The sequence below is a fragment of the Acetobacter fabarum genome, assembly GCF_040702925.2.
Taxonomy (GTDB): Bacteria; Pseudomonadota; Alphaproteobacteria; order Acetobacterales; family Acetobacteraceae; genus Acetobacter; species Acetobacter fabarum_B.
Map to the genome: position 1 here is coordinate 57,672 of NZ_JBFCXX020000006.1, position 112,845 is coordinate 170,516.

Genomic DNA, 112,845 nt, shown 5'->3' on the forward strand with positions numbered 1-112,845 from the left:
ATTGAGTTTAGCTAAAGATCGTCGCAATAAGCGTATTTATAAAGAAATCAGTTCTTATCTTTTACATAACATCCAACCACGCCAGCGTACTCCGGTGGAGTGGGCTGTATATATTATTGAATCCGGGTTTATTAAGAAGTTTTTGATATGGGCTTCGAAGTATAATCCGCAGCATTATGCGCATAGTGATGTTGGATTGCTGAAGATATACTTGTTGTCATCTATATTGCCAACCATAACGCTTTACTATCTTTTTGGCGTTATAGGGTTGTGGAGTATTTTCATTAATTTTTTCATATGGGTTGCTACTATCAGGTTTATTTGTAATTTTTTGCGGAATAGATACAAAAAAAAATTATATACTCAATTTCCCGATGCGATCGGTATGATGGTTCGTTCGTTGCGGGTTGGTGTACCTCTTTCACGCTGCATGATTGTGGTCAGCGAGGAAAGTGACGAGCCGACGTGCAGGGAATTTAAGGTGATTGCGAACGAGGTTGCTGTAGGGCGCAGCCTAGGTGATGTTTTGCAGGCTGTGGCGGATCGGGTTGATGTTCAGGAATATCGTTTTCTGGCGACGGTAATCAGTATTCAGTCTTCTACCGGGGGGGCTCTGGCTGATGTACTGTCCTCCCTGGCGGATACCATCAGGCAGCAGATCGCCATTTATAAACGGGGTCTTGCACTGTCTAGCGAAGCCAAAATGAGTTCCTATGTATTGGCTGCAATTCCCTTTTTTGTTGCTTTTCTGTTGGAGTTTGTTAACCCGGATTATATTAACCAGCTCTTTTTAACGCAGTCTGGCCATTATCTGTTGGCAGTAGCTTTACTTCTACTGACTATGGGTATGGTGACCATGAGGGTAATTATTATTAAAGTTCTTGACCTATAATGACGCATTATTTGAACATTATTATTTTTTTCTGTCTACTTGTGGTGTTTTGTGCCTCGGTTTTTGTTCTGGTGGTCAAAACACGGAATGATGACAGGCGTGCTAAGCGTTTGAGAGGTATGCTTGCCAGTGTGGGCGAACTTGACCCTAATTTTGTTGAAGAGCAGAAAGGGGGAAGATTTTCAATAGTATTTCAAAAAATAGGCCAAATTGTTTTAAAAAGTGGAATAATAGATCAAAAAAGTATTCAGGCGTTTACCGAAAGCCTGCGCGCCAGTTCTTATATTGGGGAGCACTATCTGGAAGTTTTTGTGGGATGTAAACTGATTCTGTTGCCGGTAGGTGGTTTTATCGCCTGGTTTTTTTCCTACGATTTTTTTTCCAGACCAGTACTGCACATTGCTGCTCCTGTTGCTGGAGCCATTTTTGGATTATTGTTGCCAGATATCCTGATTCGGCAGTGGAGAAAGAGTTATCTTAAAGCGGTAGAAAAAGGACTTCCTGATGCTCTGGACATGCTGGTAATCTGTGCAGATGCGGGTTTGGCTATCGAAGCGGCCATTAATCGCGTTGCGCTGGAAATGAAGAATGTCAATCCCAGCACGGCTTTTGAGTTTCAACTGACGGCTCAGGAGATGAATATGATTACTGATCGTCGGGAAGTTTTTCATTTGATGGCAACTCGTACAGGGTTACTGGATATGCGCCGTATTGCCAATTCCTTAAGCCAAACGATTCAGGTTGGATCGTCCGTGACTCTTGCATTGCGTAGTCTTTCTGTCGAAATTCGTAAAAATCGTATGATTGAGTATGAGGCCCGCGCCGCTCAGTTGCCGGTATTGCTGACGCTGCCTATGATCCTATTTTTTCTGCCCATCGTGTTTATTATTGCTGGTGGACCAGCTTTCCTGCAGATTGTGCAGACGTTTTATAAATAATTGCGGGACGAAAAGAGTACAATAAGTATGTACCGTATCAGACACATGAATGCTCTGCTGCTCTTGCTGTTTCCGTTGCTTGCAGGCTGCGGAACCCAGTCGGCGATGACTGATGAAGTTGTCAAGGCGGATGCAGAATTGCGAGACGGAGCCCCTCAGGCGGCTCTGGAAGTGCTGACGCATTATTTGAACGAGCATCCGGACGACCCTAGAGCCTTGACCGAATTGGGTAAGGTTAATGCCAGTATGGGCCGTAATCAGGCGGCGGCTATTTTTTTTGAGAAAGCTCTCCGACACCAGCCACATTCTTTGGAGGCGACCAAAGGTCTAGCAAAAATTAAATTGAGGGACGATCCACCACAGGCCACGGTTTTGTTGTCGGATATGGTCAAGCGTTACCCGCGTGATGTGCAGGCATGGGTTGATCTGGGCGTTTCGTACGACCTGCAGGGCCAATATGTGCCTGCGCAGGCGGCCTACCGGACAGCCATGGGGCTTGATCCCATGAAAATTTCTGCCCAGAGCAATCTGGGTTTGTCGTATGTGTTAAGTGGGCAGTACGCTCAGGCGCTGGAAATTCTGGAACCTATTGCTGCCGCGCCGGATACGACGTCAAGCAGAGTGCGTGCCAACTTTGCCTTGGCACAATATCTGGCTGGGTACAGAAATGACGCCCGGAACACGTTGATGCAGGATATGCCAAAAGCGCAAGCAAACATTGTTATGGCATCTTTTTCCAAATTTAGGACACGTCCTTATGCTGCGCAATGATCGTCGTGGTGCAACCGCAATCGAGTTTGCATTGGTGCTTCTGTTTCTGATGATGGTTGTGGTGGGAACGATAGAAATTGGCTGGCAGCTGGAAACGGAGGCTGCGCTGCGGAACGGTGTGGACGAAGCGATACGTTTTGCATCAACTGGGCAATCGATTGTACCAAATGTGAAGGCTTCTCCAACATGTCGTGCTCAGGCTATTGTTTTTCTTGTTATGTTACGTGCCCCCATGTTTTTAAAAGCTGAAAACCTGCAAATAACATCGGCCGTCAATAATGCGACGCCTGTGTCTTCCAGTGGAAGTGGATTCGGTGGTGCTGGAGGAGATACAATGATTTATACTTTTGTTTACACCCAGCCCTACCTTACTTTTTTTGGAAGGTGGCTTATGAACTCCCCGAGTATGAAGCATACAGTCTCATCGTTGGTTAAAAATGAACCGTTTTCAGGCACGATTAGCTGCTGATCGCAAGGGCTCTGTCGCGCTGGAACTCGCGCTTATTGCCCCGGTTGTTCTTTTGCTGCTGTTGGGCGCAACAGATCTCATTCTTGAATTCAGGAACTGGATGCGCCTGCACTCGGTTACAACGCAGGTCGGGCAGATTATTGCCCAGTGCCAGCATATTTCAGACCCGTATGACCTGAATGTTTTTTTTGCCGATGCGCAGCAGATCGCCGCTCCTCTGGACATTACCGGCCCGACAAACGGGGCCGTTATCATTACCGCAATAGGTCCGGACCAGAATAACAATCTCTCTATTTATTGGCAGAAGCGGGTTGGTTCCAGTGTTTTTAATAGTGGGATTACGTCAGCAAGCCTTTCACAATATGCGATATCTGGTGTCTCCATGACTGCCATTCAGACATTTGTTGTGGTGGAAGCGTTTGCCAAGCCTGGATTATGGCAATTTGCTTCGGGGTTTATAAACAATCGGGACACTCCAGTGCTCAGCAGCCAGTCTGTTTTACCGGCGCGTTTTTTCGGCACCAATATCGGTATTGGCAGACTTGATACAACGGCAACAGCGAAAGAATGCACATGATGGATCGTAAAGGAGCTGTGGGGCTGGTTGTTGGTCTAGCCATGTTCGCCATGATTGCATCTGTTGCCATGGGTATTGATTTTTCCCGTACCTATGTGACACGCGTAAGATTGCAGACCGCCATTGATGCGGCTGCACTTACGGCTGGGAGGGAAGTCAAATCTTCCACCCGAAACGCCGATGCTACTCTGGTTTTCTGGCAGAATTTTGCAGTCAACCATGTTACCAATGGGCTTGGTCCTGTGGGGTCGCAGACCCCTGGTCCACAACTTACGCTTGTCAATGCGTCTACGTTGAACATCTCGGCCACGGCAAATGTCCCTATGGTGTTTGTCAGAATTTTTGGCTGGAATCAGATTCCAGTCACAGCACAGGCTCAGGTCGTTGCCGCAGGGGGTGGGCTTGAGGTTGCTCTTGTGCTGGATAATACAAACTCACTGGGGTCGGACGGTATTGCAGCTCTTAAAACTGGTGCAACCAATCTGGTTGAAACGGTTTATGGGGATAGTACAACAACGACAACAACATGGGTTTCTGTTGTACCGTTTGGTGGTGAAGTCAATATTGGGGCGTCACATGCAAACTGGCTGGATAGCTCAGCTAATATTTCCACTCTGAAATATGGTCCAAATGGTTGGAGTGGGTGTGTTTTTGCACGTTACGCGAGTAATGGCGCGGCAGATATGAGTGAAAATCCGCCTGTATCCAATTATCTGTTCCAGCCTTTTTTCTGGCCAAGCACTTATCAGCAACAGATCGATTATTGCTGGCCGTGGTACGGTTGCGTTTACCTTCAGGGTGATAATGACTGGACTCTTCCTAACCAGTCAGGGCCGGGTATTACGGAGACGCAGCCGATTACATTATCTGCTTCTGGTACTCCGAATGTTTCGGCGAGTGAGGTTGGTCCAAATTTAGGATGTCCTCCGCTTGCATTGTTGCCTGAGACGGCGTCAAAGGCGACTGTTGAAAAAGAAATCAGCCTTATGCCAATGCTGCAGCGTGGTGGAACATTGATCCAGAATGCATTGCAGACAGGCTGGTTTACCATCAGTCCCAAGTGGAAAGGGCTGTGGTCCAGTTCCTTACCAGACATGCCATATGATTATGGACAGTCCAGCACAAAGAAGATTCTTGTGCTGATGACTGATGGCACCAATCAGATGTGCCCCTGTTTTTATGGATGGCCTGATTATTATAGCAATATGGGAGGATGGTGGAATAGTGACGAAACGGCATTTGGACGTTTGCTGGATAATAAGCTGGCGGTTGTAAGTGGATATTATTATGGGTTCCAGAACACTGTTCGGCCCATACTGGATAATCTTGTTTTACAGGTCTGCTCTAATATGAAGGCTGTGGGTATAGATATTTATGTTATTCTTTATACCCATCAGGGGTCATCGGTGGATAATGCCGCAATTAACACAATGAAAGCGTGTGTGACGGATAGTAAGCATTATTTCGAATCACCAAGTGCTGCGAACATGCAGGCGGCTTTTTCCAGTGTTGCAGGGCAGATTTCGGCTCTGCGTCTTGCCCAGTAACCGGGCGGGCGTAATTTTCCCCGGGTATGGGGGAAGATAGGAGCGGATTTGAAGATAAGCGGTCTTTGGACCGCTTATCTGGTTTGGTGTTTTGCTGATCTGTGTATGCTCTGTCTGGCAGAGAGTAGTTCTGAGTGATCTATTTGTCTGTTGCGTCAAAGCGGAAAGGCTTGCCTATTGCCTTGTCCGCCAGAGTTCCTTCCCACATCACCTGCTGCCCGCGAATAACGGTGCCAACAGGTTTGCCGGTCAGGGTCTCGCCCGTAAACGGGGACCAGCCACAGCGTGAGGCCAGCCAGTCCTGTTCTATGGTCCAGCGGGCCTTCAGGTCCACAATGGTAAAGTCCGCATCATACCCCACGGCAATCCGGCCTTTGCGCACCAGACCAAACAGGCGCTGGGGACCGGCGGATGTCAGGTCCACCAGCCGACGCAGGGTCAGGCGATGGTGGGCTACATGGTTGAGCATAAGGGGGAGCAATGTCTGCACTCCCGGCATGCCAGAGGGGGAGGCCGGGTAGGGTTTGCTCTTGTTCGCCAGACTATGGGGCGCATGGTCGGAGCCAATAACATCGGGCATGCCCTGTGTGACCCAGTGCCACAGCCCATCGCGGTGTGCAGCGGAACGGATGGGGGGGTTCATCTGGGCAAATGTGCCCAGACGCGGGTAGGCTTCTTCTGCAGCCAGTGTCAGGTGCTGGGGGGTCAGCTCACAGGTGGCGATGTCGCGGTGCTGGGCGATCAGTTCCAGTTCCGCAGGAGTCGTGATGTGCAGGATATGTACACGTCGCCCGGTTTTACGGGCCAGATGCAGCACGCGGGCGGTCGCACGCAAGGCGGTCTCATCATCCCGCCAGACGGGGTGGGATGAGGGGTCACCTTCCACACGTTCTCCCATGCGTTCGATCAGCCGGGCTTCATCTTCGGCATGAATGGCCACCCGGCGCTGGCCGGAGCGCAGGACGCGTTCAAGCATGGCGTCATCAGAGACCAGCAGGCTGCCTGTGGAAGACCCCATGAACACCTTGATCCCCGCAGTGCCGGGCAGTTTTTCCAGCTCCCCGCACTGGTCGGCATTGTCGGATGTTGCGCCAACATAAAATGCGTGTTCGCACCACATCCGGTCTTTGGCGCGGGCCAGCTTGTCGGCCACAGCTTCGGGCGTGGAGGTGGTGGGTTTGGTGTTCGGCATTTCAAAAACGCCGGTGACCCCGCCAAGCACGGCGGACCGGCTGCCGGTTTCAAGGTCTTCGTTTTCCACGGCTCCGGGTTCACGGAAATGAACCTGTGTGTCGATCACGCCGGGGAGAATGGTCAGACCGTTACAGTCAATAACCCGCGCTGCATCCGCCGTGTCACCAATGGCGCTAATCTGGCCGTTGCGCACATACACCGTTGTTTCCACCGTGCCATCAGGCAGGACAACGGAACCGTTTTTGAGCGCCAGATCATGCGCCTTGTGCGGTGTGTTCTGTGCGGATGCGGCCATGGGGGTGTCCTTACTTGTCAGCTTTTGGGGTGGTGCGTGTGCGGGTGCGCATGGTCACCAGTTCCTCGGCTGAGGTGGGGTGAATACCAATGGTGCAGTCAAAGTCAGCCTTGGTCAGCCCGGCGGTTACGGCAATGGCTACGGCCTGTAGCATTTCCGGTGCTTCGTCGCCCAGAATATGTACGCCAACCACCTTCTGGCTCTGCTGGTCCACAACCAGTTTCATGACCGTTTTGCGCACGCGACCTGCCAGTGTGTAGCGCATGGGGTTAAAGCGGGTCAGGTAAATATCCACCGCCCCGTTTTGCGTGGCTTCCTCCTCCGTCAGGCCAACCGTGGCGAGGGGGGGGGAGAAAAAGACCGCCTTGGGAGTGGTCGCGTAGCACCACTGGCGCGGGGGGGCCTGTCCAAACAGGCGATCAGCCAGATTATGCCCTTCCGCAATGGCAACGGGGGTAAGGTTGATCCGGTCGGTCACGTCCCCAATGGCGTAAATGCCGGGGTGTGCCGTCTCGCTGTTACCATCAACCTGAATGCGGCCGTTATCGGCGGTGGTGATGGACGTCCTGCCCAGTCCCAGCGCATCAATTTTGGGGCGGCGGCCTGTGGCCATGAAGATGCAGTCCGCGTGCAGGGTCTGCCCGTTATCCAGTGTCAGGACCAGTTCGGCGCCGTTCCGGGTAATGCTGGCGGGGTTGGCATGGTGGTGCTGGGTAATGCCACGGGCATCTATGGCGTCTGCCAGTGCGGTGCGCATGTCCTCGTCAAAGCCACGCAGGGGCAGGTCGCGGCGGTAAACAAGGTCCACCTTAGAGCCAAGTCCTGCAAAGATACCGGCAAATTCAATGCCGATATATCCGCTCCCGATCATGATCACCCGTTCCGGGCGCTGCGGCAGGGCAAAGGCCTCGTCCGAGGTAATGGCCAGTTCGGCTCCGGGAATATCCAGCTTGGTGGGGGTGGAGCCGGTGGCAATCACAATCCGCTCGGCGGTAATGGTCCGGGGCTGTTCCGTGGGGGCCAGAGGAGAGGGGGTCATACGCAGGGTATGCCCATCCACAAACTCGGCATGGCCGGCAAAGAGCGTAATGCCCGCTTCTTCCAGCATGGAGACGTAAATACCGTTCAGGCGCGCAATTTCGCGGTCCTTGGCGGCAATCAGGGTTGGCCAGCTATGGGTGCCCGGTGCGGTGGACCAGCCAAAACCGTGGCTGTCTTCCACCATGTCGGCATAATCGCTGGCCATGACCATCAGCTTTTTGGGCACACAGCCCAGATTGACGCATGTGCCCCCCCAGTGGCGGCTTTCCACCACACCGACACGCGCGCCGTGGCCGGCGGCAATGCGGGCGCACCGAACACCGCCGGAGCCTGCTCCTATGACCAGAAGATCAAAGTCATACGTCATGGGGCAGGGCTCCTTTGGTGCCGGGCTGAGGATCTTTTACGGTAAGGTGGGACTACCTTTACCGTTCGGCAAATGCTTTTTCCACCACGTAAGCACCGGGGGTGGACATGTTGCCTTCATCAAACCCGCGGGCCTGAAGCAGGGCTTCCGTATCGGCCAGCATTTCGGGCGAGCCGCAGATCATCACGCGGTCATGCTCGGGGTCCAGCGCGGGGATGTTCAGATCCGTAAAGATCTTGCCGGTTTCGATCAGCTTGGTAATGCGGTCGGTTACGGCAAAGTCCTCACGCGTGACGGCGGGGTAGTAAAGCAGCTTGCCGCTGATGTCCTCGCCAAGGAACTCATGCTGGGGCAGTTCGTGGCGGATGTGGTTGGCATAGGCCAGCTCGCCCGAAATACGGACCGTGTGGCTCAGGATCACGTGGTCGTAACGCTCGTAGCATTCCGGGTCCTTGATCAGGCTCATGAAGGGAGCCAGACCCGTACCGGTGGACAGGAAGTACAGGTTCCGCCCGGGGCGCAGGTTGTCCAGCAGCAGGGTGCCGGTGGGCTTGCGCCCGATCAGAACCGTGTCGCCGACCTTGACGTGGCGCAGGCGTGAGGTCAGCGGGCCATCAGGCACGGCAATGGAGAGGAACTCCATTTCGTCCGCATAATTGGGGGAGGCAATGGAGTAGGCACGCAGCAGGGGCTTGCCGTCCACTTCAATCCCGATCATGGCGAACTGGCCGTTCTCAAACCGCAGGCCGGGGTCACGCGTGGTGGTGAAGGTGAACAGGCGGTCGGTCCAGTGGTGCACGGTCAGCACCTTGGCCGGGTAAAGGTGGCCGTACTCCTTGGTAGGGGGAGCAAGGTGCCACATACCGTCCTGCCCTTCTACCGGCAGCAGGCTGCTCGGCACTTCAGAGGCAGACATCCGGGGGAGAACGTCGTTATCAAGAATGGTTTCAGACATGGACCGCTTTGTACTCCGCTTATAGCAGATCAGATAGATGGCGCGCTTTTGCCCGAAGGGGGCAGTGCTTCAACAGGCAAAAGGCAACCCTGGTGCTTTGGCGGCGTTTTTAAGGGGCAGGCGCGTGGGACGCCAGTGCAAATTCGTCACAAGACGTGTTCCTGCTTCACACAGCAGGGCAGGAACAGCCTCGCTTGGAAGCCACAAACCGCCAGTGGCGGGCACAATGGGCACAAGGTGGCTGTCATATCAAGCGTAGAGTGCGTTGCTCCCTGCATTGGCGGGGGCAATGTTTGATTTTTCCATGAAGTATTGGGCAAGGCCCATTGTTCCGCCGCCCGGGATGACGCAAGAGTAGGGCATGACGTCAGATAGCCCCGCCTCCCCCGCGCGTGAAGCGCTTGCCCATGCCGTGGCCCATACGGGCCTCCAGCCCGAACCCAAGGAAGAAACAGAAGTTCTGCGCCGCATTGCCCGGGCACTTGAACCCGGAGCGCGCGAAGTTCCGGTTGAGGTCTATCGGGCTGCGCTGTGTCAGGTGCGGCGCAAAAAATGGATTTCCCGCCTGCTGGACCGTACGCGCCGCAGTGGCCGAATCTGGATTACGCGGGAGGAAATAGAAGAAGCAGTCGGTGGGATTACCGACCCGGCGGCGGATGATCAGGCGCTTGAGCACGCTCTGGCACCAGTCAGTCTGGCGCGTCTGCGCGGGTATGGGGCATCGCCCCATGCGGCGTTTGCCGCCATTCAGGCGGATCTGGTGGATATCGGGCGTGTGCCATCCCCCGCCCAGACCGACCTTTTGCTTATGGCCGTGGCCATTGCCTTTGACCTGCCTGAAGGCGACCCCTTTCTGGAGACCGCCCGCAAGGAAGAGGCACAGCGCCAGCGGCTAGCCAGCCGGATAGAAAAAACCGCCCAGAGCAAACGCGCGCAGGAGGAAGAGCACCTTAAGGCATGGGAAAGCAGCCTTGTGCCGTTCAATGAGGTGCCGCGACTCCTCCACTGCTCCCACCGTGAGGCGCTGCGCTGGATTGCCGAGAATCGGCTCCCCGTTGCGCGTAAGGTGCAGGAACCCGGTGGGCGGGAGCGGTGGGAGTTCGACCCCGCAGCCCTTGTGGCCCTGCGGGGCAACCTGTCCGAGTGGCGCAAGGAGGAGCGTGGCCCCGCAACAGGTCCGGGTAAGAGCAAACATGCGCCGGATATGGGGCGCAAGGTCGCCAATGCGGTGATCGCCCGTGTGGCGGCGCTGGACAAATACGCGGCCCATTTCCGCACCGCGCGTGCCCTCAACCGCCAGATTACGCTGGTCACGGGGCCAACCAACAGCGGCAAGTCCTACACAGCCCTTAATGCGCTGGCACAGGCGGAGAGCGGGCTGGCGCTCGCCCCCCTGCGCCTGCTGGCGCATGAGTTCCGTGAAGCGCTGGCCGCGCGTGGGGTTGAGGCCTCCCTGTCCACCGGGGAAGAGCGGATTGAAGTCCCCGGAAGCCGGCATCTGGCCGCAACGGTGGAAATGTGCCCCTTTTACAGCCCGGTTGATGTTGCCGTCATTGATGAAGCCCAGATGCTGTTTGATACGGACCGCGGAGCCGCATGGACCGCCGCCATTATGGGGGCACCTGCGCGGCACCTGTATGTGCTGGGTGCGCCGGACTGTATTCCCATGGTGCGCCGGATTGCCGAACTATGTGGCGACCCGCTGGACGAAATCTCGCTCGAGCGTAAAAGTCCGCTCAAGGCTGCCAGCCAGCCTGTGCGTCTGGCCGACCTTGGTGCCGGGGATGCGCTGATTGCGTTTTCCCGCAGGGAGGTGCTGGACCTGCGGGCCGCCCTTATGCAGCACGGCAAGCGTGTGGCTGTGGTGTATGGGGCACTCAGCCCGGAAGTGCGCCGGGCGGAGGCGCAGCGCTTTAACAACGGTCAGGCCGATATTCTGGTGGCAACGGATGCCATTGGCATGGGGCTTAACCTGTCCATCAAGCGGGTGGTGTTTGCTGCGCTCAAAAAATATGATGGCCGCCAGACACGTGACCTGACCGTGCAGGAAGTCAAGCAGATTGGCGGGCGTGCGGGCCGTTTTGGCAAGCATGAGACAGGCGTTGTGGCCGTGTTGGCCGGTGCAGGCAGCCCGAGCTTTGTGCGCCGCCAGTTGGATGCCGATGCCGAATTGCCCGATGACCTGCGCCCCTACGTGCAGCCTGATGCGGACATTGTAAAAGCCGTTGCGTCCGAAATAGGCTCGCAAAGCCTGTATGGTGTGCTCTCACGCATTCACAGGGCGGTTCTGCGCAAGGATGATCCCAATTACCGCCTGTCGGATATGGAGCAGGCCTTTGCCATTGCCTCGGCGCTGGAAGGGGTGGAAGGACTGGACCTGACCACCCGCTGGTCCTACGCCATGTGCCCGGTGGATGACCGCGATAACGGGATCAGGCGTCTGGTTGGCTGGGCGGCGGACCATGCTGCTGGCCGCCGTGTGCTGCCACCGGGCACAGGCCCGTTGCCTGCTGCCGAACGGGCCGGGCGTGAGGAACTGGAGCGGGCCGAAAAACGGCATAAGCGGCTGGTGGCGTGGCGCTGGCTGGCGCTGCGCTTCCCCACCATCTACCCGGACCGGGAAGAGGCGGAAGACACAACCCGTAAACTGAATGACTGGATCGAACGCGTTCTGCGCCAGCAGAGCCGTGCGCGCCGCTCCACGCACGGGTAAGCGGCCCGGTTTTTACCAGGCCGTGTTGGTCAGCCGTTCCGAAACATCCCACAGGCGGGCGGCCAGACTGGTCTTGCGGGCTGTGGGGGGCACAATGGCCGGGCCGGGTGGGCCTCGGCGTTCGCCTGCGCCCTGCGGGCCATAGTAATCTCCATCCCGCGCCTGAGGGGCGAGGGCAGCATAAAGCAGGGGTTCGGCTCCTCTGGCGGCGGACTGGCCCATAACGCGCAGGATAGCCGTGCCAAGGGTCTGTTCGATCAGTCCCAGTGGTCTGGGCAGGGTGGATGCCTGCCCGTTAGCCACAATGGAGGTAGCCGCCCATCCCGGGTGAGCCGCGCGGGAGTGGACGTTCCAGCCCCGTTCCCCCGCTCTGCGTGCCAGTTCCTGCGCGAAAAGCAGGTTGGCCAGCTTGCTCTGCTGGTACGCCCCGAACGGGCTATATCTGTGGCGGCATTGCAGGTCGTTGAAGTGGATGGTGTTTTTACCCGCAGCAAGGCTGGCTACGGTTACAAGCACGCCTCCCCCCTTTGCCGCTTCAAGCAGGGGACGCAGATGTGCGCTCAGGGCAAAATGGCCCAGATGGTTCACGCCGAACTGGAGTTCGAATCCATCCTCGGTTTCCATACGCCGCGTAGGAGCCATGATTCCGGCATTGTTGATCTGGATATCAATCCGGTCAGTCAGCTCACCAACCACTCGCGCACATTCCGCCACGGAGCGGAGGGAGGCCAGATTGAGCGGGAGCAGGGTCATATCCGCCCGGGGACAGTCCGCGCGCAGGCGGTCCAGAGCATTCTGCCCTTTTTCGGGGTTGCGGACCGGTAGAAGAAGTTTTGCGCCACGGTGGGCAAGGCCGAGTGCAGCTTCAAACCCCAGACCGCTGTTTGCGCCGGTTACAAGGGCTACGCGCCCGTGGAGGTCCGGCTGTGTGCTGTTAACCCGCCAGGGACTGCGGCCTATCATGGTTTAGGGGCTTTGAGCTGCTCATCCTGTTCTGCTGCTTTCATGGCTTCCTCCGTCAGACGTTTTTCATTGTGCTTGATGAACACGAACAGCACGCCAATGACCACCAGAGTCGCGGCCCCAAAGCCTACGGCCAGCCAGCCGGAGAGTTTGGCAATCTCGCTTCCCAGCAGGTAGGCGCATGTTGTGTACCCCCCAGCCCAGAACACGCCACCAAGTGCGTTATAGAACAGGAACGTATGCCAGGGCATACGGTTCGCTCCGGCCAGTATGGCAACAAACATCCGCAGGATGGCCACAAAGCGGCCAAAAAAGATAACCGGCCCGCCATGCTTGAGAAAAACATAACGCCCCAGCAGCAGGCGCTCAGGAGTTAAGCCAAAGCGTGGGCCATGCTTGCGCAAAATTCCAAGGCCCAGATAGTGGCCAAGCAGGTAGCCCAGATTGTCCCCCATGATCGCCCCTGTAACCCCGGCAACAATAATGCCTTCGATCTGGAGCTTGTGGGTAGTCGCGCAAAAAATGGCCCCGGTAATCAGCAGGCTTTCCGCAGGAAGGGGCAGGCCCATGCTTTCCAGCATAACAACCACTCCAACCACCCCATAACCGTACCGGGTGAACAGGGTTGTCAGGTAATCAAGCGAAAAGATGGATTCCAGAGCGTGTAACAGGACAGACAATCCAATTCAGAGAGAACATCGTCAGGGGTGGGGAGGAGCAGAGTCACTCCCGTCATGTCAAGCCCACAGGAAAAAACAGCAGGTCCATATGCCCTGCCTAGCATGGAATGCAAAGCGGCACATGCCTTTCCGTTCAGGGGATTTTGCATGATAAACTGGGGAAATGATGGAACAGAACAGCGCTCATGCTCAAGTGCCCCAGCCCATGCGCTGCGGGAGTTGGCCCTCCCCCGTAACGGCTACTCTGGTGGCTGGTAAAAGCCTGACCTTTTCAGAGGTACGCAGCACAGGGCAGGCCGTGTTCTGGCTGGAGCGCCGCCCGGCAGAGGGGGGGCGGACAGTTCTGATGCGCTGGACAGAACCCGATGGCGTGGCCGAGGTACTGCCCGCGCAGGCCGATGTCGGGACCCGCGTGCATGAATATGGCGGAGGCGCTTATGCCGTCTCCCCCTACGGTATCGTCTATGCGGACAGGCGCACGGCGCAGGTCTGGCTGCTGGGGCAGGGAAGTGGATCCCCCACCCTTCTGGCCGGGGCGGAGGGCGTGCGCTTTGCCGACCTGCGGTTTGACCCCGCCAGTTCTTCGGTTGTGGCCGTGCGTGAGGACCACCGCGCAGCCGGTGAGCCCCAGAGCGCACTGGTCACCCTTGGTTGGGGGGCTGGCCCGGATGGGCTGGTCCTGCAACAGGGCGCGGATTTTTACATGTCTCCTACCCTCTCGCCTGATGGTGCGTTGCTGGCATGGATTGAGTGGGACCATCCGAACATGCCGTGGGATTCCACGCGCCTGTGCATGGGGCGTGTGGTGCGCGGGGCAGATGGCATTATTACGGCACTTGAGGATGTGCAGGTTCTGGCCGGAGGGGCTGGTGACGAGTCGCTGGTGGAGCCGCGCTGGACGGCAGATGGCCGCCTTCTTGTGATTTCTGACCGTTCCGAACTCTGGCGGGTTTGGGAAGTCGTGCATCAGCCCGCTCCGCATCTGGTAGCGTATGCCATGCCGGAAGGGGAGATTGGCCAGCCCGCATGGGTGTTTGGCCAAAGCAGCTACCAGCCTTTGGCCGATGGTGGGTGTGTGGTCCTGAGCGTGTGTGATGGAGAGGGCCAGTGTTTTGTACGCACGGCTGAGGGCCACATACACAGCTTTGTAGGGCAGCCCGATCAATGCCCTGTTGCGTTGGCAGACGGGCGGTTTGCATGGGTGCAGGCACCAGTAGATGCCCTGCCCGCCGTGGTGGTGGGTTCTGCCGGACAGGGTGGGCTGTGGGTACTCCGTCGTTCTGCCATACTGGATTTGCAGGCGGCGGATATGTCCCGCCCCGAATCGGTGCGTTTTGCGGTGGATGGGGGCGATAGTCAGCAGGGGCATGCCTTTTTCTACCCTCCCGCCAATAGCCGTGCCTGTGTGCCACAGGATGAAAAACCCCCGATGATCGTGCTGGTGCATGGTGGTCCAACCGCTCGGGCGCAGGATGGATTTTCCTTTAAGGTGCAGTGGTGGACATCCCGCGGTTTTGCCGTGCTGGATGTCAATTACGGTGGTTCCACAGGCTTTGGGCGGTCCTGGCGGGAACGGCTGCAAGGCCAGTGGGGTGTTGTGGATGTGGCGGACTGCATTGCCGCCTGCCGCCATATGGTGGCCACTGGTCGCGTTGACCCCGAGCGAATCGCTATTCGTGGTTCCAGTGCGGGGGGAATGACCGTGCTGCTGGCGCTGGCGGCTTCCAACCTGTTCGCTGCGGGTGTCAGCCTGTATGGCGTTACCGACCTGCGCGCATTGGCACAGGAGACGCACAAGTTTGAAGCGCGCTACCTTGATGGTCTGGTTGGCCCGTGGCCGGAAGCGGAGTCTGTTTATGTGGCGCGTTCCCCCCTTTCTGTCGCCAGCCGGATAAAAGCGCCAGTGCTGCTGTTGCAGGGGGCGGAGGACAAGGTTGTTCCCCCCTCTCAGGCTCATGCCATGGCAGCGGCGCTGCGCGCGGCTGGTGCTCCCTGTACGTTGCACGAATTTCCCGGCGAGGGGCATGGCTTCCGCCAGGAGGCAACCATTCGTCAGGCATGGACCATGGAACTGGCGTTTTATGGACGGGTTTTCGGGTTTGATCCGGCTCCCCCGATGGACGCCTGACTGCATACACCCAGTCGAATCGAAAAAAAACCGGGGTAGAAACACGGCCCCGGTTTTTTGTGGTCTGTAAAAAATCAGTCCGCGTAGCGTGGGCTGTACGTCAGGCTTTCAATCCAGGCCCGAATATCTTTGGGGCGTTCTACCGTTGCGGCACCCTGATCAAAAATAAATTCGGCAATCCGCGCAGCAGACGTAACCGATACGTCCAGAATGTCACTCTGGGGTGGGAACAGGCGGCCCCGCTCGCGTGATGCAGGGTCCACCTGATCTGCCAGTGCGCGGGCGGTTTCAATGACCATGTCATCCGTAATATGTTTGGGGCATGTGGCGTACACAGCCAGCCCCAGAGCCGGGAAGATGTAAAAATTGTTGGCCTGACCGGGGTAGAAGGTCCGTCCGTTCATTTCCACTTCGGGGAATTGCAGACCGGCGGCAAAAAGTGCCTGTCCCTGCGACCATTCATAAGCCTGCTCGGCCGTGCATTCCGCGTTTTTCTGGGGCAGGGAGAGCGGGAAAATAATGGGGCGTTCGTTCAGCGCGCTCATGGTTTCCACAACCTCCTGCGTAAAGGCTCCCCCGCAGGTTGAAACACCAATGAGCACGGTGGGTTTGATGGACCTGATCGTGGCCAGCAGATCACGCGAGGGAGGCAGGACTTTGGCGTAACGTTTTTGTTGTGGGCTCAGGTCCGTGCGGGATGTTTCGAGCAGGCCGTTCACATCCATGAGCGTTATGTGCTCAATGGCCTCCTGCTCACTTATGCCCTCCTGCTTCAGGGCGGAAATCAGCATATCCGCAGTACCCAGCCCGGAGGAGCCAGCGCCGAGGAATAAAAAGCGCTGCTGCGCCAGTGTTTCGTTCTTGATCTTGAGCGCGGTAATCAGGCCGGCCAGCGTAACGGCCGCAGTGCCCTGAATGTCATCATTATAGCACAGGGTCGTGTTGCGGTATTTGTCCAGATAATGCAGGGCGTCCGTGCCCTTCCAGTCCTCAAAATGCAGGCAGCAGTTAGGGAAAACGTCGTTAACCGCGTTTACAAATTCTTCCACAAACCCGTCCAGCTCTTCCAGCGGAGGGGGTTCCCTGCGCAGGCCAAGGTAGAGCGGGTCTGCCCGCAGGGCACTGTTGGTTGTGCCAATATCAAGCTGCACAGGCAGGAGTACTTCCGGCGGGACCGCACCGCAGGCCGTGTAAAGGTCGAGTTTGCCAATGGGAATGCCCATGCCGTTCACGCCAATATCGCCCAGCCCCAGAATACGCCCCCCTGTGGTGACGCACAGGAAGCGTACGTTATCCGTAGGCCAGTTGCGCAGGACGTCACGGATTCGGCCACGCATGTCCAGACTGATGTACATGCCGCGCGGGCGGCGGTAGATGTGGCTGAACTGCTGGCAGACAGCCGCCAGAGTAGGGGCATACACAATGGGCACAAACTGCGCGGGGTTGGACATGAGCACCCGGTAGAACAGGGTCTGGTTCTGGTCGCGCAGGCCGCTCAGATAGATGTAGCGTTCCAGATTGCTGGGTTTGGCTTCGAGGTGCCTGTGGATTCGCTCCACCTGCCGGTCCAGTGTTTCCACCTGTGTGGGCAGAAGTCCTTCCAGCCCGTATTCCCGCCGCTCTGCTTCTGTAAAGGCTGTGCCCTTGTTCAGCAGGGCATTGTTGAGAAGGGCTGTTCCTCTAAGAGCCGGGGTTAAAGGCATGGTAACTCCTTGGCAAAACGAAAACCACGTCAGGCTGACAGACAAGGATACAACCCGTAACACGCCCGAGTGTTCCAAATACCTGAACGGGTTTGTTGAGTTTGCAAGGCAGATGGACGGTGCACATCAGCAATAAAAAAGGCGGCCCGGAGGCCGCCCTGAGTAAAATCGTATCTGTGGCTGAAAAATTACAGCTTTTCGACCTGATTGAACTCCAGATCCACCGGAGTGGAGCGGCCAAAGATCGAAACGCTGACTTTCAGGCGGCCTTTTTCTTCGTCCACTTCCTCAATAACACCATTGAAGGACGTGAAGGGGCCATCGGCCACACGAATCTGTTCGCCCACTTCAAAGGTAACGGCGGAGCGGGGATGCTGCACGCCTTCCTCTGTCTGGCGGATAATCCGTTCGGCTTCTGCCGCGGAAATGGGCGTAGGACGGTTTTTGGTGCCCAGAAAACCCGTAACCTTGGGGGTGTCCTTGACCAGATGCCATGACTCGTCGGTCATTTCCATCTTGACCAGTACGTAACCGGGGAAGAACTTGCGTTCCGCGTTCACCTTCTGGCCACGGCGGACTTCAATCACTTCCTCGGACGGGACGAGAATCTCGTCAATATGGTCGCTCAGCCCCTTCTGTGCCGCATCTTCGCGGATGTGCTGCGCGATTTTCTTTTCGAAGCCCGAATAGACGTGGACCACATACCAACGCTTGGCCATGCCGTTTCCTCAGCCTCCCAGCCCGAAAAGTTGACGCACGCCGAGACCGATCAACTGGTCAACGACGAAGAAGAAGATGGATGCCATACCTGCCATGGCCAATACGGCGCCGGTGGTGACAAAAGTTGCGCGGCGGGTGGGCCATGTGACCCGTTCCGCCTCGGTACGCACATCATGCAGGAACTTACCGGGACTGAACGACACGAAGCACACTCTCCTTGTTCCGCCCCGCTCTGTTGCCAAGGGGGCAGCCTTAAATCAACACCACTCAGATTGTACGATAAAGCCGCATTTTACAGGTGAAAAGCGGAACCTTCCGTACACCACGAGAAAATCTGGCAGGGGTGGAGGGTCTCGAACCCACAACCTCCGGTTTTGGAGACCGGCACTCTAGCCAATTGAGCTACACCCCTGCAGCGTGTCCGCCACGGCTGGAAAAGACCTATAACGGAAACCCGTTCGTCTGACCAGCCACAATCTTGCGGGCATCACAGGAGGCGGAACAAAATATGTTGTGGCCCTAAAGTCAAGTGCCTGTTGCAGATTATTGTCGTGCGGGAGGGGGCGCAGGCGTAAAAAAACCACTGGGGGCTTGCGGGGCAGAGGGGGGATGGATTATAAAAAAGCCACCTTCGGAGTGCGGGCATAGCATAGTGGTAATGCTGTAGCCTTCCAAGCTACCGAGGAGGGTTCGATTCCCTCTGTCCGCTCCAAAGCTTTTCCCCTGAAAATCGAAGTCATTCAGTCTCACCGTTGCGTGAGCGTAGTGGTTTTTGTGCGGCATGCACAGGTCGTTCCGGGTGCGGCTTTTTGCTGCCCTTTGGTGTCTTGCGCACGTGTCTGAGAGCTTTTTGCGGGGCATTCTGGTTAGCCAGAATATGCCGCCAGAAGCGGGTTGAATAAAATAGGGTTGTTCAGCTAGTTGCGTGCCTGTTGTGGTCATGCTAGAGGCCGCGCCAACAGGTGCAGCAAAACTTGGATTCATCGCCTGATGGTCCGGGTTGCATCGTTGTCAGTGTGGAATGCCGGCGCGCACAGAAGGAAAGAACCAAAGAGTGGTGGCCTCGGGCGTAACGACAGCACAAGCAGTAGCTTTTGCGGCCAACGGTCTTGAAGGCCGTTACGCGATTGCGCTTTATGATCTGGCTGCCGAACAGCAGCAGCTGGACACCGTGCTTGATGAAGGTGGCGCACTTGCGCGCCTGATTGATGAGAGTGCGCCCCTGCGCACTGTTCTGGAAGACAGGCGCCTGGATATTCTGGTGTCTCGCAAGGCCGTTCTGGCTGTGCTTGAGGCTCAGGGATTCGGTCAGATTCTTCGTAATTTTGTGGGCGTCGTGGCTGATAACCGCCGTCTGCCGGTCCTGCGGCGCATTCTTGCATCGCTGGATGCGCTGGCCGTGGCCCGCCGTGGCGAGGTCGTGGCCGAGGTCAGCAGTGCTGTGCCGCTTACGGCTGAACAGCGGGCCCAGCTTCAGGTCCGTCTGGCCGAAGCCGGTTATTCCCGCATCAATATTCGCGAGCGTGTTGACAGCGCCCTGCTCGGCGGTCTTGTCGTCCGCGTGGGGGCAAAGCTGTATGATGCCAGCCTCAAAACCCGCCTGTTTCGTTTGCATTACGCCATGAAGGGAGCCGCGTGATGGAAATCCGTCCCGCAGAGATTTCGGATATCCTCAAGCAGCAGATTGCCTCGTTCGATAAGGAATCTGATGTGGTCGAAACCGGCACAGTCCTGTCCGTTGGGGATGGTATTGCCCGCGTATTTGGCCTGCAGAATGTCATGTCGGGTGAACTGGTGGACTTTCCGTCCGCTGGCCAGAAGGGCATGGCCCTGAACCTGGAAAGCGACAACGTCGGTATCGTTATTTTCGGTGACGACACCAACATCCGTGAAGGGGACAGTGTCACCCGTTCGGGTATGGTTGTCAGTGTGCCGGTTGGTAAAGGCCTGCTGGGCCGCGTTGTGGACGGTCTGGGTAACCCGATCGACGACAAGGGCCCGCTGGTTGACGTTGAACTGCGTCGTGCGGAAGTCAAGGCGCCCGGCATTATGCCACGCCAGTCCGTGAGCGAACCCATGCAGACCGGGATCAAGGCGATTGACGCTCTGGTGCCGATTGGCCGTGGCCAGCGTGAACTGGTGATTGGTGACCGTCAGACTGGTAAAACCACCATCCTGACCGACACCATTCTGGCCCAGAAGGGCGTGAATGAGCAGGGCGACGACAAGAAGTCCCTCTACTGCATCTACGTTGCTATTGGTCAGAAGCGCTCCACAGTTGCACAGCTTGTGCGTCTGCTGGAAGAAAAAGGCGCGATGAAGTACTCCATCGTCGTGGCCGCGACCGCATCCGACCCGGCTCCGCTGCAGTATCTCGCCCCCTACGCCGCGTGCGCCATGGGTGAATACTTCCGCGACAACGGCATGCACGCCCTGATCTGCTATGACGATCTGACCAAACAGGCTGTGGCTTATCGCCAGATGTCCCTGCTGCTGCGTCGTCCGCCGGGCCGTGAAGCTTATCCGGGTGACGTGTTCTACCTGCATTCCCGTCTGCTGGAACGGGCTGCCAAGATGTCCGACGCCAATGGCGCGGGCTCTCTGACAGCTCTGCCCGTTATTGAAACGCAGGCCGGGGACGTTGCGGCTTACATCCCGACCAACGTGATCTCCATTACGGATGGCCAGATCTTCCTTGAGACCGATCTGTTCTACAGGGGTATCCGCCCCGCCGTTAACGTGGGCGGTTCTGTCTCCCGCGTTGGGTCCGCAGCGCAGATCAAGGCCATGAAGCAGGTCGCAGGCAAGATCAAGCTTGAGCTCGCCCAGTACCGCGAAATGGCAGCTTTCTCCCAGTTCGCATCCGATCTGGACCCCGCAACGCAGAAGATGCTTGCCCGTGGTGCCCGTCTGGTGGAACTGTTGAAGCAGCCGCAGGCTTCGCCGCTTTCGGTTGAAGAACAGGTTGTTCTGCTGTTTGCCGGGACCCGTGGCTTCCTTGACGGCATTGCAGCCAGCAAGGTTGTGGCCTGGGAACGCGCTGTGCTGAGCGATGTGCGGAGCGCGGGCAAGGACATTCTGGATACGCTGAGCAAGGAACAGGCCATTTCCAAGGACCTGGAAGCGCGGCTGACTGAATATCTGACCGCCTTCAACCGCAACTTCGCCGGCTGAGGGAGCAGAAGCACTCATGGCTTCCCTTAAGGAACTACGCGCCCGGATCGGAAGTATCAAATCGACACGGAAGATCACGAGCGCCATGAAGATGGTGGCAGCGGCCAAGCTGCGGCGGGCGCAAGCCAGCGCAGAAGCTGCTCGTCCTTATGCGGCAGCCATGCGCCGTATGCTGGGTGAGTTGGCCGGTGCAACCAAGGGGGAGGACGGAGCGCCTCTTCTTCTGGCCGGTACCGGGCAGGACAAGGTTCATCTCCTTGTGCCCATGACCAGTGACCGTGGCCTGTGCGGTGGCTTTAACGCCAACGTGCATCGCCTTACGGTGCAGAGCATCCGTCGCCTTCAGTCCGAAGGCAAGACGGTGCGCCTGCTTCCGGTTGGTCGTCGCGCGCTGAACTTTTTCATGCGCGACTACGCAGATCTGATCGTTGATCATGTGATCGGGACAAGTGCGAAGGAAATTCCCTTTTCCGTCGCCAGTGACCTGGGTGACAAGATCAATGCCCTGCTTGAAGCAGGCGAGATTGATGTCTGCACACTTGTGTTCAACAAGTTTCGCAATGCGATGACACAGGTGCCGACATGCCAGCAACTGGTTCCCATGGTCGTGGAAGAGGCAGGCGGTACGCTGGAAGCCTCCAACGATGTGGCCCAGTATGAGTTTGAACCTGATGAGGCAACGCTGCTGGCCATGCTGCTGCCGCGCAATCTGCAGGTCCAGATTTATGCGTCGCTGCTGGAAACGGTTGCGGGCGAAAACGGTGCCCGTATGACGGCCATGGATAACGCCACGCGCAATGCAGGCCGCACTATCGATAGTCTGACACAGGTCTATAACCGGACCCGCCAGACCAATATTACTAACGAGCTGATCGAAATCATTTCGGGCGCACAGGCTGTCTGAGCCCGATCGTATGCCCCGCAGGAGCTGACCCATGTCGGATACCACAACCCAGACCCAGGCCCCTGCGGCCACGAAGACCAATGCTGTTGGCCGCATTACCACCATTAAAGGGCCGGTTGTTGACGTGCAGTTCGAAGGTGAACTGCCCAAAATTCTGAACGCGCTGCATGTCAAGCTGGGCGATCAGGTTCTGGTGCTCGAAGTGGCCCAGGAAATCGGCGAACACGAAGTGCGCTGCATCGCCATGGACACGACCGATGGTCTGGTCCGTGGTACGGAAGTGGTTGACACCGGTGCACAGATTTCCGTGCCTGTCGGTCCTGAAACCCTTGGCCGTATCCTGAACGTGATCGGTGAACCGATTGACGAACAGGGTCCCGTCCAGACCGCACGCCGCGCCCCCATCCACCGCGATGCCCCTGCTTTTGACGAGCAGGCTGCTGCATCCGAAATCCTGATGACCGGCATCAAGGTTGTTGACCTGCTCTGCCCCTACCTCAAGGGTGGCAAGATCGGCCTGTTCGGCGGTGCCGGTGTTGGCAAGACCGTTATTATTCAGGAACTGATCAACAACATCGCAAAGGCGCACGGTGGTGTGTCCGTATTTGCCGGTGTTGGTGAACGTACCCGTGAAGGGAACGACCTGTATTACGAAATGCAGGACGCAGGCGTGATCAAGCTGGGTGAAAACGGTTCTACCGAAGGCTCCAAAGTGGCGCTGGTGTTTGGTCAGATGAACGAACCGCCAGGTGCCCGTGCCCGCGTGGCGCTGACTGGTCTGACCATGGCGGAATATTTCCGTGATGAAGAAAATCAGGACGTGCTGTTCTTCGTGGATAACATCTTCCGCTTTACGCAGGCTGGTTCGGAAGTGTCCGCACTGCTGGGCCGTATTCCGTCTGCCGTGGGCTACCAGCCGACATTGGCAACGGAAATGGGTGCCCTGCAGGAACGTATTACGTCCACCAAAAAAGGCTCCATCACGTCCGTTCAGGCCGTGTATGTCCCTGCCGATGACTTGACCGACCCTGCTCCGGCTGCAACTTTTGCCCACCTGGATGCCACCACCGTTCTGAACCGTTCCATCGCGGAAATGGGGATTTACCCGGCTGTGGATCCGCTGGACTCCACGTCCCGTGCTCTGGACCCGCAGATTGTGGGTGAAGAACATTACGCAGTGGCAGGCGAAGTGCAGCGTATTCTCCAGACCTATAAATCCTTGCAGGATATCATTGCTATTCTGGGTATGGATGAACTGTCTGAAGACGATAAGCTGATCGTGGCGCGTGCACGCCGTATCCAGCGCTTCCTGTCCCAGCCGTTCCATGTGGCGGAAGTGTTTACCGGTGCTCCTGGCAAGCTGGTATCCGTGACCGATACGGTTCGTTCCTTCAAGGCGATCTGTGCTGGTGAATATGACGATCTGCCAGAAGCGGCCTTCTACATGGTCGGGACGATCGAAGAAGCTGTTGCCAAGGCAGAAAAACTGAGGGAGTCGGCCTAACAGCCGGCTTCTGGAGGGAGCACCAGTCATGCCAATCCAGATTGAGATAATCAGCCCTGAAAAGGTTCTGGTGTCGCGTGAGGTAGATATGGCCGTTCTTCCGGGCATGGAGGGTGATATTGCCGCCATGCCGGAACATTCGCCCATGATGCTTCTTCTGCGCGGGGGCGTTGTTGCCCTTTACGAAGGGGACAAGGTGACCGATCGCTATTTTGTGGCGGGCGGTTTTGCCGACATCACTCCCGCACGTTGCACGGTTCTGGCCGACAAGGCTGTGCCGGTTAGCGACATTTCCATTGATATGGCCACAGCACAGCTGGAAGCCCTGTCTGAAGCATGGGACAAGGCCGATAAGACCGATATGTCCCGTCTTGTTGTGCTGCAGGATCAGATTCAGGCAGTACGGGCTGAAATTGAAGCAGGCAGCGCCAGCTAGAATTTCTGTTCAGTCAGATTTAAAAAAAAGCCACCGTCTGGGTGGCTTTTTTTGTGTCCGGATTCAGCCGCGACCTCTGTAGGACGGAACATCCTGCGCGGGAATCCACACACCTGCGGGAGCCTCCCCTGTCTGCCAGAAAACATCAATGGGAATCCCACCGCGCGGGTACCAGTAGGCACCAATGCGCAACCAGATCGGGTTGAGCAGGTCAACCAGAGTGCTTGCGATCTGCACGGAGCAGGCTTCGTGAAAAGCGCCGTGATTGCGAAAACTGGTCAGGAACAGCTTGAGGGACTTGCTTTCCACAATCCACTGGTCTGGTACATAATCAAGCACGATATGGGCAAAATCCGGCTGGCCGGTAATGGGGCAAAGGGACGTAAATTCGGGCGCGGTAAAACGCACCATATAGCGTTTGTCCGGGTTGGGGGCTGGCACACGCTCCAGCACGGCCTCTTCCGGGCTGTTGGGGGGAGCAATCTGGCGGCCAAGCTGGGTCAGTGCGTGGCGTCCATCATCTGCTGTGTTCATCGTTTTCTCCATGCAGCTATGGTTTTCTTGGGTGTCCGGCTTGTCAGCGCGTTCGTCAAGTTTCGTATGGGGCATATGGGTTCTGGCTGTCTCTTTCTAGTTGGCTAGTGTATGGAAGAAACATGGCCAAATTACCCACTCCCGTCTTTCCTCAGCCCCAGCTTGTGTCCTCTACCCAGGATCTGGCGGACGCTCTTAAACCGTTTCATGCCGAACGTTTTGTAACGGTTGATACGGAGTTCATGCGTGAGCGCACGTACTGGCCGGAACTGTGTCTGGTGCAGGTGGGCAGCGCGCAGGATGTTGTGCTGATTGATGCGCAGGCGGAAGGGATTGACCTGACCCCTCTGGCAGAACTGATGGCTAATGCCTCGGTGCTGAAAGTGTTTCATGCCGCGAGGCAGGATCTGGAAATTTTCCTGCATGAGTTCGATGCTCTGCCAACACCTGTGTTTGATACGCAGGTTGCTGCCATGGTGGCGGGCTTTGGGGATCAGGTCGGGTATGACAGTCTGGTTGGCTCCCTGACTGGCCATATGATTGATAAAAGCCACCGCTTTACGGACTGGTCAGCCCGGCCGCTTTCCGAAGCCCAGCTGAATTACGCTGCAGGTGATGTGACATGGCTGCGACTGGTTTATGAAAAACTGGTGCGTAAGCTTGAGCAGGACAAGCGGGTAAGCTGGGTTGCCGCCGAAATGGCAGAGCTGGAAGACCCGGCAACATTCCGCCCTGATCCGGAAAAGCAGTGGGAACGGCTTAAGGCGCGCACAGGCAACCGCCGGATGCTGGGTGTGCTGCGTGCGGTTGCCGCCCTGCGCGAGCGTGAGGCCCAGCGCGTGAATGTGCCCCGTCAGCGTTTGCTGAAGGATGAAAGCCTGCTGGAAATCGCGGCAACAACACCGGGTACGATAGATGCGCTTGCCCGCGTGCGCGGAGTATCTCGTGGGCTGGCCGAAGGCCGTACGGGCATGGCGCTGCTGGAGGCGGTTAGGCAGGCGCAGGCCTTGCCGGAGTCGGAACTGCCACGTCCCGCACGGGGTAAGGGAAAGGATAACGCAAAAGCACCTGCATCTCTGGTGGCTTTGCTCAAGGTGCTCCTGACCGCCTGTTGCGAGGAGCACGATGTGGCGCCACGCTTGGTTGCCTCCATGGATGAGCTGGAGGCTTTGGCGCTGGATCCGGCACAGGCCCCTACATTGCTGTCGGGTTGGCGAGGCAGAGTATTCGGGGATGTCGCGCAGGCCCTGTGTGAAGGGCGGGTAGCGCTGCAGGTCAAGGGTGGGCGGGTGATCAGCGTGCCCGGCGAAAACGCGGCCTCCTGACGGAGTAACGCGCGCCCGCCGGACGGGGTGCCTGTTTTAGAAACCCATTTCTTCCCACAGGTTGGAAAGCGGGCGTGCACCGTAGTGCGAGATGATTTCTGACGCAGCAACAGAGGCAAGGCGTCCACATTCGGGCAGAGTGCGGCCGGATGTCAGCCCTGCCAGAAAGCCTGCGGCATAGGCATCACCCGCCCCTGTTGTATCCACAACCTGTGTTGGAACCGGGGCTACGGGTGTCATCTGGCCATCATGCACAATAACGCTGCCAAGGCCTGAGCGCGTCAGGGCCGCAAAGGTTGTGTCCTGCGCGGTGCGGCGGGCGGCGGTGTCAAAGTTTTCTGTTTCGTACAAGGCACAGATTTCGTCTTCATTGGCGAACAGGATATCGACATGGTTCTTGACCAGATCCAGGAATGCAGCCCGGTGGCGGCCAACGCAGAACGGGTCGGAGAGGGAAAGAGCAACCTGACGGCCATTCTTGTGGGCCAGAGCTGCGGCCCGGCGGAATGCCTCCTGCGCATGCGGAGGATCGAACAGATAACCTTCCAGATAGATAATGCTGGATGTGGCGATCATGTCCGGCAGCACGTCTTCGGGGCTAAAGCAGGTACAGGCTCCCAGATAGGTTGCCATGGTGCGTTGCCCATCGGGTGTGATCATGACCACGCACCGTGCTGTGGGCAGGTTGTCAAATACCTGCGTATTCAGCGGAGCGGATGGGAACTGCACCCCGTTATCGCGCAGGTCCTGCGTGAACTTGAGCCCTGCATCATCGCGCGAGACCTTGCCTAGGTAGGCAACACGCGCGCCAAACTGTGCCGCAACAACGCAGGTATTGGCTGCGGAACCACCACCCATGATCTGCTCGGGAGCCAGAGAGGCCTCCAGTGCGTTGGCCCGGTTCACGTCAATCAGTGTCATGCTGCCAGGGGTGAGTCCCTGACTTTGCAGGAAGGCTGCATCCGTGCGGGCGAGAATATCGGTAATGGCATTTCCAATACCGAGAATGTCGTATTGTGTGTCCTGACCGGTCATGGCGATAAAATTTTTTCCTGAAAAAATGATCTGTGTGGTTGTTTGGCTAGCGCGCTGCCACAAAAAGGGCAACAGTAAGGCTTAAGCAACATGCGCTGCTTACCGACGGCTCCGGGCATGAAAATGGTCTGAAGGAAGCCGGACTGGTTTTGGAGCGGCTTGTTAACGTGGACTGCTGCCTGAACGCAGGTGGCCAGAAAGGCGGGGGATTTTCTTGTTCAAAAGACGTAAGCCTGAAGATAGTCAGCCAAACACACAGGCACCCTCTACCGTGCAGCAGGGTTCTGCGCGTCCGGCAGAGGTATCTGGCACTGTTCTTCCGTCCAATGCGGCTGCTCAGGGGAGTTCCGCGCCTGAGGCTCCCGTATTGCATTCTGATATTTCAAAGGAAACTTCACCTATGGGTCGTGCACCTTTTCCGTCCGGTTCTTCTCTTCCCGCAGGTGCTGGCATTCCGCCTATGCCCGGAGTGGCTGTCGCCCGTGGCCTGCCTACGCAGATCCAGCCTAAAAAGGAAGGGCCGGAGCAGCGTACTCTGGTTGTCGGGCGTGGCATTAGCGTACAGGGTACAGTGCAGGATGCAGAGCGTCTGGTGGTTGAAGGGACGGTTGAATCCAGCATGATCACGGCCAAGGAACTGGTTGTTATGCCAGGTGGCCTGTTCCGTGGTGGTGTGGAAGTGGAAAATGCGGAAATCGCCGGTACGGTTGATGGTTCCCTGACCGCACGTGGTAGCTTGACCGTACGTGGCAGTGGCCGCCTGCTGGGTAAGGCTGCCTGCCATCGCCTGAAAGTGGAAGACGGTGGTCAGATTACCGGGCAACTGGAAATGCTGGCCGAAGGCAGTGGCACAACCAAAACGGCTGATAGCGAGGCTGAGCCGGTTAAGGCGATTGAAGGCTGATTATCTGCCTGTTAGCCTGATGGTGGCGTCTGCGCCGCCATCAGGCATGATGGTTGGGTGTGGCTGATCAGGCCACAGTGTCGCGGCGGTCACGCAGACGCACATAGGCAATTTGGGCGTGTTCCTCGCAATAGGGTTTGCCCGGAATGGGCGTTGCGCCACAAAAATGAAAGCCTGGTGTGCCGGGGTCGCCAATAGGCCAGCAGCAGGATGGGCCGCGGCGCTTTTGCGGTTCGGGGTCCGAAATGCTGCGCAGCAGTGTTTTGGGTTTGGTGCTGGGGCGCGCGGCAGGCGCGGTTTTTTCTTTTCTGGCAGTTTTATCATCCGCCATACCTGCATCAGTTGCCGTAGTAGGGGGCGGGGGTGGTTCTGCAACTGGTGTTGGCGCGGTTGTGGTAACCTGTTGCGCTGCTGGTGCCGCAGATGGAGCGGGAGCAGCAACGCGGCTGGCAGGAGCTTCCGATGCGGGAGGGGTAAGCGTGGGCTGCTCGGCTTTGTCGGCCGCAGCTTTGGGTTTGCTTCCGTTCCGCCGGATGGGGGAGGGGCGTGGCGGCAGGCCCAGCCTGTGCGCCTTGCCGACCACTGCGTTTTTGGTAATGGAAAGACGCCTGCCGATTTCCGCCGTTGAAAGACCTTCCGCCCAGAGGTCCTTAAGCTGGGCGATTATTTCTTCGGACCACTCCATTAACAGGCACCTTTGAGCATTGCATGGCGGGCTGGCAAAATACCAGTGCTTCTACGTACCGCATATTAGGAGGATGGCACTCGTATCTCAAGCGGAAAGCCCGCTGTCTGGGTTCCTGTGGTGTGTTCCTGCCTGCAAAACGTGGATTTACGGGTTTTATGGACGCCGAAAGGGCGGGAGCCGGTGCCTAGCTCTGCACAATATCCAGACCAATATCGAGTGCGTGCACACTGTGGGTCAGCCAGCCGAGCGAGAGCACATCCACCCCGGTCCGGGCAATGGCGTGGGCCGTCTTGAGCGTGATACCGCCAGAGGCCTCGGCCAGTGCGCGCCCGTTAATCATGCGTACGGCCTGTTCAAGCTGGGGTACGGACATGTTATCCAGCAGATAGACGTCCGCCCCCGGGCCGGACAGGGCTTCCTCAAGCTGTTCGAGAGTATCGACTTCCAGTTCCACCTTCATCAGGTGTCCTGCGTATGTACGGGCAGAAAGCAGGGCTTTTTGTATGTTGCCACCGCACAGGGCAATATGGTTGTCCTTGATCAGAATGGCATCATCCAGCCGGAGCCTGTGGCTGCTCCCGCCCCCGGCGCGCACCGCATATTTTTGCAGGCTCCTTAACCCCGGCAGGGTTTTGCGGGTGCAGGCGACACGGGCTTTGGTGTCTGCCACGGCCTGCACAATATGGTGCGTATGCGTGGCGATACCGCTCAGGTGTGACAGCAGGTTCAATGCCGTGCGCTCCCCTGCCAGCAGGGTAGTCGCGTTACCTTCCACGGTGGCAAGGACGTCACCTTGTGCAATCTGGCTGCCATCTTGTTTGATCTGGCTGAAGCGCACGCTCGGGTCCAGTATGGCAAAAGCCTGCCGGGCTCCTTCCAGTCCGCACAGAACACCATTCTGGCGGCTGCGGAAGATGGCATGCAACTGCTGCCCCGGCTGGGCCAGCGCCTGTGTGGTGACATCCCCCCCAATTCCCAGATCTTCCATTAATGCGGTGCGCACGATGGGTTCCCATAAAAGCGTGGGAAGATGCAGGTTTGAGGTCATGTCAGGCTCCGGTCTGGGGGCTTAAATTGCCAGCATCCGCTCAACCGCCATACGGGCGGGGTGTTGCAGGTGTTCAGGGATGGTCACTTCCGTCTGCATGGTTTCCAGCGCCTGACGGATATTGGACAGGGTAATCCGCTTCATGTGTGGGCACAGGTTGCATGGACGGACAAACTGGGTTTGCGGGTAGAGTGCCGCAAGGTTGTCGCTCATGGAACATTCTGTAACCAGCAGGACTTTTTGCGGTTTTGTCTGGTCAATAAAGCTGATCATCTGTGCAGTGGACCCCGCATGGTCGGCCTCTGCAACCACGTCGGGTGGGCATTCGGGGTGGGCGATGACGCTCACACCGGGGTGCAGGCGACGGTACTGGCGGATTTCCTGCGGGGTAAAGCGTTCATGCACCTCGCAATGGGCTGGCCATGTCAGCATTTCTATGCCGGTTTCGGCTTCGATGTTGCGGGCCAGAAACTCGTCGGGGATCATAATCACGCGGGGAACGCCCAGACTTTCCACAATGCGGCGTGCATTGCCCGATGTGCAGCAGACATCGCTTTCCGCTTTTACATCGGCTGTGCTGTTGACATAGGTTACAACGGGCACACCGGGGTAGCGCTTTTTGAGCGTTCTCACATTGTCTGCGGTAATGCCTTCGGCCAGAGAGCACCCTGCCGTGGCATCTGGGATAAGAACTGTTTTTTCCGGGTTCAGCAGTTTTGCGGTTTCGGCCATAAAATGCACGCCTGCCATCACCATGGTAGAGGCATCCACCGTTTGTGCCGCACGCGCCAGAGCCAGACTGTCACCCCGGATATCTGCCACGCAATGGAAGATTTCCGGTGTTTGGTAATTATGGGCCAGAATGACGGCGTTTTTTTCCTGTTTCAGGCGTAGGATGGCTTCAATATCCGCCGCGTAATTGGCTTCCCATTGGTCCCGCAGCATAATGTGGGCAACAGGGTAGTATAATTCATCCCTGCTGGGCATGAGAGAGGCAGACATGGTTGTGTTCCGTTTCCCGTGCTATATATGCTCTTATTGAGTATATATAGCATTCAGAAATTGCAAGGGTCGAACCAAACACTTTTTCAGGAGATGGCAGGTAAAGGAAGTTTGGCCCCTGCCAGATAGCAGTGTTCGGCTGTTTCGGGTGCGAATTGATATAGTTGTGCTGGTCGGCCCTGCGGGGAAGAATCGTATTCCGCGGTGCGGCTGACCAGTTTCTGCTGTTGTACAAGCCGCCGGAAGTTCTGTTTGTGCATGGCGCACCCCGCCAGAGCCTCCATGGCCTGTTGGAGCTGTAAAAGGGTAAACTGCCGGGGCAGAAGGTCGAACACTGCCGGGGTGTAGCGGATTTTTGCCCGCATGCGTGAGAGTGCTGTGGCCAGAATACGCCGGTAGTCGCGGTGCATGCTCAGGCCCGGCAGGTGCGCGCCATTCTGCCATGAGGATTCGGGCACAAGTCCGGCCTCCCAGAGCAGTTCATAACGCTGGAGGCTGAGTTCATCGTTCCATATGTGGTTCTCAAGGCCAAAAACAGTGGTACATCTTTGCCAGCGCTGCGTGTTATCCGCCGCCCACTGTTTGAGGCGCGTGGCAATGGTGTGCAGCAATGGGCAGGATGTCGTATCCCGCCGGTCTTCCCACGGAAAGTAGTCGTAAATGGAACGTTCGGCCAGACTGTGGTCGCAGTTCTGGCGGATGAACGCCATATAGGAAATCTGCACCCTCTGGTGGCCGTGCCCATGCAACGGGTCGGCAAAGGTATAAAGCTGTTCTGTATGACCCAGCTTGAGGCCGGTCTGGTGTTCTACCCAGTTGCGCATCCCTTTTTGCAAGGAGCGATGCTCCACCATAAGTGGGCCGGACGGAAAGGAGCAGCCATGTTCCAGCGTCAGAATATGCGGCGTATTGTTGCTGATGCTGACCAGAACAGCCACCAATTCGGCCTCACATAATACCGGCTGTGCGTTTTGGGGTATGGGAGTGGCCGAAGGACTGATCATGGCTGGCAAAGTGTCTGAACGTTTGGTGTCTGGCAAGTGTCATACCATCAGGGTGCATGAGGGTACGCTGGGATAGCCGGTTTTGCCACCGGCAGGGCGAGATGGGAGCAGAGGACAGGCTGGCTCAGGCCAGAGGAGAGGCGGCCCGTCTGGCGGGGAATGCGTCCAGCCAGAGTGGCATGTCATTGGCGGGTAGAGGCCTGCTGTAAAAATAGCCTTGCAGGATATCACAACCCAGTTGCTGCAATTTGGTCTCCTGCGCTTCGTGCTCGACACCTTCGGTAACAACCTTGATACCAAGACGTTTGCCAATGTTGATTGCTGCTTCTGCGACGACAAGAGAACTGATGTCGTCTTCAAAATTTTCAATAAAACTGCGGTCGATCTTGATTTCTGTCAGGGGAAGCTGGGCAAGCCGTGACAGGGAAGAAAACCCCGTGCCAAAATCATCCATGGACAGGCCAACGCCAATGTCGCGGATGGCTGTCAGGTTGGCGGCTGTTTCGGGGTCCTGCCGCATGGCCACACTTTCGGTAATTTCTATGGTCAGGCGCTGGGGAGCCAGATTGTACTTCTGCAATACGGACAGGATCTGGTCTGGCAGGTCCATGCTGCAAAAATGAACGGCAGACATATTCACACTGACAATGGGAACATAAACATCGTTCCGCTCCCATTCTATGACCTGCTGGCAGGATTTATCCAGTGACCACAGACCTATAGCTTCGATCTGCCCGGTTTCCTCGGCGATGGGGATAAAGGTGGAGGGTGGAATAAAACCAAGTGTGGGGTGCTGCCAGCGACTGAGTGCCTCAACCCCGCACAGGGTGCCCGTTAATGCGCAGATCTGGGGCTGATAGACCAGATGGAGCTGTGTTTTTTGCAACGCATCGCGCAGAGCGGAGCCAATGATAAGGCGTTCGCGCACATTGCTGTTGCCACCTTTGCCAAAAAACCGGAACCCTCCCCGCGCCTGTTTTTTGGTCTGTCGCATGGCAGTTTCTGACGCGCCGAGTATTTCCTCTATTTCCGTGCCATCATCAGGGTAAAGGCTGATTCCTATGCTCAGGGAGGCAACCAGATCGCGGCCTTTCACCTCTATGGGTTCGCGGGATATGCAATTCAGTTCATGGGCCAGTTTGCAGGCCTTGTTGCGATCCGCATCTGGCATGACAACGACAAAATCATCTCCACCCAACCGGGCAACCAGATTGTGACCCCGACAGAAGGCGGCAATGCGGCGGGCAATGGTCTGGAGCAGGATGTCACCGCTATTGTACCCCATGACGTTGTTGACATCTTGCAAAAGATCAACGTCAAGCATCAGAATGGCAAAGGGAGCCTGTTCGGGCTGTGCTAGCATCTGCCTCAGGCGGGTGGCCAGGGCTGTTCTGTTCAGAAGCCCGGTGAGAGGATCAATATTGTTGGAATTATTGATTCTATCAAGTGTTTTTTCATGTCCAATAATAGATGCGCAGGATGGTATGCAACCTGTGACAATTTTTTGTGGCCAGTCGGTAATTTTTTCCTTGTTGCGCGAAAAAAGCGCAAAAATACCGATCAGTTCACCCGCTGCGTTGCATATGGCGGATGCCCAGCAGTCATGCAGGTCGCTGTGCTGGTTCTGCCCCTGTTTTGGGGTCCAGATCAGGGCGCAGGCGTGGTGCGGGTTTGTGCGCAGATCCTGAATATCAGAAGCAGTCAGAATCAGATTGTCCAGCTTGCTGATCTTGCTGTTGGGCAGACTTTTCCCTGAAAGGATGGAAAGCCCACCCTGTGGGGTAATATGCAGGAGTGTGGCTATGCTGTTGGGAACAAGCTGCTCCACCTTGCCACACAGCATATCCGCGACATCCTGGATGGTTGTGTAGTCTGCCAGAGCGGCAAAAACCTGGCTTTGCAGTTCCAGGAGCTTACGGCGGTGGACCTCTTCGGTTACGCCTTTGATAAAAGCCATATAATAGCGTTTGTGATCTGCTCCGATCAGGGCCGTGGACAGCGAGAGTTCCGCAGCAACATAATCTCCGTTGCTCCGCACAAACGTAACCTCGCGCGATGTGTTGACAATGCGGTGAAGACCCGTCAGGCGATGATGCTCGATATAGTTATCATGGTGCTTGCGGTGTTCCATTGGAACCAGCTGATCAACATGGTTCCCCAAAACCGCGGAGGCCGGGTATCCCCACAAATGCTCTGCTGCGGCATTGAAAAAAACAATTCTGTTCTGATCATCAATGATGACGACACCATCAGTCGCCTGCTCAAGTATGGCCGCGTAAAATTTATCGACATGGTTTGAGAGTGTGAGCGGGTTTGCAGGGTCTGGCATGGACTCAATCTTTAGGCAGAAGGCTAAACCAGAGGGATGTCGACCCCATGACACTCATGCCAGATAAAAGAGCAGACATGGGGAAGGCATGATTGGTTATGGAGCATCTTTTGAATTTTGAATATACGGGAAAAGGGGAAGTCAAATAAATTTTTCTGTAGGCCAGAAAGAGTGAAAGTTCATTTTTCAATAACTGGATTAAGATGCAAGACAAAATGAGATAGATAGAGTACAGGATAGGTGTTTTGAAATTGGTTTCAAAGAGAACGTTCAAAATATACAAACACATGCCACATATATTCCCTTGTGATGACATGGATGATGTTTCTATTTTTATTGCGTGCGTTAAAAACTGTTTCAGGATTTTCTGAGATTGCGTTGCCGTAAAAAACCTTTTCCTCAAGTTTATCGTGATTTTTGTATCACCATTATCACATTGGCGTTATAACGATAGGCGGGACACATATTTGTTAACATTTGGTAAAAAAAGATAATTTTACAATGCGTTAAAGGGAAACTTCCCAAGCTTGTTTGTGGCGGGGAGAGTGGTTTTTCGTCACAAAACATGGGGGACAGGATTGTTTGATTCGGTTTTAAATGGCCGAATTTTAATGTCAGGTTTCTACCCCCAAGCGTGGTATGCAGAACGATCCATCGTCTGGTTTTATTGTGTGTGGTGCGTGGGGGATCAGAGATGTGCTTGTGACAAGTAGGGCATGAAGACAGGCTTGATTTTTCTGGCTGCCGCAATAGCCGAAATCGGAGGGTGTTTTGCATTCTGGATGTGGCTGCGTCTGGGAAAAGCGCCTGTCTGGCTTGTGCCGGGTTGTTGTTGTCTGCTTTTGTTCGCGTATCTTTTGACTTTGGTCGATACATCCGTGGCGGGGCGCGCCTATGCTGCGTATGGGGGTATCTATATTCTGGTTGCGGTTTTGTGGATGTGGTTTGCAGAAGGTATGCAACCAGATCGATGGGATTTTCTTGGTGCGGGTCTGTGTTTACTAGGTGCAGTCGTCATTCTGCTGGCACCTCATACACGGTGAGTGATGATTTGTTCTGGCGGGGGCATGGTTGTTCATGAACGCAGAGTTCTGGCTTGCAAAATGGCGTCAAAACGAGATCGGGTTTCATACCCCATGCCCACATCAAGCTCTTGTGGCGTATTTTTCCATCCTTGGTCTGGCTCCGGGGAGTAGGGTTTTTGTGCCATTGTGTGGAAAAACGCTTGATATCCACTGGCTCATGGCAGAAGGGTACAGTGTTGTTGGTGTGGAACTGAGCCGTTTGGCGGTTGAGCAGCTTTTTGCTGAATTGGGCATTGAGCCCGTTGTATTTTTCCCGTCTCCAGAAATTGTGGTGTTTGAAGGGCCTCATATAAAAATTTTCGTAGCAGATTTTTTTGTGCTGACACATGCCCTGCTTGGTCCGGTTGATGCCGTTTATGACCGGGCGGCTCTGGTGGCTTTGCCGGAAGAGATGCGTATACGCTATACGCGACATGTGATGGAGATTTCCTGTTCAGCAGAACAGTTTTTGATTTGTGTTGAATATGATCAGTCACGTCTGTCCGGCCCGCCTTACGCCGTTATGGCGCATGATGTGGAACAGTATTATGGGCAGGTTTATAATATTGCGAGCATTGACTGCCAGACTGTGCCTGGAGGTATAAAAGGAAAAGAGCCGGGGTTTGAACATATCTGGATTTTGCGGAGGCTTAAAGCAACACATGCGGGCAACCAGCATGGTTAATCTATATTTGGTTTGACCTTTTACGGATTTGGTGGGGGGCATTGGCTCTTGTAAAAAATCTTTAAAATATTTTCATTCATTACTTAAAAAATATAGAATGTCCGATAGGTCATCGTATATATTGGTTATGAACCTGTTATAAAATCCAGCATACGGTTATGCGCGTGAGTCCATTTTCATCCTTCTTTGCTGTTGTTTATCAGGCTTTTAACGCCATAAAAAAACCGGCAAGTGCGGTGGTGGGTTACGGTCTTCCGGTTCTGGTTGTGGCAATCTGCGGTACAGCAGTCGAGTTTGACGAGTATCAGCACGTCGTTGCCAAGATTAACGAGGCTGCGCGTCGGGATAGTCAGGCTTATGCCAACCTGATTATGGAGCGGCTGGATACCCGCTTTACCGAACTGGATATGGCTCTGGCAGCGTTGCGCGGTTCGGATAACAGGATTGATCCCCCGTTATCTCCCCAGGTTGAGATGTCGCTCCGGCATTATCTGCTTTCACGCCCGGCGTATTCGACGTTCAGCGTGTTGGGGGCTGATGGTGAGAGCATACAATGGTCCACCTCGGATCAGAAAAAAACTCGGGATGAACCTTTGCGGGATTTTTCACCCGTTCCCAAAATGCCTTATCATTTTTTGGGGCCTGTGCATTACTCGGAAACTCTGGGGACCGTTGTGCTGTCCATGCGGGTGCGTGAGAAAGACAATGGGAATGCAGGGTATTTTTTAGGGTCTCCTTACCGGATCAGCAGATTTCTGGATGAGCAGGAGCTGCCGCCAGATTATCGGAACTGGGATTTTACAGTTATCGACACCCGAAGCGGGCAATCCCTGACGCAGTTGCTGCATATGCAGGGGCAGGTCCACTCCCCGTTATCTGCCCGGCAGGAAATGGTCGTACTGGCTCCCGTGCCGGGTTATCCGTTTGTGGTGCAAACACTGGTGTCTTCCTCACGCGTGTGGCACACCTACAGCCAGCAGGCCCCCGCGCGCTGGAGCGCAGAGGTTCTGCTGCTTGCCCTGCTGCTGCTTTTCAGCGAGTTTTTAATCCGTCGGCGTGATCGTGAGCAGATGGTGCATTTGCGCAGGCTGACCGATTTCAACACGTTTATGGCGCAGGCCAGCCAATGTGCCAGTCAGGCAAATGATGAAGCAGGTCTTTTGCAGGAAATCTGCGACATGGCCATACGCTATACCCATTTTAAAATTGCCCTGATCACCCGACCGGATGAGGCGCAGTGGTTTCAGATGCTGGCAATGAGCGGTGCGCGGGCATATCTGAATAATATTGCGATCTCTGCGCGCGCGGACCTGCCGGAAGGGAAGGGCACTATTGGACGCGTCTGGCGTACGGGCCTTCCTCTTTTCAATGTGTCTTTTTCAAATAATGCTACTCTTGCACCATGGAAAGAGCGTGCGCTCAGGATGGGGCTACGCTCCAATACCGCATTGCCGATTTACAGGGATGGAAAAGTCTGGGCTGTTTTTAGCGTTTATCATGAAAAAGTGGATATTTTTGATGACCAGCTTCAGATTTTGCTCAAGGAAGTCTGTATTAATATTTCCATGGGGTTGGACAGAATTTACAGTCAGCAGTTAAGAACTGCTTTTCTGGATAATTCACTTGTTGGAATTTTACTTGTAAAAAACAGGGTTGTTCAGATGAACAACTCGTATACCACCTATATGCTTGGCTTGGAGTCTGATGCTCTTGTTGGTAAACCAACCGAAATTATCTATGCAGAGAAAAGCGAGTTCAATCGTATAACCGAGAGTTATGAGCAGATTGCACAAAATCGTACGGTACGGGTAACCGGGGTACGTCTTGCCCGTTCTGATGGTCAGATGCTGATTGTCGATTTTTCAGGCGTAAAATTATCTGATCTGCAAAATGATGTTTCTGTCTGGACGTTGGAAGACGTCACCAGCAGGGAGGTGGCAAGGCGTCTGTACCATGCGCTGGTTAATACCGCTGACGCCGTGCTGCTGGCGACGAATGAAAACGAGATGTGTAGCCGTGCCTGCCAGGATCTGGTGCGGGACACGTTGTTCCATGCGGTGTGGATTGGTCGCGTAAGCGAGTTGGGGCCGCTGGAGGTTTTGGCCCATGCCGGGGAGGGAACAGAAGGTATAGAGCAGATCAATACTAATCTGGATGGAGATTGTTCTTTGTCTCCGCCTCTTGTAGTCACGCGGGCATGGCGGGAAAAAGACGTTGTTTACAGTAACGATGAGCTGGCCGAACAGGCTGACAGCCCCTGTTTTGAGTTTATATACGCCAATAACTGGCGTGCAGTCCTGTCTGCTCCTATCCGGCGTGATGGGCAGATATGGGCGGTTATGACCTTTGTCTCCCCTCAGACGCAGGTGTTTGATGAGTCGAGTATCGCGTTGTGCAAACGGGTTACCAGCCTTTTGGGGCATGCATTGGACAAGCTTGATGTTAATCGACGGATTGAAGGTCTGCAGGAACAGGAGGCAGCCCGTGCCCGGCATGATGTGCTGACTGGTCTGCCCAACCGTCTGGCGCTTACGGAATATCTGCCGCAAGCCCTTGCCCGCGCACAGCGGCAGGCGACCAGCGTTGCTGTGGGTCTGATCGATCTGGATGGTTTTAAACTGGTGAATGATACATATGGGCACGAAGCGGGGGACAGGCTTTTGCAACAACTGGGGCAAAGCCTGCAGGCCCGGCTACGCCAGACAGATTACGTCGCCCGGTTGGGAGGGGATGAGTTTGTTGTGGTGTTTGAAGGGCTGACAACAGCACAGGCCGTTGAGCAGGTGGAAGTTGTGTTGACTACACTGCATGCCGCGGTTGAAAAGCCCTTCCCTGTTACGGTGGATGAGACAGCAACAGTGGGTATGACTCTGGGCGTGGCTTTGTACCCACAGGATGGTCTGGATGCCGAGTATTTGCTCAAACGGGCTGACAAAGCCATGTATCATGCAAAACAGAATAAAAAAACGCGTGAAAAATGGTGGTTCATGGCAAAGGATCTTGTGGATGATGCACAAGATGCTCCTCTACCCTGAGAGTTCTATACTCTTTACGGTCAGAGAGGGGAGATTTGCTGTCTGCCTGAGTGTGCCTTTTGCATGCCGCGGGATTGATTGAAAAACCTGATACCAGCAATACAGCGCAAAAATTACCATTTTACTTTGTGTCGGCTGGCCGTTATTGCTGCCAAATACTGTCCTGAATACAGGATATTCCTCACAGATATAGCGGCTTCAATGGACACCAAGACTCTTTTTTCCGGCATGGCTCTGGCGTTTGGCGCATATGCGTCTTTTTCGATAAGTGATGCGTTTTCCAAATTGCTGGCTGGCCAGCTTGATCCATTTGAAGTGGCTTTTTCTGGCGGGCTTTTTGGTTTCCTTATTCTCCCCTTTATCCGCAGGTCCGGTGAGTCCTATCTGGATATCGTCAGGCCGCAAAAATGGGGTATGTGGCTACTGCGTGCAGGGTGTGTGTTCGTCGCTACGGCAGCAAGTGTGGAAGCTTTTATGCTGCTTCCCATGCCAGAAGCTTTTTCGCTTATGTTTCTTATGCCGTTGTTTGTGACAATTCTGTCGGTGCTGCTGCTTAAGGAAAAAGTGACATTCTGGGCCTGGCTGGCGGTTGTGCTGGGGTTTGCCGGGGTTCTTATTGTCCTGCGTCCCGGGTTCAGGGAGTTGCACTGGGGGCATCTGTGCGCGCTGGTCGCAGCTTTCGCCAATGCGGGGAGCGTTATTGCCTATCGTCTTGCGGATCAGGAGCGTACGCGTCTGTCCCTGTTCGGTTCAAGTCTGATTGGTCCTCTGGTTGGCAATGGGCTGCTTATGGGGTTGCATGCTCAATGGCCTGCAACCCTGACGGCGTGGGTTTACCTGTTCGGCTATGGGTTCCTCGCGGCTTTGGGGCAGTTGATGATGATGATGGCGACAGCCAGAGCACCCGCCAACCGTGTCGCGCTGCCGCAGTATAGCCAGATGGTGTGGGGGGTGGCCCTGAGTTATCTTGTCTTCCACCAATCTCTGGATATGTGGACATTTGTGGGTATTATTGTGCTGATGTCCTCTGGTATCCTGAACTGGGTGCGTCAGAAAATCCGTTATGAGCGGATGGCCGTGAAGGAACTTCTCGCCCGCCGCAAAGCCCGTAAGGCGGACAGGGCCGGTCAACTCGTGCGTTGACCGTATTGGCTGGATTTTGGGGTCGATGGTTCAGGTTTCGATAACTTTTGACCCAAAAATGGCCGATTGCAGGATAATCGTCATGGCGATGCGAACGTCCATGACCCGGAACATGGTATTGAACAGCATACCTGTGGCAACAGCCATCGCGGAGCCCCAGAACGGCTTGGGGAGCGGGCCATATGGGCTGGGTTGATCGGGGTAATCCTGCTGGAAAATAGGCTCCACGTAAGCCCACATGGCTTCGCGCAGGGTGTCCGTGGCAATCAGAGGGCGGAAATGGGCATCAACATCAGGCATACCTTCTTCCGCTGTGTCAAGTCGGCTGGCAACGCTTGCGAACTGGGTGTTCAGGTCCGGCAAGTCCTGTGTAGAGCATCCGTTCTGTCGCGCGGGGCCGCTCAGGCAGGGCCAGAGGCCGGGGTTGTGTACACTGGCGTCGCCCTGCATCAGAATCTGGTTGAGTGGTTCGCCAAACAGGAAGGTCCGTCCCCCTGCCAGTGTGTGGGTCATCATATCCTGCTCTGGCCGTAATCCTGATTTTATGAGCGCAAGCAGGCTGGTCTGGCTGGCAAACCCACAGACACTTCCCAGAGCGGCAAACAGGGTAGGCGCATGGACGCGCCGCTGATCATCCTGCAAGGGACGCGGGAAGTTGCGTACGATTTCAGTTGTCACGAGATTAAGATGTGCAGCCTGAGGAAAATCTTTCCAGACAACGCCATCAGAACCTGTTGTCTGGTTTTGTTGTGGGGGAGAGTGGGGCATGCAAACAGGCCTTGGCATTGTGTATGGAGTAGAGCGTTCCATAACGTGAACAGCGGCTTCCATCCAGCCGGAAGGCGAAGTCAATCGATATTTAAAAAATTATAAAACGGGATATGTGAAAAATAAATCGGAATAGTTTTTAAATGAATATCCCGTCAAAAATTCAATAATGTGAGGGGTTTGATTTATTACGTAAAATAAAAAATGAACATTATAAAAATTATACCTTGCCTTTTTCTGAGGGGTATGAGAGAAGAAAAAAGTGGATGCTCTTATGAGGCGGGTTGGTGCGCGTTGTGCCAGCATTGTCCTGTTAGAAGTTACGATTGCGCACGTGTTCTGTGCGCGACCACGACGTTAAAAAGGAGCCTAGTTATGACAACAGGCACCGTAAAATGGTTTAATTCGACCAAGGGTTTCGGTTTTATCCAGCCTGAGGATGGTGCGCAGGACGTGTTCGTTCACATTACTGCTCTCGAACGTGCAGGTATGGCTTCGCTTAGCGAAGGGCAGCAGATTTCTTACGAAATCGAAGCTGGCCGTAACGGCAAAAAGTCTGCTGTCAATCTCAAGGCAGTTTAAGACCAGATTAGCAGAAATGCTGTCTGAAGCCGCCTCTCGGGGCGGCTTTTTTATGTCTGGGTGTAAGCCTTCAGACGTGGTCTGGTGCACGTGCTAACAGGTGGCTGATTGTGGCTCCGATCAGGCAGCAGGTAGCGCTGGCGAGGAACATGGCAGGATAGCCAGCAAGTTCAATAATCGGCCCAAGTGTAAAACCTGAGCACGCAATGGCCAGATCCAGAAAGATGGAATAAGCGCTTAACGCGGCACCGCGGTTCTGAGGGCCTGCCTTGTTAACCGCGAGAACTCCCAGTGCGGGGAACAGGAGCGAAAAACCTGCTCCCGTTAAAGCCGCCCCCAGCAGCGCACAAGTGTGGGACGGAAAAACACCGATGACAACAAGCCCTATGGCCTCGACCAGGAGGGAAACAATGGCGACAAGCACACCCCCGCGCCGTTTGATCTGTGCTGCAAAGAAAAACCGGATGCACACAAACACCATGCCAAAAACAGCAAGTGCCGTAGCCGCTCCATTCCAGTGATGGGCCGCATAATATAGGGCCAGAAAAGACGAGATGGCCGCAAACCCAATAGAGCCTGCGGCAAGGGCCGCACCATGCCACAGAACCAGATGTAACGCCTTGCTGAAGGCAATGGGTGTTGCAGTTGATGGGTGGGGCTGGGCTTCGTGGTAAAAGCCAATAAAGGCAAGCCCGAACAGCGGTAATGCGGCCGAAAGGGCGCCAACCGAGACAAGTCCCCCATACGGAGCGGGCAGAAGAGCAAGTGCGGCGCCAACCGGAGCCCCCAGAGCAATGCCCCCGTAAGAGCAGATACCGTTCCACGATATGGCCAGTGCCGTGTTTTCAGCTCCCACGCGGTGGATGTTCCATATGATGACACCTGTTGCTGTCCAGCTTTCTGCCCAGCCCAGAAAAAGGCGGCTGATCAGCACAATACCAAGGGAGGCGGACGGAGTATTGTGCAGCAGGCCAGCCCATCCCAAGAGCAGGCCGGAACAGACACAGCTCAGCAATCCGCCAATAACCACGGGTTTTGGGCCTATTCTGTCTACCAGACGCCCGGCGGAGGAGCGGGCGGCAAAGGTGGCCAGATATTGCAAGGCAAAGGTCAGGCCGGCCAGTGTTGTGCTGTAGCCCAGTGTTGTATGTACAAAAATTGTCAGGACTGCATTGGGCATGCCTATAACAATATAGACAAGCAGGTTGAACAGAACGACGGTCAGAACCTTTCTGATCGGGGATGTCGTGGATGTCTGTGCAATGGCCATGCTGTAATTGGAACAGATTCCGCGCTCGTTGCACAGCAAGTTAAGCGTATGGGCAGCAATGCGACGGGCATACGGAACTTGAAGAGAGGGGGCTGTCTGTTGCATGAATGGTATTAAAGAATACGGCAGAGTAAAAAGGAATTTTATAGACCAATCGGTCTAGTTGTATTGACTGGGCTTTGTGGATACTCTATTGAATACGCATGAGTGTTGTAGAAAAGCATAATGCAGCCAAAAGGCGTATTGTAGAAGCCGCGCGATCTATTATTGGAGAGCGTGGATTTTCTGCTGTAGGCATTTCCCAGATACTGGAAGTTGCAAGTATTCCTAAAGGATCATTTTACCATTATTTTGATTCGAAGGAAGCTTTTGGTGAAGAGCTTTTGCGGATTTACATGGATGATTATCTGCAGAAAATGGATACTCTGTTCTCGCCCGATGTCGGCAATGCGGCGGATCAGTTATTTGCGTATCTCCGCTTCTGGCAGGAAACGCATGTGGACGGGAAAACAGGCGATAAATGCCTGATTGTTAAACTGGCGGCCGAAGTATCTGACCTGTCCGAGCGCATGCGCAGAATTCTGGATACCGGCACAGCCAAAGCCATAGACCGCATTGCCCGTACTATTGCGGAAGGGCAGGAGGAAGGTTCGGTGCAGCGCGGTATGGACGCTCAGGCGCTGGCGGGAGCTTTATATCAGCTCTGGCTTGGCGCGACCCTGATGGTCAAGATTACGCACCGCTCCCAGCCGTTTGACAAAACCTGGCAGGCATCCCAGCGGTTACTTCTGCCCTGATCCGTGCGCGTTATGGATTCCGCAGCATGTGGATGTTGAGTTGTATCTGCCGGTGATTGATTTTTTTTATGTAATTCCTGGTTTCCAGATATTTGAAAATTCTGCTGGCTGTCTCAAACGTCATACCCAGATAATCGGCAATATCCTTGCGGCTCATAATCAGCGTTAACACCTGTGTTGTTTGATCGAAGTATTCCCGCTGTTTGCTGTAAGCGAGTAAAAAACCGATCAGTTTGCGTGTTGCCGTTGGGTGGGACATTAGAACGATATGGTTCTTGGCCGCCATGAGAGCGGCTGTTTTCTGTTTGAGCAGTAAGTCCGTTATATCCGGATAATTCCGGGCAAGGGTTTGTACAGTACTCCGGCGCAGGCGCTTGATGTGCGCATCCACCAGTGTAATGGCCGACCATGCGTAAACTGTGTCTTCCGTAATGCCGAAAAACCTGCCAGGCCACAAAAAATCGAGTACCAGACTACGGCCATTCTCAAGCTGGTAATCCAGTCGGATTGCTCCGGATTGTAGGAAATAGATAAAATCGGCATTTTCACCTTGCCGGAATACAACATTTTTTGCAGGTTTTTTCAGATCGCAGCCAATGCGCTCCAGAGCCGTGCGTGCCGCCGCCATACGCGCATGTGGAGAACCGGGAGTGTGGTTGCCAGAATGCTCCGGATTATGCAGTGAGCGCGTGTACGGCACGGGATTGGTTACCATTCAGGCGGCAGTAAGGCGCTGGGGCGACGGTCTGGTTCATGATGTCTTCCTCCCATGCCGGTCAATCCTTGCTGTCGTGATGATAAGGTTGTGGTGGTCCCTAAGTAAACGAAACGGAACCGTTTCGCAACATCATCAGGTTACAGACCATCACGATGGGGTCTGGCCGATCTGTTGTACTGTGGCAGTCATGCTTTACGCTGGGGAGGTGATACGCTTTTCTTCTGCAAGGGCCAGTTGTGTCAGACGTGTTTCGTTCTTGCGTAAAAAAAGACCCGAGCCCAACAGGCCAATCACAGTCAGCACCCCTATGGCTATGCCGGTTGGACCAGAAACTTCCGATATTTTACGTCCCAACAGGTAGGTGCCCATTGCGTACCCGCCTGCCCAGCATGTGCCGCCCAGTGCATTAAAAAGCATGAAGCGCTTCCAGTGCATGTTACATGCTCCGGCCAGCAGGGCGACAAAAACGCGCAGGACAGAAACAAACCGCCCCAGAAAAACAATAGTGCTGCCGTGGTGGCGAAACAGATACTGGCCAAGCACAAGCCGCTCGGGGGTCAGGCCCACCCTGCTTCCATGTTTTTGCAGGAGCGGAAGCCCAAAATGCCGTCCGATCAGATAGCCGAGATTATCTCCGATGATTGCCCCGGCAATGGCCGCCAGAGCAACACCCTGAATGGCCAGATGGTGGGTTTTGAGGCAGTACAGCGATGCGGTGATAATGCAGGTTTCGGCCGGAACAGGCAGACCCATGCTCTCCATCAGGACAAGCAGGGTTACGATACCGTACCCGTAATGCTGAAGCAGACTATCCAGATGATGTAACAGGGGGAGCGTCCTTTTTGGTGTTTCTGTTTTCTGATGCCGTCAGAGAGACGCGGGTGGAAAGGTTTTCTGTTGCATGGCTGCGTTTCCCGGTAGGGGAGAGGGATGCCAGGGATTGGAATGGCTGGGACGTGTTATCTGACATTAGAGTGAAGAACATATCAAGTTAAAATAATAAAAACAAAAACATACAGTCAATAAATTTTCAACATAAGTATTTATGAGAAATTAAAAAAATATAGAATTTACCAAATGAATGTAAATAACAGTTTTTTTAACGATTAATATATTTTTGTTTGTTTTTATTGTTAAGACAAATTCCTGAATATCGTTATTAACCTGATAAGGAATACAGGCATGAAGTTTGACCGTGCAGGTGTTTCCATAAGGAAAAACAGGACTGTATTTGTACTGTTTTCTTGTCCCAAGCTTCGTCTGTCCGCTATGTCAGGCCTGATTCTGGGCCTTCTGGTCGTGCTGGGCGTGGCGTTCCAGAAAGCTGCTTACGCAGATAATACTCTGTATCTGACCGGGGGCCAGACAACATACAGGGTGAGTGGTCAGGAAAACTTTTTTGTTCCGGTCGGGAACTGTTCGGACACGATAGCCCCTTCCCCGCTCTGCGTGGATGGGGGCGCTACACTGGAGATTGTGGGGGCAGGGGCTACGGTCGCGTCCACCGCACAGGTTCATGTTGGCTTTAAAACTTCGGGCACCAGTTCCCTGTTCATTCAGGGGGGAGGGGGCCTGCTTCTCAACCACGCGGTGATGCAGGTTGGCTGGAGCGGGGGGAGTGGTCTTGTCAATGTTTCTGGTGCGGGTTCCCGGATTGTGACGTCGCCAGAGAGCCTTCTGGTGGTAGGAACGGGCGATAATGGCAATTATGGCAGTCCGCTCATCGGCACGACAAATAAAACCTACGGCACTCTTAACATTACCAGTGGCGGACAGGTTCTGGCGGGCACAGTCGCTGTTGGCCTGTATGGTGATGGTGTGGGCTCTGTAACGGTTGATGGTGCCAATTCCCTTTTGCAGGCAAGCCATGATTACTATGTCAATGGAGGGACGGGGGAAGTCGGAGGCACGGGTACCACACAGGTCAGCAATGGCGGTACGCTGGTCGTGGGCGGGCAGGTCTATTTTGGTGGTGACAGGGTAGATGGAGATGGCAGCCTTATTCTGCAGTCCGGTGGCATGCTGGTGTTGGGGGACAGGACTGCTAATGGCCAAACGCTCAGCGCTCTGTTGGATCAGGAAGGGGACGGGGGACAATCGCATCTGATTTTGGCTGGTGGGGGCATCAGGCTGATCAATTCCGGCCTGAACACGGACATGACCATGCAACTGACCGGTGGTGTGCAGTCTGTTTTCGATACGAATGGCAGAACGGCAGTGTTGTCCGGCATGCTCACGGGCAATGGCGGGCTGGCCAAGCTCAGGGAGGGAACACTTATTTTATCCGGGGCCAATACCTATACCGGGGGGACGGATGTGCAGTCCGGGGTGCTGGAGGTTGATGGTGGGGTGGTTAGTCCGGTGAGTGTGTATGGCGGGGCGATTCTGGCCGGGATGGGCAGCGTTGGTACAACAACGGTGACTTCTGGTGGGGGTCTGTCACCCGGTATGGGCAGCACGGGGGGGACGTTGCGTGTGGTGGGGAATCTGAGCATGAATCAGGGCTCCTCCCTGCTGGTTAATAGCCTGTCCACCACGCAGGGGCTGGTGCAGGTTACAGGGGGTGCAAGCCTGTCCGGCGGTACCGTGCGTCTGCTGGGAGGCGTGCAAAACCTGCGTTACGGGGAGCAATATCCCCTGTTATCCGCTGCTCAGGGGGTGAGCGGGCAGTATGAGGGGGTGAATACTGAACAGGCGGGCCCCTATCTATTTTTGTCGCCTTCCCTGCTTTATACGGCAAATACGGTAAACCTGCAGTTGTCGCGGAATGCCTTACCCTTTGCTGCCGTGGCGCAGACACGGAACCAGCGGGCCGCAGGGAACGGGTTGCAGGGGATGGCTGTGGACAGCTCCGTTGTGCGTGCGGTGGTGCAGCTTGGTAGCGCCCGCGTGGTGGATGGGGCTCTGGATGCCTTGTCGGGCGAAATCCACGCGTCCATGCGCACGCTTCTTCTACAGGATTCCATGTATGTGCGGCAGGCTGTCTCTGACCGGCTGGCCGGGGTCTGGTGCGATAACGGGCCAGCAGGGCAAAGCGCACGGGGGATGGGCGTGCGGCTCGTGCGCGGTACGGATGAAGGCTGCGTGGCGGATCGCGCCGCGTTGTGGAGTCAGGCCTATGGTGGTTTTGGCAACAATAGCAGTGATGGCAATGCGGCCAGCCTGCGCCATTCTACCTCTGGATTGATCATGGGGGCGGATACGCCTCTGGGGGAGGAGGCCCGGTGGCGGATCGGGGGGCTGGTCAGTTATGGCCGTTCCATGGTGGATGGCGGAGGGCGCAGCGCGTCTGGCCGGAGCAACAACATAACGCTGGGGGGGTATGTGGGGGCTCGCTGGGGTGGGTGGCGTCTGCATGTGGAAGCGGATTACGCATGGAACCTGCTTTCCCTTTCACGCAAGGTAACGTTTGCGGGTTTTGGTAATTCCCTGTCGAGCCATTATGATGGCGGCACCGCACAGGGTATGGGTGAACTGGGCTATCGGTTCCGTATGGGCCGGGCAGTGCTGGTGCCGTTCGGCAACGTGGCGTACGTAAACCAGCATACCAGCTCCTTTCGGGAGCAGGGAGGTGTTGCGGCACTGCGTGGGCGGGCAATGGCCAGCGGGGTTACGTTTGCAACATTCGGGGTGCGTGCTTCAGCGTCTTTCCTGACACATGGGATATGGGTTACCCCGCATGCCCTGTTGGGCTACCGGCATGCCTTTGGTCTGCTGACAGCTACAACGCATGAGGTGTTTGCTGTTGGGGCTGGCGCATATGGCATGGAGGTTGCGGGTATATCCCTTAGCCCGGACGCGGTGGTCATGGATGTGGGGGGGAGTGTCAAACTGACAGACAGGATTGATATCGGAGTGTCTTATGTGGGGCAGTACGGTGGTCCGTCCGAAAGTAGTGGTGCGCATGGAAGTGTAACCGTGCGCTTTTAAACACATACAGCTCCCGTCTGGCTTTGCCTGTATTGCCGCACAGACCTGTTTCAGATTTTTGTATTCTGTTCTGGTATCATATCCGCAGCCGCTGCTTTGGGGCTGGTGGTCGCCGGAGGTCCATAAAGTCTGCCCCATTACCGTCCAGTTATGGAGGCGGGCAGGGTAGAATGCGTTTGGGTACGAGGAGGAATGCTCTATACGAAAATAGTATAAGAAGGTAATTGGAGGCGTGTGGTGTCATACCTTGTCCGGTCAGGCGTTAAGGTAAAGCTATCAAAGCCGGTTGTGCGGTCGTAAGGTTGCTTGCATGTTGCGACCTCTCTCGGCGATATTGGGTGTTGGTGATTTTGGTTTGGGGGTTACGGGTGCAGGCAGCTTGTCAGAGCTGACAGAATCGTAACAAACTGGAATTATGTATTGTGTGGTCAGGTCTTTAGGAGATTTCCCATGTGGGAAAACCCAAAACATATTATCGTTCCCGTGTTCTTCAATTACCGTGGAACAGCCCTCTTTCATGAGGATCCTGTCAAGGTAAGGGCGAACCCTAACGGCCTGCAGAAATTTATGGGTCTGTTTAACCAGAAATACCTGCCCACAGACGAAATCCGTTATCAGAAGCATTTTTATTATGGTTTTGAGTTCAACCCGCGTGAGGTCAAGGCAACCCAGTGTCTTATGGGGGGGATTTTTGATTTTTTCCATGCACGTGGACTGACGTTCAATTACCCTGATATTTCCAACCGCAAGGGAACGGAAATCTGGATTGGGGAGTATAAATGTCATCTGTTCGACATTATGGCGGATATCAGAAACCCGCATTTATGCGATTTCGGGTATTTTGATCCCAAAACAGGCGCCGTTGTGCTGGACGATAATAAAAACAGGTCCGATGGCCACCATAAACCCGCGGATGTGTCCCGCCGGTTTGTGCGTGACAGTTTTTTGAACGGGAAAATTTTCGCCAGTTGCATCAAGATTATGGAAATGCCGAAAGAAAAGGAACCAGATGCCTGATCTTGTGGTTGTCTGTAGAGGCTGAAGTGCATGGGGTCTGAGCAGGTTTGAGGAGCAGGGTGCCGGGGCGTGCCGCTCTGGCGTTAATGTGAGTGTGGAGTGATCTTTGGTATTTAAAAACACGCGGGAGTCTGCCTGTTTGCACAGGAGAGTATGGTTTTTTTTATGTTAATGTATTTAATTATTAAATACATAGTATGTGAATAATAACATTATTTCTTTATGTATTTGTCTGTTCTTCAAGATGGTTACGAATTGTAAACATATTTTGGTATTGTGTACTTTTGTTTTTGCGTAATGCATGCGTTTTCAGGAAGGTTTTAGGCTGCTTTATGGAGAATGCAACAAATCTGGATTTAGTGCAGAGACTATATCGTGCGCTTCTCAACACGGCCGATGCCGTGTTGCAGGCTTCCACCGAAAGTGAGATGTGCGATAAAATATGTACTGATCTGGTATCTGATGCGCTTTTTCATGCCGTCTGGATTGGTCGGAAGGATGAATCCGACACGTTGCATATCCTCTCCTGCATGGGAGCCGGTGCGCAAGGAATCGCCAACCTGAAGTTTGGCTTCCATGAGAGCTGGCCTCGGTTTCCTGTCGCTGTGGAGGCATGGGACAGCCAGACTCTGGTTTGCAGTAACGATGAACTGGAAGAGCAGAAAAACACTCCGTGGTACGATTTTCTGTATCGCAATCAGTGGCGTGCGGTGCTGGCGGTCCCGATCTGGCGAGGAGGAGAGCGCTGGGCCGTTATTTCGTTTGTGTCGGCCAGAACAGATATGTTCGATGAGCAGTGCATTGGTCTGTGCCAGAAGGTGTCGGACCTGCTGGGTCATGCGCTGGATAAACTGGATGGTCAGAAAAGACTGGAAAAACTCCAGAGTGAGGAAGCAAGGCGCACACGGCATGACCCGTTAACAGGTCTGCCTAACCGGTTGGCGCTAGAAGAATACATGCCACAGGTCATGGCCCGTGCGGTCCGGCAGGGCAGTTCGTTTGCAGTAGGCATACTGGATCTGGATGATTTCAAACAGGTGAATGACGATTACGGGCATGAGGCAGGGGATCGTCTTTTGCAGGCCCTTGGGCGTCGTTTGCAGGAACATGTCAGGCATACGGATTATGTTGCCCGTCTGGGTGGCGATGAATTTATCATTGTGCTGGACAATCTGGACTCGCTGTTACGGGTGACTCAGGCTACGAAAATTCTGGATAATCTGCACAAGGCTGTGGAAACACCATTTGCCATTGCACAGAATGCGTTTGTCATGGTCGGTATGACTCTGGGGCTGGCCCTGTATCCGGTTGATGGTGCAGACCCCGACACGCTTTTACGTCGCGCTGATGCGGCCTTGTATTTGTCCAAACAGAACAAGCCCAGCCGTCAGAACTGGTGGTGTATGGCCGACAGTACCCGGCAGTTACCTGCCGAGGAAGTCGTGGAACAGGCGGCTTTTGATCCATATGGGCCAGAATCTGCGGAGTTGCTGACACGCGCCAAAACATTTCTGGTCCGGATACGGCAGAGTTTTATCGAATGTTTTTACGACAGTCTGGCAACAATGAGCGAGGCGCGGTTCATTCTGTCTGCCCTGACACCAGAGCAGCTGGAGCATCTGAAGCAGAAGCAGGCCGCACATCTGGATTTTTTGCTGGGAGCAGAAACGCAACGACAGGATATTCTGCAACAGGCAGCAAAGCTGGGTGCCATTCATCTGCTCTGTGGCATTCCCCCTGCCCTGTTGGGGGAATCTTACAGTATTTACAGACGTTTGCTGATTGATGGTCTGGATAAGGCCCTGTTACGCGCATATGACAGGTACCATATTCTCCTGACCACCGAAATGCGCTTGCAAGATGATAAAGGCGCGCAGCTTGAAGCCGGGCAGAAGGTCGAGCAAAAATATTTTGCTCTCCTTGCCGACCGTTTGCCCGCCGCAGGGTGTGTCTGGCCGGATGTGAGCGCGCAGGGTGTAGAGGTTTTGGGTAACCTGCCGGGTATTCAGGCTGTCCTGCTGTTCCGGATGAACCCGGCTGGTGAACTGGTTGTGGAGCATAGTGGGGGCAGTGCTGGCGCACGACTGACCCAAAAACTCAAGGAGAGAATCAGCCAGCCTGTCGTGAATGCACAGTCGATATTTGGTAATACTGTGACCGGCCTGGCATGGCGGACACGACAGAAGCAGAGCTGCGCCTCTTATTTTACAAACCCCAATGCGGCTCCATGGCGTGATATGATGCAGGCTCTGGGCATCTCTTCGTCCATCAGCATCCCTGTTTCTGTGGAAGAGGAGCAGGTTGCGGTTGTGCTGACTCTGTTTGGGGCATGTCCTAACCAGTTTGAAACACAGCGGATGCAGCAGTTTGCCCGCAGTCTGCAACATCGCTGGGAACAGATGTGGATGCGGTGCTGCTTCCCCCGCGGTTCCGCCGTGACGGAAGAACAGTCCTGCCATCTGAGGGACAGGTTGTTCAGCGATGGGCTGCGCATGTACGTTCAGCCGATTGTGAACCTGCGTACGGGAAAATTGCTGGAAGTTGAAGCACTTGTCCGTATTCAGGATACAGATGGAATCATTATTGAGCCGGGAAGTTTTTTGTCCCTGCTCGGGCAGAATGAACTCGACAGGCTGTTCCATATGGGGCTTGAGGAGTCTCTGAGCCTGTTGCAGCAGTGGCAGAATGATGGACAGGTCATCAACCTTGCCGTGAATATGCCGCCCACCTATCTTTTGAATGAAGATGGTCCCTTGTGGGTCGAGAGCGCCTTGCAGCGTTATAATATCCGTCCCGAGCAGTTAACGGTCGAACTGCTGGAAACACAGATGATCGATCCGACATTACAGGATATAGCCATCCAGAAATTCAAGGCGATAGGGGTCAAGATTGCCATTGATGATCTGGGGTCAGGGTATAGTAACCTGCTCCGCCTTTCTTCCCTGCCATTTGATATTATCAAGGTTGATCAGGGGCTTTTGCGGAATATCCGTACAGCGCCTCTCCAGACATTCAGCATGGTCAAGTCCGTGCTGGATATGGGCGTTGATTTTCATGAACTGGTTATCGTGGAAGGTCTGGAGGATGATGACATGATCGAGGCCATCTACCATCTGGGCTGCCGTTATGGTCAGGGATATGGTATTTCTCCCCCCATGTCTCCTGAACATTTTACAAAATGGTATGCCGATTACCGCGTAAAAACCCATTCCTGCAATTACGTCAGGGAACTGATGAGTGATCTGGGCGTACTGGCTTACCACTGGATGTCCACGCGGGGTGGGCAGAGTGCAAGCCAGCATGCATTGCAGCATAGCCTGATAACGCATTGGCTGGTCGCACAGGGGCTGGAAGGCTCGGAGGTGGCGCAATGGCATGAACAATGCCATTACGGAGATGATCCTGCGGGTGCTTCCAGCAAATTCATAGACTGGTTGGTTGAAAGAATAGCCAGAACCAATAAAGATCGTCTACCTCTGGTGGAACCTCCACCAACGGGCAAATAGACCATGCATAGGGCTGCACTTCTGTGCGGTCCTGTATGATCGGGTGGAAAAGGTCTCATTTCCTGTTTGCTGGATGCTCTTGATGTCTACCAGACGGTCTCATTTTTTCAGGGCCGGGTATTCTGGATTGATCGCCAGTCAAGGATATGGGTGGTAATCATGCGCAGTTCCTCTGCATCATGCGAGACGTAGAGTGTATGTATTTTACATTTTTCTAAAAAATCTTTTATGTAAGAAAGAATATCAGTTTTTATATCCAGATCCAGAGCAGACAGGGGTTCATCCATGAGCAGTAGTCTGGGTTGTGTCAGCAAGGCACGCCCTATGGCCACGCGCTGGCGTTCCCCCCCAGAGAGAGCATGCGTATTGCGGTCAAGCAAGGGCTGGAGGTGAAGGGCATCAACAACATTCGTAAAAAATGGCTCTTTTTCGGGGATAAGACGCATCCCAAAGAGCAGGTTTTTTTTCACGCTCAGATGGGAAAATAACCCGCCGTCCTGAGGCACGTAGCCGATCGGGCGTTTCCATGGGGGCAGAAAAACAGTGTTGTCCTGCCAGATTTCATCAGCCAGACGACAGTAGCCTTGTGGAAAATGATGCAGGCCCGCAATGGCGCGCAGCAGGCTGGTTTTTCCGCACCCCGATGGGCCTTTAATCCCTGTTATGCCAGGTGTGGCAATATCGAAGCGGACATTGATGGCAAGCTGGTTGATAGGACCATTAAAATGGACCGACAGCCCTGATTGCAAAAGAGGGTGGGGGATCATCAGGGTTGTGCAGTCAGGCGTTTTTGTGTCAGACGCAGGATCAGAATGGTCATGAAGGCAAATACCACCATGCCTCCCGCTATGGCATGGGCAGAGGCCCAGTCTCCGGTTTCCACATTATCGAAGAGCATGATGGATAAAAGGCGCGTCTGGCCGGGTATATCCCCCCCAATCATCAATACCAGACCGAATTCGCCTATCGTATGGGCAAAGGCAATAACAGCCCCGGCGATAATGCCCGGAGCAGCCAGAGGCAATGCAACGCTCAGGAATGCACGGAATGGCGGCGTGCGCAGTGTGTAGGCGATTTCAAGCGGTTTGCGGCCAGTGGTTTCAAAAGCGGCCTGTGTGGATTGTACAATGTAGGGCAGGGCGGCAATCACTGAGCCAACAGTTAGACCGGCAAAACTGAACGCAAAGGTTGATCTGCCGGTTATGTGGGCAGCCAGCGCGCCGAGTCCTGATGGTCCAAGAGCGAGGAGCAGGTAAAAGCCCAGAACTGTTGGCGGCAGTACCAGAGGAAGTGTGATGATGCTGGAACACACATCGCGCCACCAGTTACGGCGGTTAGCTAGCCACCATGCCAGAGGAACACCAATACCGAGTGCCATGACCGTTGTGACACAGGCAAGCGTAACACTCAGGCGCAGTGCTGTAAAAATACTGTTGGGATCAAACAGGGTGTTTGTTCCCATCATGGTACGTCATACCCATAGGTGGCAATAATGGCCTGTGCAGGCTTGCTTCGCAGATAGGCCAGAAAAGCGCGTGCAGCAGGGTTCTGCGCCCCCTGCTTGAGTAAAAGCGCATTCTGACGGATGGGAGGATAAAGTGTGGACGGAACAACCCAGACTGTGCCCGAGGGCTGGTTGTGCAGTTGCGAGAGTGCGATAAACCCCAACTCCGCATTGCCGCTCTGAACGAACTGGTACGCTTGGGCAATGTCCATCCCCATGACAATACGGGACTGGAGAGACTGCTCCAGATGCAACTGTGTGAGTGTGGCTATGGCCGCGGCGCCGTAAGGGGCAATGTCGGGCTTGCAAAGGGCCAGATGGCTGTAACGGGCGGCGCGTAATGTGTTTTCGTTTGCCGGGTAGGCGGGGGTATTGCTCCAGAGCACCAGCTTGCCAATGGCGTAGGTGAACTGGCTTTTATCAACGCCAAACCCATCCCTGAGCAGTTTTGCGGGTTTGGCCTCATCGGCCGACAAAAAGACATCGTAGTCGGCACCCTGTTCAATCTGGATCATGAACTGGCCGCTTGAGCCAAAACTGGGAATAATCACATCGCCCGTTTTGTGCATGAAATCCGCAATCAGTTCTTTGGACGGGCCAATAAAGTTCGCGGCAATGGCAATGCGGGCCTGTTCCGCCCGAGCCATGATGGGCATAAAAAGCCCCAGAATCACACAGCAGGCCAGTAGAAGGCGAGGCGGATGGAGTGTCAGGTTCATATCATTCGTGTCGTTATAATAACGAGGTGAGTTCATGACATCATTCCAACAACAGCCTGTATCCGTGACAACAGCAAAAAACGTGCCAAAAATATTCTGCTTGTGAACAGGAATTTTTTGTATGTCATTGCGATCAGGAAATGGCATGATACGAAAAGGGAGCGGAAAGTCCCTTGAATACTATATCTATATCCAAATGGGAATAGATATCCGATAAAAATTTTTGGAGAAAAGATCATGAAAATCAGCGCACGCAATCAGATCAAAGGCACAGTCAGTAAAATTGAAAAAGGTGCGACCACGTCTCACGTTAGTATCGAAATTGCCGGTGGCGTCATTGTCATGGCCGCCATTACCAACGAAGCCGTGGCAGAACTCGGGCTGAAGGATGGTGAGGCTGTTTATGCCGTTATCAAGGCCTCTGACGTTATGGTGGGTGTCGCCTGATTAAACACTACTGGTGGCACTGTACCCTGTAGGGAGGAGTTTTCTACAATACCGTAAAATCTGGCACGGTTTTTGCGTGGTTTTCATGAAACGTTTTTCCTAACAACGTTTCATGAAACAACGGGGAGGACAACTCATGTCCATGGGAAGATATCTTCTCTGCCGGATACCAATGACCAAGCAGGATGCAGGCTGATGTTGCAAGGTCAGGAAATGCGGCAAGGCCAGGGTCTGTTCATGAACGGGCAGATGCGTCAGGCGCTCCATTTGCTTCACCTTACCAATGTGGACCTGCAGGCTTATCTGGAAGAACAGGCAGCCTCCAACCCATTTCTTGAGCTTCCTTCCGTTGATCCAGCCATTTCTCCTCCTCAACGGTTTGAACGCGGGCGGGCGGATATGTTTGTCCAGGGTGGGCAAAGAGACGATGATGGTACGGCCCGCCTGCCCGATGTTCCACTTTCCCTGACGGATCAGCTGTATGAGCAGCTTCGTCTGTCCACAGCCAGTCAGCAGGATATGCTGATTGGTGCTTATCTGATCGAAGCTCTGGACGCCGCAGGTCGCCTTACGGACAGTATGGATATACTTGTGCAGCGCACGGGGCAATCGGCGGAGGACATAGAGCGGGTACGCCAGAATATGATGCGGTTTGAGCCCGTAGGCATTTTTGCCCGCTCCTTGCGTGAATGTCTGGCTGTACAGCTTCAGGAGCGTGGCAGTCTGGATCCTGCGATGGAAAAGTTGCTGGACCATATGGATATGCTGGCCCGTGGTGAGATGCTACGCCTTGCGCGGCAGTGCAGTGTGGATCAGGTTACGCTGGACAGCATGGTGGCTGAGCTTAAGAGGCTTAATCCCAAGCCGGGGTTTGATGCCGGGGCCGATATGGTACCTGTGCGGATGTCCGATCTCGTTGTGAGTGCTGATGGGCATGGCGATTGGGTGGTGGAGCTGAATGCCCAGACGTTGCCGCGAGTTATGCTGGCTCACGACCTGCAGACACGGGTGAGCCTGCGCGGGCCGGGTGTGCGGCAGCAGGATCGGCAGGTTTCCGGATTTCTGGAGCAGTGGCGCACGCAGGCGCACTGGCTTGTCCGTGGTATGGAATTGCGTTGCAATACGCTTCTGCGCGTGGCGCGGGAGATTTTCCGGCGGCAGGAAGCTTTTCTGGTTCATGGTGCATCGGGGCTTGTGCCCCTTACGCTCAAGGATGTAGCGGAGGGCGTTGGTGTGCATGAAAGCACCGTCAGCCGGGCGGTTATGGGTAAAGCTGTTGCAACGCCACAGGGGCTTTTTGCCCTGAGGTTTTTCTTCTCATCCGTTCTGGCCGGGAACACACAGCAGGCGCATAGTGCTGAAGCCGTGAGAGAGATGATCCGCCGTCTGGTGGCGGATGAAGGACCCAAAGCGGTTTTTTCTGATGATGATCTTGTACGCCAGCTTCGTGAACGGGGGATTGTTATTGCGCGTAGGACGGTCGCAAAATATCGGGATATTTTGAATATTGCGCCATCTTTTATAAGAAAGCGGAAAAATTTATTACGTGGAAGAGGCGCTTAGGCGATACACGGTTGTATTCTGCCATAACCATTCAAAAAGACTTGAAAATCATTATAAAAATTTATGAAATCAAGGGAGATTTTTTCAACTATTGGGTTGAAAAAAAGTATATTGATAAGTCTATTCATTTCGGAATCGTTTCATGGCGTGCTGTAGGGGGCGATGTCGGAGGCCCACAGGGTCAGTTGGGTGATCATGCGGTTGCGGGAAAAATGACATGACGCTACGAAAAGAAAGTCAGGGCATTATGTCTGGTGCCACAGGCATAACGGAAACAAGCGCTGAAGTCGCTTTGTCCGGGTTATATGAAATTTCCCGGATATTGTGCTCCCCCATTGAACTGGGCGTCATGCTTGTTCAGGTGTTTGCAACGCTTGAGAATTTTCTTGATATGAACGCGTGCGTGTGTGTGCTGCTTGGTGAAGGAGACCGGGTGGAGCGGATTGTAGGCTCACACGGAGATCCTGTTATTTCCCGTGACTATTTCATGTCCATGCCGGAGCGGGTTCTCGGCCATATCGTTACGCACAAGGCGCCCCTGATTATACCGGACATTGCCAATGACCAGACTATCGGTTTTCGGGCAAAACCTGCGTGGGCCGTCAATCCCCGGCAGGTGGGCATGATTGGCGTGCCCATTCCCGGACGGGATGGCATTATTGGTATTCTGGTCGTGGATTGTAAGGCTTTTTCTTCAGACTCACCGGTTGTCGCACTGAATACACGTCTACTGGCCATGGTTGGACACCTGATCGGGCAGACCGTGCGTCTGCACAGGCTGGTTGAGCGTGACCGCGAAAGGCTTATGGGCGATCTGGATCGCCGGACTGAGGTGGCCAAGCTGGGGGCCGCAGTGCATGCCGACACGGAAGATGTCCGTATTGTGGGGGAAAGCCCTGCCATTACAGCGATTATGGAAAAAATCCGCATTGTTGCGCGCAGTAACGCCACCGTGCTTCTACGGGGGGAGTCTGGAACCGGCAAAGAGGTCTTTGCCCGTGCGCTGCATCAGTTTTCACCGCGTTCCAAGGCACCTTTCGTCAAGCTCAATTGCGCGGCCCTGCCCGAAACGGTTCTTGAATCTGAGTTGTTCGGGCATGAGAAAGGAGCATTTACCGGAGCGGTTGCGGCTAGAAAAGGGCGTTTTGAGCTGGCCGATAGCGGGACATTGTTTCTTGATGAAATTGGCGAGATTTCAGCATCTTTTCAGGCAAAGCTCTTGCGTGTTCTGCAAGAGGGTGAATTTGAAAGGGTCGGAGGCACACGCACTTTAAAGGTGAATGTGCGTATTGTCGCAGCGACCAACCGGGACCTGGAGGATGCAGTAACCAAAGGCAAATTCCGTGCCGATCTTTATTACAGGCTCAGCGTCATCCCTGTTTTTCTACCTTCCCTGCGGGAACGCCCAACAGATATTCCTTTGCTGGCACAGGAGTTTCTGGATCGTTTCAATCAGGAGAATGGTACTGAACTGCAGATTGATTCCAATGGGCTTGCCGTTTTAAGTGGCTGTTATTTCCCCGGGAATGTGCGTGAGCTGGAAAACTGTATCCGGCGTACGGCGACCCTGTCACGCGGGAGCGTTATTGGCGAGGATGATTTTGCCTGTCATAGCGATGGATGCCTTTCTTCTGTTTTGTGGCAGGTTGGTGGGGCGGAGAGTGTTTTATCCTCTTCTGCCAAGCAATCCCTTCTGCTTCCCATGCGCGAAGAGTCTTCGCCATCCGCTTCGGTCGATACGACAGTGGCCGGGCGTTCGGAGAAGGAAATGCTTGAAGATGCCATGGAAAAAGCGGGGTGGGTTCAGGCCAAAGCGGCACGTATCCTTGGTCTGACACCACGGCAGGTTGGCTATGCTCTGCGTAAAAATGGAATCTCGATCAAAAAGTTCTGAATAAGAACGTCAAGATTTGTTTTTAAGATTGATCCGTTTTTATATGGTGCTGTCATGGTTGTGCGTAGCCTGCCATGCAGGGGTTGTCCCCGATAAATTCATATCCCCTTTATTCAAAGCTACTGTGCAGTTTGGCACGAATTTTGCGGCTTTTCTGCTAAGCAACAAGGGGGAGTAGGGCAGATGGCCGGGCAGTTGATCGGCCTGCAGAATTTTGCAGGTAGTGGTGCAGAAACCATGCGTGCAGCGCTCTCGGGCGGGTGCTCGTCGTCTCAGTGTGGGAGTTCAGACAAACCGGATTCCATGTCCGAGGAAGTATGGGCAAAAATCAAGGATCATCCATGCTATTCGGAAGAAGCGCATCATTATTTTGCGCGCATGCATGTGGCTGTGGCCCCTGCATGTAATATTCAGTGTAACTACTGTAACCGAAAATACGACTGCGCAAACGAAAGTCGACCCGGTGTCGTCTCGGAAAAACTGACGCCAGAGCAAGCGCAGCGCAAGGTGATTACCGTCGCCAATGAGGTTCCGCAGCTTTCTGTGCTTGGGATCGCAGGACCAGGAGACGCCTGTTATGACTGGAAAAAAACGCGCGACACATTCGGGCTGATCGCAGCGGATATTCCAGATATCAAACTGTGTCTTTCCACCAATGGTCTGGCTCTGCCTGATCATGTGGACGAAATTGCGGACATGAATATCGATCATGTCACAATTACCATCAACATGGTTGATCCTGAGATCGGTGTGCAGATTTACCCCTGGATTTTTTATAAAAATCGACGCTGGACAGGACTGGACGCCTCAAAGATCCTGCATGAGCGGCAGATGCTTGGTCTGGAGATGCTGACCGTGCGCGGTATTCTCACCAAGATCAACTCAGTCATGATCCCGGGAGTGAATGACACGCATCTGATGGAGGTCAACAGGGTTGTTAAGGAAAAAGGCGCATTCTTGCATAATATCATGCCACTTATTTCCGACCCGGCGCATGGCACCCATTATGGATTGACCGGTCAGCGCGGCCCCACGCCCGCTGAACTCAAGGCTTTGCAGGATCAGTTGGAGGATGGCGCAAAGCTTATGCGGCATTGCCGGCAGTGTCGGGCTGATGCCGTAGGGCTGCTGGGCGAGGACCGTGGTCAGGAGTTTACGCTGGATCAGTTGGAAGAGGCTGTCGCCTATGATCCATCCCGTCGGGGGAATTATCGCGCCCTTGTTGCGGAAATGCGCGGAGAACATGAAGCCGCCAAACGTGTGGCCAGTGAATCTCTGGTGGAAGTTCAACAGGCCCCGGTCGCGCTGGTCGCAATAGCGACAAAAGGTGGTGGACGCATTAACCAGCATTTTGGTCATGCTACGGAATTCCAGATTTATGAAGTCTCGAGTCAGGGCATAAAGTTTGTCGGGCACCGCAAAACCGAACAGTACTGTGAAGGTGGCTGGGGAGAGGATGCAACTCTGGACGGGGTCATAGCCGCTCTGGATGGAGTAAGCGCCGTGCTTTGCGGAAAAATTGGTGACTGCCCCAAGGAATCTCTGGCGGCGGCAGGAATTGTTGCAACGGATGTCTATGCCCTTGAATGGATTGAAGAGGGGATAGGTCATTGGTACGAACAGCTGAACGGGCAACAGGAACAGCGTCAGAGCGCTTGATATAACAGTATTTTTTGTGAAAGGTTGAAGTCATGGCTTATAAAATTGTTACGTCTCAATGCACCGTATGTGGAGCCTGCGAATTTGAATGCCCCAATGCGGCAATTTCTCTCAAGAATGATCTGTACGTGATCAATGCCAAAAAATGTACTGAATGCGAGGGGCAGTTTGATACACCGCAATGTGCTGCGGTCTGCCCTGTTCCAAAGACCTGCATTCCAGCCTGAGGACTCCAGCGGCCGTGCCAGATCATGCCAGCGGAGACGATCAGCTCAGGGATATTTCCGCCTGGGAGACAGCCGAACCGCATGACTGGCTCGGCCATAAGCTGCAATGTCAGGGTTGCCGCCATGAGCAGTTGCACCGTGATGGTCGGTGCCGTCGTGGGCGTGTGTGTGTGCGTGATGCACGCGCACGCCGGATAGAGAGATTTTTCCGTGAAAATCCCTCAGGGGCTAATGATTACCTTGATCATCCCTATTTTGAAGTGCGGACATTGGCAGTGCGGTTTGCATCCGTATTCCGTCTGCCAGCACTGATTAACGATCCCGATGCCGAAGTCCGGGCAGGTGTTGCCCTGCGCCTGCCTGTAGCGCGGATTGAAGCATTGGCAAACGACCCGGACAGGCGGGTGCGCATTGCGGTGGCAAGCCGTCTTGGCGGTAAAGCTCTGATGAAAATGCTGGCTGATGAAGACTGGTTTGTACGCCTTATTGTCGTAAGACGTCTGTCAGCGAGTTGCCTTGTCGGTGCGGTGCATGATCCTGAGCCTGACGTACGCCGTTGGGTGGCGCGGGGCATTGACCTGAAATATCTACCTGCCCTTGCATCCGACCCCGAACCAACCGTGCGCCAGATTGTTGCTACGCGTGCGCAGGAGGGGTTGTTGTACCAGCTCGCACATGATCCCGACATTCGGGTCCGGTTTACGTCAATCGAAAGATTGCCATACCCGATGCTTGCAGCGCTGGAAAATGATGAAGAAAAAATCATTCGTGATCTGGTCGCGCGTCGGCTCGCCGAGGAAAAGCAGACAGGTCATCCAGAAGGGGAAGATCATGGGATTGGGACGTGAGGAAGAAGTAGAAACACGCGGCAAGCCTGTTTTTATGCCCGGCGATAAAGTCCGGGCAACACGATACGTCAAGAATGACGGAACTTTTGCTGGACGTGAAATTGGAGAAATGCTCGTTCACAAAGGTGATGTCGGGTACGTGCGGGATATCGGTGTGTTTTTGCAACGTTATTATATTTACGCGGTCGAGTTTGTAGAACGCGGCACCATTGTTGGCATGCGGGCTCGCGAACTTCATGCGGAAACTGAGAATAGGAAAATGCCATGAAGGTGATGTTGCGCCGGAATGACCGGGGGTTGTCGGTTTATGTACCCAAAAAAGATCTGGAGCAGCCGGTGGTTGCCCAGGAAAAAGAAACGTTATGGGGTGGGTGGGTCCGGCTTAAAAACGGCTGGGTGCTTGAACTTCCTTCCATGGAACACGGAACAAAATTGCCGGTAACGGTCAATGCGCGTCGTATTGGCGAGGAGGAAGGGTAATGATCAGTTGGGATCATCTTTTTGCACGTATCAGTGCAGGACATCTGGTACCCTATCTTGGCCCCGGCATGACGGCGGTTGCTCTTGATCTGCAAAAACAGTCTGCACAGGCTACTGGACAGAGTAAGGAAACGGACAGTCCTGTTCCGTCCAATACAAAGGAGCTGGCTGATTTTTTTGCACGGCATGTGGCGTTGCCAAAGCGCGCCAGGGGTAATCCGTGGGCTGCTGCACAGTATATCGAAAGCAAGCGCCATCGCCAGACACTCGATGCCTTGATGGACCGCGCATTTTCCCTTCCCATTGCTCCTTCTCCACTACATTTCAGTCTGGCAGCGAGTGCTCCCTCCATGATTGTCGATACATGGTATGATGGGATTATGCGGGTTGCTCTTGGTTGTGTCGCCGGTAACCGCTGGGGAGAAGTGCAGGGTACCCCACGGACAGGTGTGCGGGACTTTACCTGGTATTGCGCCTACGACGCACAGGGCGACGCCGTGACCATGCAGGATGCAACGGACTGGAAAACAGTCCTTTATAAACCGCATGGTTCCGTGTCCCCGGCACATCATTATCTGGTTGCTGATTCAGATTATGTCGAAGTGCTGACAGAACTCGACATTCAGACGCCGATTCCTGACATTGTGCAAAAGCGCCGCACTCCGGTCGGATTTTTGTTTCTGGGATGCAGGTTTGATGACCAGATGCTGCGTTCATATGCACGCCAGATCATGAAGCGTTCGAGCGGGCCACATTACGCGATTCTGCCAGATGTTGAACTGACACGGAATGAAAAGCGTTTTCTGGACGAAATGCAGATTACCCGGCTCGATCTTCCTCTTGTCGGGGCAGATTATGTCCACAATCTTGCATAAAATCGGGTCGATGGACGGAGGGTACTGATTTTTAGAGTGTAATTATAAAAATATAATTTTTTCATAGAGATATTTTAAAACAGATTCGTCCGGATATATCCTCCCCGTCTACATATTTCATGGTTTTGGGCCTGTGTGGGGGAGGGTTGGCACAGTATTTGCGGGATAACAGGGTGTGTCGGACGCGTTGTCCGAAACAGGCAGTTCCATCAATACAGGACCGAAATCATGGGTAAGCTTCGTCAGATCGCCTTTTATGGCAAGGGAGGGATCGGAAAATCGACCACTTCCCAGAATACGCTCGCCGCTCTCGTAGAGATGGGGCAGAAGATCCTGATCGTTGGATGTGATCCCAAGGCTGACTCTACGCGTCTGATTCTGAACGCCAAGGCGCAGGATACGGTTCTCAGCCTTGCTGCTGAAGCGGGTTCGGTGGAGGATCTCGAACTCGAAGATGTTCTCAAAGTTGGTTACAACGGGATCAAATGTGTTGAATCCGGTGGTCCGGAACCCGGCGTGGGTTGCGCAGGGCGTGGCGTTATTACCTCCATCAACTTTCTGGAAGAAAACGGCGCTTATGATGATGTAGACTATGTCTCCTACGACGTGCTGGGGGACGTGGTGTGCGGCGGGTTTGCCATGCCAATCCGTGAAAACAAGGCGCAGGAAATCTATATCGTCATGTCCGGCGAAATGATGGCGCTGTATGCAGCCAACAACATTGCCAAGGGCATTTTGAAATACGCCCATTCTGGTGGTGTGCGTCTGGGCGGGCTGATCTGCAACGAACGCCAGACCGACCGTGAATATGATCTGGCTGATGCTCTGGCCAAGCGCCTGAACTCCAAGCTTATTCATTTTGTGCCGCGCGCCAACATTGTGCAGCATGCCGAACTGCGCCGCCAGACGGTGATTGAATACGCACCGGAAAGCCAGCAGGCTGCGGAATATCGTGAACTGGCCCGCAAAATCCATGAAAACTCGGGTCAGGGGACCATTCCTACCCCGATTACCATGGAAGAGCTGGAAGAAATGCTGCTCGAATTCGGTATCATGAAGACCGAGGAACAGCAGCTGGCCGAACTGGCCGCCAAGGAAGCTGAAAAAACGGCCGCTGCAATAGCGTGATCCTGAGCCGGGCGGGTCGGGTTTGTTCCGTACCCGTCAGGCTTTTCGCTCTCGAAACCCAGGAGAAAGACGATGAGCCTCGATGAAGGGACCATCAACGACCCCACGCTGCCTGAACGCCTGATAGCAGAGGTTCTGGAAGCGTATCCGGATAAATCCCGCAAGCGTCGCCAGAAGCATCTGAGCGTTTCTACGACCCCTGATGCCGAAGAAAAGGCAGATGGTGCTCTGAGCGAATGTGACGTCAAATCCAACATCAAGTCTATTCCCGGTGTCATGACCATTCGCGGCTGTGCTTATGCCGGTTCGAAAGGCGTGGTCTGGGGACCTGTCAAGGACATGGTGCATATCAGCCATGGGCCTGTCGGGTGTGGCCAGTATTCATGGTCGCAGCGTCGGAATTACTACATTGGCAATACCGGCGTGGATTCATTTGTAACAATGCAGTTCACATCTGATTTTCAGGAACGTGACATTGTTTTTGGCGGTGACAAGAAGCTCGAAAAGATCATTGATGAAATTGATGAACTTTTCCCGCTGGCAAAAGGAATCTCCATTCAGTCCGAATGTCCGATCGGTCTGATTGGTGATGATATTGAAGCCGTCTCGCGCAAGAAAAAGAAAGAAACCGGCAAAACAATCGTGCCTGTAAGGTGTGAAGGTTTTCGCGGTGTTTCGCAGTCTCTCGGCCATCACATTGCGAATGACGCCATTCGTGACTGGGTGTTCAATCAGGAGGGTGCGGAAGATAAATTTGAAACAACTCCTTACGATGTCAATGTTATCGGGGATTATAACATTGGCGGCGATGCCTGGTCTTCGCGCATTCTGCTTGAAGAAATCGGGCTGAGGGTAGTCGGCAACTGGTCGGGTGATGCCACATTGGCCGAGATGGAGCGTGCGCCCAAGGCCAAGCTCAATCTTATCCATTGCTATCGGTCCATGAACTACATCTGCCGCTACATGGAAGAGAAGTACAACATTCCCTGGGTGGAATATAACTTCTTTGGTCCGTCCCAGATCGCAGCCTCCCTGCGCAAGATTGCCGCTCTGTTTGACGAGACCATTCAAGCGAACGCAGAACGTGTGATTGCCAAGTACCAGCCTCTGGTTGATGCAATTCTGGCCAAATACAAGCCGCGGCTCGAAGGCAAGACAGTCATGCTCTACGTGGGTGGTCTGCGGCCGCGCCATGTGGTGAATGCCTATGATGATCTGGGTATGGTGATTACCGGCACAGGTTACGAATTTGCACATAGCGATGACTACCAACGCACCGGTCACTACGTGCGTGAAGGTACGCTGATCTATGATGACGTGACCGGCTACGAGCTTGAGCGTTTTATTGAAGGCATGCGCCCTGACCTTGTCGGGTCTGGAATTAAGGAAAAATACCCCGTGCAGAAAATGGGTATTCCGTTCCGCCAGATGCACTCGTGGGATTATTCCGGCCCTTATCATGGTTACGACGGCTTTGCGATTTTCGCGCGTGACATGGACCTGGCCATCAACAACCCGGTCTGGGGCCTGTTTAAGGCACCCTGGAAAAAAGAAGCAGCCTGACGCTGCTTCTTCAAAATGAACTGAACAGGCGTGTGGTGCCGTCTGGCGCACCCGCGACCTGAAGAGGAGCAAGGACAATGCCACAGTCCGTTGATAAAATTCTCGACCATGCGCCACTGTTTCGGGAACCTGAATATAAGGAAATGCTCGCTCGCAAGGCCGAGTTCGAGAACATGCCTCCGGTCGAGCAGGTTACACAGATTGCTGACTGGACAAAAAGCTGGGATTACCGGGAAAAGAACTTTGCCCGTGAGTCATTGAGCGTCAATCCTGCCAAGGCATGCCAGCCGCTTGGCGCTGTATTTGTGGCCTCGGGTTTTGAGCGTACCATGAGCTTTGTGCATGGCTCGCAAGGCTGCGTGGCATATTATCGCTCGCATCTGTCCCGGCATTTCAAGGAACCATCCTCGGCTGTCTCCTCGTCCATGACGGAAGACGCGGCTGTGTTTGGTGGCCTGAACAATATGGTTGATGGGCTGGCGAATACTTACAAGCTTTATTCGCCCAAGATGATTGCTGTCTCCACAACATGCATGGCAGAAGTGATCGGCGATGACCTGAATGCCTTTATTGCCACAGCCAAGGAAAAAGAGTCGGTCCCGGCAGACTTTGACGTTCCTTTTGCTCATACACCGGCTTTTGTTGGTAGCCATGTGACCGGCTATGACAACATGCTCAAAGGGATTCTTGAGCATTTCTGGAAAGGCAAGACAGCGACCTCCAACGGCTCTTTGAACATTATTCCGGGCTTTGATGGGTTTGCTGTTGGGAATAACCGTGAACTCAAACGGGTTCTGGATCTGATGGGCGTGGATTACACGATCCTTTCGGATGTGTCTGACCAGTTTGATACGCCCTCGGATGGTGAATTCCGCATGTATGATGGCGGCACCCCGATTGAAGCGACCAAAAATGCGGTCAATGCTTCGGCCACGCTGTCCTTGCAGGAATATTGCACTCCCAAGACGCTTGATTATGCGGCAAGCTTTGGCCAGAAAACAAAATCTCTGCATTATCCCATAGGTGTTGGCGGTACGGATGACCTGCTGGGTAGCATTTCCGAACTGACCGGCAAACCTGTGCCCGAAGCTCTGGAGCTTGAACGTGGGCGTCTGGTGGATGCCATGGCCGATAGTCAGGCCTGGCTGCATGGAAAGACCTACGCCATCTACGGTGATCCGGATTTTGTTTATGGCATGGCCCGCTTTGTGCTCGAAACGGGTGGTGAGCCCAAGCACTGCCTTGCAACAAACGGTTCCAAGGCATGGGAAGCCCAGATGCAGGAACTGTTTGACAGTTCGCCATTTGGTGCAGGATGCAAAGCCTGGGGCGGGCGTGACCTTTGGCATATGCGTTCGCTTCTGGCCACGGAGCAGGTCGATCTGCTGATTGGCAACTCCTATGGCAAGTATCTGGAGCGTGATACAAAAACACCTCTGATCCGGCTGATGTTCCCGATTTTTGATCGTCATCATCATCACCGTTTCCCGGTATGGGGTTATCAGGGTGGTTTGCGTGTTCTGGTAACAATCCTTGATAAAATCTTTGATTGTCTGGATCAGGATACGATCGAACCGGGCGTTACAGACTACTCCTTCGACCTGACTCGTTAAAAATGTCTTTTATCCTGCCCCGTTCAGTCTGAATGGGGCAGCCTTCATAGGAGAATGGGCATGGCGGAGTCCCTGAACGCGAAGATAACCGCGCTCTTTGATGAGCCAGGTTGCAACACGAACGTCGCCAAAGGTGAGAAGGCGCGTAAAAAGGGATGTTCCAAGCCACTTCAACCCGGGGCTGCGGCCGGGGGTTGTGCGTTTGACGGCGCCAAAATTGCACTCCAGCCCATAACGGATGTTGTGCATCTGGTGCATGGTCCATTGGCCTGTGAGGGGAATGGTTGGGATAACCGCCATGCAGCGTCGTCTGGACCGACGTTGTACCGTATTGGTGCGACAACTGATATTACAGAAACCGATATTATTATGGGAAATGGCGAAAAGCGGCTTTATCGCGCCATGCGTGAGGTTGTGGAGCGTTACGCTCCTCCCGCCATTTTTGTCTATTCAACCTGCGTGACGGCCCTGATTGGTGACGATATTAACGCCGTGTGCCGCCACGCGACAGAGAAGTTTGGTATTCCCTGTATTCCTGTTAACGCACCGGGTTTTGTCGGTTCTAAAAATCTTGGGAACAAACTGGCTGGTGAGGCTCTGCTTGACCATGTGATCGGGACCATGGAGCCTGAGGTTACAACGCCAACGGACATCAATATTTTAGGGGACTATAATCTTTCAGGGGAGTTGTGGCAGGTCAAACCCCTTCTGGAGCAACTGGGTATTCGATTAAATGCCTGTATTACGGGGGATGCCCGCTACCGTGAGGTCGCCACCGCGCATCGTGCACGGGTGAATATGATGGTCTGCTCCACGGCCTTGATCAATGTCGCCCGCAAAATGGAAGAGCGATGGGGAATTCCTTATTTTGAAGGCTCTTTTTATGGAATTAGCGATACATCGGAGGCTTTGCGCACTCTGGCTCGGCTGCTGGTTGCACAGGGTGCAGATGCCGGACTGATTGTGCGTACCGAGAACCTGATTGAAGCAGAAGAAAAAAGAGCCTGGAACAGACTGGAGACTTATCGCTCTCGGCTGGCAGGCAAGCGGGTTCTACTTTATACGGGTGGGGTTAAATCCTGGTCAATCGTCTCTGCCCTGCAGGAAATGGGGATGGTGATTGTCAGTACTTCTGTTCGTAAATCAACTGATAATGACAAGCAGAAAATAAAAGACCTTATGGGTGGAGACGCGCATATGGTGAACTCCATCCCCCCGCGTGAGATGTATGCCCAACTGCGCAGGGGGGATGCGGATATTCTTCTTTCGGGCGGAAGAACGCAATTTGTTGCGCTTAAAGCGCGTACTCCATGGCTGGATATTAATCAGGAACGTCACCATGCCTTTGCCGGGTACGATGGCATGGTCACTCTTGTGCGCCAACTGGATGCGTCCCTGTCCAACCCGGTCTGGAAGGATGTCAGGCGGCTGGCTCCATGGGAGCAGGAAGACGGCGAGACAGGATTTGATGATGAGGGCGTACCTGCCCTCGTACCCATCGGATAAGGGAGAAAACAATGGCGACCGTTATCCAGCGCCGTAAGGCGGCTTCTCTCAACCCGCTCAAATCATCAGCTCCTCTGGGGGCTGCCCTTGCTTATCTGGGTATTGAAAAGGGTATTCCCCTGTTTCATGGCGCGCAGGGATGTACCTCTTTTGCGCTGGTTCTGTCGGTAAGGCACTTCAAGGAAGCCATTCCCCTTCAGACAACAGCCATGGATGAGGTGGCCACGGTTCTGGGGGGAGCTTCAAACCTGGAGGAGGCGCTTCTAACGCTGGTCCGGCGGATGAAGCCCGGTTTTATCGGGGTTGCCACTACGGCGTTGGTGGAAACGCGCGGGGAGGACAGTGAGGGTGATCTACGCCTGATTATAGAGCGGAATCCTGAACTGGCGGAGACAAAGGTGGTTCTGGCCTCCACCCCCGACTACGCTGGCGCGCTGGAGGAAGGCTGGGCAAGTGCGACCACCGCGATCATTAACAGTCTGGTCGAACCGTGGTCTCCTTCCATCCGTGCATTTCAGCAGATCAATGTCTTGCCAGGTGTGCACCAGACTCCGGCTGATATTGAAGCCCTGCGTGAAATTATTGAAAGTTTTGGATTTTATCCGGTTATTCTTCCCGATATTTCCTATTCGCTTGATGGTCATATTGCCGAAAGCTGGGTGCCGACCTCCCTTGGTGGCACATCGTTGTCGGAAATTGCGAATATGGCGCGCGCGGTACATACCATTGCCATTGGCGAGCATATGCGTGCGCCAGCAGATACCCTGACAGCCGTAACCGGTGTGCCAGCAACGGTGTTTCCCACACTTACGGGTCTGGAGCCATCAGACCGTCTGGTTTCTTTGCTGGCGCGTCTTTCGCTCAGACCCGTGCCGGGTCGGTTGCGCAGGCAGCGCGCGCAACTGGTTGACGCCATGCTGGATGGGCATTTTCATTTTGGCGGCAAGAGGGTGGCTATTGCTGCTGATCCGGACCTTCTCTTCAGCCTTGCGCAGTTTTTTGCAGGCATGGGCGCATCGATCGTGACAGCCATTGCGTCCACCGGGGGGAATCGCATCCTTCAGCAGATCCCTGTTGAAACTGTTGTTGTGGGTGATCTTGTGGATCTGGAAGATGGTGCCGCGCAGGCGGGTGCGGACCTTCTGGTTACGCATAGCCACGGCCGGCAGGCAGCAGCCAGGCTTGGAGTTCCGCTTATGCGCGTTGGCTTTCCAATCTTTGACCGGCTTGGTGTCTCGCATGAGGAAACAGTGGGTTATCGCGGCACGCGTTCACTGATCTTCCGGGTGGCCAATCAGTTCCTTGATGAGAGCCATGAGTGCAGGCCGGAAGATTTTGAAAGTGCCATTCCAGCACCAGTCATCATTACTGAGGAGGGGCGTCATGCCAGCGGTACATTTGCAACTCATTGAAACAGCACAGAACGGCCCGCAGGACGATCTGCCGCAGGACGCTCCACGCCTGCGGATTGCCATTGCCACGCGGGATATGAAGTCCCTGAATGCGCATTTTGGTTCGGCCCAGCGCTTTGCAATATGGGATGTTACGCCACACAACGCACGCTTTGTGGAAGCCGTAGCGTTTGATGATGTTTCGGACGAAAGTGGAGCGCATCAGACCGAAGGGGATGACCGCATTGGCCCCAAGGTGGAAGCGTTGGCCGGGTGTAACCTGCTGTTTGTGCTCGCAATCGGTGGCCCGGCAGCAGCCAAGGTCGTGCGGGCTCATATTCACCCGGTCAAGCTTTTGAATCCCGAAAGCATTTCCTCGGTCATTGAGCGGGTACAGGCCATGATGGTGGGTAATCCTCCACCTTGGTTGCGCAAGGCCATGGGCGTTAAACGGTCAATGGATTTTCTGGACGAGGATGATTGATATGTCTCACCAAGTATCACCTGCAACGCTGGTGCAGGAAGAAGACCCAATGAAAAGTCCCTTTCTGAGGGCGTTAATCGGGCGTATCCGTGCAGAAGATTCCTTCGGCGCATGGGAAAACAAGCCGGATGAATGGCTGCTGCGTGATTATATTGTCAGTCGGGAAGAAAAACGCGCCATGCCTATCATCAGCGATCCGGATCCGGATGTTATCTCTCGTGTGGAGCATTTTTATCAGGCCGTTGGTCTTGCTGTGGAACAGGAGTGTGGTTTGATGGCCTCTCCCATGATGAAAATGAGTCATGAAGGCTTTGGTCGCGTGATCCTGACGACAGGCAGGCTGGTCATTTTTTCAAAAACACTGCGTGACGTGCATCGCTTCGGCTTTGAGAATCTTGCTACCCTTGCGCGGGAAGGTACGAAGGCCGTGCAGATGGCTCTCGATATTATCAGGGAATATCCCGAAGTCGCCAGAGCGTGAGAAGAGGGTATCATAATGGATGATATTGAAGAACTTCGGGCGGAAATAAAAAAACTTTCGTCACGGGCGGTCAAGGCGAAAATGGATCTGCATGATCTGTCAGAAGACCTGCCTGTCGGCTGGACCAATATTCCCGAGGTGGCTGCCCGTGCGCATGATGCATACGCCATTTTGGAGGCGCGCCGCACGACATTACGTGCGCTGGAAGAAAAAGGGGATTGAATATGAACGCAACAACCCGAGATGGCCGTAGTTGGAGTCCTTCCTATCTGGACGCCATAGACCCTGCGGTGTGTATTGGCTGTGGCCGCTGCTACAAGGTGTGTGGTCGCGGTGTCATGACCCTGCGTGGTGTAAATGACGAGGGCGAAATTGTTGATGACGAAGAAGACGAAGACGATATTGATCGTCGCGTCATGGCCATGGAGGATGCTGGGGCGTGTGTGGGGTGTGGTGCCTGCGCCAGGGTATGCCCCACAAATTGCCAGACTCACATAGCAGCCTGATAAGCCCGGAGGAACTGGTTATGGGAGCAGCAGATATTCATGCCTGGTTGATGGCGGCTGTTCATGGGGACATGTGCGAAGGGTTCGATGCGCATGTTCTGGCTTCCATACTGGCTGTTGGTCTGGCGGATGCCAGAGAGCGTAACTGTCTGCCATCGGAAACGCTGGGGGTTGGCGGGGTGCGCCTGAGCCAGCTGGTAGGACAGGTGTTTCCATCCGTTCATGCACTTTTTGAATCTTTTGAAAGTCAGGCCGAGCCCATACTGGATGAAGATGAAAACTGCCTGCGTGATCTTTTGCGCAGAGCCACCACGGGGGAGGAGCGCGAACTGCTGTTGGCCGATATGGTGGCGAGGCGCGCCATGGCGCCCAACCATTTATGGCAGGATCTGGGGCTACGCTCACGGCGGGAGTTGTCCTGGCTTATGGAACGGCATTTTGAACCATTGGCCAGCCGCAACACGGGAGACATGAAATGGAAAAAGTTTCTTTTTCGTATGATCTGTCGTGATGAAGGGTTTCGACTGTGTAGTGTTCCGGTCTGTGCGGAATGTGATGATTTTGAGGACTGTTTCGGGGATGAAAGCGGTGAAAGCCGCATGGCGCGTACCCGAAAAGGGACCGACTGAGTTGTGCAGGCTGGTTCGCCGCTCTCATATAATCATCCGGTGTTTGCCCTGATGGCGCTTTGTGTCGCATTCCGCTCATAACCCGCGCACACACGTTGCAAACAGAACAGCATTGTTTACTTCCATAAAAACAAACGTCTTTTTCATTCTGATATATATATCCCCGTAGTCTGTGTTTGTCGTATGCACGGGCTGTTCTCGTGGTTGCACAGCACATATTACTTTTTGCAATGCAGACAGGCGCTTCTGGCACGATCCTTGCGACATTTCTTTTGAGGAAAAGAATTGAGGCGGAGGGGAAAATGATCCAGTTGACCAATGCAGCGCGCGATGCCGTGCGTTCAGCCATTGCCGGTTCAAGTAACCCGGCGGAAGGCATCCGTATCATGGTTGAAGCCGGTGGGTGCTCGGGCTTTAAATATATGATGGGTCTGGTCTCTGCGCCAGAGAAAGACGATATTGTTGTTCTTTGTGATGACGTCAAGGTCTTTGTCGATCGTGCGAGCAGTCCGCATCTTGAGGGCACAACGGTTGATTTTGTGGTCTCTCTCGAGCAATCCGGATTTTCATTCGATAACCCGAACGCGGCATCCAAATGCTCCTGTGGGAAGTCTTTTAATTAAAATCCCTGTTGGCTGGGGGAACGGGAGTGAGGGGTCATGTGGGAATATTCCGATAAGGTTAAAGAATATTTTTTCAACCCAAAGAATGTTGGGGTCATAGAGGACGCCAATGGTGTGGGTGAGGTCGGGGCCATTGCCTGCGGGGATGCGCTAAAACTGATGATTCAGGTTGATCCCGACACGGATCGCATTACCAGTGCACGGTTCCAGACATTCGGGTGCGGGTCCGCCATTGCGTCCTCCTCGGCTCTGACGGAAATTATCGTCGGAAAAACGGTTGATGAAGCGCTGAAGATTACGAATCAGGACATTGCCGATTTTCTGGGTGGTCTGCCGCCGGAAAAAATGCACTGTTCGGTCATGGGGTATGAGGCCCTGCGTGCCGCCGTTGCCAACTATCGGGGCGAAACATGGGAGGACGACCATGAAGAAGGCGCTCTGCTGTGCAAATGCTTTGGTGTTGATGAAGGCATGCTTGAGCGCGCGGTACGCAACAATAATCTGACCAGCATGGAGCAGGTTGCCCAGTACACCAAGGCAACGGCAAGTTGCTCTACCTGTGCAGAAACGGTTGAGGAGGCTCTGGAGCGTATTAACGCGGCAATGGTGAGCGAGGGTGTGCTGGATGCGCGGGATGCCTTTGTGGCAGGGGCGCTGCCCCCTACGCGGCGCGCGGCGCGCAAGACTTCTCCTCTTGTTGAACTGAGCACACCGACAGCTCCCGCCAAGTTGACCACAGTGCAGCGTATCCGTGCGGTGGAGGAGGTGCTGACCGAATTGCGTCCGGTTCTCCAAGGCGATGGCGGGGATTGTGAACTGGTGGATGTGGACGGCAACAAGGTGATGGTCCGGCTTAGTGGTGCCTGTGTGAACTGCCAGCTTGCATCCGTTACGGTGCAGGGCATTCAGCAGCGTCTGGCTGAGCGGCTGGGTGAGCCGGTTCGGGTTATTCCGGTGCCCGCCGGTCATTGATGTTGCCGTGTGGTCTATGAGGTGATGACAAAAAACGCGCCGGAGGGTCACCGGCCACGAGTGGGGGAAAGCAGATGAAGCCGGTCTATCTCGACAATAATGCGACTACGCGGGTTGACCCGCGTGTGGTGGACGCCATGCTGCCGTATTTTACCGAGCAGTTTGGCAATGCCTCATCAATCCATGCATTTGGTGCCGATGTTGGAACGGCCATCAGACATGCGCGGCGTCAGCTTCAGGCACTGCTGGGTACGGAATTTGATCACGAGATTGTCTATACAGGTTGTGGAACGGAAGCGGATAATACGGCTCTCCTTTCCGCGCTGGAAACTCAGGCTGGTCGCAACGAAATTGTGACATCCGTCGTGGAACACCCCGCCATTCTGGCACTTTGCGCATGGCTTGAAAAAACACGCGGTGTAAAAGTTCATTATATTGGCGTGGACTCTCTCGGGCGGCTGGATATGGATGCTTACCGCAAAGCGCTGGGGCCACGCACAGCCATTGCCTCCATCATGTGGGCCAATAACGAAACCGGCAATCTGTTCGATGTGGAAACACTGGCCGAACTTGCGCACGAGGCTGGGGCGTTGTTCCATACGGATGCTGTGCAGGCCGTGGGTAAGGTGCCCATGGATCTGAAAACGTCCGAAATCGACATGCTTTCGCTTTCAGGTCACAAATTCCATGCACCCAAAGGCATTGGCGCGCTGTATGTGCGCCGTGGTGTGCGGCTGCGCCCCATGATCCGGGGTGGCCATCAGGAACGAGGACGGCGTGCGGGAACGGAAAATGCACCGTCCATTATCGGACTGGGGGTTGCCGCCGAACTGGCTCGTACGCATCTGGATGAGGAAAATACGCGAGTGCGTGCCCTGCGCGACAGGTTGGAAAGTGGCCTGCTCCAGCGGATATCGCACGCAATGGTTACGGGTGATCCCGAACGCCGTTTGCCCAATACAAGCAATATTGCGTTTGAATACATAGAGGGCGAAGGTATTCTGCTGCTACTCAACAAGGCAGGTGTCGCGGCATCTTCGGGGTCTGCCTGTACGTCCGGGTCTTTGGAGCCTTCGCATGTTCTGCGGGCGATGAAAGTGCCTTATACCGCCGCGCATGGTGCAATCCGTTTCTCCCTGTCCCGGGAAAATACGCCGGAGGATGTCGATCATGTGCTGGAGGTCATGCCCGGCATTGTCGAGACCTTGCGCGGCATGTCTCCATTCTGGGATGGCGCGTCAGCAACACGAAGTGCGTTTACGCCTAGCTATGCCTGATTTTCCTTAATGAGATAAAGGGCGCGAGACATGACAGCCAAGCCGCTCAAACGGTCTTCATGCCGCCTGAAACTGAATGACAGCACCCTGCGTGATGGCGAACAGGCGCCGGGTGTTGCGTTTACTCCGGCTGAGAAGTTGGCAATAGCCTGTCTGCTGGATGAGGCAGGGGTGGATGAGATTGAGGCTGGCACCCCTGCCATGGGGCCTGAAGAACAGGCCATTCTGGAACAGATCGGGCGTTCCGTTACCCGCGCACGGGTTATTCCCTGGTGCCGGATGGTGCCGGGGGACCTTGCTCTTGCGCGGGCGACGGGGCTTGGCAGTGTGCATCTTTCGGCTTCCACGTCTCCAATGCAGATTGCGGCAAAGTACCGTACAACACCTGCGTATGTGCTGGATATGACGCGCGATATTGTTGCGCGGGCAGTGGATATGGGGCTCATGGTGTCGGTGGGGGGGGAGGACGCCAGCCGGGCTGAACCCGGTTTTCTGGCTGATTTTGTTGGAATGCTCGGGCAGGCGGGTGCCATGCGTTTCCGTTACGCTGATACATTAGGTGTTCTGGACCCCTTTGCAGCCTTTGCAGCCATAACCCGGCTTCGTGAGCAGACGGAACTGGAAATAGAGTTTCATGGTCATGATGATTATGGTCTGGCGACGGCCAATACGCTTGCGGCTCTCAGGGCTGGGGCAGATGTTGCAAGTGTGACCGTCCTGGGTCTGGGGGAAAGGGCAGGGAATGCCCCGCTGGAAGAGTTGGCATTGGCTGCTCCCCGTTTTCTTGGGTATGAGACGCGTGTGGACCTGCTGCGCCTGACGGCTCTGGCGCAGCTTGTAGCACAGGCGTCTGGCCGTTGTATTCCCGAAGGCAAGGCTGTGGTGGGCTCATCGGTATTCCGCCATGAATCCGGTATTCATGTGTCGGGTCTGCTGCGTGATGTGAATACCTACGAAGCTCTGGACCCCATACAGCTAGGTCGTGAACGCGAGATTGTTTTTGGCAAGCACTCCGGGCGGGCGGCCATTAAGCATGCACTGGCCTGTTTAGGTCTGCAAGCGTGCGATGGCACCGCCACACAATTGCTACAGGCCGTGCGCCATCTGGCCGAACAACGCAAAAGAGCCATCACTTTGGATGAAATCGCACTTTTGTTCTCAGGCTTACAATGCCGTGCCGCCTGAAGCGGCGATGTTAGAAGGAACAGTGAACAATGCAGGTTTTACAAGAACTCCGTCGTCTTTCGGCCGCCGAGGAATTTTTCGAGCAGCTTGGTGTTCCCTATGACCCTACTGTGCTGAATGTGGCACGGTTGCATATTCTGCGGCGTATGCGCTCCTATCTGGATGAACAGGGACTGGACACGGAACTGGATGAAACAATGGTGCGCGAACGGTGTCGTACGCTTTTGTCGCGTGCCTATCAGGACTTTGTCGTATCCACGCCCATAGCCGAACGTTCGTTCAAGGTACATCGCGATGCCATACGCCCGTCCCGTCAGATCATGGTGGGCCTGGAAGATCTGACTGTTGTGACGGAACTGACGGAAGGCAGCAAGAAATAATCAAAAAATGTGAAAAAATATGACCTGATTTGTCGTTTTTCCAACATGGAGGGGGGGAGGATATTTCTCCTGTTGGTATCTTGGGTCAAAAGGATGGTTTTTCTGGCGCATAGCATCGGAATGGCATGCGGCTTGCGGGGATTATGGGGAAGGACAGATAAAAGGAAGTAGGGCGATGCGTATCTTTGTCTGCATTAAACAGGTTCCGGATAGCGCACAGATTCGTGTGCACCCGGTTACAAACACCATCATGCGGCAAGGTGTGCCGACAATTATCAACCCCTATGATCTGTTCGGGCTGGAAGAAGCGCTACGTTTGCGCGACCGTTTTGGCGGCACGGTTACAGTGCTGACCATGGGGCCGCCCATGGCGTCCGAAAGTTTGCGTAAAGCACTCGGTTATGGCGCAGACCGTGGCCTGCTGCTGACAGACCGGTTTTTTGCAGGGTCCGATACGCTGGCGACAAGCTATGCTTTGGCCAGACTGATTGAAAAAGCCGCTGAAGAAGAAGGCATGCCCCAGATCGTGTTTTGTGGCAAGCAGACCATTGATGGTGATACAGCTCAGGTCGGTCCGGGTATAGCCCAGCGTCTGGGGCTTTCTCAATTAACCTACGTGTCCGCCATTGATGAGATTGATCCGGAAAAAGGCAGCATTACGGTGCGTCGCCGGGCGGATCATGGTGTGCAGGTGCTTACCTCTCGTCTGCCAGCCATGATTACCATGCTCGAAGGGAGCAACCACATCCGCCGGGGTACTCAGTCTGACGTGCTACGCGCCGCACAGGCAAAGGTCACCCAGTGGAACGCGGCAGCCGTTGGTATTACGGATCTGTCCTTGTGTGGTCTGCGTGGTTCACCCACAGTGGTCAAGCGCGTCTTTGCGCCTGCGGCCCGATCCGAAAAAGCAGACATGATTCCCGCAACAGGTGGTGGCAGTGCCACAGCCACGGCGTTGATTGACGCCATTTTTGCGCGGCAGCCAGCACTGGAGGAAGACCTGATCAGCGCAGCTGGCGGGTATTGAGCGGCGCTGACGCCGTGAAAGGAAAAGGGCGACCATGAATACTTCACAAACCCCGGTCGCTGGCGCTTCAGGCTCGCGCGCTGGCATGAAAAAAGAACTGCCGGAACATTTCCGGTCTTACAAGCATGTCTGGGTTTTTATCGAATTTGAGCTCGGGCGTATTCACCCTGTTTCTCTCGAACTGCTGGGTGAGGGCCGTAAACTGGCTGACCAGCTTGGTGTGGAACTGGCGGGTGTGCTGCTTGGCAGTGGTGAGCATGGGCTGGATGATGCGACCAGAAGCTGCTTTGCCTATGGGGCGGACCTTGTTTATCTGGTCGATCACCCCGTTCTCGCGCAGTACCGTAACCAGCCTTACACAAAAGTCATGACCGAACTGGTGCTGAAGTACCAGCCAGAGATCATGTTGCTGGGTGCGACCGTTCTGGGGCGTGATCTGGCCGGGTCTGTGGCCACCACACTCAAAACCGGCCTGACGGCGGATTGTACAGAACTGGCAATTGATGATGAACGCTCATTGGCAGCCACGCGGCCAACATTTGGCGGTTCACTCCTTTGCACCATTCATACGCTGAATTATCGGCCACAAATGGCAACCATTCGCCCCCGTGTCATGGCTATGCCCAAACCCGTAGAAGGGCGTGAGGGCCGGGTTGTGCCCTTTACGCCAGACCTGCAGGAAGACAGCATTGTTACCAAGGTGCTGAGTTTTCTGCCCGATGATGCTTCGGAAGCGTCCGGGCTGGCCTTTGCGGATATTGTGGTCGCGGGGGGGATGGGCCTGCGCTCGGAAGAGAACATTCAACTTGTGCGCAAGCTCGCGACAGTTCTGGGGGGGGACTGGGGTGGCTCACGTCCTCTTGTGCAAAAAGGCTGGATCGGGGCTGACCGTCAGATCGGGCAGACCGGCAAGACCATTCGGCCCAAGCTGTACATTGCTGCTGGAATTTCGGGGGCCATTCAGCATCGGGTTGGTGTGGAAGGCGCAGACATGATTGTCGCGATCAATACAGACCCTAATGCCCCGATTTTTGATTTTGCCCATCTTGGAGTTGTCGCGGATGCGGTTACTCTTTTGCCATTGCTGACCGAGGCTTTTCGCCAGCGTCTGCTTGTCAACCGGTTAGCTGGTTGAGGGAGATAAGACAGCCATGAGTAAAGTTGTATTTGACGCCATTGTGGTCGGAGCAGGCCCTGCGGGAAATTCCGCCGCATATACCATGGCGAATGCAGGACTGAATGTGCTCCAGATTGAGCGTGGGGAATATTCTGGTTCCAAAAACGTGCAGGGTGCCATTCTGTACTCGGACGCGCTGGAACAGATGATTCCCGACTTCCGCGAGGAAGCGCCATTGGAACGGCATATCGTTGAGCAGCGGATATGGATGATGGATGATCGTGGCCATACGGGCATGCATCATAGAAGCGATGATTATAATGAAGATCTGCCAAATCGTTATACCATCATCCGCGCCCAGTTTGATAAGTGGTTCAATCGTCAGGTGCGGGATGCCGGGGCGACTGTCCTGTACGAAACGACTGCCACAAGTCTGCTGCGTGATCCGGATGGGCAGGTGATAGGCGTACAGACTGACCGCGAGGGCGAGGGTTTTTACGCCAATGTGGTCGTGCTGGCCGAAGGTGTGAACGGTCTGGTCGGGCAAAGATCAGGGTTGCGCTCGGAACTGCGTCCAGAAGATGTGGCGCTGGCGGTCAAGGAAATGCATTTTCTACCCCAGGAGACGATTGAAAGCCGTTTCAATATTACAGGGGATGAAGGTGTCGTTATTGAGGCCATGGGCACGATTACCGATGGCATGATCGGCACCGCATTTTTGTACACCAACCGGGAGTCCATCTCCATTGGGATCGGGTGTCTGGTGAGTGAGTTGAGCCGCGTTGGCAAGGATTCACCATACCAGCTTCTGGATCGGTTCAAGGCGCATCCTTCCATCCGGGGGCTGCTGGAGGGCTCGGAAATGAAGGAATATGCCGCACATCTGATTCCCGAAGGTGGATACAGGGCTATTCCGGATCTGGTAGGAGATGGCTGGATTTGCGTGGGTGATGCCGGGCATTTTGTAAACGCCGTGCATAGGGAAGGCTCAAACCTTGCCATGACAACAGGGCGTCTGGCGGCCGAAACCATTATTACGCTTAACAAACGAGGACAGGCCTGCACTAAAAAAGCCCTTGGAGCATACCGGCAGAGGCTTGATGACTCGTTTGTCATGAAAGACATGAAAAAATACAAGGATGTTCCCAGAATGCTGGAAAAGCAGGGGAGCACGATCATGGATACGTATCCCCGCCTGATGAACGGAGCCGCTCAGACATGGTTCCGTGTTGATGGGCGGGACAAGAAGACCAAGGAAAACGAGATTGTAAAATCGGCCTGGCGTGTTCGTGGCCTTGGGCTTTTGGGTGATGCTGTTAAACTGGCGAGGGCATGGCGATGAGCGACGATGTTGAAAACAGACTGTTTCAGAACCGCTATGTGGTTGATACAGGGAAACCACATATTCGTGTCGTCCCGCATGAAACACCATCGGAAGAGTTGAAAGCCATGGTGCATGTCTGTCCAGCTGGCTGTTACAGTCAGAACGAACACGGACAGGTGGAAATTGTAGCGGATGGCTGCATGGAGTGCGGGACATGCCGTGTTGTGTGTCAGAACACGGGCGAGATCGAGTGGAATTATCCGCGTGGTGGGTTCGGCGTACTCTTCAAGTTTGGATGACTAATGTTCCATGTGCCAACAAGTCTGCTTGATGCAATATTGGCAGAGGATGCTCCGTGCGGAGACCTGACAACCCGCGCTCTGGGCTTTGGCGGACAAGGGGCGCGGATCAGCTTTACCGCACGTATGCCGCAGGTTGTTGCCTGTAGCGAGGTGGCGGCCGCGCTATTCCGCCACGTTGGGGGGCATGTCTGTTTTAGCGCCCCCTCAGGGCAATGGATGCCTGCGGGGGAACAGATTTTGCAGGTAGAAGGCTCAGCAGACGCTTTGTTTCTGGCCTGGAAGCAGGCCCAGACACTTATGGAATGGGCTGGAGGGCTTGCAAGTGATGCCCATGATATTGTGCAGGCAGCACGGGAGGTAAGGCCCGATGTGGTTGTAGCCTGCACCCGTAAAGCTCCACCGGGTATGCGCGGACTTGCTATACGTTCCATTACGGCGGGTGGTGCGGTCGTACACCGTGCGGGTTTGTCAGAAACTGTTCTGGTATTTCCCGAACATCGTGCTTTTCTACCAGAAGATGGACGCGCAGCCGTAAAGCACCTCAAACAGAGTTTGCCTGAACGCAAGATTGTTGTGGAGGTGACCTCGGTCGAGGAAGCTATGGCTTTTCTGGAAACTGAAGCAGATATTCTGCAACTGGAAAAATTCTCGTTGCAGGATGTTAAAAAGCTCAGGAATTTTCTCAATGGTTTGGCTCCAAACCAGCCCGTGCCATTGTTGGCGGCTGCGGGAGCGGTAGGGCCCGATAATGCGGCAGATTATGTACGGGCTGGAGCAGGTATTCTGGTTACGTCCCATCCTTATTTTGCAAAACCACGGGATATTCAGGTGTCAATACAGCCTCTTTCCTCCATTTGTGATCATTGAAGGATTGGTGAGTGTATTTGAATGAATGATTATTGAAAAACAATGTTAAGATAAAACACACTCTGGCATAATTTTTGCGTCTTATTCTAAGATGATAGTATTGTCCGGGGAACATTTATCCATGACTATCCATCTTCTGTTGTAGGGAGAATAATTTTTTTCAAATAAAAAAAGTATAACAGAACCGGTGTTGAGTGGGTTCCTGCAATTGTTAATGGTGGGTATTTTTCATGATCGAAACAAAATCAGATATCCTGCCCGTCGAACATTGCGGAAATATGTATTACGAAATACTCAAGCAGGCCGCTGACGGCGTTATTATCATCAATGATGAAAATAAAATCATTTTTTTCAATACCGCAGCCGAGCGTTTGTGGGGGTATGAAGCTGCGGAGGTCATGGGGCAGAATGTTAAATGCCTGGTGCCACTCGAACATCGCGCCAGACATGATGAATATATTGCTCATAATCGTGCAACAGGTATTGACCGTATTGTCGGTACGTCGCGCGAGATCACCTTTACACGCAGTGCAGGTGATTATGCGGTAGCCGAAATGTCTGTTTCAGCCATTACTATCGCGCCTACGCATAAGCGTTATTATATGGCGATCGTAAAGGGAGTTACGGAAGAGAGCCATCGTAAAAAGCTTATAAACATACAAAACAAGGTTTTTATAGAACTGGTAGGAAAAGCGACAGAGCAGGATATTGCCGACATGCTTTGTGCCGAGGCCGAAAAGCTGGTGCCCAACAGTGTGGCTGTGCTGTTGCAGATCACGCCGGAGCGTGGTCTTGAGATATTGTCTGGTGAAAGTCTGCCACGGCGTAAGGGTAGAATGTTAACACGCATGACATTGTCCGAGGCGGATATGATCGCCCTGCGCACGCACCCGGAGGAAGCCAGAACGGTTGTCTGGCAAAACGCCGGTACCGTGGAGCAGGAAGTCGGGTTGCTGGATTGCTGGGCTTCAGCTGTGTGTGACGGCGGGGGCTCTCCGATTGGTATTTTTGCGCTCTACTCACGGAATAAAGACAAAATTACCAACTGGCCGCAAAAAATTGTTTCGGGATGTGTTCCGTCATGTGCCGCGATTATTGAGCGCGGAAAAACGAGACAGAAGTTGCACCGTCTGGATCGGTATGACTCGCTAACAGGTTTGCTCAACCGGAATGCAGTAACCATTATTCTTAAAAACATGATGGCGCAGCCAGCCGGCTGGCCATTTGCGCTGCTTGTTCTGGATATTGATCTGTTTCAGGATATTAACAACCTTCTGGGCTACGATCAGGGAGATCTGTTACTTCAGATTGTGGCGCAACGTCTGGCAGCGCAATGCCGGAGCAATTTTGTAACCGGACGTTTGGGGGGGGACGATTTTGTCATCATCATCCCCGGGGGAGACAGGAATACCGCCAGAAATTTTGCAGAAACATTAATCGAGATCATGCAGGAACCGATTATTATAAACGGGCATGAACTGATTGTATCTGTCAGCACGGGGATAAGCCTGTATCCGGATGAAAGCAAGGATGTGGAGCAGGTGCTCAACCGTGCGGAAGTGGCAATGCTGGAGGCCAAAAAAACGGCACGTGGCAGTTTCCGTATTCTGGATAATGCTTCTGACAGTGAAGTACAGTCCAGACTTATTGTCGGTTCAGCCTTGCGTAAAGCCATCCAGAATTCGGAGCTCTCATTATTTTATCAACCGCAGATCTGCGTCACAACCGGTAGATTACATGGTGTTGAGGCGCTGGCGCGTTGGCAGCATCCGGCTTTGGGCGCGGTGCCTCCCTCCCGGTTCATTCCAATAGCGGAGGAAACCGGGCAGATTGAGGCAATTGGTCGGTGGTCTATTACTCAGGCGTGTCAGCAGCTTGCTCAATGGGACCGGCAGGGGATTATGGTGCCTGTTGTCAGTGTCAACATTTCAGCCGGACATTTTGCCAGTTCCGAACTATTGCAACAGATTGTGGATGTGCTGGACACCTATCATCTGGCTCCGGAGCGTCTGACAATTGAAATTACAGAAAGTGTCATGATGCGCCAGAGTTCGGAAGCACTGGCGACATTGTCTGCACTACGCGGGGTTGGCGTCGGGCTTTCGTTGGATGATTTTGGTACGGGGTTTTCCTCCCTGTCGCGTCTGAGCACCCTGCCGCTGACGGAACTCAAGATTGACCGTAGTTTTGTTATGGATTTTGAAGAAAATATCAGTTCTCTCATCGTCACAGAGGCGGCAATCACCATTGGTAAAAGACTTGGTGTGAGAATTGTGACCGAAGGTGTGGAAGAGGGCTCTCAGGAGGAAATGCTGCGCTCGATGGGGTGTGATGTCATGCAGGGATATCTGTTTGGCAGACCTATGCCTCCCGCAGCCCTTAATACCTGGATTATGGAGCATCTGTCTGGAGAGGGTAAACACTATCGAAAAACAGTATAAAATATTTTCGAAGTTTTATCTTCTTTTAGAGATTTAATAGCCATCCTTTTCTGGATAGAGGAAGCAACATGACCATCATTACTCCAACCACACATGTCAGTGATGGGCAAAACCTTTCCGATCTGGAGTGCCGTCGGCAGTTCATGGGACTGACAGAAGCGGATTGTGAGGCTATTCGCTCCATAAAAACCATTATTGATAGCGAACTTCCGCAGGCATTGGACGGGTTTTATACACAGGTACGTCGTACTCCGGAAACCAGTATGTTTTTTCAGTCTGAAACACATATTGAACAGGCCAAGGCAGCACAACAGGAACACTGGAAAAACATCTCATCGGCCAGTTTTGGACTGGAATATGCTCAGAATGTGAAGCAGATTGGCAGTATTCATGCTAAAATCGGGCTTGAACCCAGATGGTACATTGGTGGGTATGCTCTTGTCCTTGATCATCTTATTCATGCCATTGTTGCCAGCGCTTTGCCTGGAGGTGGTCTGTTTGACAAAAAAAATATGGTTTCTAAAAAACTTTCCCATAAGATAAGCAGTTTATGTAAGGCTGTACTTTTTGAAATGGATCTGACCATTTCAGTTTATCTGGCTGAAGCTGAAAAATCCAGAGCAACATTGCGGGATGAAGCCATATCCAAGGAACAGGTGTTTGTCGCCGAAAGTTTTGGTTCTGTTCTTCAGGAGATTGCAGAGCAGAATCTGGCCCGGGATATGAAGAGTAATGTGCCGGAGCCTTATCTGCCATTACGGGATAATTTGAATGCAGCCCTGCATGCTCTTCGTACCACTTTGAAGGTAGCGAGTGATACAGCTTACAATATAGATGTTGTCACACAGGAAATCAGCGCTGCATCAGGCGAGCTGGCACTGCGTACCGAACGGCAGTCGGCATCGGTAGAGAAAACTGCTGCTGCTATCGAGCAGATTACCGCTACGGTAAGTTCCACGGCGAGCCGTGTGTCTGAAGCCAATAATTTTGTCGCAAATTGTCTGGAGAGCATCCAGCACTTTGGTGGCATGATTGATCGGGCGAATGAGTCCATGGCGGAAATTGAACGTTCGACTGAGGCTATTAACAAAATTACGGATATTATGGATGCGGTTGCCATTCAAACTAATATTCTTGCACTCAACACGGCTGTTGAAGCTGCTCGCGCAGCAGGTGCAGGTAATGGGTTTAAAGTGCTTGCACAGCAAATTCGTGAACTGGCGAACCGCGCGCGGGTGGCCTCCAGAGATGTTCGTGGGTTGACCGGTGCCTCTCAGGTGCAGGTAAGTCAGGGGGTTTCCATTATGAAAGAGGCCAGAGAGGATATGAAGTTTATTATCTCTGGTATTTTTGAAATTCGTTCCCGTCTCAAAGCGATAGAGGACGCGGCACGGGAGCAGGCGGCAGCATTGCAAAGTGTTAATGGCGCTGTAGCGACCATTGATGAAGGTACACGGCAGAACGCCGCCATGGCAGAACGGACTTCCACGGCGAGCGAAGGTATGGTGCAAGAGACGAGCCAGTTACGGCTGCTGCTGGATGGGTTTCATCTCACATAAGGGTGGAATGTGCAGAAAATATTACACGAATAAATGTAGTTAATTTGATATATATATCAGTGCGAGACGGGGATTATATTTTTGGTCATGGAAATGAATGACTGAATGATACCCGTTTGTTATTACAAATAAGCGACAAAAATGTGAATTGAAAATTTTTAAAATCCGGTTTATTTTGAAAAAAAGCAGTCATAAGAAAAAGAAAAAATGTCTGATAAAATGATGTCCCATGCTCCTCTGGACCTGAAACAGCAGAGTAAAGTGACCGTACGCTTGTCTGTCGTACGCAAGTCGTAAACGCGTCTTATTCTTCAAATTCAGGAATGTTGTGCCTCTATTCCAGTATGGATTGGAAGGGGGGCTTACAGCTTTGGATAAAGCCATGCCCACATTTTGGGATGATAGCTGCAAAGCCTATGCTTTGCAGCGTAATATCGTGTCTTTCCTTCCAAAAGTTCATGCAGCTTTTGGGCTTGCTCTGCTGGTGATGGCTCTTCCCTGTGAGGTGAAGGCGCAAGAGGTTAAAACCTCATCCTTATCTGCGGGAGCAGCGGCCAGTGGGGTGAATGGCACTGCCTCTCCGCCAGTTAAACGGAAACGGCCGATTGCGGAAGATCGTCTGGAACCTTTGTTCCAGACGGAAAGCATTTCCTCATTATTGAATCATAATGAAGATGCCTTGCGACGGGGAGACATTAGTGCTGGTTATTATGTTTCCGAGCAGGCTTTCGGGAATCTCATGCCCTCCCTTAAACCGTTCCGGGATCGTCTGGCCAACCATGGTTTCAGCTTTGAGCTGACCTATAAGGGGGAGGGCATGGGGAATATGAGCGGTGGTCTTTCAAAAGGAATGGACTACACGCACGAAGTTCGTATTGCCATGCTGTTTGATCTGGGCAAGTTGACGAAATGGAAGCCGCTGGATGGCTGGTTCCTGCATGGAATTGTTATGAACCGGGAAGGTCGGCAGGTCGGGTGGGATCATGTGGGTGAGCGCAATGTTCTGCTGACCGAGGTCTGGAGTATTCATGGCCCCGCCGCAGCACGTCTGGCTGATCTTTATGTAGAAAAATCGTTCCTGAACAAGAGGATCAATATTAATCTTGGACGCATTGCGCTCACGCATACCTATTCCACATCAGTGTTGCTTTGTACGTTTATGACCATGTGTTCCGCACCCATGGCTATTCGTGAACCTGCGGGTTGGAGTGTGTACCCCAAAACATCGTGGGGTGGGACATTCCGCATACGCCCGACGCGAGACCTGATTTTAAGAACAGGTGTGTATCGTATCGGTCCAAAAGCGGTTGATAATACAGGCTGGGCCTGGGGGAGCGAGCCGTATACCGGTATTCAGACCCCTGTGGAACTGACCTGGGAGCCCTTTTTTGGCGAGCGTAAACTGCCCGGTCATTACAAAATCGGATATGGGCATGATACCTCCCCTTATGCTGATATGATCGGGATTATTCCACCTGCGTTTGCCGGGTCGGTGCAAAAGCATAAGGAAAAACCCAGAGATACGTTTTATATCGAGACGGATCAGATGGTTTACCGCAGTCATGGTCAGCACCAGATGGCGGGTGGCTATGTACTGGCTGGGTTTATTCATAATACACCAAGCAACTCTACATTTTCCAATGAGTTCTATTTTGGAGCCTCTTTGCTGGGGATTATTCCCGGACGCCCGTTTGACCGGTTCGGGGTCATGTATTCCTATTATCAACTCAGTCCGCGGACAACGTACGGGCAGCAATTACGCCAGTGGGCAGGCATGTCCATGGGAGCGTATGTAAATGCGCCTCAAACCCACTCTGCTATTCTGGAGGCGTATTATGGTATTCCCATCGTACCGGGTCTGGTCGTGACCCCTGAGTTTGAATACATGATGCGACCGGGAGAGACTTCCGTTATTCCCAACGCCGTTTTGGCAGGGCTTAAAGTGATCAGCGCTTTGTAAAGCGGGGCCAGTCGGGCGGTGTTTCAGGCCGCCCGTATTTTCCCAGATTCCAGCGTGTTTGTTACAGGTCCGATTTTTGGGGTGTGAGTGCCTTCTTTGGTCGCCACATCTTAATTCTGGACATGTTTTTAGCTATTTGAGCTATTTATCATTCCGGAATCATAACTATAATTCAGGTCGTGCGCTATGTGAGGAGGCTCGATCTGTCAGAGATTCAGGAAACCGCATTTATCAGGCGTGGCGCCAATTTCTCGTTTGGTCAAACAGCTTACCCTGATGGAGGGGAGTTCAGGGTCACCAGTGGTGCCTATGCTGCTCTGATCCTGTTGGAAACAGGTACCATGAGCACGGTTATTGATAGGAACCGGCGCGAACTGCATGCTGGTGAGTGCGGTATTTTTATTAACAGAACAGGCCGTCGCTCCACTTACGCTCCGGGCAGCCGTGTGATGTGGTGCGAAACACCGCTGCTCAAGTCTGCCCTGCCTGCCAGAAGTGATTTTCTGGGGGACAGGGTTCGCGCATCCCAGCGCATTCTCACGTTGTTTCGTGAGGGCATTAACTGCGGTCTGCATACCTCGCCCACGCTGGATACATTACGTAATGCTTTGGGCGAGGCCCTGTTTGCGGCATGGCGTATAGAGGCGGGGCAGGACGTTATCGGGCATATGCCGCCCTCCCTGATTGCGGCAAAATCCTATATCGACCAGCATTACGCTGAAAAGCCATCCCTTGAGAAACTGGCTAGCGTAGCTGGTGTTACACCGCCTTACCTGATCGACCTGTTCCGTCGCCATCAGGGCACGACCCCTATACGGTATTTACGTAACGTAAGAGCCCAAGCGGCTTTGCGCCTTATACGGCATACAGACATGTCGCTTGCCAGTATTGCCGATATTACCGGGTACGGATCGGCATTTCATCTCTCGCGTGAGGTCCGGCTGATGAATGGCCAGAGCCCACGCAGTATCCGGCAGCGCGGTATTCATGGCCAGACATCCCATACCATGGGAGACGCCACCCGCCGGCCTGACGACCAGCATCAGTCTTTACGTCCTGCGTTTGAAAGGATACGTCCGATGGTACCCCCTATTCCTGTTATTGATATTGCAGCACTCCGCCATGGCAGCAGTGCGGAGCGTAAGGTAGTGGCTGCAGCCCTTGGCAGGGCATGCCGTGAAGCCGGTTTTTTTTATATTACCGGCCACGGTGTGGCGCCTGAAATGATGAGCAGGCTTTTTGAAGCTTCACGCATTTTCTTCAACCAGCCTGCCAGTGCCAAGGAAAAGGTCGCCATGAGCAGGCTTGGCAAAAATCGGGGTTATGTTGGCCTGGGCGTCGAGCGGCTTGATACGACATCCCTGCCCGATAACAAGGAAGCCTTCAATATCAGCCCCCATAATGTGGATGATGCAGACGTATGGCCCGATTTTCCGGGGTGGCGGGACCTGATGATGGCGTATTTTACAACATGTCTGGATATAGGTGCGGCCCTGCACCGTGGTTTTGCGCGCGACCTTGGCGTGGATGAGAACTTTTTTGTTGATAAGTTCAAAAATCCCATGGCAACGCTGCGTCTGCTGCGTTACCCGCCTTTTCCGCATTCTCTATCAAAACGTGCCGATCAGGCCCCGGGGGCAGGGGCGCATACGGATTATGGCAATGTGACCATTCTGGCCGTTAATGGTGTGTCTGGCCTGCAGGTGCGCCCGCGTGGGCGTGACTGGATGGATGCGCCACTTATTCCCGGCACGTTTATCTGCAACATTGGGGATTGCCTGATGCGCTGGAGCAACGATGTGTACGTCTCCACCCCCCATCGTGTTTTGCGCCCAGAAGGGGAGCGATATTCCATTGCCTTTTTTCTGGACCCGGATGCGGATGCACAGGTTGAACCAATTGTCAGCCAGCAAGGTGAAAGCGCGCACTACCCACCTGTGAGTGGCTACGATTATCTGCAGGAAAGGCTACAGGCAACGTATGGACATCAGAGCTAAGGCTGAATAGATCAGTCCATGCTTTCTATTTTGATCATGAGTAGAGAACATGATCAATACTCAAAAGATTTCCTGAATCTCATAGTTCAGTCGTACATGGCCGGAAGGAACTGGGATGAAGTGCTGCGAAACAAATGCAGATGTGTCAGATTGTATGACAAAGGCTAAATCAGTACAGGATAATCCGGTTGATGAAGTGCTGCCCTTAAACAAGCTGATTATCTATGGTGTACAGCATGTCTGCACATTTTATGCCGCTGCGGTTATTGTGCCTATCATTCTGGCCAATGCACTTAACCTGTCCAGAAGTGACCTGTTACATCTGATCAATGCTGACCTTTTTACATGTGGTATTGCGTCTTTAATACAATCAGTTGGTATTGGAAAAATTGGTGTCCGTTTACCGCTGTTACAGGGTGTTACCTTTACAGCCATGGTGCCGATGGTCACTATTGGTGTAGCTGCAGGTGGCGGAATAGAAGGATTGCGAGAGATTTACGGTGCAATTCTCATAGCAGGTCTGTTCGCGTTTATAGCGGGGAAATATTTTTCCAAAATTGTGAGGTTTTTCCCGCCGGTGGTCATGGGATCAACCATTCTTATCGTCGGGCTTGCCCTGCTTCCCATAGCCGCAAATGATATTGTTGGTGGCCAGAGCCCGAGCATTATGCAGAGCTCTGTTAATATCAGGAATATTTATTATGCTTTGGGTACTTTTTTTCTGATTGTCATCTTACAAAGAGTGTTACGCGGTTTTTTTTCCACCATAGCAGTGCTGTTGGGTTTGCTCCTATGTTCGGGCATTGCCATGATGCTGGGTGACATGAAAGTGCATGATTATAATGCCCTGCCTTGGGTGGCTTATACTCAGCCATTTTATTTTGGGCTTCCTGTTTTTCATATCGCTCCAATTCTGTCGATGACAGTTGTTATGATCATCGCCATGATCGAAACATCTGCCGGTGTTTATGCCATTGGCTCAATTGTAAAGCGTGATATTCATGCTGATGATATTGCCTCTGCTATTCAGGCGGATGGTTTGGCGACTGTTCTGGGCAGTATTCTCAATTCATTTCCTTATACATGTTATGCAGAGAATGTTGGGCTGGTGCGTATGACTGGCGTGCGGAGCCGTTGGGTTATTGTTTCTGCCTCTGTCATTATGATCATTCTCAGCAGTTTTCCGGTAGCAGCGGCTCTTGTCGCCAGTATTCCGGCCCCGGTACTGGGGGGCGCCGCCCTTGCCATGTTTGCAACAGTCGCAATGATCGGTGTTCAGATCTTAAGTCAGGTTGATTTTGATGATCATAGTAACATCATTATTGCGGGGGCCAGCGTTGCATTGAGCATGCTGGTTACGGCTCAACCGCATATTACAGACAGCTTCCCATCATGGGTGCGGATTGTGTTTGGGAGCGGGATTACCGTTGGTGCTCTTACGGCTATTTTCCTTAGCCTTCTTTTCAATCATGTTTTGCCTCCTTCAAAGTCAGATAAAAATCTGGCCAGCAATTAACGGCGTTCATAATCGCCGGAGGATATGCCGTGCATGTGTGGGAAGGGGGAGAGCTCCTTCCCCTTCAGTGTTTGAGAAGAATGCTGGATATTTGTGCAAGGACGCTCTGGTTACTGAATGCTTATCTGGAACAGGGCTTTATAGTTTACCAACTGAATGTGGTCAGGACAGAACAGAGTGATTGCCGGTCAAAATAAGGCAGGGCATCTGTTATGTTTCCTCTGCTCCTGAGGCGTTACCTGTGGGGCAGCGCGTTGCCGTTCTGGCCTGGCAGAGGCAGCTTCTGCATAGCCCGGCTGCTGGAGGATGCGCTTATCGCTACTCCAATGGGTTAATACCCCCTGTATTGTGTGTTGCAGTCAGGGTTTTGGACGCTTTGTTCTGGAGAGGAATAAAGTGGCTGGCGATGAATTGAACACCCTCCCAATTATTCAGGCTTGTATTCATAGCATATTTTTAGATACGTTATTGGAACATATTGGCCGGTTTCCGTTACAACAAAAGTGAACTTTTCTTTTCACCTCTTTTTAGTACAGTTCTGATCATTCTACTTTGGTCACTATGCTACTTTGCACGAGCAGTGTTTGAGCCAAAGAAGTTTTCGCCAAGATTCCTTTCTTTCCCTGACAGGAGACATGCCATGGTTGCCCCTCTGCCACCGCACACACAGCAGGAGTTTCAGGAGCGTGGTTTTTCCCGCAGGCAGATCGGTCGCATTGGTCTTGTTCTAGGTGCAGGGGCTGTTATGGCAGGCATGCCCTGGCACAGAAGCCGGGCGGATACTCTGCCTCTAGGCGGGGTTTACCCTGCGGGGGCCATTCTGCTCAACGGGAATGAATTCTGGACGGGCCCTTTTCCTTCGGCCTTACCTGCGGGGCAACAAGCGTTGTTGAACGGTAACCGTTATCTGACCGGGAAGGAGCGTCAGGCGCTTATTGAGGCCGTGGCAACGTACGACCATATTGCACCAGAACTGGTAACGCCCTGGCCGGGGTCGAGCGACCCGCTGTGCCGGACTGTGATTTCCTTCTGTTCACCTACACAGGGCCTTGTCACCAGCAACCCTACATACGAGACGGTATGGGGTGTCGCGGAATGGCTACAGATTCCCCTGACCAGAGTCCCCCTAAAGTCAGACAATGGCTATAAGACAGATGTGCGGGCCATGCTCAAGGCTGATCCGCATGCAGGCATGTATTATATATGCAGCCCCAATAATCCTACAGGCACCGTGACACCGTTAGCGGATATTGCATGGCTTGCCCGTAATATTCCTGAAAAATCTGTGCTGGTGGTGGATGAAGCCTATCTGCATTTCAGTAATGCGCCCTCCGCGGTTTCTCTGCTTGGGTCGTGCCGTAATCTTGTTGTTTTGCGCACTTTTTCCAAACTGTTCGGTATGGCCGGTCTTCGTTTGGGGTTGAGTATTGCTCACCCTCACCTGCATGACCGAATGATGCGGTATGACGGGATTTACCAGACGACCATGCTCTCTGTTCCCGCTGTTTCTATTGGCACGGATAGTCTGAAAGATCAGGCCGAAATTGCAAAGCGGCGTTCTGAAACACGCCAAAACCGCCAGGTCATGCAGGAGTGTCTGAGCCATTATGGCGTCCGGACTATTCCAAGCGAAGCCAATATGCTTATGGCGGACTGGCGTACAGCGCCCGGGCCAGTTGTGAGAACATTCGCCCAGAATAATGTGATTATCGGACGAAGCTGGGATGTTTGGCCAACCTGTTCCAGAATTACCGTGGGCTCGGCCAGTGATGTGCAGGTTTTTTGTAAAGCCATGGCACAGGTTGCATCACTGATTAAGTAACAAGCTGATTGTGCCGCAACGTCGCAAAAAAGAGGAGGGAGAAGAGCCACTTCTTCCTCCTCTTTTTTATAAAGCGTAGTTTCTGGGGTTGGGCAGTCAGAAGGAGCTTTGAAGAGGTGTTGTGAAAAAAGATCTCTTTAAAAGATATGGTCAGCGTTCAGGACAGCATTCAACAGAACGTTGCTGCCAGCCGCGACATCTTCTGGTGTGGCGCTTTCTGCCTCGTTATGGCTGATGCCATGCAGGCATGGCACAAAGATCATGGCTGTTGGCACGACACGGGAGACATAAACGGCATCATGTCCGGCACCGGAAACAATATCACGCATGCTGTAGCCAAGCTTTTCCGTGCTCTCCTTGACGCTGGCAATGCAGCGTGGGTCAAAATGAACTGCCGGGGAGTTCCAGGTTGGTGTAACCGTGACCTGCACATCATTTTCCAGTGCGCAGGTTTGCATACGCTGTAGAAAATCTTCTTCCATGGTCTGCAAGACAGCTTCTGACGGGTTACGCAGGTCCACTGTAAAGCGGACCTCCCGCGGCACAACGTTGCTGCTGGCCGGAAGCGCCGTAATAATGCCTATGGTGCTCAACCCTTCAGGCGCATGGGCCTGAGCCACGGCATTGACCTGTTCAATCATGCGTGCGGCAGCCAGTAGCGCGTCCTTGCGCATGGGCATGGGCGTTGTGCCCGCATGGGCGGAGCGGCCACGGACAACAACCTCGTACCAGCGCATGCCCTGCACACCTGTTACCACGCCTATGGTGCGGTTTTCGGCCTCCAGCACGGGGCCTTGCTCAATGTGCAGTTCAAAATATGCAGCGGCAGGGTGCTGGCCACAGGGTTCGGCGCCAACAAAGCTACCGCGTTCGAGTTCCTGCCGTAAGGTTATACCGGCTCCATCGGCGCGCGAGCCTGCGAATTCCTCGGTAAAGGCCCCTCCAAAAACACCCGATGCCAGCATGGGCGGGGTAAAGCGGGCACCTTCCTCGTTGGTCCAGTTGACAACTTCCAGCGCATGTCTGGTTGCAACGCGTGCATCATGCAGGGCGCGCAAAACGGCAATACCTCCCAGCACTCCCAGAATGCCATCAAAGCGACCACCTGTGACCTGTGTGTCCAGATGGCTGCCCATCATAATAGGGGGGAGATCCTCCCGCGTGCCGGGGCGGCGTGCAAACTGGTTACCCATGGTGTCATAAGTAACCGTGCAGCCAAGTGCCGTGCATGTCTGCTCAAACCAGGCGCGAACCTGCCTGTCTTCATCCGTCAGGGCAAGGCGGCATACGCCACCTTTTTCTGTGCCGCCAAAGGCTGCGGTTGTGACAAGGTCCTGCCACAGGGCCTGTCCGTTTACTGTCAGGTTGGCATGCTGGCTCATATCCTGTCCATTCCCTGTTTCAAGCTATTCGGTTTTTAGTAGCCACGTGTCGTGTCACACAGTAACGCTGGCTTTTCCCCCCGCTCCAGACTGCGCACTACGTCGGTGACGTAACGGGCCTGTACCTCCCGCGCGGCCTCAGAAGCGACATGGGGGGTTATGGTCAGGCGTGGGTGGCGCCACAGGGAGTCTTCTGGTGGCAGGGGTTCTGGTGTCACCACATCCAGCACTGCGCCACAGAGTGTTCCATCATCCAGAGCGTGGAGCAAATCGCTTTGCACCACGTGGCGGCCGCGCCCGACATTGATAAACCCGGCCCCTCTGGGTAACTGGCTGAGCAGGGTGTGGTTGATCAGCCCGTCAGTTGCCGGGGTTGCGGGCAGAAGGTTGACCAGAATATCCAGATCGGCCAGAAAATCGGGTAATGTGTCCGCGCCACTCCAGACCGTTATGCCATCCAGTTCGGCAGGGGTACGCTTCCAGCCCGATACGCAAAAGCCGACCTGCGCCAGCACCTGTGCCACATAGGCTCCAAGGTGGCCCAGCCCCATAACGCCTACTCTGGTCGTGCTGGATGTGCGGCAGCACACATTGTTGCGCCATATGCCCTGCTGCTGCTGCAACGCCCATGTCCGGGCATCCCGCAGCAGACTGATAACCGCCCACAGCACATAATCGGCCATCAGCCGTGCGGTTTGCTCCCCGCCCATGCGTACAAGTGGAACAGCGCGGGGGAAGTGTTCATGCGCCAGAAGGTGGTCAACACCCGCCCCGGTGCAGACAATACCCTTCATGCCTGCAAGGCGCTCCATATGCGCAGGCTCAGGGGTCCAGACGAGTGCGTAATCATCCCCCCCGACTGCCCACGCAGGGTCATACCATGAGCAGACATCCAGATCAGGCGCGACAGCAGCAAAGGCCTGATGCCAGCTTTCATACGCCTTCTTGCCATCTGCGCTGATAACAATCCGTGCCGGCATCTGCCCCTGCTCCTTTAGCTTGTGTCTTACGCGGTCTGCAAAGACTGACGGCGCAGGGGCATGGTCATGCAATGAATGCTGCCTCCCCCGCGGGAGAACTGGTTCAGTTCCGGGTCAAGCACGCTCAGCCCTTCGGCCCGCAGCATGGCATTGATGCGGGTGGAATGGCGCGGGCTTACAACCCGGTCACGCCCCAGAGCCAGTACATTGCACCCCATGTCCCGCATGGCTTCGCGGTAGGTTACGGGCAGAATACGGATACCCTGCGCACGGAACCATTCCAGATCAGCCTCGTCCAGCACATCGACCGCCGCAATTGCCAGATTTTCTGCCACCATGCAGAAAATAACGTCCAGATGCAGGAAATGTTCGGGAAAATGGATCATGCGGCAGGTCCAGCCTGCCTCTTCAAACCAACTGATGAACTCGGCTGCCCCTTTCGTATCCGTGCGCCCACCACTGACCCCGACGGCCAGAAGGCCGGGGCGGATGATATGAATATCCCCCCCTTCAATCCGGCCTGCGGTGCAGGTGCGCCAGATTTCATCGGGTGCATAAAAGGTGCGGATTTCTTTTTCTTCCCCCACCCGTTCGGGGCGGGAAAGGCTGGTGACCACCGTGCCAAATGGCGTAGTCTGCGAGCTGTCGCGGGTATAAACCTCGTAAGGCATGCCCTGATGCGGCGTGAGAAAATGGCAGGAAACATCCGCCCCCTTGAGGGTGGAGACCAGTTCGTTAAACTGACTGCTCAGGACGTTCCGGTCGATACTGCCACCGCCAGCCATGGTCTGAATGGCGATGTCGTTGCTCGGAATCCATTCATAATAATCTGGCGGGCATAAAAGAACATCTGTCAGCACACCGGTTTCGCTATCAATAAACCACCTGTTTGCAGCCATGTCTTGTCAATCCCCAAGGTATCTGTTTTCCCTCGCAGGCTATCCGAGCCTCGTTTCGGGCCCAATATGAACAGATATGAGTTTACTTTGGTTTTTTCGCAAACATAGACAAACAACGCGGAAAACCGTCATTCTCCTGCATTCTGGCGCATGCATGTTTATACATTGCATCGGTTCTCTCTTCCCATCGTATATTTTCCACGTCATAATTATTCTGGATAAAGAACGATAACGGTTTGCCAGCATAGAACAGGAGCTTTTGGCAGCACCTTCCGCCCTCTTCTTGACGCCCCATTTGACAGGAGCATTCAAACCATGACGGGAAGCAGCCATAAAACACCCCGCCCCAGAAAGAGGCCACGCGGTTTTCAGGGACATGTTTCCGAAATTGATCTGCGTCTGCTGCGCGTCTTTCACACTGTGGCGGAACAGGGGGGCTTCAGTGCGGCCGAAATTACGCTGGGTAAAAGCAAATCGTCCATCAGTCTGGATATTTCCGCGCTGGAAACCCGTCTGGGCCTGACCATCTGCCTGCGTGGCCGCAGTGGTTTTGCCCTTACGGACGAAGGGCGCGAGGTGCTGGAGGCCACCCGCAAACTCTTTGTCGGTCTGGAGCACTTCCGCCAGCAGATCAATCAGGCCAGTGGCGTGCTTAGCGGCACTTTCAACCTGTATGTTCCAGATAACATACAGACCCATGGCGAGACACCGCTGGTCAAAGCCATTCATACCTTTACGCAAAGCCACCCCAGTGTGTTCATGAACCTGCATTCCGCTTCCACCAAGGAGGTGGAGGTGGCGGTCATGACCGGGCAGGCCACGGCTGGCATTGCCCTTTATGCACAGGGGCAGGCCCCTCTGGGCTGTCGCCCGCTTGTGGCGGAGGCGTCTTTTCTGTTCTGTGGCTCCCGCCACCCCCTTTTCCATATGCTTGAAGAAGACATCACGCTTGATGTGCTGACCAGCCACAGCATGCTCAGCGTGGCGGATGCCGCCACATCCGACAGGTGGGAGGAGATACGCCCGCTGTTTACCTATCGCGCCAAGGCCGATAAGGTGGATGCACGCGCGCTCCTCATCCTTTCTGGCAGTTATATGGGCTTTCTGCCGGAAGTTTTTGCCGCCCCTCTCGTTGCACAGGGGTTGCTGCGCCGGATTGTTTTTAACGATCTGCGGCTGATTACCTGCTGTCATTTTCTGGCACGTACGTCTCCCGAAACCAGCCTGATGGTCGAGACGTTCCGTACCCTTCTGGAAGCTTCCTATTAATGACCAGCTTTTTTTCCCATCTGCGGCTCCCCCGCGGGCTTCATCCGGTTGTGGCCCTTGCTGTTGCGCTCGCCGCAGCGGTGCTGCCTGCTTCTGCCCGGGCTGAACAGATCCCTTCATTTGTGCAGGACGGCACATTAACCATCTGCACCAACCCTACACTACCCCCCATGACCTTTGTAAAAGGGCAGGATGTGACACACCCGGAAGGGTTTGACATAGACGTGGCACAGGCGCTGGCCACGCGCTGGCATGCCCGCCTGTCCGTGATCACCATGGACTTTACGGGGCTGTTTCCCAGTCTTTCGGCCCAACGCTGCGGTCTGGTCATGAGCGGTATTATCCGCACTCCCGCGCGGGAAAAAAGTTTTGATGCCGTTTCGTATCAGGATACGGCGCTGGTTGTTGTCGGGCGCAAGGCTACTTCCACCCTGAGCAGTATGGATGAGCTTTCGGGCAAGGATGTCGCGGTGGAATCCGGCACCAGCTATGTAACCCGCCTGGGGGTTGTGAACGATGCCCTGATTGCTGCGGGCAAACCTCCCATGATTATCCAGCAATATCCGACTGAAGAACAGGTGGTGCAGCAGGTGCTGATCGGGCGTGTTTTTGCCTTTGTCAGTCAGGATGTCGAACTTTTCTACCGCATGCGCCAACTGAGGGATAAGCTGCATGTGCTGATTACCCCCGATATTCCCGATTACCGCCATTTTGCCATTTATATCCGCCAGAATCCGGAAGACCGGACGCTGCTGCAGAACGCCATATCGGCGCTGGAGAGTGATGGTACATTGCAGACATTCCGCACCAAATGGTCTGTGACCGATCAGTCCACAAAAGGTGGCGCAGCGGAGGCAGGGGCTGGCGGAATGTTTGACTGGGGCGCATTTTTTTCCGCCCTTACGTCCATGGCATTTCTGCATGGTGCGTTCATTACACTGAGCGCGGCACTGATTTCGCACGTTATTGCCATCATCATTTCTGTGCCGATCGCCATTGTTTTGAACAGCCCGCAAAAATCACTGCTGAAAGTGACGCTGGAAGGTTATGTGTCCCTCTTCCGGGCCGCGCCAACATTGCTCCAGCTTCTGTTTATCTGGAATGCGGTGCCGCAGTTTTTCCCTATTTTTCGGGAACAGTGGTTTACGCCTTTCCTGGCGACCATTCTGGCTCTGTCCATTAATGAATCAGCTTATCAGGTCGAAATCAACCGTGCTGCCCTGAGCGCGGTTGATCCGGGGCAGGAACTTGGCGCAAGTGCTCTGGGCCTGAGCCGGCGCGATATTTACTGGCGCGTTATTTTTCCACAGGCTTTTCGCATTGCCCTGCCACCAACCATTAACGAATTTATCAATCTGTTAAAAATCACGTCGCTGGCGTCCGTGATTTCGTTGCAGGAGTTGCTGGCTGTGACCCAGATACAGGTAGCGCGGACATTCGCCTTTACCGAGTATTATGCCGCCGCACTGATTTACTACCTTGTCATGGTGTTCTTTTTCCTTTTCCTTCAGAAACGGGTGGAACGACGTTTTTCCTGGTCTGACCGCAAAAAGGTTGTTTCCAATGCAGCATGAAATCACAACCAGTTCCATGATCTCCGTGCGGGGCATGAGCAAACTGTTCGGCAAGTTCGTTGCTCTGGACCGTGTGGATTTTGACATAAGCCGGGGTGAAAAAATTGTGGTTCTGGGGCCATCCGGGTCGGGAAAATCAACTCTCATCCGTACGCTCAACCAGATTGAACCGCATGACAGCGGTACGCTCATTATCGATGGCAAGCTGATCAACGCAAAGACCGACCCCATACAGCTCCGCTGCATGGTGGGTATGGTGTTCCAGAACTATAATCTGTTCCCGCATCTGAGCGTGCTGGAAAACTGCATTCTTGCCCCTATGCGGGTCAGGCGCATGACCCGTATGGAGGCCACAGCCCTTGCCCGCCGTTATCTGGAGCAGGTGGGAATTCCTGATCAGGCGGATAAATACCCCATTCAGTTGTCTGGCGGGCAGCAGCAGCGTGTAGCCATTGCCCGTGCCCTGTGCATGCAGCCTGAAGTCATGCTGTTTGATGAACCAACCGCAGCGCTGGACCCCGAGGCCATTGTGGGGGTGGTTGGCATTATGGACGAACTGGCAGAACAGGGCATTACAACCGTTTGCGTGACCCACGAAATGGCTTTCAGCCGCCGGATTGCTGACCGTATTGTTTTTATGGATCAGGGAAAAATTGTGGAAATTACCCCTCCGGAAACTTTTTTCACCTCCCCCCAATCGGAGCGGGCCCAGAGTTTTCTTAACCAGATGCTCCGTTATTGAAACGCCACAGGGCCGCATACCAACAAGCAAAAGTATGATTTAGTCATTTTCAAACGAATGAGTTGAATATTTCGTTATCAAATGAAAATGAAAAGACCGGTTGCCTTATAAGCCCAGAGCCGGTTCCAACTGGAATAAAATCAGGAATACGGGCATGAAATCCTATTTTTTACGTCGGTCCTTCCGCCTTCTGGCCTCGGTTCCGGTGTATGTTAGTCTGCCAGCTCTGCCCTGTCTGCTTTTGGCATCCACCTCACCACTGGCAACGGCGGCACCCGCTGCTGCAAGCCCGCCGTCTGTCGATGCAGGCCACAGTGCCGCAGGCCATAAGCGTACGGGCATTGCGCCGCGCCGCAAAAGCTCTGCCCCCCGGCAAGGGGGTTCCGAGCAGGTTGACGTTACGCAGACCCACGCACATCGCTATCTGTCCGAGCCAACCACGGTCAACGTGATCAGCGGTCAGGAACTGCGCTCGCTCCATCTTGAAAGCCCCAAGGATATTGCATCCTTTACTCCCGGTGTGACGGCTACCAATGCTGTTTCTGGTTCTGCTCCCATTTTCTCCATTCGTGGCGTCGGGCTGGATGATTATGTTGGCACCAATATGGGGGGCATTGGTATTTATCTTGATGGTGTTTTGGCTCCGTTCCCCGTGTTCTACACTGGCCAGATGCTGGATGTGGAAAGTGTTGCAACGGAAAAAGGCCCGCAGGGTTTTGACATGGGGCGCAGCACCACGGGTGGTAGCATTAACGTGCAGTCCGTAAAACCATCTGAAAAGTTCGGTGGTTATGCGGAGTGGGGGTATGGAAGCTACAATACAAGCCGTGGCCGTTTTGCCATTAACACTCCCATTACAAGCAAGATTTCTAACCGTCTGGCCTTCAACTATGTTAAGGGCGATGGCTGGCAGAAGGATGTTGTAACAGGTGCGCGCTATGGATCGCAGGATTTGCTGGCGATGCGTAACCTGACCAAGTTTACGGTGGATGACACATCATCCTTCCTGCTGAACATCCACTATACGCGTGATAAGGGGAAATCTACGTCTCCGCAGGATGTGGATACGGTTGCCAATGGTGGCGTGGGGGCAAACCCCGATCCGCATGCTGTCAATGTTGGCGATACTCCGCCACAACGCAATGAAAACGGTGGTGGTGTTTCGCTTAACTTTACCAAAATTTTTGATTTTGGCACATTTGCCTCCACAACCGGGATCGATTTTTACCGCCGGAACGATCTGGACAACTACGATGGTCTGGGCACCGTTGCTGGTGGAGTGCGCTCCGATGGTACAGGTGTAGTGGGCGGCATTGGCACCAAATATGCCGATTATCGCTGGAACGACACGGCCATTGCCCAGTCGCATGACATGCACCTGCGCATGAATCTGGCCAAAATTTTCCATCTGACCGTTGGTGTGTTCGAATCTTATGACAAGATTGACGGCAGCTACACCAGCTATCGCATGGATGACCCTGACAGCATGGTCAACCTGACCAACCATTTTTCGCAGCAGAATCTGTCCACCGGCGTTTATGTCAACACGGTTACCAACATCACGAAAAAGCTGGACTTTATCGCGTCTGGTCGTTTTTCCTATGATGAGCGTGGCTTTAATGGCGGTTCGGTGTATTCGGCTGTCGGGAACGGAAGCCCGCGTCTTGCCGCACCCTATAATGCAACGCTTAACGGCCCGATCAATCACCTGAACCAGCAGCACGATTACGAACGTTTTACCGGGCGTGTTGGCCTGCGTTACCAGATTGTGCCGGGCACTTACGCTTATGGCACCATTTCCAACGGTTATAAGGCAGGCAGCTATTTTGCGGCCCCTGTGCTGGCTCCCGCGGCACTGGATTACGTCCGTCCGGAAAATCTGATTGCTTATGAAATCGGGATCAAATCCTCCCTTCTGCATAACAAGCTTGTTCTCGAAGGTTCCTTGTTTGACTATGAATATCACAACCGTCAGACACTCTTCTTTGGCACGTTCCACCCATATGCGAATTCAAACATCTCCAGCAACTCGCTGACGCTGGGCACGATCCCGCGTGCACGCACACGGGGGGGCGAAGTTTCCACCACTCTGCATAACGTTATTCCCAATCTTGATCTGCGTGGTTCCTTTGCTTACCTGGATGCACAGATCAAAAGCCCGGTTGACTCGCTACCCGGTCTGACACTGGACCCACAGATCGCGCATAATTCCCAGCTTCCGTTTGCGCCACGGTTCTCATGGAGTGCTATTGCACGATACAACATCGACTTTGACCGTTACCGCACCACATTGCAGGCCAGCTACACATGGAAAGACAACATGTGGGCCGCATTGGGCGACAATAACGCCCAGACCAGCAAGATCAGCTCCCTTGGTCTGCGGATGGAGGTCGGGCCCAAAACCGGCAAATGGACTGCTGCTGTTTATGTGGACAACCTGCAGGATAACCACGGCTCCACCTACTCCTTTACCGGAAGTGACGGGAACCGCTCCCAGTACATCCAGACACCCCGCTGGGTTGGCTGCGACCTGCACTACAACTTCTGAGTCCTGAATGAGAGCCGGGAAAGCGATGATGAAATTTGAACTTTTCCGAACTCTGTGGGGAGACGACCGTCGGTGGGATATCCCACTGGCGGAAGCACGCGCCGCCGGGTTTGTCGGGTTGGAGGCGCGTATTCCTCCAACCCATGCTGCCGCACAGGAATGCAGCACTATTTTGCGAGATGAAGGAGCACCGTATATCGCCATCGCCATGACCGGTGGCGGCGTTATTCCCAACCAGAGCGCCTCCGTCCGAAACCATCTGGATGACCTGCGTTGTGCTGTGGAGCGTGCATTGCCCATGACCCCCCGGTTTATCACCATTCTGGGGGGCAACGACCGCTGGCCTGCAAGCCAGCAGGCAGAGTTTGTCGCACAGGCGCAGGAAATCTGCCGCTCGGCCAACATGCTCTGCTGTTTTGAAACGCACCGCTCCCGTATTCTGGCGACACCGTGGGTAACGCTGGATGTGCTTGCGCAGGTGCCCGACATGCTGTTTACGGCCGACATAAGTCACTGGGTTGTCTGCTGTGAACGCCTGCTGGATGACCCGGCAGATGACCTGTCCGCTTTTGTCGAGCGTGTGCATCACATCCAGGCTCGTGTGGGGTATGATCAGGGGCCACAGGCACCTCATCCCGGTGCGCCGGAATATGCGTCCGCCCTGCGGTTCCACCAGAGCATCTGGCAACAGATCTGGCGGAGCCAGCTTGCGCGCGGATATACGACAACCACCATGACGCCCGAGTGTGGACCAGATGGGTACCTGCACACCTTGCCGTTTACCAACATGCCGGTTGCGGACCTGTGGTCCCTTAACATCTGGACTGGCCAGACAGAGCGCCAGCATTTTCAACATGCCATGTCAGAGACAGGGCAGTAAAAAGGAACTGGGTTGATGTCCGTTTCCACCACAACTGAAACTTTCACCCGTATTCCCGTTATTGATATCAGTGGCCTGTACAGCCCTGATATTGCGCAACGTCAGGCCGTAGCGGACAAGCTGGGTGATGCGGCGCGCAATGTCGGGTTTCTCTTTATCTCCGGGCATAATGTGCCGGATGACCTGATCGAGGGTGTGCGCAAGGCTGCGCGTGATTTTTTTGCCCAGCCTTTTGAAAAGAAGATGGAATACTACATCGGCACTTCTGCCACGCACAAAGGGTTTGTGCCAGAAGGGGAGGAAGTGTATTCCGCTGGCCGTCCGGATCACAAGGAAGCGTTTGATATTGGCTACGAAGTTCCAGCCAATCATCCGCTTGTACAGGCCGGAACCCCGCTGCTGGGCCCTAATAACTGGCCTAACCTCCCCGGTTTTCGGGCTGCGGCGGAGGCCTACTATCGTGCGGTTTTTGATCTGGGCCGTAAGCTCTTCAGCGGTTTTGCGCTCGCTCTGGGGCTGGAGGAAAACTACTTTGATTCCGTAGCCAATTTTCCGCCCTCCAAACTGCGCATGATCCATTACCCGTATGATGCACAGGCGCAGGATGCTTCTGGCATTGGCGCCCATACGGATTACGAATGCTTTACCATCCTTCTGGCAGACAAGCCGGGGCTGGAAGTGATGAACGGGCACGGAGACTGGATTGATGCGCCCCCCATCCCCGGAGCCTTTGTGGTCAATATTGGCGACATGCTGGAAGTCATGACCGCGGGCGAGTTTGTGGCAACAGCACACAGGGTGCGCAAGGTTGCCGAGGAGCGCTATTCCTTCCCGCTCTTTTACGCCTGTGACTACCATACCCAGATTCGCCCGTTACCGGCTTTTGCCAAGGATGATGCCGCTTCCTACGAAACCATCACCATTGGCGAGCACATGTGGGCGCAGGCCTTGCAGACATACCAGTATCTGGTGCGCAAGGTTGAAAAAGGGGACCTCAAGCTCCCCGCAGGAGCGCGCAAAACAGCAACTTTTGGGCATTTCAAGCGCGTTGCCTCAGTCTGAAACCACTTTTTTGAATTTAAGGACACCACAACAATGACAGTACAGCAGACAGAACAGGAATTGCGCGAGGACCTGGCAGCCGCATATCGGCTTATCGCACATTTTGACATGACGGATATGGTGTATACGCACCTTTCTGTCCGTCTGCCCGGTGAGGGACACCGTTATCTGGTTAACCCGTATGGGCTTCTGTTTGAGGAAATTACGGCCAGCAGTCTGGTTATTGTGGATGCAGATGGCATTCCACAGCAAAAAACAAGCTGGAACATCAATCCTGCCGGGTTTGTTATTCATTCCGCGATCCATGCCAACCGGTCGGATGCCGCCTGCGTCATGCATACGCATACCCTTGCCGGTATGGTGATTGCTGCACAGGATAAAGGGATTCTCCCGCTTAACCAGATCAATATCGAGTTCTACGGCGCGGTTGCCTTCCATGCTTACGAAGGTATTGCTGCGGATGACAATCTGAGTGAACGTGAGCGTCTGGTGCGTGACCTTGGCACACGCAATGCCATTATTTTGCAAAACCACGGTCTTCTGACAGTGGGCAGCACTGTGGCGCAGGCATTTTATCGCATGTATTACATGGAACAGGCCTGCAAGATCCAGATTGCGGCCCAGTCAACCGGGGTGCCGCTGCACATTCCGTCGGAAGAAAAAATGCTCCGCGCCAAAAACCAGTTTGATACTGACCCTGATCAGGGTCAGATGATCTGGAAGGCCTTGCGCCGCAAGCTCGATCGGGAACAGCCCGACTATAAAAACTGATCACTTCATGTCTGACCTTGCAGGGGGAGGCTTTTGAGCTTTTCCCTTGCATCTGTCCGTCCATCTGCGTCAGAGGCAGCGCAACAGATGCGGCCAGCCCCTGCCAGCAGGACTGCTTTGCGGGGTGCAAAGTGTGTCCAGCCAGATAAAACAGCCATTTTGCAGGCCAATGCGTGACCGTTTTGCGCACAGGGGTAGCGCATGCACGGCAAACTCTCTTATGCTAAGGTCTTCTATTCGCCAGTTGACCACATAATTAGGAACACGCAGCTTGAAACGCAGAGACCTGTTAGCGGCCTCTCTGGCAGCCGGAATAATGGGGAGCACTCGCCGGGGCTGGGCCGCAGCCCCAGACGCATCGGCCGCTCTTGGGCGTACGGCCCTGCACGGAACCATCCCGCGTATTGTGCCTGTTCGCGCTCATGCGGACCAGATCATGGATATAAAGGTCTGCCTGCGCCCTTTCCGTCCCGCTGGTCCACGCATGGATGTGGAGCGTGTGGCGGGCAAAACAGTGGTGCATAATTACGGCCATGGTGGTAGCGGCTGGTCGCTTTCATGGGGGGCGGCTTACATGGCGGTTGGGCATGCCGCGGCCACGCTGGAACGCAAGGTGGCGGTTGTAGGCTGTGGCATTATTGGCCTGACTTCGGCCCTGACCGCCCAGCGCGCAGGGCTGGATGTCACCATCTACACCCGCGATCTGCTCCCCCATACCCGTTCCGTGCGGGCGAATGGGAGCTGGACGCCAGATTCGCGCATAGCCCTGACCCAGCAGGCTGGTCCCGAATTTGCCAGAACATGGGAAAAAATGGCCCGCTACTCTTGGCAGACCTATCGCGACTATCTGGGCATGCCGGGTAATCCAATCGATTTCCGGGATAACTATACCCTCTCCGATACTGCACCGGATGCGGCAGACCATGCGCCTGTTCCAGCAGATGCGGCCAAAGGCAGCTTTGCCACCACAGGCATGCCGCAGAGCAGTGCGGAATTCGCTGAATATGCCAGCCGGATAAGCGATATTATTCCCGCACCCGAACTGCTGGCCGGGGCTGATAACCCGTTCCCTGTGGCCTATGCCCGGCGCACGCCGCTCATGATCTATAATTTTGGCGCCTATGGCCACCTTCTGCTCGAAGAGTTCCATCAGGCAGGCGGGCGTATCGTGATTCGCGAGTTCCATACGCCTTCCGATCTGGCGGACCTGCCTGAGCGTGTGGTGATCAATTGTCCCGGCTATGCCGCGCGGGACTGGTGGAACGATAAATCCCTTATTCCCGTCCGTGGGCAGACAAGCTGGCTTCCGCCACAGTCCGAGGTCTCTTACGCGCTGGAGTACAAGGGGGCGGCCATGATCTCCAAATCCGATGGCGTGATGATTCAGGGCTATGATATGTACGGACTGGGCGAGATGGATGGCGTAGGCAACAGTTTTGAACATCCGGACCGGGCAGAAGCAGAAAAGGCCATTGCCATTATTGGCGATCTTTTTACCCGCTTTCAGCTCCGTGACGGATAAGAGCGCTATCATGACCCTTTCCTTCACCCTGCGTGTTACTTTTGTGGTCTCTGTGCTGGTGACCTGTCTCCATATAGGTCAGGCATGGGCCGCTCCGCATTCTACGGCTCAAGCTGGCAGCCAGAGCGGCAACGGGCATGCTGTCTCGTTTTCGACTGAGCAGGTAGCCCATGGTGCGCAGATTTATGCTGGAGCCTGTGCCATGTGCCATGGTGCGGACCTTGAAGGTGGGCATGACGTGCCGGATCTGGGCACGTATTTCACCACACGCTGGGCTAATACCCCGATTGACCAGCTGGCCGGATATATATCCCACGCCATGCCCCTGATGGCTCCGGGCACCCTGCCGCCGCAGGATACGGCAGCTCTGGTTGCGTTTCTGCTGCACCAGAATGGTGTGATCTCCGCCACCGATGCGCCTTTGCCTATGGAAGAAGCTCGACTGGCCAAACTCCGTTTTCCCGTCCTCTCTGCCAGTTCTGTTATGGGTGGTAAGCGGTGAAGGAGAGTTCTGTTTGTTCCCGGTGTCAAACCGGGTCGTCATGATATGGGCTGATATTCAGGGGCCATCGCAATTCGCTCTCACATTCACACCGTAGCACTGGGCTTCCTTTTGTACGCCCACACTGTTGTATGGTAAATCCTGATGCACACAGCATAAAAGGCTTTGACAGCGTGAACTGAGGGTGAGTTTTATGCTGCGCAGAAATCACATGCATTCGTGATTAAGCTCAGATAGAGAAGCGTTTCCTGAAAGTTTGGGGGACGGCGGTTCCGCGTGCTGACTGTGGTGGACGACTACATGCGCGAATGCTTGGCGCTGGTGGTGGATACGTCGCCGTCAGGCCTCACACCAGCCTCGATGGCACGGTGCCAGAGGCTTTAGCTCAACACGCCGACAAGGCATACAACAACTCACAGACCCTAAGTTCAAACTGAGGGCAGATTCGGGGCAGGCTACAGGGTTAGTCAGTCTTCTGATACGAGCTAAAAAGCTCAGATAACCAGCACAAAATCGCTACAAGTCCACATCGCTGCAGCAACAGACGTGATCAAGTCCTAATAAGGCCTAACAATTAAGCTTATATACCATTGAGGGTCGCTCAGAAGTGCTTCTGGAACTCCATCTTCCATTCGCGGTGAATCCCCACAAGCCTAGTATATTGAGAAAATTTTGATTTCCAATAGGAGTTTTTTACTATAATAGAAATTTTCTACCATGCATATAACAATTTTCGAAGGTGGGAGGTTGCATTACCGAGTATGGATTGAATAATTACAGTATAATGATATTTTCCCACAGTTGAGGGTTTTATGATTGAGCTTAGTATAGTTATGCCGTGCCTTAATGAAGCAGAGACAATAGCAATATGTATTGAGAAGGCTAACGCTTTCTTAAAGCGTTCGGGTGTCTCGGGAGAGGTCGTTGTAGCGGATAATGGTTCTACTGATGGATCCCAAAATATTGCTCGTTCTCTTGGGGCTAGGGTTGTTAATATCCCAATCCGAGGATACGGAGCAGCTATATCAGGTGGTGTGAATCAAAGTTACGGAAAATACTGTATCATTGGTGATGCTGATGATAGCTATAATTTCAGCAGGTTAGAAGATTTCGTTGAAGCATTACGTGCTGGGGCAGATCTCGTGATGGGAAATCGTTTCCAAGGTGGCATCGCCCCGGGAGCAATGCCGTGGAAAAACAGATATATTGGAAATCCTGTACTCTCATGGTTGGGACGTAAACTGTACAATACAAATATAGGAGATTTCCATTGTGGCCTTCGTGCTGTTAATCGTGATTCTTTTAAACGAATGGGATTAACAACACCAGGTATGGAGTTTGCTTCTGAAATGATTTGCGTGGCCGCAATGATGGGTATGCAAATCGTCGAAGTATCAACGACACTCTCTCCTGACGGACGATCACGCCCCCCACATTTACGACCATGGCGCGATGGAATGCGGCATTTACTTTGCTTGGTGCGTTTGCGCTTGCAAGGTTTGGCGTAGAGTTTCAGAAGATGAATTTTGGATATAGTAAGCAAGTGAAAAATTCATTAAATCATATATTGTCTTTGTTATTCGATCCGTTCCAGAATAAAAATACATTTTATTATATACTTGTGTGCATATCTGTTTTATGCGGATTATTTTCTATTTGGTCATGGTATCCCGGTATTATTCGAGATGATGCGATGGCGCAATATTTGCAAGCCGTAGGAGCTGAGCCGGTTACAGATTGGCATCCACCACTGATGGTCAGGTTGTGGCAATTACAAATAAACACATTAGGAACAGCAAATTTACTTAATGCAACATTAATTATCATTTTATCTTTTGGTTTATTCATTTTTCTAAAAATTCGTCCATGCGTTATGAGTTTAATACTTTATCCTATCATTTTTTTTTCTCCGATATTTTTTGGAATTATGGGGTTTATTTATAAAGATATTCTTCTATCTAATTTGATTTTTTTGACTGTAGGTGTGTACTTTTCTTATGCTGTCAAAGGGAAAATACCTGGTTCGGTGCGTATTATATTATGTATGACGTTATTTACCTTAACATTTTTAAGATTTAATGCTGCTTTTATAGTGGCGCCATTGTTAGTAATGATCTTAGTTGGATGGTCCATTTCAGTAAGAAATATTCTATTAACTGGATTGTTAATTATTTCGTTAGCTTGTGTTGTTGGGCCTGTGAATCATATTTTATTAAGATCTGGCTCTGATCATCCAGAAAAATCATTGGAAGTTTTTGATTTAGGAGGAATCGCACATTACTCCCTCCCTAAAGAAAAACGAACAATAGCATTTAAGATGTGGACGGTAGCGACGGAACAAGAAAAACTTTCTGCATGTTATTTGCCTAGGCAATGGGATGAGTATGGAATGTGGGTTCCCGTGGGACAAGAAAAACTACATATTGCATGGGATATGTGGGGAACTGGAGGTGTATATAGTACACGCACAATTAATAAAAATGCAAAAGATTCTCGTGTAGATATGTGTTTTGAATTGGGTAATCAATTACGATCAAATCCATCATTGGGTTCCAAGTGGTATTCAGAAATAAAATCTCATCCTATTGCTTATATGCATCATAGATTTAAACATTTTTCCTATATTATAGTTAAGAAACTTGGGGCTAATGCGTCATCTCTAGACGCTGGATACTATAGTTTAGATCTTGTGGATAAATCACAAATACAACATCATTTTATTAGCAGAAAATATACAAAATTTATTGATAAAAATAAATATTTATTAACAAGCTATGGTTTGACATACTTGATTTTAATGGTATTTGTATTTTTTAAATCAATATCGTGCATGGGTTTTGTTGATAAAACATTAAATTCACTATCTTTTTCTTCAATAATTTATATATTTGGGTATTTTTTTGTTGGGGTTGGATCTCAATTTAGATACATATTGCCATCAATATATTTGGCTGTTGCGTCTCTACTTATAATATATATTTCAAAAGGATACCAAAAAAGAAACCTTCTGTGAAGTTTCTTAGTTGGAGGGCTCTAAGAACTCCATGGGTTTGTGTGCGGATCTGTGATTTCATGCCTCCTGTAGTGATTAGGTGGATGAACAATAAAGCAGCGCGGTTTCTTTGTTGTTGAAGAGCAGCTTGCTCGTTTGAGCGGGCTTGGCGATCAGCTTGAAGCCTTTTCCCGGACCTGTGGATTTTGAGGTGTTCCGCCTGATCTGGAGAGGGCTCTGGCTTATTCAGATGGAAGCAAAGGCGGGCGTCCGCCCTTTGATCTGGTTCTGATGTTCAAAATCCTGGTGATTCAGACGCTGAACAACCTCTCAGGCGAGCGGACAGAATATCTGATCAACGACCTCCTGTCTTTCATGCGTTTTCTTGGTTTGGGCCTGTCGGACCGGATGCCGGATGCCAAAACGGTCTGGCTGTTCCGTGGGCGTCTGACATAGGCGGGTGTGATCGATGGTCTGTTCAATTGCTTTGACGGAACCCTGCGGAACGCTGGTTATCTCCCAATGTCAGGCCGGATTCTGGACGCAACGCTGGTGACGGTTCCAAAGCAGTGCAATACCAACGCGGAGAAGGCGGATATCCGGGCAGGACGGATCCCACAAGACTGGCAGGACAAATCAGCAAAGCTATCCACAAGGAGCGTCATGCATGCTGGCTATCGCGCAAAAGCCAATGAAGCCTTCATGGAAAAGCACGGCTTTGTCCCAACAGTTCACAGAAAAAAGCCATATTTCAAGTCGATGCTCCAATGCATCCAGCGGTCCAATGCTAGGAAATCCGCCAGTCGGTCCCGTGTCGAACATGTTTTTGCTGATCAGAAATCACAGACGGGACTGTTTGTCCGGAGAGTGGGTATCACCCGTGTCATCGTGAGGATCGGGCTCTCAGGCCATTTTATAGATTAAGCACATGTCCGAAAAACCGGGGCCATATCTGTCCCTGATACAGATCAAAGAAGGTTTCTTACATCCCATGAATGATTTTTCAATGCGTTTTCTTTCCATCCTACTAGATATAAAAGAGGAACCTGTTATTTATTACGCTAAGAAACTTTCGCTTGAGGAATTTTAATGAGTGCTCTGGACAAAAAGAAGCTGCTTACAAGCTGTGATGATCAGAAACGAAGGAAAGGATTGTTACGTGAGTATATTTCCATAGCTCGTCTTGATCATATTACTAAACAAATTTTTGTGGTTCCTGGTATCATTCTTGCATATTTGTTGCGTGGTGATCATTCTGGACAATTTATACTAAACTGCATATTGGGGTTTATAGCAGCTATTGCAATAGCTTCTGCGAATTACGTTATTAACGAATATCTTGATCGTGATTTTGACAAGCATCATCCGGTTAAAAGTCAAAGAAGCGCAGTACAGTACGATCTTAATGGGAAAATAATTCTATGTGAATGGATGTTTTTGGTTATTATCGGATTTATTGCAGCATTATTATCAAGTGTAACAATGCTTGTAATCGCTGTGATATTTGCAGCTCAGGGTATTGTGTATAATGTGCCACCATTACGCACAAAAGATAAAGCATATCTAGATGTTATATCAGAATCTATCAATAATCCTTTGCGTCTTATGATAGGTTGGGCTATCGTCGACCCAATGACATTACCACCAGCCTCAATTATTCTTGCATACTGGTTAGGTGGTGCTTTCCTTATGGCAGCAAAGCGTTATTCAGAGTATTTGGAAATCGTGAATACACACGGCAAAAATCTTCTTGTTCAATATAGGGCAAGTTTTGCAGGATATACCGAAACATCCCTAAATGCCTCATGCTTTTTCTATGCCATGTTGTCCTCTTTTTTTCTTGCGGTTTTTTTTGTAAAATACAGAATAGAATACATTCTGGTTATGCCGCCACTGATTGCATTATTTACTTATTATCTGGTTATTTCCTTCCAACCGGGTTCAGCTGCTCAAAACCCAGAAAATCTTTTTCATGATACAAAGATGGTAGTTTTAGTTTCTATTTTGGGAATTACTTTCTTGTTTTGTACGTATGTTAATATACCACAAGTGTATATTTTTTCTGATCAACATTTCATTGCGTTTAAATAGATGATAAGAAATAATTTCTCACAAGATACTTGGAGAGATATTGATCTCGTCTGTTTTGATGTGGATGGAACACTTTATGATCAACGCAAGCTGCGTCTATTCATGTTACGAGAAATTTTGATGGAAGTATCACAAACGCGTAAAGTGAATTTTATACGCATTCTGAAAATTTATCGTTCCCTTCGTGAGAAAGCAATTGCCTATCCTAATAATTTTGAACAACTTCTCATATCAGAAACCGCTAATCTTGCAGGGTGCAGTGAGAATACAGTAAAGGATATCATTACTGAATGGATTCATATTCGCCCTTTGCGCTACCTAGATAAATGCCGATATGCAGGGGTGATAGATCTATTCTCTAGGCTTAAATCACATGGTAAGAAAATCGGTATTTTTTCTGATTATCCAGCTGAAAATAAAATCATATCTTTAGGATTGAAGGCTGATTATATTGTATATGCTGGTGACAAGGATACTCCGAGACTTAAACCTGATCCGCAAGGTCTATTGAATATCATGCAAATGTCTGGATCTGGACCTGCGAATACATTGCTAATAGGAGATCGACCAGAACGCGATGGAATCGCGGCACGGAAAGCTGAGAGTTACGTTCTACTCCGATCAACAAAAAAGTATAATGATTTCCAAACATTTAATAGATATACAGAATCTATTTTTTCATTAAACAGTTAATATATTGGATACAGGTATTATTCATGTTAAAAAACAAAGAAACACTTCAACATCTGTTCCGCTTCCTAATCGTTGGAGCGATTGGTACTATTGTAAATTATTTATTTTTCCTGTTCTTGCTTAAAGAGATAGGATGGCAGTATCAAATTGATGCAGTTTGCGGTTTTTTAATGGGGGTACTTATTGGATTTCCACTTAATAAAGCATGGACTTATGAAAGTAGAGCTAATCAGAATGATACCAGTATTTTTTACAAATATGTTTGTGTCTATCTATTTTCCTTGGTTGTCAACTTCTATGTCTTAGGAATATTGGTGACACAATTTAATCTCGACCCTCGCGCAGCAAATGGTCTGACTATTATCATAACTACCATAATCAATTTTCTTGGAACAAAACTCTGGGTATTCCGATCCACCTTGAAAAATAACAAAGAGGAACTTAACGAATATTTATTATAGCTAATATAGTAATTTGATAATAATATGAATAAAAGTGGTGCCAGTTTTTCGGACATATGTGGTAAGAGCCTGTTTGGAAAATCATGGGTGAGTGTTTTTGCGTATGAGATTGACCCCCATGGCGACGAGAATCATGGCCTTTGACACGTCGATACGACGTGGAGGGTTCGAAGAACCCTCTGGTTTTGGGCCTTTTTCTGTGATTCCATCTCTTGTGTGATGACTGGAGGAGTGGC

98 protein-coding genes, 2 tRNA genes and 1 pseudogene (1 of these 101 cut by a window edge) are annotated in these 112,845 nt (G+C 53.3%); 75 read left to right on the top strand and 26 right to left on the bottom strand.

What is annotated here, in order from left to right; translation table 11 throughout:
* The 6 genes in view from AB2L51_RS06585 to AB2L51_RS06610 are tightly spaced (at most 45 nt apart) and all read left to right on the top strand, a layout consistent with a single transcriptional unit that may run on beyond the window.
* Nucleotides 1-892, top strand: the 3' portion of a protein-coding gene (locus AB2L51_RS06585) for a type II secretion system F family protein (RefSeq protein ID WP_395581801.1). Its footprint begins 74 nt before the window's first position; the window shows 892 of its 966 coding nt (coding positions 75-966); its start codon lies off the left edge, out of view; it ends in the stop codon at nucleotides 890-892.
* Nucleotides 892-1,830, top strand: coding sequence for a type II secretion system F family protein (locus AB2L51_RS06590; protein ID WP_400921210.1), 939 nt, complete (start codon nucleotides 892-894; stop codon nucleotides 1,828-1,830). Before AB2L51_RS06585 ends, AB2L51_RS06590 begins: the two co-directional genes overlap by 1 nt.
* 45 nt (nucleotides 1,831-1,875) lie before the next feature.
* A complete protein-coding gene (locus tag AB2L51_RS06595; protein ID WP_395581803.1) occupies nucleotides 1,876-2,601 on the top strand; it encodes a tetratricopeptide repeat protein in 726 nt (241 codons plus the stop codon).
* Nucleotides 2,588-3,070 (top strand): TadE/TadG family type IV pilus assembly protein, encoded by a 483-nt coding sequence (locus AB2L51_RS06600; RefSeq protein WP_395581804.1) that lies wholly within the window; start codon nucleotides 2,588-2,590, stop codon nucleotides 3,068-3,070. Before AB2L51_RS06595 ends, AB2L51_RS06600 begins: the two co-directional genes overlap by 14 nt.
* Nucleotides 3,039-3,647 (top strand): TadE/TadG family type IV pilus assembly protein, encoded by a 609-nt coding sequence (locus AB2L51_RS06605; RefSeq protein ID WP_395581805.1) that lies wholly within the window; start codon nucleotides 3,039-3,041, stop codon nucleotides 3,645-3,647. Before AB2L51_RS06600 ends, AB2L51_RS06605 begins: the two co-directional genes overlap by 32 nt.
* Nucleotides 3,644-5,194, top strand: a complete 1,551-nt coding sequence (locus tag AB2L51_RS06610) for a TadE/TadG family type IV pilus assembly protein (protein WP_395581806.1) — start codon at nucleotides 3,644-3,646, stop codon at nucleotides 5,192-5,194. The genes AB2L51_RS06605 and AB2L51_RS06610 overlap by 4 nt, the downstream gene beginning before the upstream one ends.
* 139 nt (nucleotides 5,195-5,333) lie before the next feature.
* Here AB2L51_RS06610 and AB2L51_RS06615 read toward each other — a convergent pair whose 3' ends face one another.
* Genes AB2L51_RS06615 through AB2L51_RS06625 form a run of 3 tightly spaced genes read right to left on the bottom strand, consistent with a single transcriptional unit; the run spans nucleotide 5,334 to nucleotide 9,046 of the window.
* Nucleotides 5,334-6,683, bottom strand: a complete 1,350-nt coding sequence (locus AB2L51_RS06615) for a dihydroorotase (protein WP_395581807.1) — start codon at nucleotides 6,681-6,683, stop codon at nucleotides 5,334-5,336.
* A 10-nt stretch (nucleotides 6,684-6,693) separates the two neighbouring features.
* Nucleotides 6,694-8,091 carry a glutathione-disulfide reductase gene (gene gorA / locus AB2L51_RS06620; RefSeq protein WP_395581808.1) on the bottom strand — a complete coding sequence of 466 codons (1,398 nt, stop codon included), beginning with the start codon at nucleotides 8,089-8,091 and terminating at the stop codon, nucleotides 6,694-6,696.
* A 58-nt stretch (nucleotides 8,092-8,149) separates the two neighbouring features.
* Nucleotides 8,150-9,046: a ferredoxin--NADP reductase gene (locus AB2L51_RS06625; RefSeq protein ID WP_166114003.1), complete on the bottom strand. Its 897-nt coding sequence runs from the start codon at nucleotides 9,044-9,046 to the stop codon at nucleotides 8,150-8,152.
* Between the two features lie 361 nt (nucleotides 9,047-9,407).
* On the opposite strand from AB2L51_RS06625, the gene AB2L51_RS06630 reads away from it, so the two are divergent.
* The gene (locus AB2L51_RS06630) at nucleotides 9,408-11,759 is read left to right on the top strand and encodes a helicase-related protein (protein ID WP_395581809.1); all 2,352 of its coding nucleotides are present in this window, start codon (nucleotides 9,408-9,410) and stop codon (nucleotides 11,757-11,759) included.
* A gap of 12 nt (nucleotides 11,760-11,771) precedes the next feature.
* On the opposite strand, the gene AB2L51_RS06635 is transcribed toward AB2L51_RS06630, so the two are convergent.
* Together AB2L51_RS06635 and AB2L51_RS06640 are read right to left on the bottom strand one after the other, a co-directional pair.
* Nucleotides 11,772-12,722 (bottom strand): SDR family oxidoreductase, encoded by a 951-nt coding sequence (locus tag AB2L51_RS06635; protein ID WP_395581810.1) that lies wholly within the window; start codon nucleotides 12,720-12,722, stop codon nucleotides 11,772-11,774.
* Nucleotides 12,719-13,303, bottom strand: coding sequence for a DedA family protein (locus tag AB2L51_RS06640; RefSeq protein ID WP_395581888.1), 585 nt, complete (start codon nucleotides 13,301-13,303; stop codon nucleotides 12,719-12,721). Before AB2L51_RS06640 ends, AB2L51_RS06635 begins: the two co-directional genes overlap by 4 nt.
* 262 nt (nucleotides 13,304-13,565) lie before the next feature.
* Between AB2L51_RS06640 and AB2L51_RS06645 the strand changes: the two genes are divergently transcribed.
* Complete coding sequence (locus tag AB2L51_RS06645; protein WP_408874556.1) at nucleotides 13,566-15,530, top strand: alpha/beta hydrolase family protein; 1,965 nt, start codon at nucleotides 13,566-13,568, stop codon at nucleotides 15,528-15,530.
* 74 nt (nucleotides 15,531-15,604) lie between these two features.
* On the opposite strand, the gene AB2L51_RS06650 is transcribed toward AB2L51_RS06645, so the two are convergent.
* The 4 genes from AB2L51_RS06650 to AB2L51_RS06665 form a co-directional block, all read right to left on the bottom strand.
* On the bottom strand, nucleotides 15,605-17,233 hold the full coding sequence (locus AB2L51_RS06650; RefSeq protein ID WP_395581811.1) for an NAD-dependent malic enzyme: 1,629 nt from the start codon (nucleotides 17,231-17,233) through the stop codon (nucleotides 15,605-15,607).
* 188 nt (nucleotides 17,234-17,421) lie between these two features.
* On the bottom strand, nucleotides 17,422-17,952 hold the full coding sequence (gene nusG, locus AB2L51_RS06655; protein ID WP_166114019.1) for a transcription termination/antitermination protein NusG: 531 nt from the start codon (nucleotides 17,950-17,952) through the stop codon (nucleotides 17,422-17,424).
* Between the two features lie 9 nt (nucleotides 17,953-17,961).
* Complete coding sequence (gene secE / locus AB2L51_RS06660; protein WP_059024606.1) at nucleotides 17,962-18,156, bottom strand: preprotein translocase subunit SecE; 195 nt, start codon at nucleotides 18,154-18,156, stop codon at nucleotides 17,962-17,964.
* Nucleotides 18,157-18,288: 132 nt separating this feature from the next.
* A tRNA-Trp gene (locus tag AB2L51_RS06665) sits at nucleotides 18,289-18,365 on the bottom strand.
* A 226-nt stretch (nucleotides 18,366-18,591) separates the two neighbouring features.
* Between AB2L51_RS06665 and AB2L51_RS06670 the strand changes: the two genes are divergently transcribed.
* The 6 genes from AB2L51_RS06670 (at nucleotide 18,592) to atpC (ending at nucleotide 23,971) form a co-directional block, all read left to right on the top strand.
* A tRNA-Gly gene (locus tag AB2L51_RS06670) sits at nucleotides 18,592-18,665 on the top strand.
* Between the two features lie 309 nt (nucleotides 18,666-18,974).
* A complete protein-coding gene (gene atpH, locus AB2L51_RS06675) occupies nucleotides 18,975-19,592 on the top strand; it encodes an ATP synthase F1 subunit delta (protein WP_179290170.1) in 618 nt (205 codons plus the stop codon).
* Nucleotides 19,592-21,127 (top strand): F0F1 ATP synthase subunit alpha, encoded by a 1,536-nt coding sequence (gene atpA / locus AB2L51_RS06680; RefSeq protein WP_395581812.1) that lies wholly within the window; start codon nucleotides 19,592-19,594, stop codon nucleotides 21,125-21,127. Before atpH ends, atpA begins: the two co-directional genes overlap by 1 nt.
* 16 nt (nucleotides 21,128-21,143) lie before the next feature.
* Nucleotides 21,144-22,031, top strand: coding sequence for a F0F1 ATP synthase subunit gamma (locus AB2L51_RS06685; RefSeq protein WP_395581813.1), 888 nt, complete (start codon nucleotides 21,144-21,146; stop codon nucleotides 22,029-22,031).
* Nucleotides 22,032-22,062: 31 nt separating this feature from the next.
* Entirely contained in the window at nucleotides 22,063-23,535 is a 1,473-nt protein-coding gene (gene atpD, locus AB2L51_RS06690) for a F0F1 ATP synthase subunit beta (protein ID WP_166114028.1), read from the top strand.
* A 28-nt stretch (nucleotides 23,536-23,563) separates the two neighbouring features.
* Complete coding sequence (gene atpC / locus AB2L51_RS06695) at nucleotides 23,564-23,971, top strand: ATP synthase F1 subunit epsilon (RefSeq protein ID WP_395581814.1); 408 nt, start codon at nucleotides 23,564-23,566, stop codon at nucleotides 23,969-23,971.
* A gap of 63 nt (nucleotides 23,972-24,034) precedes the next feature.
* On the opposite strand, the gene queF is transcribed toward atpC, so the two are convergent.
* Nucleotides 24,035-24,505, bottom strand: a complete 471-nt coding sequence (gene queF, locus AB2L51_RS06700) for a preQ(1) synthase (protein WP_395581815.1) — start codon at nucleotides 24,503-24,505, stop codon at nucleotides 24,035-24,037.
* A 122-nt stretch (nucleotides 24,506-24,627) separates the two neighbouring features.
* On the opposite strand from queF, the gene rnd reads away from it, so the two are divergent.
* Nucleotides 24,628-25,830, top strand: a complete 1,203-nt coding sequence (gene rnd, locus AB2L51_RS06705; protein ID WP_395581816.1) for a ribonuclease D — start codon at nucleotides 24,628-24,630, stop codon at nucleotides 25,828-25,830.
* A gap of 36 nt (nucleotides 25,831-25,866) precedes the next feature.
* Here the strand turns inward: rnd and AB2L51_RS06710 are convergent, their stop codons facing one another.
* Nucleotides 25,867-26,865, bottom strand: a complete 999-nt coding sequence (locus AB2L51_RS06710; RefSeq protein WP_395581817.1) for an adenosine kinase — start codon at nucleotides 26,863-26,865, stop codon at nucleotides 25,867-25,869.
* Nucleotides 26,866-27,079: 214 nt separating this feature from the next.
* On the opposite strand from AB2L51_RS06710, the gene AB2L51_RS06715 reads away from it, so the two are divergent.
* Complete coding sequence (locus AB2L51_RS06715) at nucleotides 27,080-27,769, top strand: bactofilin family protein (RefSeq protein ID WP_395581818.1); 690 nt, start codon at nucleotides 27,080-27,082, stop codon at nucleotides 27,767-27,769.
* A gap of 67 nt (nucleotides 27,770-27,836) precedes the next feature.
* Here the strand turns inward: AB2L51_RS06715 and AB2L51_RS06720 are convergent, their stop codons facing one another.
* The 5 genes from AB2L51_RS06720 to AB2L51_RS06740 form a co-directional block, all read right to left on the bottom strand.
* Nucleotides 27,837-28,454 (bottom strand): GcrA family cell cycle regulator, encoded by a 618-nt coding sequence (locus AB2L51_RS06720; protein WP_395581819.1) that lies wholly within the window; start codon nucleotides 28,452-28,454, stop codon nucleotides 27,837-27,839.
* 187 nt (nucleotides 28,455-28,641) lie between these two features.
* Nucleotides 28,642-29,505, bottom strand: coding sequence for a carboxylating nicotinate-nucleotide diphosphorylase (gene nadC, locus AB2L51_RS06725; RefSeq protein ID WP_395581820.1), 864 nt, complete (start codon nucleotides 29,503-29,505; stop codon nucleotides 28,642-28,644).
* A 21-nt stretch (nucleotides 29,506-29,526) separates the two neighbouring features.
* Nucleotides 29,527-30,507: a quinolinate synthase NadA gene (gene nadA / locus AB2L51_RS06730; RefSeq protein ID WP_395581821.1), complete on the bottom strand. Its 981-nt coding sequence runs from the start codon at nucleotides 30,505-30,507 to the stop codon at nucleotides 29,527-29,529.
* An 86-nt stretch (nucleotides 30,508-30,593) separates the two neighbouring features.
* Entirely contained in the window at nucleotides 30,594-31,511 is a 918-nt protein-coding gene (locus AB2L51_RS06735) for an NUDIX hydrolase (RefSeq protein WP_395581890.1), read from the bottom strand.
* A 124-nt stretch (nucleotides 31,512-31,635) separates the two neighbouring features.
* Nucleotides 31,636-33,840, bottom strand: coding sequence for an EAL domain-containing protein (locus AB2L51_RS06740; RefSeq protein ID WP_395581822.1), 2,205 nt, complete (start codon nucleotides 33,838-33,840; stop codon nucleotides 31,636-31,638).
* A gap of 716 nt (nucleotides 33,841-34,556) precedes the next feature.
* Between AB2L51_RS06740 and AB2L51_RS06745 the strand changes: the two genes are divergently transcribed.
* The 4 genes from AB2L51_RS06745 to AB2L51_RS06760 all read left to right on the top strand — a co-directional run bounded on the left by AB2L51_RS06745 (nucleotide 34,557) and on the right by AB2L51_RS06760 (nucleotide 39,767).
* A complete protein-coding gene (locus AB2L51_RS06745) occupies nucleotides 34,557-34,883 on the top strand; it encodes a YnfA family protein (protein WP_395581823.1) in 327 nt (108 codons plus the stop codon).
* A 34-nt stretch (nucleotides 34,884-34,917) separates the two neighbouring features.
* Nucleotides 34,918-35,589 (top strand): thiopurine S-methyltransferase, encoded by a 672-nt coding sequence (tmpT, locus tag AB2L51_RS06750; protein WP_395581824.1) that lies wholly within the window; start codon nucleotides 34,918-34,920, stop codon nucleotides 35,587-35,589.
* A 158-nt stretch (nucleotides 35,590-35,747) separates the two neighbouring features.
* Nucleotides 35,748-38,624, top strand: coding sequence for a sensor domain-containing diguanylate cyclase (locus tag AB2L51_RS06755; protein WP_400921237.1), 2,877 nt, complete (start codon nucleotides 35,748-35,750; stop codon nucleotides 38,622-38,624).
* A gap of 201 nt (nucleotides 38,625-38,825) precedes the next feature.
* Complete coding sequence (locus AB2L51_RS06760; protein WP_395581826.1) at nucleotides 38,826-39,767, top strand: DMT family transporter; 942 nt, start codon at nucleotides 38,826-38,828, stop codon at nucleotides 39,765-39,767.
* 30 nt (nucleotides 39,768-39,797) lie between these two features.
* Here the strand turns inward: AB2L51_RS06760 and AB2L51_RS06765 are convergent, their stop codons facing one another.
* On the bottom strand, nucleotides 39,798-40,535 hold the full coding sequence (locus AB2L51_RS06765) for a hypothetical protein (protein WP_395581827.1): 738 nt from the start codon (nucleotides 40,533-40,535) through the stop codon (nucleotides 39,798-39,800).
* A 375-nt stretch (nucleotides 40,536-40,910) separates the two neighbouring features.
* On the opposite strand from AB2L51_RS06765, the gene AB2L51_RS06770 reads away from it, so the two are divergent.
* Nucleotides 40,911-41,117: a cold-shock protein gene (locus AB2L51_RS06770; RefSeq protein WP_166114071.1), complete on the top strand. Its 207-nt coding sequence runs from the start codon at nucleotides 40,911-40,913 to the stop codon at nucleotides 41,115-41,117.
* Nucleotides 41,118-41,187: 70 nt separating this feature from the next.
* On the opposite strand, the gene AB2L51_RS06775 is transcribed toward AB2L51_RS06770, so the two are convergent.
* Nucleotides 41,188-42,387, bottom strand: coding sequence for an MFS transporter (locus AB2L51_RS06775; protein ID WP_395581891.1), 1,200 nt, complete (start codon nucleotides 42,385-42,387; stop codon nucleotides 41,188-41,190).
* Between the two features lie 203 nt (nucleotides 42,388-42,590).
* On the opposite strand from AB2L51_RS06775, the gene AB2L51_RS06780 reads away from it, so the two are divergent.
* Nucleotides 42,591-43,184, top strand: coding sequence for a TetR/AcrR family transcriptional regulator (locus tag AB2L51_RS06780; RefSeq protein WP_395581828.1), 594 nt, complete (start codon nucleotides 42,591-42,593; stop codon nucleotides 43,182-43,184).
* Nucleotides 43,185-43,194: 10 nt separating this feature from the next.
* On the opposite strand, the gene AB2L51_RS06785 is transcribed toward AB2L51_RS06780, so the two are convergent.
* Both AB2L51_RS06785 and AB2L51_RS06790 read right to left on the bottom strand, forming a co-directional pair.
* Nucleotides 43,195-43,812 carry a Crp/Fnr family transcriptional regulator gene (locus AB2L51_RS06785; protein ID WP_395581829.1) on the bottom strand — a complete coding sequence of 206 codons (618 nt, stop codon included), beginning with the start codon at nucleotides 43,810-43,812 and terminating at the stop codon, nucleotides 43,195-43,197.
* Nucleotides 43,813-44,094: 282 nt separating this feature from the next.
* The gene (locus tag AB2L51_RS06790; RefSeq protein ID WP_395581830.1) at nucleotides 44,095-44,655 is read right to left on the bottom strand and encodes a DedA family protein; all 561 of its coding nucleotides are present in this window, start codon (nucleotides 44,653-44,655) and stop codon (nucleotides 44,095-44,097) included.
* Between the two features lie 429 nt (nucleotides 44,656-45,084).
* Between AB2L51_RS06790 and AB2L51_RS06795 the strand changes: the two genes are divergently transcribed.
* The 3 genes from AB2L51_RS06795 (at nucleotide 45,085) to AB2L51_RS06805 (ending at nucleotide 52,355) form a co-directional block, all read left to right on the top strand.
* Nucleotides 45,085-47,832, top strand: a complete 2,748-nt coding sequence (locus AB2L51_RS06795) for an autotransporter family protein (RefSeq protein WP_395581831.1) — start codon at nucleotides 45,085-45,087, stop codon at nucleotides 47,830-47,832.
* A gap of 450 nt (nucleotides 47,833-48,282) precedes the next feature.
* The gene (locus tag AB2L51_RS06800; RefSeq protein WP_395581832.1) at nucleotides 48,283-48,849 is read left to right on the top strand and encodes a hypothetical protein; all 567 of its coding nucleotides are present in this window, start codon (nucleotides 48,283-48,285) and stop codon (nucleotides 48,847-48,849) included.
* Between the two features lie 332 nt (nucleotides 48,850-49,181).
* A complete protein-coding gene (locus tag AB2L51_RS06805) occupies nucleotides 49,182-52,355 on the top strand; it encodes a bifunctional diguanylate cyclase/phosphodiesterase (RefSeq protein ID WP_395581833.1) in 3,174 nt (1,057 codons plus the stop codon).
* 107 nt (nucleotides 52,356-52,462) lie between these two features.
* Here the strand turns inward: AB2L51_RS06805 and AB2L51_RS06810 are convergent, their stop codons facing one another.
* From AB2L51_RS06810 to modA, 3 genes are read right to left on the bottom strand one after another with little or no spacing between them, the layout of a single operon-like run.
* On the bottom strand, nucleotides 52,463-53,122 hold the full coding sequence (locus tag AB2L51_RS06810) for an ATP-binding cassette domain-containing protein (RefSeq protein WP_395581834.1): 660 nt from the start codon (nucleotides 53,120-53,122) through the stop codon (nucleotides 52,463-52,465).
* Complete coding sequence (gene modB / locus AB2L51_RS06815) at nucleotides 53,122-53,820, bottom strand: molybdate ABC transporter permease subunit (protein WP_395581835.1); 699 nt, start codon at nucleotides 53,818-53,820, stop codon at nucleotides 53,122-53,124. The genes AB2L51_RS06810 and modB overlap by 1 nt, the downstream gene beginning before the upstream one ends.
* Nucleotides 53,817-54,614: a molybdate ABC transporter substrate-binding protein gene (gene modA, locus AB2L51_RS06820; RefSeq protein ID WP_395581836.1), complete on the bottom strand. Its 798-nt coding sequence runs from the start codon at nucleotides 54,612-54,614 to the stop codon at nucleotides 53,817-53,819. The genes modB and modA overlap by 4 nt, the downstream gene beginning before the upstream one ends.
* Nucleotides 54,615-54,815: 201 nt before the next feature.
* On the opposite strand from modA, the gene AB2L51_RS06825 reads away from it, so the two are divergent.
* The 35 genes from AB2L51_RS06825 to AB2L51_RS06995 all read left to right on the top strand — a co-directional run bounded on the left by AB2L51_RS06825 (nucleotide 54,816) and on the right by AB2L51_RS06995 (nucleotide 92,241).
* Nucleotides 54,816-55,025, top strand: coding sequence for a TOBE domain-containing protein (locus tag AB2L51_RS06825; RefSeq protein WP_166114095.1), 210 nt, complete (start codon nucleotides 54,816-54,818; stop codon nucleotides 55,023-55,025).
* 195 nt (nucleotides 55,026-55,220) lie between these two features.
* Nucleotides 55,221-56,588: an RNA polymerase factor sigma-54 gene (gene rpoN / locus AB2L51_RS06830; protein WP_395581837.1), complete on the top strand. Its 1,368-nt coding sequence runs from the start codon at nucleotides 55,221-55,223 to the stop codon at nucleotides 56,586-56,588.
* Nucleotides 56,589-56,805: 217 nt separating this feature from the next.
* Nucleotides 56,806-58,482, top strand: a complete 1,677-nt coding sequence (nifA, locus tag AB2L51_RS06835) for a nif-specific transcriptional activator NifA (RefSeq protein ID WP_395581839.1) — start codon at nucleotides 56,806-56,808, stop codon at nucleotides 58,480-58,482.
* A gap of 183 nt (nucleotides 58,483-58,665) precedes the next feature.
* Entirely contained in the window at nucleotides 58,666-60,141 is a 1,476-nt protein-coding gene (gene nifB / locus AB2L51_RS06840; protein ID WP_395581840.1) for a nitrogenase cofactor biosynthesis protein NifB, read from the top strand.
* Nucleotides 60,142-60,173: 32 nt separating this feature from the next.
* Entirely contained in the window at nucleotides 60,174-60,368 is a 195-nt protein-coding gene (locus AB2L51_RS06845) for a 4Fe-4S binding protein (RefSeq protein WP_166114104.1), read from the top strand.
* A 14-nt stretch (nucleotides 60,369-60,382) separates the two neighbouring features.
* A complete protein-coding gene (locus AB2L51_RS06850; protein WP_395581841.1) occupies nucleotides 60,383-61,216 on the top strand; it encodes a 4Fe4S-binding leucine-rich repeat protein in 834 nt (277 codons plus the stop codon).
* Nucleotides 61,200-61,484 (top strand): nitrogen fixation protein NifZ, encoded by a 285-nt coding sequence (locus AB2L51_RS06855; RefSeq protein WP_395581842.1) that lies wholly within the window; start codon nucleotides 61,200-61,202, stop codon nucleotides 61,482-61,484. Before AB2L51_RS06850 ends, AB2L51_RS06855 begins: the two co-directional genes overlap by 17 nt.
* A complete protein-coding gene (gene nifT / locus AB2L51_RS06860; protein ID WP_395581843.1) occupies nucleotides 61,481-61,696 on the top strand; it encodes a putative nitrogen fixation protein NifT in 216 nt (71 codons plus the stop codon). The genes AB2L51_RS06855 and nifT overlap by 4 nt, the downstream gene beginning before the upstream one ends.
* Nucleotides 61,696-62,571, top strand: a complete 876-nt coding sequence (locus AB2L51_RS06865) for an SIR2 family NAD-dependent protein deacylase (RefSeq protein ID WP_395581844.1) — start codon at nucleotides 61,696-61,698, stop codon at nucleotides 62,569-62,571. Before nifT ends, AB2L51_RS06865 begins: the two co-directional genes overlap by 1 nt.
* Nucleotides 62,572-62,799: 228 nt before the next feature.
* Nucleotides 62,800-63,699 carry a nitrogenase iron protein gene (nifH, locus tag AB2L51_RS06870; RefSeq protein ID WP_253545284.1) on the top strand — a complete coding sequence of 300 codons (900 nt, stop codon included), beginning with the start codon at nucleotides 62,800-62,802 and terminating at the stop codon, nucleotides 63,697-63,699.
* Between the two features lie 72 nt (nucleotides 63,700-63,771).
* A complete protein-coding gene (gene nifD, locus AB2L51_RS06875; RefSeq protein WP_166114120.1) occupies nucleotides 63,772-65,262 on the top strand; it encodes a nitrogenase molybdenum-iron protein alpha chain in 1,491 nt (496 codons plus the stop codon).
* Between the two features lie 77 nt (nucleotides 65,263-65,339).
* On the top strand, nucleotides 65,340-66,875 hold the full coding sequence (nifK, locus tag AB2L51_RS06880; RefSeq protein ID WP_395581845.1) for a nitrogenase molybdenum-iron protein subunit beta: 1,536 nt from the start codon (nucleotides 65,340-65,342) through the stop codon (nucleotides 66,873-66,875).
* 60 nt (nucleotides 66,876-66,935) lie between these two features.
* Nucleotides 66,936-68,381: a nitrogenase iron-molybdenum cofactor biosynthesis protein NifE gene (gene nifE, locus AB2L51_RS06885; RefSeq protein WP_395581846.1), complete on the top strand. Its 1,446-nt coding sequence runs from the start codon at nucleotides 66,936-66,938 to the stop codon at nucleotides 68,379-68,381.
* Nucleotides 68,382-68,392: 11 nt separating this feature from the next.
* Nucleotides 68,393-69,793 carry a nitrogenase iron-molybdenum cofactor biosynthesis protein NifN gene (gene nifN, locus AB2L51_RS06890; RefSeq protein WP_395581847.1) on the top strand — a complete coding sequence of 467 codons (1,401 nt, stop codon included), beginning with the start codon at nucleotides 68,393-68,395 and terminating at the stop codon, nucleotides 69,791-69,793.
* Nucleotides 69,765-70,256 (top strand): nitrogen fixation protein NifX, encoded by a 492-nt coding sequence (gene nifX / locus AB2L51_RS06895; protein WP_166114132.1) that lies wholly within the window; start codon nucleotides 69,765-69,767, stop codon nucleotides 70,254-70,256. The genes nifN and nifX overlap by 29 nt, the downstream gene beginning before the upstream one ends.
* The gene (locus tag AB2L51_RS06900) at nucleotides 70,249-70,737 is read left to right on the top strand and encodes a NifX-associated nitrogen fixation protein (RefSeq protein ID WP_475557840.1); all 489 of its coding nucleotides are present in this window, start codon (nucleotides 70,249-70,251) and stop codon (nucleotides 70,735-70,737) included. The genes nifX and AB2L51_RS06900 overlap by 8 nt, the downstream gene beginning before the upstream one ends.
* Nucleotides 70,738-70,752: 15 nt before the next feature.
* On the top strand, nucleotides 70,753-70,959 hold the full coding sequence (locus AB2L51_RS06905) for a CCE_0567 family metalloprotein (protein WP_395581848.1): 207 nt from the start codon (nucleotides 70,753-70,755) through the stop codon (nucleotides 70,957-70,959).
* Between the two features lie 2 nt (nucleotides 70,960-70,961).
* Nucleotides 70,962-71,243: a ferredoxin III, nif-specific gene (fdxB, locus tag AB2L51_RS06910; RefSeq protein WP_395581849.1), complete on the top strand. Its 282-nt coding sequence runs from the start codon at nucleotides 70,962-70,964 to the stop codon at nucleotides 71,241-71,243.
* 20 nt (nucleotides 71,244-71,263) lie between these two features.
* A complete protein-coding gene (locus AB2L51_RS06915) occupies nucleotides 71,264-71,872 on the top strand; it encodes a nitrogen fixation protein NifQ (protein ID WP_395581850.1) in 609 nt (202 codons plus the stop codon).
* 302 nt (nucleotides 71,873-72,174) lie between these two features.
* Entirely contained in the window at nucleotides 72,175-72,495 is a 321-nt protein-coding gene (locus AB2L51_RS06920) for a HesB/IscA family protein (RefSeq protein ID WP_395581851.1), read from the top strand.
* 36 nt (nucleotides 72,496-72,531) lie between these two features.
* The gene (nifU, locus tag AB2L51_RS06925) at nucleotides 72,532-73,467 is read left to right on the top strand and encodes a Fe-S cluster assembly protein NifU (RefSeq protein ID WP_395581852.1); all 936 of its coding nucleotides are present in this window, start codon (nucleotides 72,532-72,534) and stop codon (nucleotides 73,465-73,467) included.
* A 74-nt stretch (nucleotides 73,468-73,541) separates the two neighbouring features.
* Entirely contained in the window at nucleotides 73,542-74,744 is a 1,203-nt protein-coding gene (nifS, locus tag AB2L51_RS06930) for a cysteine desulfurase NifS (RefSeq protein WP_395581853.1), read from the top strand.
* Nucleotides 74,745-74,774: 30 nt separating this feature from the next.
* Nucleotides 74,775-75,929, top strand: a complete 1,155-nt coding sequence (gene nifV, locus AB2L51_RS06935) for a homocitrate synthase (RefSeq protein WP_395581854.1) — start codon at nucleotides 74,775-74,777, stop codon at nucleotides 75,927-75,929.
* Between the two features lie 29 nt (nucleotides 75,930-75,958).
* Nucleotides 75,959-76,309 (top strand): nitrogenase stabilizing/protective protein NifW, encoded by a 351-nt coding sequence (gene nifW / locus AB2L51_RS06940; RefSeq protein WP_395581855.1) that lies wholly within the window; start codon nucleotides 75,959-75,961, stop codon nucleotides 76,307-76,309.
* A gap of 175 nt (nucleotides 76,310-76,484) precedes the next feature.
* Complete coding sequence (locus tag AB2L51_RS06945) at nucleotides 76,485-77,336, top strand: electron transfer flavoprotein subunit beta/FixA family protein (RefSeq protein WP_395581856.1); 852 nt, start codon at nucleotides 76,485-76,487, stop codon at nucleotides 77,334-77,336.
* 34 nt (nucleotides 77,337-77,370) lie between these two features.
* A complete protein-coding gene (locus AB2L51_RS06950) occupies nucleotides 77,371-78,471 on the top strand; it encodes an electron transfer flavoprotein subunit alpha/FixB family protein (protein ID WP_395581857.1) in 1,101 nt (366 codons plus the stop codon).
* A gap of 16 nt (nucleotides 78,472-78,487) precedes the next feature.
* Complete coding sequence (locus AB2L51_RS06955; RefSeq protein WP_395581858.1) at nucleotides 78,488-79,795, top strand: FAD-dependent monooxygenase; 1,308 nt, start codon at nucleotides 78,488-78,490, stop codon at nucleotides 79,793-79,795.
* Nucleotides 79,792-80,076: a ferredoxin family protein gene (locus AB2L51_RS06960; RefSeq protein ID WP_395581859.1), complete on the top strand. Its 285-nt coding sequence runs from the start codon at nucleotides 79,792-79,794 to the stop codon at nucleotides 80,074-80,076. Before AB2L51_RS06955 ends, AB2L51_RS06960 begins: the two co-directional genes overlap by 4 nt.
* 3 nt (nucleotides 80,077-80,079) lie before the next feature.
* Entirely contained in the window at nucleotides 80,080-80,946 is an 867-nt protein-coding gene (gene modD, locus AB2L51_RS06965; RefSeq protein ID WP_395581860.1) for a ModD protein, read from the top strand.
* Between the two features lie 230 nt (nucleotides 80,947-81,176).
* Nucleotides 81,177-83,387 (top strand): EAL domain-containing protein, encoded by a 2,211-nt coding sequence (locus tag AB2L51_RS06970; RefSeq protein WP_395581861.1) that lies wholly within the window; start codon nucleotides 81,177-81,179, stop codon nucleotides 83,385-83,387.
* A gap of 68 nt (nucleotides 83,388-83,455) precedes the next feature.
* Nucleotides 83,456-84,946, top strand: a complete 1,491-nt coding sequence (locus AB2L51_RS06975; RefSeq protein WP_395581862.1) for a protoglobin domain-containing protein — start codon at nucleotides 83,456-83,458, stop codon at nucleotides 84,944-84,946.
* 382 nt (nucleotides 84,947-85,328) lie between these two features.
* Nucleotides 85,329-86,906, top strand: a complete 1,578-nt coding sequence (locus AB2L51_RS06980; protein WP_395581863.1) for a carbohydrate porin — start codon at nucleotides 85,329-85,331, stop codon at nucleotides 86,904-86,906.
* Between the two features lie 341 nt (nucleotides 86,907-87,247).
* Nucleotides 87,248-88,903 (top strand): 2-oxoglutarate and iron-dependent oxygenase domain-containing protein, encoded by a 1,656-nt coding sequence (locus AB2L51_RS06985; RefSeq protein ID WP_395581864.1) that lies wholly within the window; start codon nucleotides 87,248-87,250, stop codon nucleotides 88,901-88,903.
* Between the two features lie 115 nt (nucleotides 88,904-89,018).
* Nucleotides 89,019-90,419 (top strand): nucleobase:cation symporter-2 family protein, encoded by a 1,401-nt coding sequence (locus AB2L51_RS06990; RefSeq protein ID WP_400921273.1) that lies wholly within the window; start codon nucleotides 89,019-89,021, stop codon nucleotides 90,417-90,419.
* 640 nt (nucleotides 90,420-91,059) lie between these two features.
* On the top strand, nucleotides 91,060-92,241 hold the full coding sequence (locus AB2L51_RS06995) for an aminotransferase class I/II-fold pyridoxal phosphate-dependent enzyme (RefSeq protein ID WP_395581866.1): 1,182 nt from the start codon (nucleotides 91,060-91,062) through the stop codon (nucleotides 92,239-92,241).
* Nucleotides 92,242-92,378: 137 nt separating this feature from the next.
* Here the strand turns inward: AB2L51_RS06995 and AB2L51_RS07000 are convergent, their stop codons facing one another.
* From AB2L51_RS07000 to AB2L51_RS07010, 3 genes are read right to left on the bottom strand one after another with little or no spacing between them, the layout of a single operon-like run.
* On the bottom strand, nucleotides 92,379-93,623 hold the full coding sequence (locus AB2L51_RS07000) for a M20 family metallo-hydrolase (protein WP_395581867.1): 1,245 nt from the start codon (nucleotides 93,621-93,623) through the stop codon (nucleotides 92,379-92,381).
* Nucleotides 93,624-93,658: 35 nt separating this feature from the next.
* Nucleotides 93,659-94,603, bottom strand: coding sequence for a 2-hydroxyacid dehydrogenase (locus tag AB2L51_RS07005; protein ID WP_395581868.1), 945 nt, complete (start codon nucleotides 94,601-94,603; stop codon nucleotides 93,659-93,661).
* Nucleotides 94,604-94,629: 26 nt separating this feature from the next.
* Entirely contained in the window at nucleotides 94,630-95,502 is an 873-nt protein-coding gene (locus tag AB2L51_RS07010; protein ID WP_395581869.1) for a dimethylarginine dimethylaminohydrolase family protein, read from the bottom strand.
* A 315-nt stretch (nucleotides 95,503-95,817) separates the two neighbouring features.
* Between AB2L51_RS07010 and AB2L51_RS07015 the strand changes: the two genes are divergently transcribed.
* The 15 genes and pseudogenes from AB2L51_RS07015 to AB2L51_RS07085 all read left to right on the top strand — a co-directional run bounded on the left by AB2L51_RS07015 (nucleotide 95,818) and on the right by AB2L51_RS07085 (nucleotide 112,609).
* On the top strand, nucleotides 95,818-96,771 hold the full coding sequence (locus AB2L51_RS07015; RefSeq protein ID WP_395581870.1) for a LysR family transcriptional regulator: 954 nt from the start codon (nucleotides 95,818-95,820) through the stop codon (nucleotides 96,769-96,771).
* On the top strand, nucleotides 96,771-98,345 hold the full coding sequence (locus tag AB2L51_RS07020; RefSeq protein ID WP_395581871.1) for an ABC transporter substrate-binding protein/permease: 1,575 nt from the start codon (nucleotides 96,771-96,773) through the stop codon (nucleotides 98,343-98,345). Before AB2L51_RS07015 ends, AB2L51_RS07020 begins: the two co-directional genes overlap by 1 nt.
* On the top strand, nucleotides 98,335-99,087 hold the full coding sequence (locus AB2L51_RS07025; protein ID WP_395581872.1) for an amino acid ABC transporter ATP-binding protein: 753 nt from the start codon (nucleotides 98,335-98,337) through the stop codon (nucleotides 99,085-99,087). Before AB2L51_RS07020 ends, AB2L51_RS07025 begins: the two co-directional genes overlap by 11 nt.
* A 154-nt stretch (nucleotides 99,088-99,241) precedes the next feature.
* Nucleotides 99,242-101,635: a TonB-dependent receptor gene (locus tag AB2L51_RS07030; protein WP_395581873.1), complete on the top strand. Its 2,394-nt coding sequence runs from the start codon at nucleotides 99,242-99,244 to the stop codon at nucleotides 101,633-101,635.
* Between the two features lie 25 nt (nucleotides 101,636-101,660).
* Nucleotides 101,661-102,515: a sugar phosphate isomerase/epimerase family protein gene (locus tag AB2L51_RS07035; protein WP_395581874.1), complete on the top strand. Its 855-nt coding sequence runs from the start codon at nucleotides 101,661-101,663 to the stop codon at nucleotides 102,513-102,515.
* 15 nt (nucleotides 102,516-102,530) lie between these two features.
* Nucleotides 102,531-103,577, top strand: a complete 1,047-nt coding sequence (locus AB2L51_RS07040) for an isopenicillin N synthase family dioxygenase (protein WP_395581875.1) — start codon at nucleotides 102,531-102,533, stop codon at nucleotides 103,575-103,577.
* 33 nt (nucleotides 103,578-103,610) lie between these two features.
* On the top strand, nucleotides 103,611-104,348 hold the full coding sequence (locus AB2L51_RS07045; RefSeq protein ID WP_395581876.1) for a class II aldolase/adducin family protein: 738 nt from the start codon (nucleotides 103,611-103,613) through the stop codon (nucleotides 104,346-104,348).
* A 271-nt stretch (nucleotides 104,349-104,619) separates the two neighbouring features.
* Nucleotides 104,620-105,870 carry an FAD-dependent oxidoreductase gene (locus tag AB2L51_RS07050; RefSeq protein ID WP_395581877.1) on the top strand — a complete coding sequence of 417 codons (1,251 nt, stop codon included), beginning with the start codon at nucleotides 104,620-104,622 and terminating at the stop codon, nucleotides 105,868-105,870.
* Nucleotides 105,871-105,880: 10 nt separating this feature from the next.
* Entirely contained in the window at nucleotides 105,881-106,372 is a 492-nt protein-coding gene (locus tag AB2L51_RS07055; RefSeq protein WP_395581878.1) for a c-type cytochrome, read from the top strand.
* 812 nt (nucleotides 106,373-107,184) lie between these two features.
* Entirely contained in the window at nucleotides 107,185-107,880 is a 696-nt protein-coding gene (locus tag AB2L51_RS07060) for a glycosyltransferase family 2 protein (RefSeq protein ID WP_395581879.1), read from the top strand.
* Nucleotides 107,817-109,385: a hypothetical protein gene (locus AB2L51_RS07065; protein ID WP_395581880.1), complete on the top strand. Its 1,569-nt coding sequence runs from the start codon at nucleotides 107,817-107,819 to the stop codon at nucleotides 109,383-109,385. Before AB2L51_RS07060 ends, AB2L51_RS07065 begins: the two co-directional genes overlap by 64 nt.
* Before the next feature lie 90 nt (nucleotides 109,386-109,475).
* Nucleotides 109,476-110,288: pseudogene (locus AB2L51_RS07070) on the top strand (transposase).
* Between the two features lie 165 nt (nucleotides 110,289-110,453).
* Entirely contained in the window at nucleotides 110,454-111,455 is a 1,002-nt protein-coding gene (locus AB2L51_RS07075) for a UbiA family prenyltransferase (protein WP_395581881.1), read from the top strand.
* A complete protein-coding gene (locus tag AB2L51_RS07080; RefSeq protein ID WP_395581882.1) occupies nucleotides 111,456-112,148 on the top strand; it encodes an HAD family hydrolase in 693 nt (230 codons plus the stop codon).
* Nucleotides 112,149-112,171: 23 nt separating this feature from the next.
* Nucleotides 112,172-112,609, top strand: a complete 438-nt coding sequence (locus AB2L51_RS07085) for a GtrA family protein (RefSeq protein WP_395581883.1) — start codon at nucleotides 112,172-112,174, stop codon at nucleotides 112,607-112,609.
* Nucleotides 112,610-112,845 lie beyond the last annotated feature (236 nt).

Coding starts and splice junctions, on each gene's coding strand:
- AB2L51_RS06590 (WP_400921210.1), top strand. CDS start 892: ATGACGCATTATTTGAACATTATTATTTTTTTCTGTCTACTTGTGGTG.
- AB2L51_RS06595 (WP_395581803.1), top strand. CDS start 1,876: ATGAATGCTCTGCTGCTCTTGCTGTTTCCGTTGCTTGCAGGCTGCGGA.
- AB2L51_RS06600 (WP_395581804.1), top strand. CDS start 2,588: ATGCTGCGCAATGATCGTCGTGGTGCAACCGCAATCGAGTTTGCATTG.
- AB2L51_RS06605 (WP_395581805.1), top strand. CDS start 3,039: ATGAACCGTTTTCAGGCACGATTAGCTGCTGATCGCAAGGGCTCTGTC.
- AB2L51_RS06610 (WP_395581806.1), top strand. CDS start 3,644: ATGATGGATCGTAAAGGAGCTGTGGGGCTGGTTGTTGGTCTAGCCATG.
- AB2L51_RS06615 (WP_395581807.1), bottom strand. CDS start 6,683: ATGGCCGCATCCGCACAGAACACACCGCACAAGGCGCATGATCTGGCG.
- gorA (WP_395581808.1), bottom strand. CDS start 8,091: ATGACGTATGACTTTGATCTTCTGGTCATAGGAGCAGGCTCCGGCGGT.
- AB2L51_RS06625 (WP_166114003.1), bottom strand. CDS start 9,046: ATGTCTGAAACCATTCTTGATAACGACGTTCTCCCCCGGATGTCTGCC.
- AB2L51_RS06630 (WP_395581809.1), top strand. CDS start 9,408: ATGACGTCAGATAGCCCCGCCTCCCCCGCGCGTGAAGCGCTTGCCCAT.
- AB2L51_RS06635 (WP_395581810.1), bottom strand. CDS start 12,722: ATGATAGGCCGCAGTCCCTGGCGGGTTAACAGCACACAGCCGGACCTC.
- AB2L51_RS06640 (WP_395581888.1), bottom strand. CDS start 13,303: ATGCTGGAAAGCATGGGCCTGCCCCTTCCTGCGGAAAGCCTGCTGATT.
- AB2L51_RS06645 (WP_408874556.1), top strand. CDS start 13,566: ATGATGGAACAGAACAGCGCTCATGCTCAAGTGCCCCAGCCCATGCGC.
- AB2L51_RS06650 (WP_395581811.1), bottom strand. CDS start 17,233: ATGCCTTTAACCCCGGCTCTTAGAGGAACAGCCCTTCTCAACAATGCC.
- nusG (WP_166114019.1), bottom strand. CDS start 17,952: ATGGCCAAGCGTTGGTATGTGGTCCACGTCTATTCGGGCTTCGAAAAG.
- atpH (WP_179290170.1), top strand. CDS start 18,975: ATGCCGGCGCGCACAGAAGGAAAGAACCAAAGAGTGGTGGCCTCGGGC.
- atpA (WP_395581812.1), top strand. CDS start 19,592: ATGGAAATCCGTCCCGCAGAGATTTCGGATATCCTCAAGCAGCAGATT.
- AB2L51_RS06685 (WP_395581813.1), top strand. CDS start 21,144: ATGGCTTCCCTTAAGGAACTACGCGCCCGGATCGGAAGTATCAAATCG.
- atpD (WP_166114028.1), top strand. CDS start 22,063: ATGTCGGATACCACAACCCAGACCCAGGCCCCTGCGGCCACGAAGACC.
- atpC (WP_395581814.1), top strand. CDS start 23,564: ATGCCAATCCAGATTGAGATAATCAGCCCTGAAAAGGTTCTGGTGTCG.
- queF (WP_395581815.1), bottom strand. CDS start 24,505: ATGAACACAGCAGATGATGGACGCCACGCACTGACCCAGCTTGGCCGC.
- rnd (WP_395581816.1), top strand. CDS start 24,628: ATGGCCAAATTACCCACTCCCGTCTTTCCTCAGCCCCAGCTTGTGTCC.
- AB2L51_RS06710 (WP_395581817.1), bottom strand. CDS start 26,865: ATGACCGGTCAGGACACACAATACGACATTCTCGGTATTGGAAATGCC.
- AB2L51_RS06720 (WP_395581819.1), bottom strand. CDS start 28,454: ATGGAGTGGTCCGAAGAAATAATCGCCCAGCTTAAGGACCTCTGGGCG.
- nadC (WP_395581820.1), bottom strand. CDS start 29,505: ATGACCTCAAACCTGCATCTTCCCACGCTTTTATGGGAACCCATCGTG.
- nadA (WP_395581821.1), bottom strand. CDS start 30,507: ATGTCTGCCTCTCTCATGCCCAGCAGGGATGAATTATACTACCCTGTT.
- AB2L51_RS06735 (WP_395581890.1), bottom strand. CDS start 31,511: ATGATCAGTCCTTCGGCCACTCCCATACCCCAAAACGCACAGCCGGTA.
- AB2L51_RS06740 (WP_395581822.1), bottom strand. CDS start 33,840: ATGCCAGACCCTGCAAACCCGCTCACACTCTCAAACCATGTCGATAAA.
- AB2L51_RS06745 (WP_395581823.1), top strand. CDS start 34,557: ATGAAGACAGGCTTGATTTTTCTGGCTGCCGCAATAGCCGAAATCGGA.
- tmpT (WP_395581824.1), top strand. CDS start 34,918: ATGAACGCAGAGTTCTGGCTTGCAAAATGGCGTCAAAACGAGATCGGG.
- AB2L51_RS06755 (WP_400921237.1), top strand. CDS start 35,748: ATGCGCGTGAGTCCATTTTCATCCTTCTTTGCTGTTGTTTATCAGGCT.
- AB2L51_RS06760 (WP_395581826.1), top strand. CDS start 38,826: ATGGACACCAAGACTCTTTTTTCCGGCATGGCTCTGGCGTTTGGCGCA.
- AB2L51_RS06765 (WP_395581827.1), bottom strand. CDS start 40,535: ATGCCCCACTCTCCCCCACAACAAAACCAGACAACAGGTTCTGATGGC.
- AB2L51_RS06770 (WP_166114071.1), top strand. CDS start 40,911: ATGACAACAGGCACCGTAAAATGGTTTAATTCGACCAAGGGTTTCGGT.
- AB2L51_RS06775 (WP_395581891.1), bottom strand. CDS start 42,387: ATGGCCATTGCACAGACATCCACGACATCCCCGATCAGAAAGGTTCTG.
- AB2L51_RS06780 (WP_395581828.1), top strand. CDS start 42,591: ATGAGTGTTGTAGAAAAGCATAATGCAGCCAAAAGGCGTATTGTAGAA.
- AB2L51_RS06785 (WP_395581829.1), bottom strand. CDS start 43,812: ATGGCGGCGGCACGCACGGCTCTGGAGCGCATTGGCTGCGATCTGAAA.
- AB2L51_RS06790 (WP_395581830.1), bottom strand. CDS start 44,655: ATGGGTCTGCCTGTTCCGGCCGAAACCTGCATTATCACCGCATCGCTG.
- AB2L51_RS06795 (WP_395581831.1), top strand. CDS start 45,085: ATGAAGTTTGACCGTGCAGGTGTTTCCATAAGGAAAAACAGGACTGTA.
- AB2L51_RS06800 (WP_395581832.1), top strand. CDS start 48,283: ATGTGGGAAAACCCAAAACATATTATCGTTCCCGTGTTCTTCAATTAC.
- AB2L51_RS06805 (WP_395581833.1), top strand. CDS start 49,182: ATGGAGAATGCAACAAATCTGGATTTAGTGCAGAGACTATATCGTGCG.
- AB2L51_RS06810 (WP_395581834.1), bottom strand. CDS start 53,122: ATGATCCCCCACCCTCTTTTGCAATCAGGGCTGTCGGTCCATTTTAAT.
- modB (WP_395581835.1), bottom strand. CDS start 53,820: ATGATGGGAACAAACACCCTGTTTGATCCCAACAGTATTTTTACAGCA.
- modA (WP_395581836.1), bottom strand. CDS start 54,614: ATGAACTCACCTCGTTATTATAACGACACGAATGATATGAACCTGACA.
- AB2L51_RS06825 (WP_166114095.1), top strand. CDS start 54,816: ATGAAAATCAGCGCACGCAATCAGATCAAAGGCACAGTCAGTAAAATT.
- rpoN (WP_395581837.1), top strand. CDS start 55,221: ATGTTGCAAGGTCAGGAAATGCGGCAAGGCCAGGGTCTGTTCATGAAC.
- nifA (WP_395581839.1), top strand. CDS start 56,806: ATGACGCTACGAAAAGAAAGTCAGGGCATTATGTCTGGTGCCACAGGC.
- nifB (WP_395581840.1), top strand. CDS start 58,666: ATGGCCGGGCAGTTGATCGGCCTGCAGAATTTTGCAGGTAGTGGTGCA.
- AB2L51_RS06845 (WP_166114104.1), top strand. CDS start 60,174: ATGGCTTATAAAATTGTTACGTCTCAATGCACCGTATGTGGAGCCTGC.
- AB2L51_RS06855 (WP_395581842.1), top strand. CDS start 61,200: ATGGGATTGGGACGTGAGGAAGAAGTAGAAACACGCGGCAAGCCTGTT.
- nifT (WP_395581843.1), top strand. CDS start 61,481: ATGAAGGTGATGTTGCGCCGGAATGACCGGGGGTTGTCGGTTTATGTA.
- AB2L51_RS06865 (WP_395581844.1), top strand. CDS start 61,696: ATGATCAGTTGGGATCATCTTTTTGCACGTATCAGTGCAGGACATCTG.
- nifH (WP_253545284.1), top strand. CDS start 62,800: ATGGGTAAGCTTCGTCAGATCGCCTTTTATGGCAAGGGAGGGATCGGA.
- nifD (WP_166114120.1), top strand. CDS start 63,772: ATGAGCCTCGATGAAGGGACCATCAACGACCCCACGCTGCCTGAACGC.
- nifK (WP_395581845.1), top strand. CDS start 65,340: ATGCCACAGTCCGTTGATAAAATTCTCGACCATGCGCCACTGTTTCGG.
- nifE (WP_395581846.1), top strand. CDS start 66,936: ATGGCGGAGTCCCTGAACGCGAAGATAACCGCGCTCTTTGATGAGCCA.
- nifN (WP_395581847.1), top strand. CDS start 68,393: ATGGCGACCGTTATCCAGCGCCGTAAGGCGGCTTCTCTCAACCCGCTC.
- nifX (WP_166114132.1), top strand. CDS start 69,765: ATGCCAGCGGTACATTTGCAACTCATTGAAACAGCACAGAACGGCCCG.
- AB2L51_RS06900 (WP_475557840.1), top strand. CDS start 70,249: ATGATTGATATGTCTCACCAAGTATCACCTGCAACGCTGGTGCAGGAA.
- AB2L51_RS06905 (WP_395581848.1), top strand. CDS start 70,753: ATGGATGATATTGAAGAACTTCGGGCGGAAATAAAAAAACTTTCGTCA.
- fdxB (WP_395581849.1), top strand. CDS start 70,962: ATGAACGCAACAACCCGAGATGGCCGTAGTTGGAGTCCTTCCTATCTG.
- AB2L51_RS06915 (WP_395581850.1), top strand. CDS start 71,264: ATGGGAGCAGCAGATATTCATGCCTGGTTGATGGCGGCTGTTCATGGG.
- AB2L51_RS06920 (WP_395581851.1), top strand. CDS start 72,175: ATGATCCAGTTGACCAATGCAGCGCGCGATGCCGTGCGTTCAGCCATT.
- nifU (WP_395581852.1), top strand. CDS start 72,532: ATGTGGGAATATTCCGATAAGGTTAAAGAATATTTTTTCAACCCAAAG.
- nifS (WP_395581853.1), top strand. CDS start 73,542: ATGAAGCCGGTCTATCTCGACAATAATGCGACTACGCGGGTTGACCCG.
- nifV (WP_395581854.1), top strand. CDS start 74,775: ATGACAGCCAAGCCGCTCAAACGGTCTTCATGCCGCCTGAAACTGAAT.
- nifW (WP_395581855.1), top strand. CDS start 75,959: ATGCAGGTTTTACAAGAACTCCGTCGTCTTTCGGCCGCCGAGGAATTT.
- AB2L51_RS06945 (WP_395581856.1), top strand. CDS start 76,485: ATGCGTATCTTTGTCTGCATTAAACAGGTTCCGGATAGCGCACAGATT.
- AB2L51_RS06950 (WP_395581857.1), top strand. CDS start 77,371: ATGAATACTTCACAAACCCCGGTCGCTGGCGCTTCAGGCTCGCGCGCT.
- AB2L51_RS06955 (WP_395581858.1), top strand. CDS start 78,488: ATGAGTAAAGTTGTATTTGACGCCATTGTGGTCGGAGCAGGCCCTGCG.
- AB2L51_RS06960 (WP_395581859.1), top strand. CDS start 79,792: ATGAGCGACGATGTTGAAAACAGACTGTTTCAGAACCGCTATGTGGTT.
- modD (WP_395581860.1), top strand. CDS start 80,080: ATGTTCCATGTGCCAACAAGTCTGCTTGATGCAATATTGGCAGAGGAT.
- AB2L51_RS06970 (WP_395581861.1), top strand. CDS start 81,177: ATGATCGAAACAAAATCAGATATCCTGCCCGTCGAACATTGCGGAAAT.
- AB2L51_RS06975 (WP_395581862.1), top strand. CDS start 83,456: ATGACCATCATTACTCCAACCACACATGTCAGTGATGGGCAAAACCTT.
- AB2L51_RS06980 (WP_395581863.1), top strand. CDS start 85,329: ATGCCCACATTTTGGGATGATAGCTGCAAAGCCTATGCTTTGCAGCGT.
- AB2L51_RS06985 (WP_395581864.1), top strand. CDS start 87,248: ATGAGCACGGTTATTGATAGGAACCGGCGCGAACTGCATGCTGGTGAG.
- AB2L51_RS06990 (WP_400921273.1), top strand. CDS start 89,019: ATGAAGTGCTGCGAAACAAATGCAGATGTGTCAGATTGTATGACAAAG.
- AB2L51_RS06995 (WP_395581866.1), top strand. CDS start 91,060: ATGGTTGCCCCTCTGCCACCGCACACACAGCAGGAGTTTCAGGAGCGT.
- AB2L51_RS07000 (WP_395581867.1), bottom strand. CDS start 93,623: ATGAGCCAGCATGCCAACCTGACAGTAAACGGACAGGCCCTGTGGCAG.
- AB2L51_RS07005 (WP_395581868.1), bottom strand. CDS start 94,603: ATGCCGGCACGGATTGTTATCAGCGCAGATGGCAAGAAGGCGTATGAA.
- AB2L51_RS07010 (WP_395581869.1), bottom strand. CDS start 95,502: ATGGCTGCAAACAGGTGGTTTATTGATAGCGAAACCGGTGTGCTGACA.
- AB2L51_RS07015 (WP_395581870.1), top strand. CDS start 95,818: ATGACGGGAAGCAGCCATAAAACACCCCGCCCCAGAAAGAGGCCACGC.
- AB2L51_RS07020 (WP_395581871.1), top strand. CDS start 96,771: ATGACCAGCTTTTTTTCCCATCTGCGGCTCCCCCGCGGGCTTCATCCG.
- AB2L51_RS07025 (WP_395581872.1), top strand. CDS start 98,335: ATGCAGCATGAAATCACAACCAGTTCCATGATCTCCGTGCGGGGCATG.
- AB2L51_RS07030 (WP_395581873.1), top strand. CDS start 99,242: ATGAAATCCTATTTTTTACGTCGGTCCTTCCGCCTTCTGGCCTCGGTT.
- AB2L51_RS07035 (WP_395581874.1), top strand. CDS start 101,661: ATGATGAAATTTGAACTTTTCCGAACTCTGTGGGGAGACGACCGTCGG.
- AB2L51_RS07040 (WP_395581875.1), top strand. CDS start 102,531: ATGTCCGTTTCCACCACAACTGAAACTTTCACCCGTATTCCCGTTATT.
- AB2L51_RS07045 (WP_395581876.1), top strand. CDS start 103,611: ATGACAGTACAGCAGACAGAACAGGAATTGCGCGAGGACCTGGCAGCC.
- AB2L51_RS07055 (WP_395581878.1), top strand. CDS start 105,881: ATGACCCTTTCCTTCACCCTGCGTGTTACTTTTGTGGTCTCTGTGCTG.
- AB2L51_RS07060 (WP_395581879.1), top strand. CDS start 107,185: ATGATTGAGCTTAGTATAGTTATGCCGTGCCTTAATGAAGCAGAGACA.
- AB2L51_RS07065 (WP_395581880.1), top strand. CDS start 107,817: ATGGCGCGATGGAATGCGGCATTTACTTTGCTTGGTGCGTTTGCGCTT.
- AB2L51_RS07075 (WP_395581881.1), top strand. CDS start 110,454: ATGAGTGCTCTGGACAAAAAGAAGCTGCTTACAAGCTGTGATGATCAG.
- AB2L51_RS07080 (WP_395581882.1), top strand. CDS start 111,456: ATGATAAGAAATAATTTCTCACAAGATACTTGGAGAGATATTGATCTC.
- AB2L51_RS07085 (WP_395581883.1), top strand. CDS start 112,172: ATGTTAAAAAACAAAGAAACACTTCAACATCTGTTCCGCTTCCTAATC.